Genomic DNA, 102,756 nt, shown 5'->3' with positions numbered 1-102,756 from the left:
TGGCCGGTGATGAAGGTGACGCTCTGGGCGTGGTCGCGATGGGTCAGCGGCACGCCCGCCGAGGCCGCGCAGCCGAGCGCCGCCGTAATGCCGGGCACGATATGCACTTCGATCCCGGCGGCGCGCAGGGCTTCGACCTCCTCGCCGCCACGGCCGAAGACGAACGGATCGCCACCCTTGAGGCGCACGACGCGCTTGCCAAGGCGGGCCTGCTCCAGCAACAGGTCGTGAATCTGCTCCTGCGGCACGGAATGGTTGGAGCGTTGTTTGCCGACATAGAGCCGGTCGGCGTCGCGACGGGCCAGATCCATAATGCCGTCGCCGACCAGCCGGTCATAGACAATCACGTCGGCTTCCGAGAGAAGGCGCAGCGCCTTGAGAGTGAGAAGCTCCGGATCGCCGGGGCCTGCCCCGACCAGATGCACGACGCCTTTACGGGGCGCATGGCTTTCGACAGCCTGCAATGCCTGCACCACGGCTTCGTCAACACGGCCCGCGCGCGCCGTCTCTGCGGCGGGGGAGGCCAGCACCTGCTCCCAGACGCGGCGGCGCTCATCGACATTCGTGAAGCGTTCGCGCAAGGGCGCGCTTAAGGCTTCGGCGAAGTCCGCGACATGGGTTTCGGACGGCGGGATGGCGGCTTCGATGCGGCGGCGCGTCTCACGCGCCAGCACCGGCGCGGTTCCGCCCGAAGCGATGCCGATGCTCAAGGCGCCGCGATCGACGATGGCCGGGAAGTGGACGTCGCTGAGGTCGGGATAATCGACCACGTTCAGCACCGCGCGCGTCTGACGCGCAATGGCGGCGGCGCGCATCGCCAGGTCGCGATCCTCGAACGCCACCACAATCAGGGCGGCGTCGGCGAGGTCGGCGGCTTCGGGCCAGCGCTGCTCAACGGTTTCGCCACTCAGTCCGAACGGCGCATAGATGCTGAGTTCCGCAGGCGTGCGGCGCAAAAGGTTCAGCTTGCGCGTCAGCCACGCGCCTTCGCCGATCAGCGCGACGCGCTTACCCGTCAAGGGCAGGGAAAGGGGCAGGGCCAGCATGATGACAGCGACTCCGGGAGACCGAGGCTGCCTTTGTAAGCTTTCACCCGTGCATGGAAAAGCGATGCTTATTTGCAGGAAGGTTTAGATCAACTGACTCTAATGGCTGGCCCCGTCCCAGTGTTTGATCGTCAGGGCGTCGAGATCGACATCGGGCACGCAGCGCAGGTTGAGCGCGATGGTCGGCGTTCCGTCCGGGGCCGTGGCCTCGGCGTAAGGGGACACGCCGCAGTTTGCGCAGAAATGATGCTGGATGACGTGCTTATTGAAGGTGTAGGTCGAGACCTTGTCCTTCGGCGTGGTCAGGGTGAAGTCCGTCGCCGGAACAAAGGCCAGCAGAGAACCTTTGCGGCGGCAGATCGAGCAATTGCAGCTTAAGGCATGGTCGAACGCGCCCTCGACCTCAAAGGCGATGCCGCCGCAATGGCAGCTTCCGGTATGCAGCATGATGGGGCTCCTTTTTGCGACAGGACACGACGCCGCATGGTCAGATTGCGTCAGCAGAGCTAAAAGGTCGATTATGAGATCTGAACACGCCCTTGAAGCCCGCCGCAAAATCCGCGAAGACGCCGCCGCTATCGGCGTCGATGAGGAATTTATTTCAAATCTGGTCGATGAATTTTATGCGCGGGTGCGCGTCCATCCGCGGCTTGGGCCGGTGTTCGAGGCGGCGGTCGAGGACTGGCCGGAGCATCTGGCGAAACTCAAACTGTTCTGGCAATCGGTGGCGCTCAATGCGGGCGTCTATACCGGACGTCCGATGCAGGTGCATTTGCGCACGCCGGGCATCGAACCGGCGCATTTCGGCGAATGGCTGTACCTGTTCGAGCAGACCCTGCGCGATCTGGCCCCTGATGAGCGCGCGGTCGAATATTTCATGGTTCGGGCCAGCCGGATCGGCGAGAGCCTGAAACTGGGGCTGTATTACCGGCCTGAACAGGATTTGCGCGGCGCGCAAAAATAGACTAAGCTGACTTGACTAAGTTTAATAAGGTCGGTCATGTCCAGCGTCAATATTCACGAAGCCAAGACCCATTTGTCGCGTCTGCTCGATCAGGCGGCGAGGGGCGACGCCGTGGTCATCGCCAGAGCGGGCAAGCCGGTGGCGAAACTCACCGCTATCGATGCGTCGGTAACGCATAAACGCCTCGGATTCCTGAGCGGCGAACTGCGCGTGCCGGACGATTTCGACCGCATGAGCGAAGGCGAGATTTCCGGGCTGTTCGGTCTGTGAAGCTGCTGCTCGACACGCATCTGTTGTTATGGGCGGCGGGGATGCCGGAACGATTGCCGGTGGAAGCGGCGCGTTTGATCGAAGATGAGGCGAATACGCTTCTGTTCACCGCCGCCAGCCTGTGGGAAGTCGCGATCAAAAGCGGCTTGGGTCGTGACGATTTCCGCGTCGATGCGCGCCTGTTGCGGCGCGGCCTGCTCGACAACGGCTATGAGGAATTGCCGATCCTGTCGGCCCACGCGGTCATGGTGGATGCGCTGCCGGAGATACACAAAGACCCGTTCGACCGTATGCTGGTGGCGCAGGCGCAGCATGAGGGGATCACGCTGCTGACCTCAGATGCGACCGTGGCGCGCTATCCGGGGCCGGTAAGGTTGGTGTGAAATGATGGGGCGTGGGGGCAATTCCCTCACAAACCTGCATTTATTCACTAAAAAAACCTCCCCCTTAAAGGGCGAGGCTTTTTTAATGAACAGGAGAAGTCTTGGGGCCGACTGGCCCCAAACCCCACTATTTCACGCCCATCTTCTTTTGCAGTTCCGACGATGAGGTTGTGTACTGGAAGCGCAACTTCTTGTCCGGATAGACGTATTTAAACGCCTTCTGCGCCATCAGGGCGGCTTCGTGGAAGCCGGACAGGATCAGTTTCAGCTTACCCGGATAGTGGTTGATGTCGCCAATGGCGAAGATGCCCGGCGTCGAGGTTTCGAACTTCTCGGTATCGACCGGGATCAGGTTCTCATGCAGGTTCAGGCCGAATTCGGCCACCGGCCCCAGCTTCATGGTCAGGCCGAAGAAGGGCAGGAAGGCGTCGGCCTTCAGTTCCGATTCCACCCCATTGGCGTCCTCGATCAGCACGGCGTCAAGATAGTGCGAAGTCTCGCCCTTCAGCGCCGTGGCCTGGGCGATGACCAGGTCCATCTTGCCTTCCGCCACCAATTCGCGCATCTTGGCGACCGAATGCGGCGCGGCGCGGAAGTCGTCGCGGCGGTGGATCAGGGTGACTTTTTTCGCGATCGGTTGCAGGTTCAGCACCCAGTCGAGCGCGGAATCGCCGCCGCCGGAAATGACGATCTCCTTGTCGCGGAAAGCCTCCATCTTGCGCACGGCGTAATGCACGCCCTTGCCCGCGCCGAGGTTTTCAAAGCCGTCAATGCCGGGAATCGGCGGCTTTTTCGGCTGGAACGAACCGCCGCCCGCCGCGATGACGATGCACTTGGCGCGAATCACCGTCTGCTGGTCGGTGGTCAGCTCCCACAGGTCTTCGTCTTCGAGCTTGCGGATCGCCACGGCCATTTCGCCGAGATGGTATTTCGCGCCGAAAGGATGAATCTGCTCCAGCAGGCGATTGGTCAGGTCGTCGCCAGAAATGATCGGCCAGGCCGGAATGTCATAGATCGGCTTTTCGGGATAAAGCTCGGCGCACTGGCCGCCGACCTTGTCGAGAATATCGACCAGATGGCATTTGATGTCGAGCAGGCCCAGTTCGAACACGCTGAACAGGCCCACCGGCCCGGCGCCGATCACCACCACGTCGGTGGTCCAGGTCTGGCCTGCTTCCAGCGCCTCGACGTGGTGAAGGGGGTTGCCGTCGCTCATAATTGTCTCCAAATCCGTATCGGATAGTTTTCTTAAACTGAAAAGGGCTATAAAGAACGGCCCGGTTAAAAGGAAGGCCCTCAAGCAGCGAAGCGGTAGGGCAAACTAAGAGGCACTACAGATTATGTCACGCGACCGTCTGCCGCCCTTGTCCGCATTGCGCGTTTTCGAAGCCGCCGCCCGGCACGAAAGCTTCAAGCAGGCCGCCGAGGAGCTGTTCGTCACGCCCGGCGCGGTGTCGCAGCAGATTCGGCTGCTGGAAGAGCATGTCGGCGTTGAATTGTTCGTGCGCGACGGCCGCCGTGTGGTGCTGTCGGACGCGGGCAAGGCGTCGGCGCAAATCTTGCGCGAAGCCTTTGAGAAGATGTTCGAGGCTACGCGGCTGATGAAGGCGGGCGTGACCAAGGGCCGCGTCACCGTCTCCGCCGCGCCGAGCTTTGCCGCCAAGTGGCTGATGCCGCGCCTGCACGAGTTTAGCGACGCTAATCCGGACATCGACGTCTGGGTCAGCGCCGACATGGCCCCGGTCGATTTCGCGGTCACCGATATCGACCTGGCCGTGCGCTACGGCAACGGGCATTACCCCAACCTGCATGTCGAGCATCTGCTGGCCGAGGCGGTCGTGCCGGTGTGTTCGCCGCTTCTGTTCGAAGCCGCGCCGATCCGCAAACCCGCCGATCTGGAGCACCATGTCCTGCTGCATGATGTTGGCTTCGAGACCGATCCGTCCTGCCCGGACTGGGCGATGTGGCTGAAGGCGCACGGCGTTGACGGCGTGGACGCGACGCGTGGGCCGCGCTTCAACCAGTCGTCCATGGTGATCGAGGCGGCGGTGGCGGGCCGCGGCGTCGCCCTGGCCAAGCGCACCATCGCCGAGGCCGATCTGGCGGCCGGACGGCTCAAGGTTCTGTTCGACGAAAAGGACGCGCCGTTGCAATACGGCTATTATCTGGTCTGGCCGCAGACGCGCGAGCCGGGGCCGGGGCAGGTGCGCTTCATGGACTGGCTGCGCGCCGAGGCCGCCCAGACGGATGCGCCCGCCCGCACGGATGGCGAGCGCCCGGTCTTTGCAGCCATGGATATTTAAAATTTTTTTCGCGCTTGGGCCGCGCAGGCCTTCCTCGCATAAGCTCGGGCGCGTCGCTTCTATCAAAAGAAGATGAGGCGCGCTTGCCAAAACCAAAAGGTTTTGGAAATTCAGAAAATATGACGCCCTTTCGCGCATTAAGCGGCCATCCACGGCGGAGTCGGCAGGCCCTTGTCCTTCAGGAAGGCCGGGTTGAAGATCTTGGACGCATAGCGGTTGCCGTAGTCGCACAGGACGGTGACGATGGTTTTGCCCGGCCCCATATCTTTCGCCATCTTCATCGCGCCGACAATGTTCAGCGCCGCCGAGGTGCCAAGGCATAGGCCTTCGGTCTGGATCATCTCATAGAGAACCGGCAGCCATTCTTCATCGGCGACCTGATAGGCGCGGTCGATTGACAGGCCTTCGAGATTGGCGGTGATGCGGCCCTGACCGATGCCCTCGCTGATCGAGCCGCCTTCGGATTTCAGCTCGCCGGTGGTGTAATAGCTGTAGAGCGCCGCGCCGTAAGGGTCGGCCAGACCGATCTGCACGTCCGGGTTCTGCGACCTCAGATAGGCGGCGATCCCGGCCAGCGTGCCGCCGGAGCCGACCGCGCAGATAAAACCATCGACCTTGCCGCCGGTCTGCGCCCAGATTTCCGGGCCGGTGCCGTCGATATGCGCCTGACGATTGGCGACATTGTCGAACTGATTGGCCCATACAGCTCCCATCTCCTCCGCTAGTCGCCCGGAATAGCGCACATAGTTGTTGGGGTTGGAATAGGGGGCCGCATCGACCTCGATCAGTTCGGCGCCGAAGGCGCGGATCGCGTCTTTCTTTTCCTGCGCCTGGGTGCGCGGAATGACGATCACGCATTTATAGCCCAGCGCATTGGCGACCATAGCCAGTCCGATGCCGGTATTGCCCGCCGTGCCTTCGACAATGGTTCCGCCCGGCTTGAGCGCACCGGAGGCTTCGTGCGCGCGGATGATCCACAAGGCGGCGCGGTCCTTGATCGACTGGCCCGGATTGAGGAATTCGGCCTTGCCGTAAATCTCGCAGCCGGTCGCCTCCGAAGCGGTTTTCAGGCGGATCAGCGGCGTGTTGCCGATCAGGTCGGTGACGGATTGGGCGACAGGCATGAGGACATCCTTTGCAGGGGAGGGCTTTGCAGGGAAGGGCGGCAGCTTGCTAACAAATATGACGTCTGCAACCAAGCGATGGATTCTAATCGCGCGCTTTAGCGCTTCTTTGGCGCAGCATGAGGACGACTCGCTTGTCTTGGCGCCTGCGTTCCGCCTATAGCTGCGGCCAAGAGGAAAACGGGAGCCTTGGATGGCCGTCTTTACACAGGTGTCGCTGGAGGATGCGCGCGATTATTTGCGCGCCTACGACATCGGCGAGCTTGTGCATCTTGAAGGGATTGAGGAAGGCGTTTCCAACACCAATTTCAAGGTCGAGACGACGACGGGCCTTTACGCCCTGACCCTGTTCGAAGCGGCGACGCCGGTGGACGACTTGCCGTGGTTTATGGACTATACGCTGTATCTCGACCGGAAGGGCTATCCGGCGCCGGGGCCTGCGCTGAAGCGCGACGGGTCGAGCCTTGGCGAAATCAACGGCAAGCCTTGCGCGCTGATCAAGTGGCTGCCCGGACGCTGGCCGCGCAATCCCGATGAGCGCCATGCGGCCTCGGCGGGCGAATATCTGGCGAAGCTGCACCTGATCGGCGGCGATTTTGCGCAATATCGCGAAAATTCGATGGGGCCGCAGGTCTGGCCGCACCTGATCGCACGCTGCGAACCGAGGGCCGAGTCTTCGCCGCGTGCGCAGGCCATACTGGCGGAGTTTCGCGAGGAGCTGGATTTTCTGCAGGCGCGCTGGCCTGCTGATCTACCTTCCGGCGCCATCCATGCCGACTATTTCACTGACAATGTGCTGATGAATGATGACGGTCAGGTCACCGGCGTGATCGACTATTATTACGCCTGCACCGATTTTTTCGCCTATGATCTGGCCGTGGCGCTCAATGCCTGGGGGTTCACGCCGGGCGGGCAGGCGCAACCGTCGATGATCGCCGCTTTCGTCAACGCCTATCACGCAACGCGACCCTTATCGGACGCCGAGATCGCCGCCTTGCCCCTGTTCGCGCGCGGCTCGGCGGTGCGCTTCACCTTGACTCGGCTCTATGACCTCTTGAATCATGACCCAAGCTGGGTGGTGAAGCCGAAAGACCCCGAAGCCTTTTATCGGCGGCTCGACTATCATCGCGGCATTACGGATGGGCGCGCCTATTTCGGTTAGACAAAGCAAAAACTTAGAGCGCCGATCTGATTTCATCAGATCGAAAGGCGCTCTAAATATCCGGGGTCAGTTGGCCGCCGCCGGGCAGGGGCCAGGTCTTGTGGTCGAGCCACGGATTGCGGTGGGGATCGTAATAGAGGGTGTGGCCGCCGGAGCGGATATTCTTGATGGCGTCCGGCGCATCGAGGCCGGTGACGACCAGCTTGCCGACATGCGCATCGTCGTTGAGCGTCCAGTCGCTGCCCGCATCGAGCGTGACATCGGTATTGGCGGTGGTCTTGCCGGTCAGATGCGATTGATCCAGCAGCGAGACGCGGATGCTGGAGATGGCGTCGGTGCTGAAATCGCCGCTGACGGTTTCGCCATGCAGCTCCAGATCGGCGTCGCCGCCATTGCGGCCCAGACTGCCGGTCTGCCCGGCGGCGGATTTGAGGATCACGCCGGAGCCGCTTTGCAGCGCTACGCCGGTCAGGACGATGTGGGCGTGGGCGTTGCTGACCGCCAGGGCGGCGCGCTCGCCGCGCAAGGATCCGCCGGTGACGGCAATGTCCGCGCCACGCTGCTGGGCGGGCGTCGCGAGCAGGCTGGTGACCGGCCTGACCTTGCCGGAGTCGGGATCGTCGCCGCTGTCATAATCGCCGCCGGGCATTGGGCCCGCCATAGAGCCCGCCATGGAGCCCGTCATGGCTCCCGCCATGCGTGGCCCGGCCATCGGCTCCTGCGGGCCGCCGGGACGCGCGCCCTGTGCGCCGCCGGTGACGGAGATGGCGTAGCCGTCGGCCTGCAGGGCGGGATTTTGCAGGCTCACGCGGTGGGGGCCGATCACGGCCAGTCCGTCGTCGCGCTCGGCCTCGCCTTTGACGTTGCTCACATTCATATCGCCTTCGGCCAGCAGCAGCGGCGATTCCGACGCCGCCGTGTGCAGGGTCAGGTCGGACAGGGTCATGGGCTGGGCGCGACGGCTGGCGATGGCGGGGGCGTTGTCGCCCATTGTGCTGACCGTCAGGCCCGAGCCGTCAAACGCTGCGCCGTCGACTGCATCGACGCCGTGGGCGTTGCTGGCGGTGGTGGCGATGGCGACGTTGTGCAGACTGAGTTTCGCGCCCGGCCCGGCGGCATAGGCGGCGTTGGCGCCGAGGCCGGACGTGGCGATCTTGCCGCCGGTCATGTCGGCCTGACCGCCCTGATTGATCAGCAGGGCGGAATCGAGGCCGCTGCCGCGGCTGTCGTCGATCAGCGACACCGGACCGCTGGTGCTGAGACTGACGTTTTTCAACGTCAGGGCGCCGCCGCGGCTGATGAAGATGGCGGAGACGTCGGGCTTGTCGCTGGTTATGGTTCCGCCTTCGGCGTTCTTGCTCTGACCGAAGATATTGACCACGCCGGTCAGACGCATGGCGACGGGCAGTTGCTGCGGGACGGGTCGGTTGGGTCCGGCGGGCGCTTCGCCCTTGCCGCCAGGTTGTTCGCCGCCGCGCCCGCCGCCGCGATGACCGCCGCCCTTGCCTCCTCCCATCTGGCCTCCTCCCATCTGGCCTCCTCCCCTCTGGCCGCCCATGCCTCCGCCCATGCCGTCATCCATGCCGCCGCCCATCTGGGCGAAGGCGGGCGCGGCGATCAGCGCCAGAGCGGCGCAGGCGAGGAACAGAGATTGGCGCATGGACAAAGCCTCCCGAAATCCGTCTTCGGACTAACAGCCGATCCGGGCGAGACTATGCGGAAAATATTGCAGGTATGAAACCGCGCACCGCCGTCAGGCTGTCGGAAAGCGCAGCACGGCCTTGAGCGCCTCGCCCTCGCGCGTCGCCACGCCGAACTCGCCGCCCATGGCCTGCGCGGTCAGACGCACGATTGGCCAGCCGAGACCGGCGCCGTCATGACTGCGGTTCAGCACCTGTCCGCCCTGCTCGAAGGGCTGCATCAGTCGCTCGACTTTCTCGGGCGCGGGCGCCGGACCGCGATTATAGACGCTGATCAGCACATGACGGTTTTCGCGTCTGGCGGCGATTTCGACCGCATCGCCCGCAGAGGTGAAGTCGATGGCGTTGCCGATCAGATGGTCGAGACAGGTCAAAAGTCCCTTGGGATCGAAGACGGCGGACAGGGGGTCTTTGTCGGGCGCTTCAGGCGGACGCAATCGAAGCTCCACCTGTCGCGCGGCGGCGGCTTCGCGGCGGCGGGCGATGGCCTCTTCCAGCCACGGCTGCACGGTTTCGGGCGCGGGCGAAAAGCCGCCGCCGCCTTCCAGCCGGATCAATTCCAGCACGTTGTTGAACAGATGCAGAAGCCGCGAGCCGCTGTCGCGGATAATGCCTGCATATTCGACATATTCGGGTGAGCCGAGCGGGCCGTAGAGCTGGCCGTGCAGGATGTCGGCGAAGCCGATAATGCTGTTGAGCGGCGTGCGCAATTCGTGGCTGACCATGCGCAGAAAGGCGCGTCGCGCGGCGTCGCCGTCATGCGTCGTCGGGTGAGGAATCCAGTTTTTTGCGCCGACGTCATCGCTGACATCGGCGTCCCGCCGCTGGAGAAAGGTCATACACAACTACCCTGAAAGGGCGTATAGGAGCCGGTCGCGCTCGCCCTTTGCGCGCCCATCTTACAAGGCCGGTCTTAAACTTGCCTTACCCGGCATGTTTTTCGACTCGCTTACGGCGCGAGACTCTTCGTATTCTGGCCGCAAACCGATAAAATCGCTTCGGTTGGCGCGCTTGTGCGCCTGAAAGGACTAATGTGCTGAACGAGACGCGCTGGCTGCACAGTGTAAAGGCGGGCGAGCCTGGCGGCGGCCTGCGCTTTGGCGCTCTGGCCTGGCATTTCGGCTGGGCGGCCTGCAACCTGCTGGGCATGGTGGGGCTGATGCTGGCGCGCGCGGCCCCGCCCGCCGTCACGGCGCTGCTGGTCATGGCGATTCCGGGCGCGGCCTGCGTGCTGCTGTTGTGGCGCGATACGCGGGTGACGCGCCGAGTGTTGATCACGATCTGGGCGATATGCGCCGCGCTCGCCGCCGCCCTGACAGGCGGCATCAGCGGCCCTCTGGCGGTCTGCGTGGCGGCGCCTCTGCTGGCGGCGGTGGTGCTGAATCAGCGCACCCTGATTTCGGTCGGCGCCTCTCTGGCCTTCGTCGTCGCCCTGTTGAGCGGATTTATCAGCCTGTGGAGCGGCGAGGTCGCCTTTACGCACAATGAGCGGCTGAGCCTGTCGGCGATTGCGGTTTTCCTGACCGTCATCGGCCTCGGCGTCGCGCTTTTGCCCGCCTTGCGTCTGCGCGCCGGACGGGCGGCGGAGGCTGAGGGCGCGCGCGAACGTCTGTTTCACATGCTGACCGAGCAACCGGCGCTGATCGTTTGTCTCGATGCGGGCGGTCGGCTTCTGGCCGGTTATGGCGAAGCGCCGTCGGGCGTCGATCTGCGTCTGATGATGCAGATGGGCGTCGCCGCCGCCGCGCATGTCCCTGACCGGCTGGGCGTGCGCGAGGCGCTGGAGACGGCGGCGCGCGACGGTCGCGCCGACATCGGCTTCACGCCGCACGCCGCGCTCGATCACTATGTCGCGCTCAGCCTGCGCAAGGGCGCGGACGGACGGCTTTACGGCGTGCTGCGCGACGCATCCTTGCAACACGCGCACGAGGCGGCGCTGGAGACGGCGCGCGCCGAGGCCGAGGCGATGAATGCGGGCAAGACGCAATTCGTCGCCAGCATGAGCCACGAATTGCGCACGCCGCTCAATGCGGTGATCGGCTTTTCCGACATCATGCGCCAGAGGCTGTTCGGCGATCTGCCGCCAAAATACGCCGAATATGCGCAACTGATCTGGGAGTCGGGCCAGCATGTGCTGGACCTGATCAACGACATTCTCGACATGTCCAAGATCGAGGCGCAGAAATACGAGATGACGCTGGAAAGCTTCGACGCGCGCGATCCGGTGTCGCAAAGCCTGCGCGTGGTGCGCGGTCAGGCGCACGACAAGGGCGTCGAACTGACCGCTCACTTGCCGACGACGGCGCTCAATGTCCATTCCGACCGCCGCGCGATCAAGCAGATATGTCTGAACCTTCTGTCCAACGCCATCAAGTTCACGCCGCGCGGCGGCAAGGTGACGCTGGACATGACCAGCGAGGCGGACGCTTTTGTCCTGATCATCCGCGACACCGGCATCGGCATCGGGCCAGAGGATTTGAGCCGTCTCGGCCAGCCCTATGAGCAGGTCGGATCGTCCGAGCAGCGCGCCCAGGGCACCGGGCTTGGCCTGTCCATCGTCAAGGCGATGACGCACATGCTGGGCGGAACGATGCGCATCGACTCGACGCCGGGCGAAGGGGCGTGCGTGACGGTCAGCCTGCCGCTGGGCGTCGCGGACGCGGACCCCGACCAGCCGTCCCTGCCGCTGAGCGGGATAGAGCCGTCCTCGGCGGCGATGGAATCGCTGGAGGCGTTTGCGCGCGCCGCCATGCACCCGGCCTATCGCCCGCTGGAGGACATCCACCACACGCCGGGCAATGTCAGCAGTTTCGGCGACTTCGTGATCCGGCCGCCGAAAAGCTGATCAGCCGGCTGTGTTGCGCTGATTGTGCGTATAGGGCTGTGGCAGGGTGACGTACATCAGGCCGCTGATGAAGTCGCCGACCTCGAAACGCACATAGCGCGGGCCGGAATCGAAATCGAATTCGATCACCATATCCTCGCGCGGATCGAGGCGCGCAATGGCGGGCCAGGCCTGACTGGGGAAGTCGAAGCGTGTGGCGGCCTGCGTCTGAGCGGTCCCGATATAGTCGCCGGTCAGGCTGAAACCGGCGCCGTTGGTCTGGACCGAGGGGCGCAGCACCGCGCTGACCGCTTGCGCATCGCGCGCCATGAAGCCGAGCGAGGCGGCGCCGAAGCCAGGCGGCGGCAGGGCGGTGACCGCGTTCGGATTGCTGAGGATCACGCCTTCGCCGACCAGATCGGCGTTGCGCAGCAAGAGCCGCGCAGCATAGGGTTTGGCGCCGTCGTGGAAATTCGCCATGACGGCGAAACGCGGCGCGTTCAGGCCGCCATAAATGCCGAAGGCGAGATCGGCGGCGGGCAGGTTCTGATATTGCACGAGCCGCCATCTGGCGTCGTCGCCGTAAGCGCGGTCGGCGCGCCACGATGCGTGTAAACCTGGCAGGTCGAGACTCGTCTGGACGATGAAGCGGCGATAGGCGGCGGCGGCGTCATCGAAAGCGCCGGTCAGTTTCGGCGCGTCGCAGGCGACGCTTGCGGCGGCGTCGCGGGCGCGTTGCAGCCACGGGGCGAGGTCGCTCATGCTGTGACCTGAACGCAAGGCGGCGTTGCGCGCCTGCAAATACCCGGCTTTGAGCGCCATGGCGGCGTCGTCGGGCAGGGCGCGGCAGCGGTCATTGGCTAAAGCGAGGAAGTAGCGGTTCAGGGTCGTCGCGGTCACGGCGTCGGTCGCGTCGGCGGCGGTCCCCAGCGGCGCCAGCAACGCCCAGCCGCAGGTCACGGCGGCGGCGAAGACGCACAGCGCCTTTTTCATTGCGCCTTTTTTGCTGTAGGAAGACCCGTTCATGACGCGCAGCCTAACCGAACAGGCTTAGGTTCCCGTTGCCAAACAAGGTTAAGCGAATGTTGCTGCACGCCGATCTGTGGGTTTCGGCCCTGTTGCGCCGGGCGGATATGGCCGGGGGCTTCGGCTATATTGTCAGGCGCGGCGATGCGTCGCACGGTTCGGCCCTGATCAAGGTGGTGAATCTGCGCTCGCGCGAGGCCTATCTGTTGCGCGAGGCGACGCAGGGCGATGAAACGGTGTGGATCCGCCCGACGCAAAGCCGCGACGAGGCCGAGTTGAACGCCTATATCGACAAACAGCTGCGCTTCGACCCCGATCTGTGGGTGGTCGAGATTGAGGACGCGCACGGGCGTCACTTCCTGACCGAAAAGGTCGAGGGCGCGCCGGACGACGGCGCCGAATTAAGGTGAACGCGGCGTTCACCCTGTTCCTCAACGGAAACACAAAACCTTTCGGTTAGGGTGAGCTTCACCGCGTAAACGACCGACAGGTAGCCAGTTTGTATTTTCTTCTCAATGACATCGTCCTAAGCCTTGAACCCGGCAGCATGGCGCATCCGCTGGAGGAGGACCGTTTTTCGGCTCTCAGCGCGGACTATATCGCCCAGCTCGGCAAAGAGATGTTTGCGGAAAATCCCAATGCGCACCGGCTGAACGCCGAACGCGCGCGCCGTCTGGCCTATCTGATTCAGCTCAAAATGCCGCGCATCAACGCCGCCAGCTTCATGGCGACCGGAGACGGCGTTCCTGAGCATGTCGACGCCGAATTCAAATCGCTGAACGAACTGGCCATGGGCGCCATGTACGAGCAGCAGATGCGCGGTCAGCTCGACGCGCGCAAGGTGGATTATGAGGTCTGGCGCCGTATGGCGGCTTAGAGCGTTTCCCCAAAAAGTGGTTCCACTTTTTGGACAAGGAAGAGCGACACAACCAAAGACTGAGAGCGCCTTTTGATCTGATGCAATCAGGTCGAAAAGCGCTCTAAGCGGCGATGGGCAGCCGACGATGACTTAAAGCGAACACCATCAGCGCCAGCAGCGGCGGCAGGCCGCCCGCCAGGGCGATGAAGCCCCAGCCGCCTGCGCCGTACAGGCTGGAGGCGAAGGCCGAACCGACGGCGCCGCCGAGAAAGATGCCGGTCATATAGACGCCGTTCAGGCGGGCGCGGCTGTGCGGGTCGAGGCCGTAAATCTCGCGCTGGCCTTGCACCATATTGGTCTGGACGCAGAAGTCGAGCACCACCCCAAGCAGGGCCAGACTGACGACGCCGCGCGCCGCCGGAAGCAGGGTGATCAGCATGGCCGCCGCCGCGCAGGCCAGGGCCGCAAACGTCGTCTTGACCGTATGGCCCGCATCGGCCAGCCGTCCGCTGAGCGGCGCCGCCGCCGCGCCTGTGGCCCCGACCAGGGCGAACAGGGCGATCTGTGACTGCGTCAGATGGTAATGGCGCGCCAGCTCCAGCGGCGCGGCGGTCCAGAACAGCGAAAAGGCGCAGAACATGCAGGCCTGATAGAGAGAGCGGCGGCGCAGGGCCGGAAAGCGCAGCCACAGCTCGCCCAGCGACCGGATCAAGGCCGGATAGGCGGCGGCGTGATCGGGCTTACGGTGCGGCAGGACGAGCGCCATCAGCCCCATCATCGCCGCCATAAAGGCCGCCGCCGTGAAAAACACCGCGCGCCAGCCGAAATGATCGGCGATCAGGCTGGACAGCGGGCGCGACAGCAAGATGCCCAGAACCAGACCGCCCATAATATTACCGACGATGCGGCCGCGATTATGGTCGTCCGCCATGTGCGCCGCCAGCGGGATCAGCACCTGCACGGAGACTGTGGCCACGCCGATCAGCAGCGAGACGATCAGAAAGACGCCGCCGGTATGGCTCAGGGCCGCCGCCAGCAGGCTTAGCAGCGACGCCGCCAGAAGAATCAGGATCAGCCGCCGATTCTCCACGAGATCGGCCAGCGGCACGAGCAGGAACAGGCCCAGCGCATAGCCGATCTGGGTCAGCGACACGATCAGCGAGGCGGCGTGATCGGACAGATGCACATCCGGCGCGATCAGGTCGATGATCGGCTGGGCGTAATAGAGATTGGCGACGACGACCCCGCAGGCGATGGCGAACAGGCTGACGAGAGCGGGGGTGAGCTTATGGGACATGGCGCGCTTCCAATGGAACGCCACAGATAGGGCGATGTTCGCACCTGCACAAGTCTTTGTGAGGCCGGTGTTACTTTACGTGAACGTAAATTTTAGGCACGTAAATTGAATTGGCTTTTATCGCGGATGCGCTACGCTAAGGGTTATGAACCTGAAAATCACCTTGCCGCACTATCCGACGCGCTGGGCGCGCCATGCCGACCTGATCGTGCATATTGTCGGGCTGGCCTTTGCGCTGTTCGGCGGCGGCGTGGCGCTGGGGCTGGCGGTCAGTCACGGCCTGATCGGCAAGGTGGCGGCGGTGATCGTCTATGCGGTCGGCATGACCGCCATGCTGGCCTTTTCAGCGGCCTATAATTTCGCCCGGCCCGACTGGCGGCCTTTCCTGCGGCGGCTCGATCATGCCGGGATTTTCCTGATGATCGCGGCCAGCTATACGCCGTTCACGACCCAGGCCCTGAGCGGCGGCTGGGCGTGGGGCATGAGCATTGCGGTCTGGGTCGCGGCGGGGCTGGGCATACTGATCAAGCTGCTGCTGCCGGGCCGGTATTCGCAATCGGGCTGGGGACGGGCCCTGTCGATCGGGCTTTATCTGGCGCTCGGCTGGGTCGTGGTGGTGGCGCTGAAGCCGCTGATCGACGCTTTGCCGCCTGCGGCGATGATCCTGCTGGCTTTGGGCGGCGTGGTCTATTCGGTCGGCACCATCTTTTACGCCATGAAGCGCCTGACCTTCCGCCGCGCCATCTGGCACGGCCATGTCATTACCGGCGCGGTGCTGCAATATGTGGCGGTGCTGGTCGGCGTGGTGTTGACCGCAGCGAAGTAAATTATGCGGCGTGGCCGTCGGCCCTTCTCAGGCGCCAGAAGCGGATCGTGCGTTGCGCGGTGTCGAGCGGCAGATCCTGATACAGCTTGCCGTATTCGGCGGCCCGGCCCATCGCGTTTTCCGAATCCGACAGCATGATCATGGCGCAGGTCAGGAACAGCGCCTTGTCGAGCCCGGCGGCCTTGCAGGCGATGGCCAGGGCGTCGACCTCCTTGCGATCGACGACGTGCTTGGCGGTCAGATAGTCGATATCGGCCATCTGGGCCAAAGCGACCAGGAACCAGGTCGGGTTCGGATCGCGCATATATTTGGCCAGCAGAGACGGGCTCAGCTTTTCGTTATGGCGCAAGGTCTCGACCTCGGCCCAGATGCGCTCATAGTCCTCCGGGAAGCTGCCGTAGGCGACGGCGACCTGATTGCGGCCTTTCGACAGGGCGCTGTCGATCACCGACGGATCGAGTTTGGCGTTTTCGGCCAGGATGCGTTCGCGCAGACGGGCCTCAACGACGAAATACATGTCGTTCATCAGGTCGGGCGGCAGGTCGGCGCGGTTGACCACCACCTCATGCAGGTCAGGATTGGCCTGGGCGCGTTGCACCACGGCCTCGGACGAGGCGCGCGACAGGCGGGCGCCGTCATTGGACAGAAGCGTATGCAGGGTCGTGTCGTCGCCGCGCTTGACGATGACGCCGGACACGCTTTCCGGCACCTCCTCGCGGCGCGATACGGCGCGCAGATGGTCCTGGCCTTGCGTCGAGACGATATGCACCAGATCGCTTTCGCTCAAAGCCTTGGAGCGCGTCAGGATCGGTTCGGCGACCTCGATCTCGTCCGAGGCCAGCTTGCGCAGCAGGCCCAGCGGCGCCGCCTTGGCCGAGGCGATCGTGTTGGCGATTTCGGCGCGCACCGCCGTCTCCATATCAGTGGAGAGTTGGCTCATGACGGTGTCGTAGAGCGCCATTTCCTGTTCGTTGACCGTGTCCGGGTGCGTCATGAACACGTCGGTCACCTTGCGCAGCAGTTCGCGGCGCTTGGCGCTCGACGGCTCCTTGGCCAGGTCGATCAGGTCGGTCAGGGTCGAGGTCTGCACGCGGGACATGCTTTCTGCCTTAGTCGGTGGCCTTCTGGCCGTTGGCTGCGGTGGAATTGTCGTCTGGAGTATCGGTATTGGCGTCTTTGCCGCCGTCCGGGGTCACGGTCAGCAGGGCGCCGGTGGCGTTGTCGTCGACGGTAATCGGGTCGGGCTTATAGCCATATTCGCGGTGAAGGCTGTAAAAGCGCGGCGCTTCGGAGGCGTCGGTATAGTGTTCACCGGGGATGAAGACGTGGTCGGTTTCCTGCGAGGCCAACGAGGCTGACGGCGCGGGGACGGTGGTGGTATGGCTGGTCGCAGCGGTCGCTGAAGCCTTTGCGGGCGCGGTTTTGGCGTTCAGGTCGGGCTTCTGCGGCGTGGCGTCGGCGGGCGGCGCGCTGACCGGCTGCATGGCGACGACCTGCGCCTGCTGCTGCGCGGCGGCGGCTCTGGCGGCGGCGATGCGCGCGGCGTAAGGGCTGTTGGACGGAACCTGAAAGCCGCTGTCGTACATGTCGGTGGCGGCGTTGGCGTCGTATTGCGGCTGTTCCGGTTTTGGCGCTGGCGTTGGCATTGGCGGCGCTTTCACAGGCGCAGGCGGAGTCGGTTTGGCGGCGGCGGTCTGGACCGGCGGTTGCGGTTTTGGCGCGGCGACGACCGGACGCGGCGCAGGCGCTGCGGCGGGCGGCGTCAGGTCGGGGTCGTCGGCCATGCCGGGGTCGGGATAGGCTTGCAGAGAAGGGGTTTGCTGCGGCGGGGCCGTCGGAACCGAGGCGATTTTCGCGGCGGACGGCTTGGTTGCAGCTGGCGGCGCGGCGGGTTGCGCAGGCGCGGTCTGCGGTTGGTTTTTACCGGGCCATTGCAGGGTGCGCACGAAGGGGTCGCCGACCTGACCATAGGGAGACGGCGGCACGGGATAGCTGGCGTCAGCGTTCGGCGCCGGGTAGGATTTTGCCGTGTCGGCCCTGGCGGCGGCGCAGGCGATCAGCGTCGCTGCGACGACAGCGGAGGCGTGAAAAAGCTTGGCTTTGGCGACGGGCGACATGGCTTCCGGCGGTCTTTCCAGTTGCAATGCGGCAAGTCTAAATCATGGGGTTTAAATTTTGCCTAATAAAGGCTTGCCGCAGTTTGCGACACTTTACAGGCTAAGGCTCTCGCGCTTTTCCTCCAGCTCTAGCCACTCCATTTCGCCGTTTTCGAGGTCGGCGCGCGTCTGTTCCAGCGCCTTCATGGTCGCGTCAAAGCGTTTCGGATCGCGGCTGTAAAGCGTGGCGTCGTCGAGGACGGCTTCGAGGCGTTTGATCTCGGCGGACCATTTCGGCATCAGCAGATTGAGGTCGTCGAGGCGCTTCTGATCCTTGTAACTGAGCTTTTTGGCAGGGGTTTTGGGAGCGGGCGCAGAAACGGGTTTTTCTGCGATTTTTTTGGCTTCTTTTTGCGAAATATCGGCGAAAAAGTCCGGATTTTGCCGAATGAAGTCCACCCACCCACCCGGCGTTTCGGCGGCATGGCCCCTGCCGTCCAATGCGAGGGTCGAGGTCGCCAGCCGGTCGATGAAATCGCGGTCGTGCGACACAAGTATCAGCGTGCCTTCGTAATCGGCCAGCATGTCTTCGAGCAGGTCGAGCGTATCCATGTCGAGATCGTTGGTCGGTTCGTCCAGCACCAGCAGATTGGTCGCCTTGGCCAGAGCCCGCGCCAGTTGCAGGCGGTTGCGCTCGCCGCCCGACAGCGATTTGACCGGCTGGCGCAACTGCTTTTCGCGGAACAGGAAGTCCTTGGCGTAAGCGGCGACGTGGCGCGGCTGACCGCGCACCAGAATGGAGTCCGAACCGGAATTGGCCAGCACGTCCCAAAGCGTCTCATCGCCCTTGAGCGCGTCGCGACCCTGATCGAGATAGGCGACGTCGAGATTGGTCCCCAGCCGGATGTCGCCGGAATCGGCCTGTGCCTGACCGATCAGCAGCTTCACCAGCGTCGATTTCCCCGCGCCGTTCGGGCCGACAATGGCCAGCCGGTCGCCGCGGATGATGCGCGTCGAGAAGTTTTTCAGGATGATCTTGTCGCCGAACGCCTTGGAGACGCCTTTCAGCTCGGCGACCAGCTTGCCGGAGGTTTGTCCGGCGTCGATGGTCATGTCCATCGGCCTGTCCATCGCCTTCATGCGTTCGGCGTGGTCGGCGCGCATGGCCCGCAGGCGCGCGGCGCGGCCTTCGTTGCGCGTGCGCTGCGCGGTGATCGAGCGGTAGAAGGTGTAGGTTTCGCGCTCGATGGCCTTTTCGAGACGGCGCAAGGATTCGGCGGTTTCGGCCTCGATCTTGGCCTGCCAGTCCTCGAACCCGACATAGCCTTCGTCGCGACGTAAAACACGACGGTCATAGAGCCAGAAGCAGGTTTTTGTCGTGCGCTCCAGGAAGGTGCGGTCGTGGCTGACGATCAGCGAGGCGCCCTTGAACGACCGCAACCGGTCTTCCAGCGTTTCGATGGCGAAGATGTCGAGGTGGTTGGTCGGTTCGTCGAGAAACAAAAGGTCGGGGTCTTCGGCGAACGCCTTGGCGAGCGCGGCGCGGCGCTTTTCGCCGCCGGACATGGAGGCGCAATGCGTTTCCGGGTCGATGCCGAAGGCGGCAAGTTCCGCGTCGGCGGTATAGGCTTCGACCCCGCCGGAGCAGACCCAGTCGCGCACCCTGGCGCCCGTCGGCTCCGGCTCCTGCAACACGAAGGCGAAGCGCAGGCCCTGCTGGACGTAGCGCTCGCCGGAATCGGGCTCGATCAGGCCGGACAACATGCGCATCAGGGTCGATTTGCCCGCGCCGTTGCGCCCGACCAGACAGGCGCGCATGCGCGGTTCCAGCGCAATATCGACGCCGTCGAACAGGGGTGTGGCGCCGTCCATCAGACGAACCGCCTTCAGGGCGAGCAGGGGAGCAGGAGCTTTGGCCATGCCGCGGATGTAGTGGCGCGAAGGCGGAATGGCAAAGGGTTTCTGCGGAAGGCTTTAGTAATGAGGTTAAGGGCGCGGTAGGTTTTAGCCCTAAGCGATCATTGACCACGCAATTTCGGTAGCCACGCATCCTCGAGTAGGTCAGCTTGATTTAACTGACGCCACTAGCTCTTTCATTATTTGCTATTACGTCCGCTACTGCATAGATCCGGCACTAGATTGAAAAAATTTGCAAAACACGCTATGGCGGTAGTCCGAAGGAGAGGCAGATGGAACTTAAATCATTTCGCGTACGGAATTTTCGTTCGATCAACGATAGTGGTGAAATCACAATATCGCGCATTACAGCGCTGCTTGGGCGAAATGAAAGTGGCAAGTCGAACATTCTGCGCGCATTGCATAGCCTCAACCCGGCCAGTGGCTTCACCAAGCTAAAGCCGATTAAGGACTTCCCCCGCCACCGTAAGCTATCCGAATGCACCGATCACACGCCTGTCGTAGATTCGACATGGGAGTTGACCCCATACGAGCAAGGTTGCCTTGCTGAAATTTGGCCTAGCGCGCAAGGGGTAACCGAAGTGACGGTTGGCCGTTCCTACGGCGATGAGCGATATGTGGGTATTGAAGTGCCGGAAGGCGCTTTCGATTTAGCTTCCATCAAAGCCGACGCCCGAAAGATTGATGCTGCCGTGAAGGCTGCGGCGGCGAATCTTACCGATGACAGCAAGGCGGCGCTTGAAAGTGCCGCGAATACCTTCGTTGCCTCTATCAGCGTCGCGGCGACCGCCGCGAAATGGGCTGAAACCGGAACCCCCGCTCTTGCCTCGCTTAGGAAGGCTCTTGCAGCGGCAGACATTGAACTGACCGACTCCCAGGATCAGCGTGTGATCGCATTGGAGGAAATGGCTGAAGCGATCCCGCAAAATGAGGCGGCGCATGCTGAGGCGCAAAAATGGGTCATCGAGCGCTTGCCCGTCTTCATGTATCTCGAAGACTATCCCGAAATTGAAGGGCATCAGGATATTGCGCAGTTCCTAACACGCAAAAGCCAAGGCCAGCAAACCAAGGCTGATTTGAATTTCGAGAAGCTTTGCAAGGTAGCCGGCCTAAGTCCACAACAGTTGCAGAAGCTATCGCAAAGCAACGACCAAGAAACACGTGGTCAACTGGCGAACCGCGCCGGTTCCGTGGTGACTACGGCCATACGCAAACGTTGGAAGGATCGCGAACTGAAGGTGCGATTTAACTTAGACGCGCATCATTTCGACACTTTGGTTTCCGACCCCAACAGCATTTACGACGTCGAAGTCAATTTGGATGAACGTAGTCGTGGCTTCCAATGGTTCTTCGCGTTCTATGTTGTGTTTGCGGCTGACACTGAAGACGGCGATGCAGATGGCGCGATCCTGCTTTTAGACGAACCGGGCCTGTATCTTCATGCGCGTTCACAAGGCGATTTACTTCGCCACCTAGAGGAGGATTTTAGCAATCAAATTGTCTATACCACGCATTCGCCGTTTATGGTCCCGACGCATCAATTGGATTGGGTTCGAACAGTCAACATAGCGGAGGGAGTCGGCACGACGGTTTCAAACGACCCGTCCGGCGACGCTCGGACGCTATTCCCGCTGCAAGCGGCGCTTGGATACGATCTTGCACAAAGCCTGTTTGTAGGACCAAACAATCTGGTCGTCGAAGGTGTGACCGATTTCTGGATGCTGTCGGCTGTATCATCGCGACTGAGCGAACAAGGCAAAGTCGGGTTGGATGAACGCTTGACCGTGACACCAGCGGGTGGCGCGCAGAAAGTTCACTATATGGTCGCGTTGCTTACGTCAGAGCAACTGAAGGTGCTTGTCCTGTTCGATGATGAAAAGGACGCCAAAGCGACACGCGACGATCTGGTCAAAGGCAAGTTGATCCGGTCGGATAGCGTCGTGTTTGTGAGCGAAGCGTTCGAAACCGCTCCCGTCGAAGCCGACATTGAAGATTTGCTTGATCCTGTGGTTTACGAAAAGCTGGTTCTGGAAGCGTATGCGAAGGAACTGAAGGGCAAAACGCTGGAATTGAATGCCCATATTCCTCGCATCGCGCGCCGTTTTGAAGCTGCCTTCGACGGGCTCTCCATTCCATTCCACAAGACGCGACCAGCACGTCTATTCTTGCAGAAAATGGCGACGGACCCTTCGTTGGTCTTGCCAGCAGATAGCGAAGCGCGCTTTGAAAGGTTGTGTAAAGCTATTAACGCTGCGCTAGAAAAACATTTGTTGCGGCCTTAGTCGTAGACGAAACCACCCAGGCACTGTGCGAATATACCAAAGATATGTTGGTTGACTTATCTGCATTACGGGTATGCTTTGCAAGTGCCGATATTGCCTTTGTTCGGTGTTGGCCTTGCTTAACAATGACCGTTTGGTTGTATCGGGCGCATCGTGACATTGGCTAAAATATTGCGAGGGCTGTCTGAGCCTAAGGCCAATTCCTCAATCAATACGCCATAGGCCCTCTCGTCCAGCGATTGCAGAAACGTGCGCGCCTTGTCGTCCTTTGGCAGGGGCGAGGCGGCGCCGAGGTCGGTGATCAGGGCGGTTTGGCCGTTGTAGAGGATGTTGTGGGCGTAGAGGTCGCCGTGGGTCAGGCCTTGGTTGTGCAGGTGGGACAGGGCTGAGGCGATGTCGGCGGCGATCTTGTGCGTCTGGTCGGCGGTGAGGCGCGTGCCTTTGGCATAGACGTCGCGGGTGCAGGTATCGAAATCGGGCGGTCCGGCCAGCGGGCGGAAGGCGGGCGGCAGGCGCTGCATGATCAGAGCGTCGCGGCCCTCAGGGCTTTGCGCGCGGCCCAGCAGGGGGATCAGACCGTCGTGGTTGCCCGCTGTCAGGGCGGCGCTCAGTTCGCTTTGCGGCGAGCCGTCGCTGGTGACGTGGCCCTTGAAAATCTTGACGGCGACCGGCTGGTCCCGGCTGATCCAATGCGCGGCGTGGATGTGGCCGGAGGCGCCTTCGCCAAGGCGTTCGCTTAAAGAAAGATCGCTCCAGGCGATGTGCGGCAGGTCGGCCTTTTCGTACGCGGCGGCTTCGGCGGCATGGGTGAACGGATTGCCCGCATAGGCCAGCCAGGTCAGGCGCGGCAGGGCGTAGAGGGTCGGTGGCAGGGCCTCGAAGCGGTTGGCCGACAAGCGCAAAAGCTCAAGATTATGGCAGGCCGACAGGTCGGGCAGGGCGGACAAGCGATTGCCCGCCAGCATCAGTTTTTGTAAGGCGCTGCGCTGGCTGAGTGCGTCGGGCAGGGACTCAAGCGCGTTGTCGGTCAGGATCAGCCAGCGCAGGCGCGGCGGCAGGGCCTGCGGCGGGACGTGCGCGATCCGGTTGGCCTTGAAGCCGATCATGGTCAGGTTTTCGCAGGCGCCGAGGCCGGACGGCAGTTCGGTGAAGCGGTTGTTCGAGCAGAACAGGATGCGCAGGCGATGTAGGCGGTTGAGGTCGTGCGGCAGGGAGGACAGGCGGTTGCCGCTCAGGTCGAGGACTTCCAGCGTGTCGGCCAGGTCGAAGATCGCGTCGGGAAAGGCGTCGAGATCGGCGCTCAGTTTCAGGTGGGTCGCGCCGGTGAGGCGGCCGTTCAGGAGATCGTCGAGGCTGTGCATGGTCCTCCTGTGGCGCGGGGCGGCGCTTGCGTCAACAAACAGATGCAAACCGCGCCCTGAACGCCTATATGTCGCCGCATGACGGATGAGACGCGGCCCTTCTGGGAAACGAAGACCTTAGAGCAGATGAATGCGCAGGAGTGGGAGTCGCTGTGCGACGGCTGCGGGCTGTGCTGTCTGGTGCGCTTCGAGGATGAGGACACGGCGGAGATCATCCCGACGCGCGTGCATTGCAAGCTGTTCAATCCGGCGAGTTGCGCCTGTTCGGACTACGCCAACCGCAAAAAGTTCGTGCCGGACTGCATCAAGCTGACGCCGGGCAATATCGAGGATTTGCTGTGGATGCCGCTGTCCTGCGCGTATCGGCGGCTGCATGAGGGCAAGCCGTTGCCGCAATGGCATTATCTGATCACCGGGGATCGCGAGACCGTGCATCGGTCGGGGGTGTCGATCCGGGGTCAGACCCTGTCGGAACTGGCCCTGGGCGATCCTGAGGAGGCGCTGGATTTTGTGGCGTGGGATCTCTTGGAGGACCGGTCGGACTGGGCGGCGGACGAGGGGGAATAGGGGCGTAAGCAAGAACCCCCACCACCACGCGGGCCTTGCCCGCGCGGTCCCCCTCCCCATCAAAGATGGGGAGGTATGAGAGGTGAGCTATCTTTATTCATAATTGTTAACGCGGGGTCGGGTTCGGATTTTGAACTTATGGCGGGCGCGGCACGGTGATTTCCGGAAATGTCGGCCAGAAATTTTAGAAAGAGGCGCGCCATGAAAAAGATGCTGCTGATCGCGGGTAGTCTGCTCGTTCTAACGGGCGCCAGCGCTTGCGCCGACTATGGCTATGGCTACGGGCATGGTCCGGGGCGCTACGCCGATTACGATCTCTATTATGACGACTATTACGGGCCGGTCAGCGAGGGCTACTGGGGCGATGACGGCTGGTTCTATTACCGCGACGCGCATCGTCAGTGGCGGCGCGACGATGGGCGGCATTTCCGGCGCGAGTCCTATAACGGCTATCGCCAGTACCGCATCCACCATGGTCATCGCTGAGGGAGTTTCGCCATGAAAGCCTTCAGCCTTGTCCTGCTTGCTACCGCAACCCTTTTGAGCCTGACCGCGTGCGCCTATGACCATGACCTTTACCGCAACCGCCATCACCACTCTGACCGTCATCATCACGATGATCATGGCCATCGCGGCGGCGCTTATCGTTAAGCAGGACTGAGGTTAACGCGGCACTTGTCTCCTGACGCCGAAGCGGCCTAAAAGGGGGTATGAACGGCGTTTTGGAAGTCAGGCATGCGCGGCGGTAAACCGACCATTGACGATGTGGCCGCCCTGTCCGGGGTGGCGCGGGCGACCGTCTCGCGCGTACTGAACGGCGGGCCGAATGTGCGCGACGAGGTGCGCAAGCGCGTGCTGGAAGCGGTCGAAAAGCTTCAGTACAAGGTCAATATGCAGGCGCGCTTCCTGGCCGGGGGGCGCAGTCAGGTGCTGGCGCTCATCTATGCCTCCGACCTCGACAGCCAGCCGAACTCCTTCTACCACGCCGGTCTGGAGCTGGGGGCGCTGCGCGGCTGCGCCGAGCGCGGCTTTCAGTTGCTGATGCACACGGTCAATCAGCATTCGCTGAGCAAGCAGAAGTCGATTCTGGAGCTGCTGGACAGCCGCCGCTGCGACGGGCTGTTGCTGACCCCGCCCTTTTCCGACGATCTGGACCTGCTGCGCGAATTGCAGGCGCGCAAGACGCCGGTGGTGTGCATCGCCGCCGGACGCGAGGCGCGCGCCCTGGCCTCCGGCATCGGCGTCGATGACGAGGTGGCGGGCTATGAGATCACGCGGCATGTGCTGAATCTGGGCCATCGCCGTCTCGGCTTCATCAAGGGGCTGGAAGGCCATTTATCCGCCGAGGAGCGCTATGCTGGTTTCCGCCGCGCCCTGCATGAGCAGGGGCTGGACGAGAAGGATATGCGCACCGCGCGCGGCAATTTCAGCTTCCGCTCGGGGGTGGAGACGACGGCGCGGCTGCTGGCCGGGCCGGAGCGGCCGACAGCCTTGATCTGCGCCAATGACGATATGGCGGTCGGCGCTTTGTTCACCGCGCACAAGCTGGGGCTGGAGATACCGCGCGACCTGTCGGTGACCGGGTTTGACGACACGCCGGTGTCGGAGATCATCTGGCCGCCGCTGACCACCGTGCATCAGCCGCTCAAACTGATCGGCGCGCGCGCGGTCGAGATGATCGTCGATCAGATCAACGCCGCCAAGACCTCGGCCAAGCCGCCCGCGCACCATTACGAACTGGCGCCGCACCGGGTGGTGATGCGCGAAAGCGCCGACGAACTCAGCAAGGGCTGAGTTATCCGCGCCTTTTGAATTTCCTTTTTGAACAAAATCAACGCCCTGCCGGAAAGTTTCGGCGGGGCGTCCTCCTATGCCGGTCCTGACCTATAGTGTGTGCATGGACGGAAAAGCGGCTTCGGCCCCACCCAAACCGAAGCGCGCCCGGTCGAGGGGCAAATCGCGCCCGCTGGCGGTGCGGCTGGCCGAGAAGCAGCAGAAGCATGACGCCGTGCTGCGCAAGGATTTCGACGCGCTGATGGCGGCGCGCAAAAAGAAGCCGGAAGATCAGGACATTGAGAAGCGGCTTAAAGTGCTGGCGCTGCTGCGCAAGGCGCTGGCCGAGGCGTATCCGCAAACGAAGACGCAGGATGAGGCGGGGATGGATGACGAAGCCGATGACGGAGTGGGAAGAGGCGCAGGCCAAGCCGCTGTGGACGCCCTGCGACTGGACTTTGAACATAAGATGGCTCGTTACCTGGCCTCCCGGCGTCCTTCAGCTCTGGCTGCTGCGGCACGATGCGGCGACGCTGAAACGCATGTTGACGGCGTGGAACATCTGGGCGCGCGAGGACCAGACGCCGCCTGAAGGCGACTGGCATAGCTGGCTGTTTCTGGGCGGGCGAGGGGCGGGCAAGACGCGCGCCGGGGCCGAATGGGTGAAGGGCCTGATCGGTCAGGGCTTGATGTCTAAGGGATTGCGGGTCGCCCTGATCGGGCCGACCCTGCACGATGTGCGCGAGGTGATGATCGACGGGCCATCGGGTCTGCGCAGCGTCTCCGAGCCGGGTAACCGGCCCTTTTACGAGGTGTCGCGGCGGCGGTTGCGCTGGCCGGACGGCGGCGTGGCCTACGCCTTTTCGGCGGAGGAGCCGGAGCGGCTGCGCGGGCCACAATTTCATTACGCCTGGGCGGACGAGTTCTGCGCCTGGCGGGCGCCCGCCGAGACGCTGGCGCAACTGCGCATGGGCTTGCGGCTGGGCGAGACGCCGCGCCTGTGCGTGACCACGACGCCGAAGCCGATCGCGGCGCTCAAGGCGCTGATGAAGGAAGAGGGGGCGGCGGTGACGCGCGCGGCGACAAAGGACAATCTGGCCGGGCTGTCCGAGGTGTTTTTGGACGGGCTGACCGCGCTTTACGGCGGCACAAGGCTGGCGGCGCAGGAGCTGGACGGGCTGGTGGTCGAGGATGCGGGCGCGGCCCTGTGGCGGGCCGACGATCTGGCGCGTTGTTATGGCGCGCGGCCGCCCGCTTTCGATGAGGTGATCGTGGCGGTCGATCCGCCTGCAAGCAGTCACGGCGACGCCTGCGGCATCGTGGCGGCGGGGCGCGTGGGCGAACGCGGCTATGTCTTGTGCGATGCGACGGTCAGCGGTTTGTCGCCGCTTGGCTGGGCGCGGCAGGCGGCGGCGGTCGCGCGTGAGCATGGGGCGCGGCAGGTCGTGGCCGAGGGCAATCAGGGCGGCGAGATGGTGCGGACGCTGCTGGCTCAGGCCGGTTGCGAGGCGCCGATCCGGCTGGTGCATGCGCGCGACGGTAAGCGGCGGCGGGCCGAGCCTGTGGCGGCGCTGTATGAGCAGGGGCGGGTGACGCACTGTCCGGGCGATGGCGGGCGGTTCAATGCGCTCGATGAGGAGTTGATGGCGCTGGGGGCGGGGGAGATGGCGCACAACCCGGCCAAAAGCCCAGCCAAAAGCCCGGACCGCGCCGATGCGTTGGTGTGGGCTTTGACGATGTTGTTGCTGGATGGGCGGGCGGAGCCGAGGCTGCGGCGGCTTTGAGGTTTGGAAAGTAAGAAACCCCACTGCTACGCGGGGCTGTTGCCCCTCCCACCACTTCGTGGTCCCCCCTCCCCGCTTCGCAGGGAGGGATATAGAAAAGGTATTTTTATGTTTGGGAATTGGTTCACCCGCGAGCGTAAGCAGAGCGCGGCGGGGGCGGTGACGGCGGTGAATCTGGTCGGGAGGCCGGTGTGGACGCCGCGCAACTATGGCTGTCTGGCGGCGGAGGGGTTCGGACGCAATGCGGTCGCTTATCGCTGCATCCGCATGATCGCGGAAGCCTGCGCGAGCGTGCCTTTGCGCGTCGAATTCGGCGGGCGGCGCACGCCCGATCATCCGTTGCAGGCGCTGATCGACCGGCCCAACGCCGAGCAGGGCGGGGCGGACCTGCGCGAGGCGCTCTACGCCAGCCTGCAAACGGCGGGCAACGCCTATGTCGAGGCGGCGTTTTTGCCTGACGAGGCCGCGCCGTTCGAGCTGTGGAGCCTGCGTTCGGATCGCATGAAGGTGATCCCGAACCGGCGCGGCTGGCCGGACGCCTATGAGTATGCGGCCAATGGCGCGCGCGTAACCATCGGGCGTGATGGTGAGGGCTGGCTGAAGGTGCTGCACCTGAAGCTGTGGCATCCGCTCGATGACTGGTACGGCTTTTCGCCTTTGGAGGCGGCGGCGTTTTCGATTGACGTGCATAATGCGTCGGGGGCGTGGAACAAGGCTTTGCTCGACAATGCGGCGCGGCCTTCGGGGGCGCTGGTCTATGGGGCCAAGGCGTCCGAGCGCCTGTCGGACGATCAGTTCGCGCGGCTGAAGGCGCAGTTGACGGATGATTATTCGGGTACAGACAATGCCGGGCGGCCGCTGCTGCTGGAGGGCGGGCTGGACTGGCGGCCCATGTCTTTGTCGCCGGCGGATATGGATTTTATCGCGGGCAAATATGCGGCGGCGCGCGACATTGCGCTGGCCTTTGGCGTGCCGGCGCAATTGCTGGGGATTCCGGGCGACAATTCCTACGCCAATTACAAGGAGGCCAATGCCGCCTTCTGGCGCAATACGGTGCTGCCGCTGGTCGAGAAGACGACGCGCAGTTTGAGCGCCTGGCTGGCGCCGAAATTTGCCGGGGCGAAGATCGTCAACGACATCGAGGCCCTGCCTGCCTTGGCGGCGGAGCGGGACGCGCTCTGGACGCGGCTGAATACGGCCAACTTCCTGACCGAGGCCGAGCGGCGGCGTCTGGCGGGGCTGTCGCCCATTCCGCATGACCCCATTTCGCATGACAATCTGCCGCATGGGGCGGCGTCATGACCGGCCTCATCTGGCAGATCGTGCCGGTGTCGGCGGTGGTCACGGTGATCGTGCAGACCGCCTTCGTGCTGTTGTGGGTCGGGCGCGCGGGGGCGCGGCTCGACATCATGGAGGCGCGGCTGGAGCAGCAGCAGGGCGTGGCCGAACGGCTGGCGCGGCTGGAGGAACAGGCGCTGGCGCAGCGCGCCTCGCTGGAGCGCATCGAGCATAAGCTGGAGGGGCGGGGATGAGCGTGCATATCGAGGGTTACGCCTCGCGGTTCGGCCTGCGCGATCTCAATGACGATGTGGTCGTGCCGGGGGCTTTTCGCGACAGTCTGATGCAGAGCGGGCCGGGGGGCGTGCGGATGCTGTATCAGCATCAGGTGAAATCGCCGGTCGGGGTCTGGGACGAGATGGTTGAGGACGCCGTCGGGCTGTTCGTGCGCGGGCGGATTCTGGATGTGTCGCCGGAGGCGCGCATGGTGGGGGCGCTGGTCAGGACCGGCGTGGTCGATGGGTTGAGCATCGGCTTTCGCGCGGTGAAGAGCCGGGCGTCGGATGGCGGGCGGCTGCGTGTGCTGACGGCGGTGGAGTTGTGGGAGGTGTCGATTGTGACCTTCCCCATGTTGCCGAGCGCGCGGATCACGCGGGTCTGGGCGGAGGCCGTGGCGGCGTAATCAGGCGGCGTAAGGGTAAGATTTTTCAACCACGAAAGACACGAAAAGGCACGAAAGCTGGACGGCTCGGTCAAAAAAGAAGCGCAGCTTCGATCTGATCGAAGGGCGTAAAATCGCGAGTCAGGCGAAATATTTTCGTGCCTTTCGTGTTTTTCGTGGTCGATCCTGAGCGATGTCCATCGCCTCAAACTTGCAGGATATGGCCGTTTTACATGCGGCGTATGAGAGCCGCATGCGCGGCGTAAATTCCGTAACGGAGACTTAAACACATGAAGGAAGTGAAATCGGCGGCGGCCTCAGCGGAGGTGCGCGCGGCGCTGCATGACGTTTTGAGCCATTTCGAGGCGTTCAAGGCGGCCAATGATGCGCGGCTGGAGGCGATTGAGACCAAGCGCGGCGATGGGCTTTTGGAGGACAAGCTGGAGCGCATCGAGACGGCGCTCTCCGCGGCCGAGACGCGGCTGAACCGGCTGATGAGCCAGAAGTCGCGTCCTGTTCTGGATGAGGCGCGCCAGCCGGAGCCGTCCGAGGCCAAGGCGGCGTGGGAAGGTTACCTGCGCTCCGGGCGCATGGGGATGGAGCTGAAGTCGGGCATTTCCTCGGCCAGCGGGTCGGGGGTTTTGGCGCCCACGGAAACCGAAACCTATATCGAGCGCCGTCTGGCCCAGGCCTCGGTTTTCCGTTCGCTGGCCACGGTGCGCAGCGTCGGGGCGGCGACCTTCAAAAAGCCGATCTCGACCGCGGCGGCGGCGGCCGGCTGGGTGGCCGAGACGGATGCCCGCCCGCAAACCGATCCGGCGACGCTCGATCTTCTGACCTTCGCGACCGGCGAGCTTTACGCTTCGCCCTCGGCGACACAGGATATTCTGGACGACGCCTATATCAATCTCGACGACTGGCTGGCCTCGGAGATCGAAGACAGTTTCGCGGCGCAGGAACAGGCGGCGTTTGTCAATGGCGACGGATCGAACAAGCCGAAGGGCTTTTTGAGCTACACCCTCGCCGCTAATGCGACCGCGAGCTGGGGTCAGATCGGTTATGTCGCCTCGGGCGCGGCCAGCGATTTTGCCGCCTCCGCGCCGGTCGATGCGCTGATCGACCTGATCTATGCGCCCAAGGCCCAGTATCGCCCGAACGCGCACTTTCTGATGAACCGCCGCACCGCCGCGAAGATCCGCAAGTTCAAGGATGCGGACGGCAACTATATCTGGCAGCCCGCCTCGGCGGCCGGGGCGCTGCCGCTGCTGCTCGGCTATCCGGTGCAGGAGATCGAGGACATGCCCGATGTCGCGGCGGGCGCGGCGGCGGTAGCGTTTGGCGACTTCGCCAAGGGCTATCTGATCGTCGATCGCGCCGGGATTTCGGTGCTGCGCGATCCGTATTCGGCCAAGCCCTATGTGCTGTTCTACACGACCCGCCGCGTCGGCGGCGGGGTGCAGAATTTTGATGCCCTGAAGGTGCTGAAAATCGCCGCTTCGTAGCCGGACTCGCTGGGGTGGGCTGCAAACGCGTCATCTTCCTGCGCGCCCTTGCTCGTGTACGTCAGTACACGTCGCGGCGGGTGCTCGGAAGCTAACGGTTTTCGCCTCACCCCAGCGGCCCGGCCCGCGAAGCGGTCGGCCAGCCAGGCGGCGGGCAGTTGAAGTAAGAAACCCCACCACCACGCCCTTCGGGCGCGGTCCCCCTCCCCGGCATAGCCGGGGAGGTATGAGAGGAAGATCTTTATCATGACGGATGCGGTGTCGCTGGATGAGGCGAAGCTGTTTTTGCGCGTGTCGCATACGGCGGAGGATGGGCTGATCGCGATGCTGATCGCGGCGGCGCAAGAGAAGCTGGCCGGCGAGACAGGGGTGGTCATGGATGAGACGGCGCCGACGGCCCTGCGATTGTGCGCCCTCTATCTGATCGCCCAGGCATATGACGGGCGCGGCGAGGCGGGTGGCGATCTTTCGGCGCTGGAGCCGTGGATCGCGCCCTATCGCGAGGTCAGGTTATGAGCCTGAGTGCGCGCGATGTGAGGACGCCCGCCGGGGTCTATGGGCTGGACGACAGCGAGACGGCGTTCGGCGGGCGGGTGCGCGATATGACGGTCAGCGCGACGGTGTGGGGCGATTTCCGGCCCGGCGCGCCGTCGGTGCAGACGCCGTCCGACGGCCAGCCCTTCGTGTCTCAGACGGCGGATTTTCTCTGCCGGTCTTCTGAGGGTTTGAGCCTCGGCGGCTGGCTCAGCGTGCGCGGGCATGACTGGCGCATCCTGAGCCTTGATGAGATCGCCGACGGCCAGGTGCGGCTGCGGCTGGAACGAATCTAACGCAAAGAGAAATACAATGACGCTCGATCCGATGCGCGACCTGCAGGGCGCGCTTATGGCCTTTCTGCGCGCGCAGGACAGCCTGTCCGTCTGGCTGGGGACGCCGCCACGCGTCTGGGATCAGCCGCCTGCCGAGGTCATCTATCCGTATGTCACCTTCGGGCGCGGGCAGATGCAGGACATTGGCGGCAATGAGGCCGATGTGCATGAGCAGAGCCTGAACCTGATGTGCGTGTCGCGCTTTGGCGGCGCGGAGGAGGCGCGGGCGGTGGCGGGCGAACTGCGCGTGCTGCTCGACGGTGCGGAGTTGAGCCTGAGCGATCAGGTCTTGTGCAGCCTGCGCGTGGTGTTCGTCGATGTGTTTCGCGCGGCGGATTTGCGCACGAGTTACGCGCTGGTGCGGCTGCGCGCCGTAACTGAACCCAGGTAAAGGAGAGCCAGATGGCGGTGCAGGCGGGCAGGGACATGCTGCTCAAGATTTCGGACGGGGCGGAGACGCCCGTGTTTCAGACGGTGGCGGGCCTAAGGGCGCGGACCGTGTCGCTCAATGCGAAGACGGTCGATGCGACCGATTCCGACTCGGGCGGCTGGCGCGAACTGCTGGCGGGCGGCGGCGTGAAGTCGCTGGCCGTGTCGGGCTCAGGCGTGTTCCGCGATGCGGCCTCGGATGCGCTGATGCGGACGGCTTTTTTCGCGCAAGAGGCGCGCGACTGGCAGATCATCGTGCCGGATTTCGGCGTGTTGTCCGGGGCGTTTCTGATCGCGGCGCTCGAATATGCCGGTCAGCACGACGGCGAAGCGACCTTCGCCATCACCCTGGCCTCGACGGGCGAGGTGAGTTTTGCAGCAAGCTAATCCGGCGCGCGGCGAGGTTGCGGCCATGATCGGCGGGCGGGAGGCGCGGCTGTGCGTGACTCTGGGGGCGTTGGCCGCGCTGGAAGGGCATTTCGGCGTGTCGGGCTTTGCGGCCCTGGCGGAGCGGCTCAAGGCGCTGGGGCCGGGCGATCTGGCCTTTGTGCTGGGTGTTCTGCTGGTGGACGACATGCCGGTGGACAAGGCCAGCCTTAACGAGGCGATGGCGGCGGTGACGGCGGCGTTTGCGGCGATGACGGCATGAACTGGGCTTCTTTGCTGCGCAGAGCGCTGCTGATGGGGTTACCGCCGGAGGTTTTCTGGCGGCTGAGCTGGCGCGAATGGGTCATGCTGAATGGCGAGGCGCACGCGCCGCTGGCGCGCGCGGCCCTTGAGGCGATGATGCGGCTTTATCCGGATGGTGAAAAACATGAGTAACGCACTGGGCGGACTGGACGCCAGGACGGCGGAGAGCGCGGCGGCGTTGAAGGCGCTGGAGGCGCCCGCGACCGAGGCGGCGAACACGATTGATCAGGCGTTCGCGAAGGCGGGCGAGAGTCTGGCGGCGTCGCTGGCGCGGGCGGCCTCGGACGGCAAGATCAGTCTGGGCGAACTGGCCTCGGCGTTGATCTCGGCGGTCGATAAGGCGGCGGGCGGCAGCGGAAGCACGGGGCTGGGGTCTGCGCTGGCGCAGGTGGTGTCCAGCGTCTTTTCCGGCGCGCGGGCGGACGGCGGGCCGGTCAGCGCGGGCGGGGCCTATCTGGTCGGCGAACGCGGGCCGGAGGTGTTTCGACCGGCGAGCGGGGGGGCGGTGGAGGCGGGGTCCGCTGCGCCGAATGTGCAGGTGACGGTGAATGTCGCGGGCGGGGCGGCGGGGCTGGTCCGGTCGGAGGCGCAGGTGGCGGCGGCTTTGCAGCGGGCGGCGCGCCTAGGACTGAGATAAATGCGGATGAGGTGAGGGGGATGAGGTGAGGGAAGTCCCCCCCCCCTCCACCACTTCGTGGTCCCCCTCCCCCGTAAACGGGGGAGGATGAAGGAAGGCCCATACATACCTGCGAGCGCGGGGTTGAGAGGAATAAATATGTCCGGTTTTCATGAAGTGTTGTTTCCGGCGCGGCTGGCCTTCGGGTCGGGGGCGGGGGTGACGCGTAAGGCCGAGATCACGGCGCTGGGGTCGGGCTATGAGCGGCGGGTCAGTCCGTGGGCGCTGGGGCGCAGGCGCTATCTGATCGCGGCGGGGGTGCGGCCTCTGGCGGATATTGCCGAGCTGCTGGCCTTTTTCGAGGCGCGCGAGGGGCAGCTCTACGGGTTCCGCTTTCGCGATTTCGCCGATTGCAAAAGCTGTGCGGTGACGGCGACGCCGGGACCGCAGGATCAGGTGCTGGGTACGGGCGACGGGACGCAGACGCAGTTCCAGCTGCGCAAGGCCTATGGCGAGGTCTGGCGTCCGGTCAATAAGCCGGTCGAGGATTCGGTGCGGGTGGCGGTCGGCGGCGTTGAGACGGGCGCGTTTACGCTCGATGTCACAACGGGCCTTGTCACCCTGGCCGAAGCCCCGGCGGCGGGCGCTGAGGTGACGGCGGGGTTTCAGTTCGACACGCCGGTGCGGTTTGATTCCGACTCTATCGAAATGACGCTGGAAAGCTTTGAGGCGGGCCGCATGAACGCCGTGGCGATGATCGAAATCCGGGTGTAGGCATGCGGCAGGTTCCTGAGACGATGGCCTCGGCGCTGAACGCCGGGGCGGCGAAGCTGTGCCATGTCTGGCGGCTGAGGCGCACGGACGGCGTCGTGCTGGGCTTTACCGATCATGATCGCGATCTGAGTTTCATGGACGTGATCTGCCGGGCGCAGAGCGGACTGACGCAAGGCGCGGCCAGTGGCGATCTCGGCATGGACAGCCCGGACACTCTGGCCGTGTCGGGGCTGATTTCGGATGCGTGCCTGGCGGCGGCGGAGATCGAGGCCGGGCTTTATGATGAGGCCGAACTGCGCGTCTTTGTCGTCGATTGGACCGACCCCAGCCAGTATGTCGAGCTGGACGGCGGCTATCTGGCCCGGCTGGAGGTCGCGGGCGGGCTGGACGATGCGAAGGGGGCCTTCGTCGCCCATGTCGAAGGCGTGGCGGCGCGGCTGGAGCGCAGCATCGGGCGCTGTTTCGGCTTTCTGTGCGATGCGGCGCTGGGCGATGCGCGCTGCGGGCTGGACCTCAGCGCATTGGGCGGCGCGACCTGCGACAAGCGCTATGCGACCTGCCGCGATACATTTCATAATCTTGTGAATTTTCGCGGTTTCCCCGATCTGCCGGGCGAGGACTTCCTCACCGTCTATCCGCGCGACGGACAGGTGCTGGATGGCGGTTCGACCGGGACCGGAGCGGGCAGGTGATTGTTGCGGCGGCGCGCGGCTGGATCGGCACGCCCTATCGCTATCAGATGAGCGTGAAGGGCGAGGGCTGCGACTGCGTCGGGCTGGTGCGCGGGGTGTGGCGCGAGGTTGTCGGGCCGGAACCGCAGGCCTTGCCGCCGTACAGCCCGGACTGGGCCGAGGTCGGCGGGCGTGAGATTTTGCTCGAAGGGCTGGGGCGGTGGTTTTTGCCGCTGGCGGTCTGTGAGGCGCGGGCCGGGGATGTGCTGGTGTTTCGCATGCGCGATGGAATGGTGGCCAAACATGCGGCGATCCTGAGCATGGGTGAGGGCGTCGAGGATCGGCGGGCGCAGGTGGTGCATGCCTATTGGGGCCATGCGGTGGTGGAGAGTTGGCTGGGGCCGTACTGGCGGCGGCGGCTGGCGGCGGCGTTTCGGTTTCCGGGCTCGGTAGGAAAGTAAGAAACCCCACCACCACGCGGGCCTTGCCCGCGCGGTCCCCCTCCCCATCGAAGATGGGGAGGTATGAGAGGGGGAGATGCCCCCTCCACCACTTCGTGGTCCCCCTCCCCCGCTTCGCAGGGGAGGATTAGAAGGAAGGATTTTGGATTGGCGCAGGTGATTTTGAGTGCGGTGGGGGCCAGTCTGGCGGGGCCGGTGGGTGGGGCCATTGGGCGGGCGATTGGGTCGGCGATTGACCGGACGGCGGTGAATGCGCTTCAGCCGGCGCGGCAGGTCGGGACGCGGCTCAACGGGTTGCAGTTGAGCGGCAGCGCGCAGGGCGATCCGGTGCGGCAGGTGTTCGGCAAGATGCGCGTGGCCGGGACGGTGATCTGGGCGGCGCGGCTGAAAGAAAACCGCACGACGACGCGCGCCAGCAAGACCAGCGTGAAGACCGAAAGCTATGCCTATACGTTATCGTTTGCGGTGGCGCTGTGCGAGGGGCCGATTGACGGGATCGGGCGCATCTGGGCGGACGGGGCGCTCTTGGATACGGCGCAGATCGCGTACCGGCTGTACCTCGGCGATGAGGATCAGGCGCCGGACGCCCTGATCGCGGCCATTGAGGGCGATGCGCCCGCTTATCGCGGCGTCGCCTATCTGGTGTTCGAGGATCTCGATATCACCGCCTTTGGCAACCGCCCGCCCAATCTCAATGTCGAGGTCTTTCGCCGCCCGCGCGGCGCGTTCGTCGATCTGGAAAGCCGCATCGAGGCCGTGTGCCTGATCCCCGGCGCGGGCGAATTCATCTATGCGACGCAGCCGAATGCGCTGCGCACCGGCCTGACCGGGGCGGCGTTCGAGACGCAGCATACGGGCGGGACGGCGACGGATTTCGTCGTTTCGTTCGATCAGTTGCAGGCGCAGTTGCCGAACGTAAAGCGTGTCAATCTGGTGGTGAGCTGGTTCGGTGACAGTCTGGAGGCGGGGAGCTGTCGGGTGCGGCCCGGCGTCGAAAGCGTGGATCGCATCACCGCGCCGTTAAGCTGGTCGGTGGCGGGGTTGAGCCGCAGTGAGGCGCATGTGGTGACGCAGATTGACGGGCGCCCGGCCTATGGCGGCACGCCGTCGGATCAGGTGGTGATCGACGCGATTGCGGCGTTGAAGGCGCGCGGGTTCGAGGTCACCCTGATCCCGTTCATCCTGATGGATTGCGACGGCTTTCCGTGGCGCGGGCGGATTACGTCGAGCCACGATCAGACGGCGGCGGCGGCGGACGATGTGGCGCAGTTTCTGGGCGGGCCGGACGACTGGGGCTTTCGCCGTTTTGTGCTGCATGTCGCGTCTCTGGGCGTGGCGGCGGGCGGGGTCGAGGCGATGGTGCTGGGCTCGGAGCTGCGCGGCCTGACCTGGCTGCGCGATGCGACGGGCGCGTATCCGATGGCAGCGGGGCTGTGCGATCTGGCCGCCGAGGTGCGCGGCGTGGTCGGATCGGGGACGAAGATCGGCTATGGCGCGGACTGGAGCGAATATTTCGGTCATCAGCCGGGAGATGGCCATGCGGTGTTTCATCTCGATCCGTTGTGGGCGGACGCCAATATCGACTTTGTCGGCATCGACTGGTACGCGCCGCTGACCGACTGGCGCGACGGGACGGATCATCTCGACGCGGCGCTGGCGGCGTCCATCTATGACGAAACCTATCTGATGAGCCGGATACGCGGCGGCGAGGGGTTTGACTGGTATTACGCCTCGGAAGCGGATCGCGATGCGCAGGTGCGGACGCCGATCTCCGATGGTGGCTATGGCGAGGATTGGATGTTCCGGCCCAAGGATGTGGCCGGGTGGTGGACGAACGCGCATTACGACCGTCCGGGCGGGGTGCGATCCGCAACGCCGACGGCGTGGACGCCGCAGTCCAAGCCAGTGCGGCTGATCGAGATCGGTTGCGCGGCGATCGACAAGGGGCCGAATTCGCCCAACCTGTTCCTCGATCCGAAAAGTTCCGAGAGCGCGGTTCCGCCCTATTCGAGCGGGATGCGCGACGACCGGGCGCAGCGGACGTGTCTGGACGCCTATCACGCCTTTTATGCGGCCAACAATCCGGTCAGTTCGGTCTATGGTGGGCCGATGCTGGACGGCATGGCGGTATGGTGCTGGGACGCGCGGCCCTATCCGGCCTTTCCGCAACGCTCTGACGTGTGGGGCGATACGGACAACTGGCGCACCGGGCATTGGCTGAATGGGCGGGTCGGGGCGGGCGATGCGCGCAACCTGATCACGGAGATTATGGGGCAGGCGGGGATTGCGCCGGAGCAGCTCGACCTGTCCGAGGTCGAGGGCGATGTGGCGGGTTACGCCTTCGCGCCGCCGCTGAGCGCGAAGGCGGCCCTGACGCCGGTGCTGGCCTGGCTGGGGCTGGAGGTCGCGCCGCGTGGCTTGAGTGTGCGGCTGGTCGGGGCGGCGCATGGCGTTGATCTGACGGTTACACGCGACCAACTGGCCTATCGCGACGCCTCGCCGCTCAAGGCGCGGCGCGATCTGGTCGCGGTTGCGGACAGTTTGACGCTGCGCTGCTACGATCCTGACCGCGATTATCAGACTCAGGCGGTGACGGTGCGGGCGGACGACCGGACGGGGGCGGACCGGAGCGAGGTCGATCTGCCGCTGGCCTTGAGCGAGGCCCAGGCGCGGGCCTATGCGGCCTATCTGTTGCAGAGCGCGCAAGCTGTGCGGCACAGCCTGACGCTCGACGCCGATCCGCTGCTGATGATGCGGCTGCAAACCGGCGACGGGCTGACACTGGAGGGCGACGCCACAGCTTATCGCGTGAGCGGGCTGGACGCCGGGGAGACGCCGAGCGTGACGCTGACGCCTTCTCCTTTGCCGCGCGCGGTGGTGGCGATGGAACCGTCCGGCGGCGGCGCGGCGGGGAATGGCGGTTTGAGCCTGATCACCGGCTTTACGCTGCTGGAGCTGCCGTGTTTCGGGCTGGACGAGACGAATGTGCTGCCGGTTCTGGTGCCGTCGGCCAGCCCGTGGCTGGGCTGCGACGTCTATGCCGGGGCGGGGACGTCGAGTTTGCGCCTGCGCGGGACGGTGGAGGCGATGGCGGGGATCGGGACGCTTTTGACGGCCCTGCCGCCGCAAAGGCGCAACTATCTGCTGCGGGAGGCGGTTTGCGATGTCTATCTTGAAGGCGCGCCGCCGTCGTCCTGCGATCTCGACACCCTCTATGCGGGCGGCAACTTCGTCTGCGTCAAGGCGCAGAATGGGGAATGGGAGATGGTGCAGTATCTCAACGCCACGGCGCTGGGCGAGAGCCGCTATCGCCTGAGCGGGCTGGTGCGCGGACAGTGGGGGACCGAGCAGGCTTTGGCGGCGGGGTTGGCGGAAGGGGCGGCGGTGATCGTGCTGCCGTCGAATTTCGTGCGCGCGGATATGAGCAGTGACGAGCGCGGGCTGAACCGTTTGTTCCGTATCGGGCGTAAGGGGTTCGGCGCGGCGGCGGATGGGGCGCTGGATGTCAATGCGGTGTGGACGGGGCTGGCCCTGCGTCCGCGCGCGCCGGTCTATGGACGGATCGACGCGGAGACGGTGAGCTGGCTGCGTTCGCCGCGTTATGGCGGCAATAGCTGGGAGGGCGAGCCGCCTTTGTGCGAGGAGAGCGAGCTTTATCGCGTGCAGGTTCTGGACGATGACGGCGTGAAGCGGAGCCTTGAGGTCGCCTTGTCGTCCTTCGTCTATACGGCGGCGATGCGGGCGGCGGATTTTCCGGGCGGGCCGACGGCGGAGGCGCGGATCGAGGTCGCGCAAAAATCGGCGGTCTATGGTTATGGTCCGGCCTTGACCATCGCGCTTTAAAATGTTGCTTTTTTGCAACGCTTGCGTCTTGAAAATCGAGCCTGTAGGACACACCTCTTCGCTTTGGAGGTAAGTGTAGTGGCAGGCGATCCATATCAGGAACTGGGTGTGAAGCGCGGCGCCAGCGACGCCGAAATCCAGAAGGCTTTCCGCAAGCTGGCCAAGGAATTGCACCCCGATCAGAACCCCGGCAATACGGCGACCGAGGAGCGCTTCAAGCGCGTGACGGCGGCCTATGACTTTCTGAAAGATTCCGACAAGCGCAAGCGTTACGACAAGGGCGAGATCGACGCCGACGGGCGCGAGACGTTTCAAGGCTTTGGTCGAGGAGGCTTCAACGGCGGCGGACGCAGCGGCGGTTCGCCGTTTGGCGCGGGCGCCGGGGCGGGCGCGCAGTTCGAGGGCATCGACCTTGACGACATCATGGACATGTTCGGCGGCGGCGGAAGGCGCGCTGGCGCGGGCGGCGGTTTTGGCGGCTTCGGCGCCGCGCCGCAGAAGGGCTCTGACCTGCGCCTGAAGCTGGATATCGACCTTCTTGACACCATTGTCGGCAATACGCGCCGCGTCCTTTTGTCGGACGGGCGCACGGTCGATGTCAATATTCCCAAGGGCGCCCATGACGGTCAGACCTTGCGTCTGAAGGGGCAGGGCGCGCCGTCGCCCAATGGCCGCGGACTGCATGGCGACGCGCTGGTCGAACTGCGTCTGAAGCCGCATCCGGTCTTCCGCATGGAGGGCCACGACCTGCATATGGACCTGTTCGTGTCCCTGCCCGACGCCGTGCTGGGCGGCAAGGTGCAGGCGCCGACGCCGGACGGGCCGGTGGCGCTGACCATCGCCAAGGGGACCAATTCCGGCGCCATCATGCGGCTGAAAGGGCGCGGCGCCTATGACGCCAAGGGCGTGGCGCGCGGCGATCTGTTCGCGCATGTCGTCATCGCCCTGCCCGACAAGGCGGACGGCGTTCCCGCCGATCTTCAGGCCGATCTGACGGCGCTGGCCGAAAAGTGGCGCGGCAAGGGCGGCTATGCGCCCTCGGGGCCCGCGCGGCGTAAATAAGCTCCGGGATTTGACATAAAAGGCGACTTCGTTCAGCTAGGGTTCAGGTGTTCGCGCTTATACCTTGGCCTATGAAACAGTCCGCGCTTCTTCTCAGTCTGATGCTCGCCGCAGCCCCGCTGGCTGCGGGCTGGACGTCGTGCGCGCAGGCGGCGCCGTATTTTGACGCGGCGGACCAGCATCAGCGTCGCGGTCGCGATGACGACGCGCAGCGCCAGGTCCAGCGTCCGCAGGACGATGACGCGCAGCGTCGTCCCCCGCCCAATTACAGGCCGCAGGGCGGCGAGAACCGCCGCGACGACCGGATCAACCGCGCCATCGCCGCCGGTGAGGCGCGTGGGCATGTGCTGGATGCGGGCCAGCAGGATGGCTCGACCTTCTGGGTGCGGGTTGACACCGGGCATGGCCGCGTCGATCTGCTGGTCGATGGCCAGACCGGTCGTGTGATAGGAGAGAGATAGTGCGGATACTATTGGCTGAGGACGATCCCGATCTGTCGCGTCAATTGAAAGCCTCGCTGTCCGATGCAGGCTATGTCGTCGATCACGCGCCCGACGGCGAGGAGGCGCATTTTCTGGGCGACACCGAGCCTTATGACTGTGTGATTCTCGATCTGGGCCTGCCCAAGATCGACGGCGTGTCGGTGCTGGAGCGCTGGCGGCGCGACGGCAAGACGACGCCGGTGCTGATCCTGACCGCGCGCGGCGCCTGGAGCGACAAGGTGTCGGGTTTCGACGCCGGCGCCGATGACTATCTGACCAAGCCGTTCCACACCGAAGAATTGCTGGCGCGGCTGCGCGCCCTGGTGCGCCGCGCCGCCGGTCACGCCCAGCCGCTTCTGACCTGCGGCGGGCTGCGGCTCGATCCGCGCGCGGCGCGCGCCTCGGTCAATGGCGAGCCGCTGCGCCTGACCTCGCTCGAATACCGGCTCTTGCATTATCTGATGCTGCATCAGGACCGGGTGATTTCGCGCACCGAACTGGTCGAGCATCTCTACGATCAGGATTTCGACCGCGATTCCAACACCATCGAAGTGTTTATGGGCCGCCTGCGCAAAAAGATCGGCGGCGACCGCATCGAGACGGTGCGCGGCCTCGGTTACCGCCTCAAGCCGCTGCATGACGAGGTCGGCAGTCTGTGAGCGATCCTGCGGCCTCCGGCGCGGCGGTCAGGCGTGAAGGTTTCAGCCTTCGCCGGTTAGGGCCGCGGCTGCTGCGGACGTTGGGCGCGCGCGACTCGCTGGTCGGGCGGCTGATCCGGCTGGCCTCGATCTGGTTCACCGTCGCACTGGTGGTCACCGGCATCGCCCTGACCGCCTATTTCCACGAAGTCACCGTACACCGCTTTCAGGAGCGCGTCGGCCAGATCGCCGACAGCCTGTTTTCGGTCACCAATATCGACGCCGAAGGCATTGACGCCAGCCGCTTCGTCGATGCGCGTTCGGCCATCGTCCATTCCGGTCTTTACTGGCAGGTCGGCGGCGTGGACGCTTCCGGCGCCGTGGTGGGGGCGGTGACCTCGCGCTCCTTGTGGGACAAGCAACTGCCCTTGCCGCCGAACGTGCTGCGCGAGGCGCGCGCCCATAGCGGCGCCAGCGTTTTTTATGACGGGACCGGGCCGGTGGGCGAGCCATTGCGCGTGGCGGTGATCTATTCGCAGATCAATGGCAAGCCCTATGTCTTCATGGCGGGCGAAGATTCCAGCCCGGTCGCGCATGATGTGCGCACCTTCGCCCTGTTGACGGCGGCGGCGCTGCTGGTGCTGGCTCTGGGCGCTTTGGCGGCCATCTTCATTCAGGTGCGCGTCGGCCTGCGCCCCCTGTTCGACCTGACCGACGAGATTGCCCATGTGCAGAGCGGCGAACAGCAGAGGCTGATCAAAACCTATCCGGCGGAAATACAGCCTGTGGCGACGCAGCTCAACGACTTTCTCGACTATGCGCAGGAGGTGGTCGAGCGTCAGCGCATGCATGTCGGCAATCTGGCCCACGCGCTCAAGACGCCCCTGTCGGTGCTGATGACCTCCGCAGGCGACGCCGAAGGCGGGCTGCACGAGACGGTGCGCAAACAGGCTGAAACCATGCGCGCCCAGGTCGATCACCATTTACGCCGCGCCCGCGCCGCCGCCCGCTCCAAGGCGATGGGCGAGCGCACCCCGGTCGAGCCGGTGCTGGACGAGCTGGCCGTCATGCTGGAGCAGGTGTTTCAGGACAAGGGCGTGGTCATCGACTGGCGCGCCGCCGACGATCTGGCCTTTCGCGGCGAACGTCAGGACTTGCAGGAGATCGCCGGCAATCTGCTGGAGAACGCCTGCATCTGGTGCCGTCGCAAGGTGATGATCCATGCCGAGCTGGCGATGGAGCAGAGTCTGGTCCTGTCCATTGAGGACGACGGGCCGGGGCTGGATGAGGCGCGGTTTGACGAGGTGCTGAAACGCGGCGCGCGGCTGGATGAAAGCGTGCCGGGATCGGGGCTGGGCCTGTCCATCGTCGATGAACTGGTGCGCGCCTATGGCGGCGATCTGAGCTTTGGGCGCTCGGTCTGGGGCGGCCTGAAGGTGACGGCGCGCCTGCCCGGCGCGCGGCTTGTGTGAGGTCGGTCAGTTTTTATTAACCGTTTCGCAACCACACTGACCTTTCCCGCACACCCTGGAGCGCTTTTCGATCGGATGGGATCAGATCGGCGCTCCTGATCTTTGTCTTGTCGCTCTTCTTATCCAAAAAGTGGAGGCCACTTTTTGGGAAACGCTTTAATCTGCAAGGATGTCGCTGCATGGCCGCGCCCGGCCGAGACATTGACCCGCATCGTATGGCGCTTCTCAAGGGGCTGATCCAGACCCTGCCGACCGGCGTGTTGCGGTCGCTGGAGACGGCGCGTGGGTTGAGCAAGGACGCCGGTCTGGCCAGCGTGCGCAGTCTGGTCGCCGTCGAACTGGACAGCCGTCAGGTCTGCGAGACGGTGTTTCTGCCGTTTGTGCGCCTGTTTCGATCGCGTGAGGACGGGCTGGAGAGCGTGCAGTTTCCGCGCCGCTGGTTGACGACCATCTGGAAGCAGCTTGAGACGCGCGAAGCCGCGCTCTATCGCGACGCCTTTACGGCCTGTCGCGTCCACCGCGCCGAAGATCCGACGCCGGTGGTGTTTTTCCGTCTCGTCAAGGCGGGCGCGGAGCTTTGCCGCGACGACCCGCAGGCTGTGGCGGCAACGGACGAGCCCGAAGCGCTGGCGCAGGTCGTGGAGCTGGGGCGCTATCTCGACCTGCATCGCATCATGCGTCAGACCCTGAGCCGCCTGCCGGACTTTCTCGGCCGTATGGACGCGGAGAAGGCCGCCGCCCTGCGCGTCCTGTTCAAGGACGCCGCTGAGTTCGAAGACGAGAGCGGCTGTCGTTTTCTGGAGCTTGTGTTCGCCAATCTCGACGATGGCGGTCAGATCGTCAAGCTGATGGCGACCGTGGCCGACCGGCCCAAGGACCGCTTTCTGGCGGAATCCGAACTGGCGTGCTTTGGCGAACGGATTCTGGCGCAGATCGAAACGCGGGTTGCGAAGCTGGGCCGCGATATGGGCGGGCGGGCTCAGGAGGGCGCGGATATGGCGCTGGCCGGACAACAGATCGCGCAGGCGCTCGCGCAATTGCAGATGTTCGAGCACTATATCGAACTGGCGCGCAACGGTCCGTGGGGGCAGCGGGTGGCGGCGGCGCACAAGGAGATCGCCGGTCTGGTCGAGCAGGTGCTGAATGGCGCCGAGCGGCGACTGGCGCAGGCCCTGCCGACGCGCACGGAGCGCATTCATGGCCGCATGAAGCGCGAGGCGCCCGATCTGAGCGCCGTTACGCCGGAGCGGCTGGAGCAGACGCGGCAAATCCTGGCCTTTATCGGTCAGGCGCGCGCCATCGCCGCTTCCGGCGGTTTCGCCAGTCTGCACGCCAAGACCGTGGAGGCGCTGGAGACGCAGATGGACGCCTGGTTCGGCAGCCTGCTGGCCGACGCCAATAGCGGCGACCTCAGCGATGTCGAACTGGCGAGCGAAGCCTTTGAGCGCGTGACCGGGTTGATGCAGGCCCTGTGCGGCGGCGAGAAGGCGAAGACCGCGCGCCGCCGGGTGGCGGCCAGCGAACTGTACCGCCCGCGCGCCAATGCGACCGACGCCGCCTGATACGCCCCTTTGCAAGCCGGACGAATTGCTATTATGTCGGCGGCCATGTTGCTGCTCCTGTTCGTCTGCGTCCTGATCGCCGCGCTTATGGTCGCGCTCGCCGTGCTGTGGCGGCGCCTGAAGCCGTCCGTGGCGCCGCTGGCGCAGGAAAAGGCGCTGTATGCGGGCTTTGTCGCCGATGTCGAGCGGCGGCTGGCGGCGGGCGATCTCGACGCGGCGGCGGCGGACGAGGAAAAGACCGCGGCGGCGCGCGCCCTGCTGAAGGCGGGCGAGGCGGCGACCGGCGGCGAGGTCAGGCCGGTTTATGGCTATGCGATGCTGGGCGGCGTTGCGGTGTTGAGCCTTGCGCTTTATGGCCTGTTCGGGCATCCGCAACTGCGCGATCAGCCGTTCAAGACGCGGCTGGCGGGATGGACCCATACGGCGAAGACAAATCCTGACGCCCTGTCGCCGCAGGCCCTGGCCCTGGTGCTGCGGCAGGGGCGCGAGGGACATGGCGACGATCCGGCCTTCTGGGCGTTTCTGGGTCGGATCGACATGCTGGCCGGGAATAATTATCAGGGCGCGCAGGATTATGAGAAGGCGCGGGCGCTCGATCCGGGGCATTTCACGCACTGGTCGGAACTGGGCGAGGCGCTGACCTTTGTGGCCAATGGCAATGTCGGGCCGGACGCACAGGCGGCGTTCGAGACGGCTCTGGCGCACGACCCAAAGGATTCGCGCGCGCATTTCTATCTCGGCATGGCGGCGGCGGCGCGCGGCGATTACGCGGCGGCGCGCGATCATTACCAGACGGCTCTGGCCGATATGGATGCGCACGATGTCAGCCGCCCGATGGTTCAGCAGGCGCTTGACGGGCTGGCCCCTGCGGAAAAGGCGGCGGATGCTATGAAGGCGCGCATTCACGCCATGGTCGCCTCGCTGTCGGTTCAGCTTAAAGATAATCCTGACAATCCCGACGGCTGGGCGCGGTTGATCCGGTCGTATGACGTGCTGGGCGATGCGGCGGCGAAAGCGCAGGCGGTGGCGGACATGCAGGCGCATTACCGCCGCCAGCCCGCTGTGGCGGCGGACATTCTGGCGCGGTCGCAGGCGGCGGTCGGCGCGGAAGATACGGGATCATCATCATGAGTTTCTGGATCATGAGCTTTTGGCCGAAATCGCATAAGGCGCGCCGCAGACTGACGGTGTTCCTGATCGCGGCGCCAGTGCTGGCGGCGGCGGTGGGGTTGAGCCTCTATGCCTTGCGCGGCACGGTGGTCTATTTCTACACGCCCGCCCAGCTTGACGCCGCGCATGTGGCGGACGGGCGCACCATCCGTCTGGGCGGTCTGGTCAAGCCAGGGACGATCGTGAAATCGCCGGATGGAACCGTGCGCTTTGTGGTGCAGGACAAGCTGGCGACCACGACGGTCAGCTATCGAGGCGAATTACCCGATCTGTTCCGTGAAGGGCAGGGGGTGGTGTGCGAGGGCGTCTGGAAGGGCGGCGCGCTGGCGGCGACGCAGGTGCTGGCCAAGCACGATGAGAAGTATATTCCGAAGAACGTGGCGGACGAATTGAAGAAGCAGGGCGAGTGGCGGCCTGAGTCGGGCATGACAAAATCGCAGGCGCCGCAGAGGCCGTTTTCATGAAGCGCGCAGATGTCAGGCAGCCCCTCACCCGATCGCCTTCGCTGCGCTCTGCTCTCGTCCTCTCCCCTCGTGGAGGGGAGAGGGGAAGGTTGGCGGCGTTATGATCAATGAGATTGGCGATTATGGCCTGATCCTGGCCTTCTGTTTTTCGCTGGGGCAGGCGGCGTCGGTCGCTCTGGGAGGGACGCGGACCTTACGCGGGCTGGGGCGCTGGGCCGAGGGCATGTCGCTGGCGGCGGCGGTCAGCGTGCTGATCAGTTTCGTCGTGCTGATTCACGCCTTCGCGGTCTCGGACTTTTCCGTCGCCAATGTCTATCAGCATTCGCATACCGACAAGCCGCTGCTGTACAAGATTTCCGGCGCCTGGGGCAGCCATGAAGGCTCGATGCTGCTGTGGTGTTCGATCCTGCTGTCTTACGGCGCGCTGATCACGCTTTTGGGGCGCGGCCTGCCGGAGGGGCTGCGGCTCAAGGCGCTGGGCGTGCAGGGGCTGCTGGGCGCGGCCTTTGTCGGTTTTACGCTGTTCTCCTCCAATCCGCTCGACCGCCTGGACCCGGCGCCGGTGCAGGGTTTGTCGCTTAATCCGGCCTTGCAGGATCCGGCCTTGGCCTTCCATCCGCCGATGCTCTATCTTGGCTATGTCGGCTTTTCGGTGGTGTTTTCGTTTGCGGTCGCGGCGCTGATCGAAGGGCGGCTGGACCGCGCCTGGGCGCGCTGGGTCAGGCCGTGGGTGCTGGCGGCGTGGAGCTGTCTGACGCTGGGCATCACATTGGGCGCCTTCTGGGCCTATTATGAACTGGGCTGGGGCGGCTGGTGGGCGTGGGATCCGGTCGAGAACGCCTCCTTCATGCCGTGGCTGGCGGCGACGGCCTTGCTGCACAGCGCCATCGTCATGGAGAAGCGCGACGCGCTCAAGGCGTGGACGGTGTTTCTCGGCCTTCTGGCCTTCACCTTTTCGATGATGGGCGCGTTTCTGGTGCGGTCGGGCCTTCTGACCTCGGTGCATGCCTTTGCGCTCGATCCGGCGCGCGGCATTCTGCTGGCCATCATCCTGTTCATCACGGCGGGGGCGGGGTTCGCCCTGTTCGCCGTGCGCGCGCCGGTTCTGGCGCCGGGTGGATTGTTCGCGCCGGTCAGCCGCGAAGCCTCGCTGGTGCTGAACAATCTCTTGCTGTCGGCGGCCCTGTGTTCGGTGTTCCTCGGCACTTTATATCCGATCCTGATGCAGGCCCTGTTCGACAAGACCATGTCGGTCGGCGCGCCCTATTATATGGCGGTGTTCGCGCCGATCATGACGGCGGCGCTGCTGATCCTGCCGGTCTCGGCCCTGCTGGCGTGGAAGCGCGCCGATCTCAAGGGCGCGCTGCAAAGGCTGGCCGTCGCGTTTGGCGTCGCAGCTTTGGCGGCGGTTGTGGGGACGGTCTTCTATCATGGGCCGCTTCTGAGTGAGATGGTTTTCGGACTGGGCCTGCTGGTCGGTTTCTGGCTGATTGCGGGGACGGTGAGGGCCTTGCTGTTGCGGATTGATTTCAAGCCATCGCGCCTGCGCGCTGTCCCGCTGGCTTTTTACGGCATGGTTCTGGCGCATGCGGGGCTGGGCGTCTTCGTGCTGGGCGCGGTGGTCGAGGGGCATGAGCGCGTCAGCGTGCAGCAGCCGATGGCCGCAGGCGATACGGTGCATCTGGGCCGCTATGACATGCGTTTCCAAGGCGTGTCGTCAAAGCCGGGCAAGAATTACGACGCGCAGGTGGGCCATTTCGATATCACGGACTCAAGCGGGCGTCTGGTCTGCGCCGCGCAGCCGCAGCGCCGCTTCTATCCGGCGTCAAACGACATGCAGTCCAAGGTCGCCCTGTGCTTCCAGCCGCTGACGGACCTCTATGTCGTCATGGCGCAGCCGAGCGTGACGGCGCAGGGCAAGGCCGGGTATCAGGTGCGCTTCTTCGTCAATCCGTGGGTGCGGCTGATCTTTTTCGGACCGCTGCTGATGGCGCTGGGCGGGGTTTTGTCGCTGAGCGATCAGCGCCTTAGGCTGGGCGTCGCGGCGCGGAAGGCGCGCGCATGAGGCGTCTGATCCTGCTCCTTCTGTTGCTGCCGTCCATCGCCTGCGCCGATCCGGGCATCGACGAGGCGCGGGCGCAAAAACTGTTCAGCGAAGTGCGCTGCGTGCAGTGCCAGAGCGAGAGCATTGCCGATTCCGACGCCGCCATCGCCGCCGACATGCGCCGCGAGGTGCGCGCCGATATCGCCAGGGGCATGAGCGACGCGCAGATACGCCGTTCGCTCTACGATCATTATGGCGATTATGTGCTGTTTCGCCCTCGCCTGACCAAAAGCAACCTGATTTTGTGGGCTTTACCGCCTCTGATTGCGCTGATCGGCGTGGCCCTGCTGTTGATGCGAAGAAAAAATCCAGAAAATTCAGAGAATTCGCCTCTAAGCGCCGAGGAACGAAAAAAACTTCAGGAACTCTTGAAGAAGCACGATTGACGTCACGATTTTGCCGTATCGCTTTAGTTTAGTCCCAAAGCGTGGAATTGAGCGTTTTTCGGTTGTCTTTGCGCAGCAGACACGGTCAGATGCCGCCGGAAACGCCCGTGCTAGATTTAAGGATATAGGTAGCGATTATGGGGAACTGGAACTTCAAGGCCTTGCTCAAAAACAAGTCGATGATCGCGGGCAGCGTGGTCGGGCTGGTGCTGGGCGCCGGGGTCGCGGGCGCGGCGGTTTCCGGCCTGGGTCAGGCTGAGTCCGCCGGTTTTGACGGCGCCAAGCTGGTCAAGGCGGGCGATCTGACGCCGGTGTCGCCGCCTGCGGGCGCGCCCCTGTCGTTCGCCGACCTGATCGAGCATGTCTCGCCCGCCGTCGTCTCGATCGAGACGACCGGCAAGATCAAGGTCGATCCCAGCGACTTCCCCGGCCTGCCCGGCTTTTCCGTCCCCGGTCAGGACGGCGGCGCCGGCGCTCCGCCCAAGGAGCAGGAGGTGCGCGGCGCCGGATCCGGCTTCTTCATCACGGCGGACGGCTATATCGTCACCAACAACCACGTCATTGACGGCGCCGACGACATTACGGTCAAGCTGACCAATGACAAGGAGCTGAAGGCCAAGGTGGTGGGCCGAGATCCGGCCACCGATCTGGCTGTGCTGAAGGTCGAGGGCAATGATTTCCCATTCGTGCGCTTTGAGCTGGACCACAAGCCGCGCGTCGGCGACTGGGTCGTCGCCATGGGCAATCCGTTCAACTTCTCCAATACGGCCACGGCGGGCATCGTTTCGGCCTATGGCCGCGACCTGCACGATTCCGGCGCCGCCGACTATGTTGATTATCTGCAGATCGACGCCGCCATCAACCGGGGCAATTCCGGCGGCCCGACCTTCGACATGTACGGCAAGGTGATCGGCATCAACACCGCCATCGTCACCCCGTCGGGCGCCAATGCGGGCGTCGGCTTCGCCATTCCGGCGGACGTGGCGGCCAAGATCACGACCAAGCTGATGAAGGGCGAGGTCATCCAGCGCGGCTATGTCGGCATTTCCATCCTGCCGCTGACCAAGGACGTCGCCGATTCGCTCGGCGTCACCGATCTGGACGGCGCCTATGTCACCGACGTCAATAAGGGCGGCCCCGCCGACAAGGCCGGCATGCAGCCGGGCGACATTGTGCGGACGGTCAACGGCGCCGAGGTCAAGTCGCCGACCGACCTGACCCGCCGCATCGCTGACGTGCAGGTCGGCGACAAGGTCAATGTCGGCGTGCTGCGCGGCGGTAAGATGGTCAATCTGACCATCACCGCGGCCCTGCGTCCGTCCGAAGACCAGTTGTCGAGCCTGCTCAACGGCGGCAAGCCGGACGATAACAGCGCCGGTCCGAACGCGCCTGCGGGCGCCGCGCCGGTCATCGGCCTCAGCGTCAAGGCGATCACGCCGGATGCGCGCCGCGCCTACGGGCTGGGCGAGGACATCAAGGGCTTGGTGATCTCGGATGTCGATGACAATTCCGACGCGGGCCAGAAGGGCGTCAAGCCCGGCGATGTGATCGTGCAGGCCAATGGCCAGCCGGTCGCGACCCCGGCTGACTTCGCCCGCATCGTCGCCGACATGCAGAAGGCGGGGCGTCCGTCCATCCTGCTGCTGATCAACCGCGACGGCCGCAACGTGCCGCTGCCGCTTAACCTGAAAGCGAACGACGCCAAGACGGACGGCGCCAAGAAGTAAGTCCTTTACGGACCTTGCTAAATTTTAAGAAGAAAAGGGTCGTAACTGATGTTATGACCCTTTTTGCTGTTCTGACTGCAAAGGGTCCGCCATGAATGTCCTGATTGTCGAAGACGACGCCGACGCCGCCGCGCACATGCAGCGCGGCCTGAAAGAGGCGGGCATCACGGCGCGGCTGGCGGGCGACGGCGCGCAGGGGCTGGAGGCGGTGCGCGCGGAACGCCCCGACGTCATCATCCTCGACCGCATGATGCCGGTCATGGACGGGGTGACCATGTTGCAGCATATGCGCGACGAAGGTCTGGACGTGCCGGTGCTGTTCCTGTCGGCCCTGGGCGAGCTGGAGGACCGCGTGTCGGGCCTGCGCGCCGGGGCGGACGACTATCTGGTCAAGCCCTACGCCCTGACCGAACTGATCGCGCGCGTCGAGGCGCTGGGCCGCCGCAAGGACAAGGCCGAGATCGAAACGATCCTGCGCGTCGGCGATCTGGAAATGAACCTGATCTCGCGCGTGGTGAAGCGCCAGACCACGATCATCGACCTGCAACCGCGCGAATTTCAACTGCTGGAATTCCTGATGCGCCACGCCGGGCAGAGCGTGACGCGCACCATGTTGCTGGAAAAGGTCTGGTCCTATCATTTCGACCCGCAGACCAATGTGATCGACGTGCATATTTCCCGCCTGCGCGCCAAGCTGGACAAGGGTTTCGACCGCCCCATGCTGCATACGGTGCGCGGCGAGGGCTATCAGTTGAAGGCGTAAGGGCTTGGCCGATCCCGACACCGGCGGCGCGGCGCTTTCCAGTCCCGGCCCATCCTCAACCGGCCTATGGTCGCGGCTGGACGGGCTGGGCCTGTTCCGGCCCAACTTCTTCCGGCAGACGCCGTTCCGCCTGACCCTGGTGTTTCTGGCCGTGTACGTGTTCGCGGCGGGCATGGTGTTCGGCTATATTTATCTGGCCACCTCGACCGAGTCGCGCGCCTATGGCGACGCGGCGATCAGCGCGCGGCTCAATATGTATAAGGCGCTCGACGCGCAGTCGGGCCACGCCGCCGTGGTCGGGCGCATCCTGACCGATGACGCGCCCGAATGGGTGTTCGCCAAGGGCGCCTTCGACAGCTCCGGTCAGATTCTGGCGCAGAATATGCGCGCGCGTATGGAGGGGCGCGGCCTGCCCGATGCGGTGATCCAGCAGGCGCTGAAAACCGTCTCGGCCAGCAATCCGACCACGACGATCAACTATTTTTCGCCCTCGGCCAACGATCCGCAGCATTGCTGCCGCTTTCAGGGCCGGGTGCTGCGGCTCGACGACAGCTTCTATATCTATGTGGCGATGGATATGTCGTGGGCCGATCACGGCTTTCAGCAGGAGGTCAACGCCGTTGTCGGCGGCGGGCTGCTGGTGATCGTGCTGGGCCTGTTCGCGGGCACGCTGATCAATCAGGAGGTGTCGCGCTCGGTGCAGCGCGTGACCAATGTGCTGAGCCAGGTCAGCGAAGGCAATCTCAAGGCGCGCATCGCGGTGCGCGAATCCGGCGACGAATTCGACGCCCTGTCTTTACGCATCAATCAGACGCTCGATCGCATGGAAAAGACGATGGGCAATCTGAAATATGCGGGCGACGCCATTGCGCACGATCTGAGATCGCCGCTGTCGCGCCTGCGCACACGGATTGAGGTCTCGCTGCTGGAGGTCGAAAAGAAGGGCGGCGATCCGGTGGCGCGCGAGGCTCTGGCCGGGGCGCTCGACGAGACCGATCAGCTTTTGCGCACCTTCCAGACTGTGTTCGCGATTTCGCGTTTGCAGGCCGCCGGGCAGGCGCCGGATCAGAAGCTGTTTTCCGCCAGCGAACTGGCCGCCGATTTCGGCGAGCTGTTCGAAGCGGTCGCCGCCGATAAGGGGCTGGATTTCGAGGCGGAGATCGAGCCTGAGGTGCGCGCCTACGGCAATCGCGATTTCCTGGCGCAGGCCCTGGCCAATCTGCTCGACAACGCCATCAAATATACGCCGTCGGGCGGGGTGACCTTCCGTCTGCGCCGCACCTCGCAGGCCGAGATCGAATTTTCGGTCACCGACACCGGCCCCGGCGTGCCGGAACAGGACCGCGCCCGCATCACCGAACGCTTTGTGCGTCTGGAGAACAGCCGCACCCTGCCGGGCGTGGGCCTTGGCCTCAGCATGGTCGAGGCGGTGGCGATCGCGCATGGCGGGCGTTTCGAGGTCGCCGAAGGGCCGGGCGTCTATGACGGCAAGGGGCCGGGTTTGCGCACCGCGCTGGTCCTGCCGCCGGTGGGGTAGGCTAACCCTAAGTCGGGCTTGGATTTTCCGTCGAGTCGGGTTTAAGTAAGAAACCTGACACCCAAAAGAAACTTCGGCGGAAACGATCACACGCGGCATGGCGGACGCACTGTTTTCCTCACTTCTCGACCGGCTGCATCCGTGCGGTCCCGTTCTGGCGGGATCGAACAGCGATTTCGTGTTCGAGATGCTGTACGAGGTGGCGAAGGCCGAGGGCTGGCGCGAGGTGTTGGCGGAAGCCGAACCGGCCTTGCGTCCGGTGGTGGCGGCGTCGCCCTATCTGTCGGGCCTGATGCGCCGCGACCCGCAGCGGCTGCGCGAAACCCTGATCACGGCGCCGGAAGCGCGGCTGAAGGCGATCCTGCTGGCGGTCGAGGCGATGGGTCAGCAGGCGCTGATCGTTGAGGCGCCCGATATGGCGGCGGCCAGAAAAGTTCTGCGTCACCTCAAGGCCGACTGCCATCTGCTGACGGCGTTGGCCGATCTGGGCGGGGTGTGGTCGCTGGATCAGGTGACGGCGGCCCTGTCGCGCTTCGCCGACGCGGTGACCGCGACGGCCCTGGCCCTGGTTGTGCGCGAGGAGCGCGACCGCGGGCGGCTGCGGCCCGACGCGGATTTGCATGGCGAGCGCGGCGTGCTGCCGGGTCTGTTCGTGCTGGCCATGGGCAAGCACGGCGCGGGCGAGCTCAACTATTCCTCCGATATCGACATCACCTTCTTCGCCGAGATGGACCAGTTGCCGGTGACGGACAGCGTCGATCCGCAAAGCTTCGCCGACCGGGTGGCGCGCGGGGTCTCGACCCTGTTGTCCGAGCGCACGGCGGACGGCTATGTCTTTCGCGTCGATCTGCGTCTGCGGCCCGATCCGTCCTCGACGCCTACCGTGGTCAGCGTGCCGTTCGCGCTGCATTACTACGAATCCGTCGGGCAGAACTGGGAGCGCGCCGCCTTCATCAAGGCGCGGCCCGTGGCGGGCGACGCGGTGGCGGCGCAGAGCTTCATGCAGGATCTGACGCCGTTTGTCTGGCGGCGATCGCTCGACTATCCGGCCATTGCCGACGTGCATTCGATCAAGCGCCAGATCCACGTCTATAAGGTCGATGAGCGGCTGGAGGCGGCGGGCGCCAATCTCAAACTGGGGGCGGGCGGCATTCGCGAGATCGAATTCTTCGCCCAGACCCAGCAGCTTATCCTGGGCGGTCGCGATCCGTCGCTGCGGTCGCGGCGCACGCTCGACGCGCTGGACGGGCTGCGCCGCGCCGGGCATCTGGCCCCCGCCGTCGCCAAGGAGCTGAAACAGGCCTATATCCGGCTGCGCAACTGGGAGCATCGCGTGCAGATGCTCAATGACGAGCAGACGCATGAACTGCCGGAGAACGAGGAGGACCGGCTGCGCGTGGCGGCCTTGTCGGGCTTCGCCAACCTGTCGCGTTTCGATCTGGCGGTGTCGCGCACCCTGCGGCTGGTCAACGGCCATTATGGCGAGCTGTTTTCCGAGGACGAGCCCTTGTCCTCCGCCTTCGGCAGCCTGGTCTTCACCGGGGTCGAGGACGATCCTGAAACGCTGAAGACGCTCAAGCGCATGGGCTTCGACCACCCGGAGCAGGTGTCGGCCACCATCCGCTCATGGCACCACGGACGCATTCCGGCGACGCGCTCCGAGCGCGGGCGCGAGCTGTTCACGCGGCTGGCGCCGCGCCTACTGGAGGCGCTGCACGAGACCGGCAATCCGTCGATCGCCTTTACGCGCTTTGCGGTCTTTTTCGCCACGCTTAACGCCGGGGTGCAGATTCAGTCGCTGCTGCTGGCCAATCCCAAACTGTTCCGCACCGTGGTCGAGATCATGGGCTTTTCGCCGCGTCTGGCGCAGATGCTGGCGCGCGATCCGACCGCGTTCGACGCCATGCTGGACGCCGGTTTCTTCGATCCGCTCGGCGAGGAGGTCGAGGGCATTGTCGCCGCCGAGGCCGGTCGCGTCGCACAGGAACTGGAGCCGGTGATGAACGCCCTGCGCCGCGTCGGGCGCGAGCAGCAGTTCCGCATCGGCATGCAGGTTCTGTCGGGCCGTCTCGACACCGAGGCGGCGGGCGCGGCCTATGCGCGGCTGGCCGACGCCTGCCTCAACCATCTGGCGCCGCTGGCCATGGAGGATGTGCGCCGTCAGGCGGGCGATCTGGGCGGGCAGGTGGCGATTATCGCCCTGGGCAAGCTCGGCTCGATGGAGATGACGGCGACCTCCGATCTCGACCTGATGGCCATCTATCTGCCCGACGATCCGTCCTCGGCCTCGTCGCTCAAGGGCTGGGCGCCGGAGACCTTTTTCGGGCGCTTCACCCAGCGTTTGATTGCGGCGGTGTCGGCGCCGACGCACGAGGGGCGGCTTTATGAGATCGACCTGAAGCTGCGGCCTTCCGGCGCCAAGGGGCCGGTGGCGGTGTCGCTGGCGGCGTTCGAGAACTATTATACGCGCGAGGCCGACACCTGGGAGTTTCTGGCCCTGACGCGCGCGCGGGTGGTGTGGGCGTCAAGCGTGGACTTCGCCGATCTGGCGCGGCTGAAGATCGAGACCATGCTGCGCCGCCAGCGCAATTCTGGCGAGACGGCGCTCGACGTGCTGGCCATGCGCGCCCTGATGGAGAAGGAGCGTCCGGCCAAGGGGTTCTGGGACTTCAAGCTGGCGGTCGGCGGGCAGGTCGATTGCGAGTTCGCCGCGCAGTATCTGCAACTGATCCATGCGGCGGCGGGCGGGCCGTTGCGCGTCGGGACGCTTCAGGCCCTGTCGGCCATGCAGCGCGCCGGGCTGGCCCCGGCGGCGGACATCGAGGCGCTCAGCGTCGCGTGGAAGGTGCAGCAGTCGCTGGCCCAGGTCATGCGCGTGTCGCTGACCGAGTTCGACGACCCGCACAACGAGCCGGAGGCGTTTCAGCGCAAGCTGGCGCGCGCCGTGCATACCCGCCGACTCGACACGCTGGAGAAGAAGCTCAAGGATATTCGCAAGCGCGCGAGAACGGCGTTCGAGAAAATCGTCAGCCCCGGCGACGGATAGCGGGCCTCCGAGTCGTGAAATGCGTCAGAGGCCGCCGATGTGGCGGCTGATTTACAGGAATGACGCCCGTGACACAGATGTCCCTATCGCGCATCGCCTTTGTCTCCGTCGCCGCCGTCGCGGCGCTTCTCGTCGCCGGTTCGGCCTCCGCGCAAGGCTGGGGCGGCAGACATGGCGGCGGACAGGGCGGCGGCATGATGAGCCGCTACGATACGGACGGCGACGGCAAGATCAGCCTGGCCGAATACGAAGCCGCCCGTCAGAAAATGTTTACGCGCATGGACGCCGATAATAACGGCGCCATCAGCTTCGCCGAGATCGACGCCCAGGAAGCGGCCATGCAGCAGCGTATGCAGAGCATGGGCAATGGACGCGGCGGCGATCGCATGAAGGCCCGCATGGATCAGCTCAAGGCCGCCGATACGAACGGCGACCAGTCGATCTCCAGCGACGAGTTCAAGGCGGCGGCGGACGCCGAGTTCAAGGCGCTGGATACGAATGGCGACGGCTTTATCGACGCGAACGAAGCCGCTGCGATGATGAAGCGTTAGGCGGCGTGTGAGGCTTGTGCTAAGAGGACGCGAACCATGACGAGGCTGACGCTGATTGCGCAGACTTCCGATCCGGCGCCCGGCGCAAAACCGGGCGGCGAGGGTTCGCGGACTCCGCGACTGACGCTTATTCCGGGGAGCAGGGTGGACAGCGATCCTGACGACATCTTGCTGGAGCGCATGGCGCGCGGCGACGCCGCCGCGCTGTCAGCCTTCGTGACGCGCAAGACGCCGCGCCTGATGGCGCTGGGGCGGCGCCTGCTCGGCGATTCCGCCGAGGCCGAGGACGTGGCGCAGGAGACCTTGCTGCGCACCTGGAAACAGGCGGCGGACTGGCAGCCGGGCAAGGCGCGCATCGACACCTGGATGCACCGGGTGGCGCTCAACCTGTGTTACGACCGCCTTCGCCGCCGTCGCGACACGGTGCGGACCGAGGATGTCGAGATCGTCGATTCCGCGCCCGGCCCGTCGGCGCGGCTGGAGCAGGCGCAAGCCGCAAAACGCCTGCAGGGCGCGCTGAACCGACTGCCGGAACGGCAGAAGGTTGCGGTGACTCTGTGTTATTACCAGGAGTTGTCAAATATTGACGCCGCGAAACTTATGGGCGTCAGTATCGAGGCGCTGGAGAGTCTGCTGGCGCGGGCGCGGCGCGGACTGAAGGACTTGATGCAGGGCGATAACAGTGTTACCGCCCCTGTGACTCAAAAAAAACGGACCCGTCCCCAAGGGGCAGACGCCAAAGGGCGGGAGGTGTAAGATGAACGAGCGTATGGATGAAACCCGGTTTGCGGAGATCGTGTCCGCCTATGGCGCGCAGGCGCGGCGCTGGCCGGAGGCCGAGCGCGCCCAGGCGCTGATCTTCGCGCGCGATCACGCCGACGCGGCGGAGCGCCTGCTGGTCGGCGCGCGCGAGGTCGATGATCTGCTCGATATGCTGGCGGAAGAGCCAGCGACCGGGCAGGCGGATCAGGCGGCGGAAATGCGCATCCTGTCGGGCCTGCTGCCCATGCTGGAATCGAACGGAGGCGGCGATAATATCGTGGCTTTCCGTCCCCGCCGCCGTCACGGTTCGGCGCAGCCCTGGCTGTGGACCGGCGTGGGGCTGGCCGCCTGTGTGGCGGGCGCCGTGGTCGGCGCGCATTTAAGCCTGATGAGCATTGGCGATCTGCGCGCCCAGACCGTTCTGGCGCAGGTGCAGATCATCGACGGAGACAGCAATTGATCAGCGGGCGGTGGAAATGGATTCTGGGCGTCTCTGTGGCGCTCAACCTGTTCCTGCTGGCGGCGGTCGGCGGCGGCGGCTACGTGATCCATCAGAACATGAAGCACTACCAGAGGGCGATGCGCGGCGTGAACGCCTGGCGCGCGGCGGTCAAGGAACTGACGCCGCAGGAGCGCGACCAGGTGTTCGGTCTGCTCAAATCAGCCAGTCTGGCGGGTGAGGACGATATGGGCAAGGCGCGCAGCCTGCGCGTTCAGGCCACGGCGGCGATGAGCCGGACGCCTTACGATGCGGCCCAGGTCGCCGTCCTGTCCGAACAGGCGCGCAACGCCGAGGACAGCGCGCGCTGCAAGATCGAGAACGCGCTGATCCTGGGCATGAAGACGATGTCGCCCAAGGAGCGCGCCTTTATCTCGACCAAGATCATGCGCCCGTCCTTGCGTTTCAGCCGCCTCGGTCACCCGACGCCGCCGCCGAAGGGTCAGGCCGCGCCGCAAACAGCGGAAACCGCCGCGCAAGTCTCGAAATAACAGGCTCAGGCGGCGCTGGCGACGCGCCCGCCGCCGGATGTCTCGCCCGGTTGACCCGCGCCTTGGTCGGGTTGGCGGATCGGCAGAATGACCTGCGCCGTCGTGCCTTCGCCCGGCGCGCTGTCGATCTCGAAGCGACCATGGTGCATCTCGATCAGCGACTTGGTCAGGGCCAGGCCCAGCCCCGTGCCTTCGCGGGTCTTGGAGAACTGGTTTTCGATCTGCTCGAACGGCTTGGCCAGACGTTTCAAGTCCTTTTCGGCGATGCCGATGCCGGTGTCGGCGACGCTGATATGGACATTGTTCTCGGTGGCGACGGCGGAGATGGTGATCGACCCGCCGTGCGGCGTGAACTTGACCGCATTGGTCAGGAGATTGAGCAGGATCTGTTTCAACGCCCGGAAATCGGCGGCGATGTCGGGCAGGTGCGGCAGGTGGACGCGGATTTTCAGACCGGCCTTTTCGGCGCGCTGACGGATCAGGCGCAGCGTGTCCTCGACCACCTCGTCGATAGCGACCGGCTCAAGACGCAGGGTCAGCTTGCCCGCCTCGATCTTGGACATGTCGAGAATGTCGTTGATCAGCGACAGAAGGTGCTGGCCGGAGCTTAGGATGTCGCCCGCATATTCGCGGTAGCGGTCGTGGCCCAGCGGCCCGAACATTTCCGACGCCATGATCTCGGAGAAGCCGTTGATGGCGTTAAGGGGCGTGCGCAGTTCGTGGCTCATATTGGCCAGGAATTCGCTCTTGGCGTGGTTGGCGGCCTCGGCGCGCAGCTTTTCGATCTCGTACTTGCGCGCCAGCACCATCTGCTGCTGGCGGCTGTGCTCCAGCTTCTCGACCAGGGCCTGCAACTGTTCCTCGTTGCGGCGGCTGGTCTCCTCCTGCAGCTTGACGGCGGTGATGTCCACGGCGGTCAGCACGGCGCCGCCCTCGGCGGTGCGGCCTTCGGCGATCTGCACCCAGCGCCCGTTGTTCAGCTCGGCCTCGGTGACGCCGTCGCGGTCCTGCGCCGGGAACTGGCGGCGGATGGCGATCTGCATCACCTGATCGATCAGCTCGCGCTGCGCCCCGGCCTGCAAAAAGCGCGGATCGACGGCGAAGGTCTCGCCGAAGGTCGTGTTCCACATCAGAAGCCGCCCGCGCCGGTCCCACAGCACGAAGGCGTCCGACACCGAATTGATGGCGTCGCGCAGGCGGACCTCGGCGCGCTGGGCGCGCAACTGGGCGATGCGCTCCTCCGAGACGTCGAGCGCCACCCCGCTCAGACGGGTGAAGCCGCGCTCGGCGTCGCCGCTGACCGACTGGCCGCGCGCATCGACCCAGAGCGGACGCGCGTCCTGGCCGGCGGCGGGACGGGGATTGACGCGGAAGGAGACGTCGAACACGCCCTTGCGCCGCGCCGCGTCCAGCGCCTTGATCACCTCGTTGCGCTGTTCGGGAGCGATGCGCTCCAGCACCTCGGCGGTGGTGGCGACGCCGCCGCCGCCCCAGCCGAACATGGCGCCGGTCACGTCGGACATATAGACCAGGCCCTGCTCCAGATCCCAGTCCCAGATGCCGCAACGCGCCGATTCGACCGCCAGCCGGTAGCGCTGTTCATTGGCCTGAAACTGTAGCGCGTCGTCGCGGTTCTTGCGCGCCTGAATGAAGAGCAAAAGGCCGAACAGGAGGCCGATCACCAGCGGGCAGCCGACAAAGAAGATGGCGCGCGTCAGATCGGCGGACGGCGAATAAAAGCGTTTGCTGGGCGTGGCGCGCACCAGCAACAGGCCGTCGTCGTCGAGCGCGTCGCCCGTTTCGCGTACGGCGGCGATCTTGAGGAAGCCGCCTTCGGACAGGGCGCCCTGAATCAGATTGTGCGAATCGGCGCGGGCGCGAAGCTGGCTGTAGCTGACGGCGAGGGCGTCCTTGAGCGATTGCCCCAGAAGGCTCTCGTCCGAAGCTTCGACGATCACGCCGTCGCGGTTGACGAGTGCGCTAATCGTGGCGTCGCCGGGCGCGGCCAGACTGTTGTTCAGGCGGGCGACGATCGTGGTCTGATGGTCGCCGTGCAGCGCCAGATAAGGGCGCGGCGTCGGGATCAGGCGCGAGGCGACGGTAACGAGGTCGAGAGGCCGGTCTGCGGCCTGGGCCGCCGACGCCACCAGTTCGGCGTCGTCGGCGCCGCTTTGCGCCACGACGCCTTTCGGGCCGAGTATCGTCACCGCGCTGAACTGGCCGCGCGCCAGCTTCATGGCGGTTTCGGCGGCGCTTAAAGGTTGGTCGCGCTGCGCCGTGAGCTGCGCCTGCGCCGCCTCCAGCGCCAGTCGCGAAGCGGTCAGGCGCGTATCGAGCTGGGCGGCGCGCAACTGGGCGTCGCTGAGCAGGGCGCGGCCCTCATGGTCCTTATCGGCGGAGATGCTGTTGCCCAGTTGCAGGGTGGAAAGACCGGCGAAGAGGGCCAGGCCCAGCGACAGGCTGAGCGCGCCGACGCGAATCCATGGCGGCATGGCCATGGCGACCTGATAGCTGGCGGCGATGGAGAAGGCGGAGGATTTGCGTCCGAAAGGGGGGCGTCCCTTCAGGGGCTGGCCGGTCTGCGCGGCGTCGGCGTCGCCGCCGGGCTTATTGTGTCGCGCTTTGGCCACAGGCTGTCCCAAACTGATTCGTGCTTAACGGATAGGGTAAACGCCGGGTTAATCTATTGTCGAGAGTCTTAAGCCTTTATAAACCGCTTTAATCGCGGCCATTGCTTACGCCTCGTTGTCATCGTCCATATCGCCGCCGCCGGAGGCGCGGCGCTGCGGGCGGTTGGGCGGCTGGTGATCCTCGCTCCAGCCCTCGCGCCGCTCAGGTCCGTTATAGTTGCGGTCCTGTTTGCGGCGTCGATCCGGGCCGAAATAGTTGCCGGTCTTGATGAAGGGACGCGGATTGTCGATCACCGCCGCCACCTTGCGGCGCAGCTCCAGCGCGGTCACCGGCTTGCAGCAGAATTCATTGGCGCCCGCGTCGCGCGCCTGCTCGACGTGCGAGCGCTCGGAGTGCGCAGTCAGCATGATCACCGGCACATAGCGGTTGGGGCTGTCGGACGAATTGCGCAAGAGTTTGATGAAGTCGATGCCGTCCAGCACCTCCATCTGATAGTCGGTGATGACGATGTCGATGGCGTCGTGCTTGAGGCTGTGCAGCCCTTCGGTGGCGTCGCGCGATTCGAAGATGTGCTTGGCGCCGAAGCCGCGCAGGATCGTCTTGACGATGTTGATCATGTGGGCGTTGTCGTCCACGATCAAAAAACGAACGCGCTCAAGGGTGGCCACACTTGTCTCCTGAGAGCGGGCGACGCGGCGGAAAACGCCGGCGCCGCCCGAACCTTTCGCAAATCTAAACGCCCTATGGCTTATGAAGGGTTAAGATCGCGCCCTGCGGTTGCGGACCTTTTGTCGCAGGGCGCCGTTATCTCAGTCCTCCAGCGCCTTCGCGCTCAGCTCCAGCACGTTCTTTGACAGGCCGGGCGCGTTGCGGATGCGAGTCAGGGCGGCCTGCATCGCCTCGCGCCACGGCGATTCGTAGATGCGGAAGCGGCTCAGGGGTTCAACCAGTCGCGCCGCCGTCATCGGATTGAAGGCGTCCACCATCAGCACCTGTTCGACCAGCAGGTCGTAGCCGGAGCCGTCTTCGGCGTGGAAGGCGGCGGGGTTGCCCGCAAAGGCCTGCACCACGGCGCGCCAGCGGTTCGGCGTCTTCGGATCGAAATCGGGATGCTGCGTCAGGCGCCGCGCCCGCGTGCGCGTCTGCTGCGGGTCGGCATTGGGCGTTCCGGCTTGCAGGGCGAACCATTTGTCGATCACCAGCGGTTCAGTCTTGAAGCGCTCATAGAAGGCGGCCAGAGCCGTGTCGAACGCTTCGGGTTCGGCATAGGCCAGGGCCGAAAGGCCGCCGATCATGTCGGTCATAGTGTCGGCAGCGCCGACATGCGCCTGCGCCATGGCCAGCCGTTCGGGACGGTCGGGGGCGGCGCTATAACCGGCCATGATCAGGTCGAGCAGGGCGTTGCGCAAGCTCCGCTGACCGGCGGCGCGCGCGTCGGGACTGAAGCTGTTGGGCAGGGGGATGGCGGCGTAGGTCGCGCGCAAGATCGGATCGAGCTGTTGCGACAGCGCCGCCTTGAGCGCCTGCCGGTTGTGATGCAGGGCCTGCGGATTCACCGGCGTTTTCGCCTGCGCCAGATCGGATTCGCTGGGCAGGGCCAGCATCAGCGCCTGGAAGGCGGGCTCCAGCGCGTCATCGTTCAGGCAGGCTTGCAGCGCGTCGCCGAAGCGGGGGGCGTGGGTCAGGTCGCCTGACAGGATCAGGTCGCGCGCCAGACCTTGCGCCGCCTCCCAGCGATTGAACGGGTCGGGATCGCCTTTCATGCGCGCAAAGGCGGCGTCGGGGTCTTCCTTGAGGCTGAGAATGACCGGCGCCGAAAAATGGCGCAGGGCCGATAGCACCGGCGGCTCGGCGACGTCATGCAGGGTCAGGACGGCCTCTGCGTCGCGCAGCACATAGAGGGCTTCGGTCAGGCTCTCGCCGTCCAGCGTAAAGCCTTGCGCTTCGCCGTCGGCATTGAGCAGGCCGAAACGCACCGGGATCGGAACCGTCGTCTTGTCCGGTTGCCCCGGCGTCGGCGCGGTCGCCTGTGTCAGGGTCAAGCTCAGGGTTTTAGCGCTCGCATCATAGGCGGGGGCGATGTGCAGGCGCGGCGTGCCCGCCTGGGTGTACCAGGTCAGCCAGGGCTTGAAGCTCTCGCCGGTGACGGCTTCGAAACTGGCGAGGAAGTCTTCCAGAGTCGCCGCCGTGCCGTCATTGGCGGCGAAATAGTGATCGAGCGCCTTGCGATAGGTTTCGGGGCCGACATAGGTTTTCAGCATACCGACAATTTCCGCGCCCTTTTCATAGATGGTCGCGGTGTAGAAGTTGTCGATCTTCAGATACGAAGACGGGCGCACCGGATGGGCGAGGGGGCCGGAATCCTCGGCGAACTGGCGCGCGCGCAAAGCCTTGACGTCCTTGATGCGGGCAACGGCGTGGCCGCGCTGATCGCCGGAAAAGCCCTGATCGCGGAAGACGGTCAGGCCTTCTTTCAGGCAGAGCTGGAACCAGTCGCGGCAGGTGACGCGGTTGCCCGACCAGTTATGGAAATATTCGTGCGCAATCACGCTTTCGATGCGCTCATAATCAGCGTCGGTCGCGGTCTGCGGATCGGCCAGCAGCAAGGAGGCGTTGAAGATGTTGAGGCCCTTGTTTTCCATGGCGCCGAAATTGAAGTCGCGCACGGCCACGATCATGAACAGGTCGAGATCGTATTCGCGGCCATAGGCTTCCTCGTCCCAGCGCATCGAGCGTTTCAGCGCGTCCATGGCGTAGGCGGCGCGATCGCGCATGCCGGTATCGACGTAGATTTTCAGATCGACCGTGCGACCCGTCATGGTGACGAAGCTGTCCTCGAACACGTCGAGATCGCCTGCGACGAGGGCGAACAGGTAGCAGGGCTTGAAAAACGGGTCTTCCCACTGGGCGAAATGGCGACCGTTATCGAGATCGCCGCGTTCGATCAGATTGCCGTTGGACAGGAGGTGCGGGAAACCGGCCTTGGGCGCCTCGATGCGCACGCGGTAGGTGCTCAAGGCGTCCGGGCGGTCGAAACTGTAGGTGATCTTGCGGAACCCTTCCGCCTCGCACTGGGTGCAGAAACGCCCGGAGGACATGTAGAGCCCTTCCAGCGTTGTGTTGTTCGACGGGTCGATTTCGACCTTGGTTTCCAGCGTAAAGGCGTCGGGAACCTCGGCTATGCTCAGGGTCTCGTCGGTCACAGCGTAGGCGTCGGGAGACAGGAGGCGCCCGTCGAGCGCGACCGAGATCAGTTTCAGCCGCTCGCCCATCAGCACCAGCGGCGCATCCTTCGCGCCCTGACGTTCGACGCTCAGCTTCGCCTTCACCCGCGTCTGCGTCGGGTGCAGGTCGAAGCTCAGCTCGGTGGACGGGATACGAAAATCGGGGGCGCGGTAATCAATAAGGCGGATAGGTTGAGGCGTGTCGGTGCGCATGATCGGTCCTTAAATCGGCTTCCTGTCCGATTTAGGCGTCATGGACGGCCTGCGCCACCCCCAAATGGCAAGATTCAGGACTTGATTTACTATTTAATGTAGCTACAATAAATTATGGAAATCGTTTATGACGAAGCGAAACGCAGGCTCAATATCACCAAGCATGGTTATGATTTCGCCGATCTGGACGCTGAATTTTTTCTGTCCTCCCTTGTGATTCCAGCGCATTCGGATCGTTACATGGCCATCGGCGAATTCAAAGGCAAGGTCATTATTGCGGTCGTGTTCGCGCCGCTGGGGTCGGAGGCGATTTCCGTTATCTCCATGCGCTCCGCCAGCCGCAAGGAAAGGATGATCTTATGATGAAGAAGATACATGTGATCAGCGACGCTGAAGAAGCGCGCATTCAGGCCGCTATCGCGGCGGACCCTGATGCGCCGGAAGCCAGCAATGAAGATTTGGCGCGCGCGCGCCCCTTTGCGGACGCCTTCCCGCAACTGGCGGAAAGCGCCCGTCGCAGGGGGCGACCGGCGGTTGCGGAGGCCAAGCAATTGATCAGTTTGCGTCTTGACGCCGAAGTTATCCGCCGTCTGCGCGCCACGGGACGGGGCTGGCAGAGCCGCGTCAATGATACGCTGAAAAAGGCTGTCGGTCTGGACCCGTCCTGATCCTTAAACCCCGACCTTCGCCTTGGGGCTGGCGGCGGCGAGGCCGTCATTGTCCACGGCGCGGCAAAGCTGGTCGGCGCGTTTGAGCAGGGCGATCAGTTCGTCGTCGAGATCGGCGTTGTTGCGGCCATAGCCGACCATGTCGCGCGCCAGCTTGAGCAGTTTCGGCGCGGTGGCGATCAGGCGAGCCTGCATTTCGATCAGGTGCGGGTCGCGCTCATATTCGGCGCCCGGCACGCGCCAGCCGCCCCAGTCGTTCTCATCGGTGACGATGACCGGATAGGTGCCGGGGAACGGATGGTGGGCGCTTTCTTCGGGCGTCTGCCACTTGTTGCGCGCCCGCATCAGCCGCCAGTGCGCGGCCTGAGTCTCAAAAGCGTCGGTGTCTCGCGTCTCGCCTTCGCTCTCGGCGATCAGCTCCTCGGCGGCGAAATCGCGGCCCAGTCCGCAGTCATAGGTCACGCGCACAGGTTCGGAAAAGCCCTTGACCCAGACCGGATTGACCCGGTCGATGACGGCCCAGGTGCCGACAGGTTCGACATAGACGCGCTGGTGGCGATGAAAGGCGGCTTTGGCCATGGTTTCTACCCTGAAAATTCTGACAGGTCGTGAGCAGAACCTTATACGGGAAAAGGTTTAATAATTCGCCTTGCGCGATATTGCGGCGCGTTTCGTGAAGTTTTTTGCATTGAAGCGTAGTCATAAGTTTTTGAAATTTATTGTTATAGCGCTACCATGTTTCGCTCGAAACCATCCTTTTTCTTGCGGCGCACAAAGAAATGCCGCTAAGTCATCGCCATAAAAAACAACAACCGGCCACACCTGAAGACCTGTTCGTCGCCGGACACGACTCTGTTTGTTCTGGCGACGGTTTGACGGCAGCGAACTCCGGTGTGGCGATCGCCTTGGGTAAACCGGAGTTACGCGAATGACCGATGCTGTCCTCGATCACGTCAGACGAGACGTCGCCTTGCTGGAGGCCAATCTGTACGAGGCTGTGCAGGAATTCGGCCGGGCTGAAATCCTGACCAAGATCGAGGCGCTGAAGCATGACGATTTCGATTTCGGCTCCTTAAGCGAGTCCGAGGCGGCGCACGCGGCGCGCATCATGACCTGCGCCTCGGCGCTCAATGTCATCGCCGAGGACGTCGGCCAGCTTGGCCAGGTCGATACGTTTGAGGCCAGCGACGGCGACATGCAGCCGATCGGCCTGGTCAACGCCGTGCGCTCGGCGCAGGGCGAGGGGGTAAGCCCTGCCGAGATCGAGCAGATTCTTGACGGCATTCTGGCCTCGCCGGTCTTCACCGCCCACCCGACCGAGATGCGCCGCGCCAGCGTTGTCAATCGCGAATACGAGATCACCCAGCTTTTGCAGGCCCACGAAAAGGCGACCTCTCCCGTGGAGAAGGCGTCGCTGGAGGAGGAGCTGTATCGCGCGGTCGCGCTTTTGTACAATACGCGCCTGCACCGTCCCGAACGCATTACGGTGATGGACGAGATCAACAATACGCTGAGCGCGGTCAATCGCTCGGTGCTGCCGGCCTTGCTGACGCTGTACGGCGAATGGGGCCGCGATATTCCTTTGTCCGGTTCGCTGCCGAACGTGCTCAAGCTCGGCTCATGGATCGGCGGCGACCGCGACGGCCACCCGCATGTCGATGACACTACGCTCAACTACGCCTTCAAGGAGCAGGCGCGGCTGATCTTCGCCTTCTATGCGCAGCAGCTCGACAGGCTGGACAGCGAACTGACCCTGTCGGAGGAGCTGTCGCCGGTCAGCGATGGCGTGATCGAGCTGGCGCGCAAGGCGCACAGCGCCGATATCCACCGCGCCGACGAGCCGTATCGCCGCGCCATCGCCTGGATCAAGGCGCGTCTGGCCGCGACGCAGAACGTGCTGCTGGGCGTCGAGGAGCGCCGCAATGTCGCCGCGCCTGCGCATTATGAGCGCGTGCGCACCTTTATCCGCGACCTCAACACCTTACGCGATTCGCTGGTCGCGCATGGCGGCAAGCGGCTGATCGGGCGCACCTTACGCACCCTGATCCAGTTGGCGCGTTCGTGCGGCTTTCACCTTCTGTCGCTCGACCTGCGCCAGAATTCCGACGTGCATGAGCGCGTGATCGCCGAGCTGTTCACCCATTCGCCGGACCTTGTGGACTATCTGTCCCTGTCGGAATCCGAGCGCATTTCGGTGCTGCTGGCCGAGCTGAAGAACGACCGCATCCTGCGCTGGGAGTTCGCCAACTATACCGAGGAGACGCACCGCGAACTGCGCATCGTCGATGCGGCGGCGCAGATCGTGCGCCTGTACGGCTCCGAAGCCTTCGGCGCCTATGTCATCTCCAAGGCGTCGTCGGTGTCGGACATCTTAGAACCGCTGGTGCTGATGAAGCAGGCGGGGCTGGTCAAGGGCGGGCCGCAGCCGCACACCATGATCCGCATCTCGCCGCTGTTCGAAACCATTGGCGATCTGGAGGCGGCGCCGGACATCATGAAGCGCTGGCTGGGCCTGCCCGCCATCCGCTCGCTGATGGGGCGTCCGGCGGTACAGGAGGTCATGCTTGGCTATTCGGACTCCAACAAGGACGGCGGCTACACCTCGTCCAGATGGTCGTTGCACAAGGCGTCCAAGGCGGTCAAGGCGGTGTGCAATGAGGCGGGCGTATCCTTGCGCCTGTTCCACGGGCGCGGCGGCAGCGTCGGGCGCGGCGGCGGCCCCTCCTTCGCCGCCATACTGGCCCAGCCCGAAGGCACGGTCGGCGGCCAGATCCGCGTCACCGAACAGGGCGAGATGATCGCGCGCAAGTTCGGCAACGCCACCCTGGCGCACAAGACGCTCGACACCTTTGCCGCGGCGACCTTCCTGGCCTCCGTGCCGCCGCGCCCCGGCGCGCCGGAGACGGCGGAGGCGCAGATGGAGGCGCGGTTCGCGCCGGTCATGGACCAGATCCACGAAGCGTCGTTCAAAGCCTATCGCGGCCTTGTCTATGACGATCCGCACTTCCTCGACTTCTTTCACGACGTCACCCCGGTCAATGAGATTTCCGATCTCAAGATCGGCTCGCGTCCGGCGTCGCGCACGTCGTCGGGCAAGATCGAAGACCTGCGCGCCATTCCGTGGGTGTTTTCGTGGATTCAGACGCGCCTGTTCCTGCCGGGCTGGTACGGCTTTGCGGCGGCGGCGCGCGAGCTGAAGATCGACGATAAGACCTTGCAGGCCATGCTGGACTGGGACTTCTTCGACGTCTTTCTGGCCAATATGGAGATGGCGCTGGCCTCGTGCGACATGGAGCTGGCGAAAGCCTATGCCGGTCTGGCGCGCGATCAGGCGCAGGCGATGCGCATCTTCGAGACCATCCGTTTCGAGTTCGAGGACACGGTGGCGCTGATCAAACGCATCCGCAAGGCCGACAGCCTGATGTCCACGCAAAGCGGTTTGCGCGTCTCCATCGAACGCGCGCGGCCCTTGCTGCGCAGCCTGAACCGCTTGCAGGTCTATCTGATGGCGCAGCGCCGTCAGGGCAATCAGCACAAGCTGGTCAAGCTGGCCCTGCAACTGACGGTCAACGGCATTGCGTCGGGCCTGCGCAATACGGGATGAGGCTGCTTGTCTGCGGCGCTCTTGTCTTTCGCGCTTCGCATGGCCTATAGGACCGTACGGGGCGCGAAAAATCGCCTCGCGCCGTCCTCGCCGCCAACTTCATGATTGACCTTGCATGGAACAGGGGTTATGACAGCGCTGTCATACTATAAGCCCTGTTCAAGGGGCAAAACAGTCCGGGAATGAAACAGTCTATGTCGTCCAAAAACGCCTCCTCTGGCGCGCGCCAGCAAGTTTTCGTCCTCGTCGGCGGCACCGGCGATCTGGCCATGCGCATGTTGTGGCCGTCCCTGGCCATGCTGGATCAGGACGGCTTCCTGAGCGACGATTTGCGCATCATTTCGGTCGCGCGCGAGGATTGCGGCACCGAGGTCTGCGTCGATCGGATCGGCGAGGCGGTGAAGAAGCGCATCGGCAAGGATCTCGAAGACTCGACCCTGCCGCGTTTCCGCAAACGCATCGTGCACGTCGCGCTCGACGCCGCGCACGACGACTGGGGCGCCAAGCTCAAGGCCGAGCTGGGCGACGTCGCGGGTCTCGACATCGTCTTCTTCCTGTCGGTGTCGCCGTCGCTGTTCAAGCCGATCTGCGAACATATCGTCAAGGCGGGCCTGAACCATGCGCCCAACCGCGTGGTGATCGAAAAGCCGATCGGGCGCGATCTGGAAACCTCGAAAGTCATTAACGATTCGGTCGGTCATGCGTTCGAGGAATCGCGCATCTTCCGCATCGACCACTATCTCGGCAAGGAGACGGTGCAGAACCTGATCGCGCTGCGCTTCGGCAATACCGTGTTCGAGCCCTTGTGGAACGCGCAGTCGATCGACCACGTTCAGATCAGCATTTCCGAAACCGTCGGCACCGGCGAGCGCCTCGGCTATTACGACGAGTACGGCGCTGTGCGCGACATGCTGCAAAACCACCTGTTGCAGCTCCTGTGCCTGATCGCCATGGAGCCGCCCGCCAACCTGTCGTCGGACGCCCTGCGCGACGAAAAGGTCAAGGTGCTGCGCAGCCTGAAGCCGATGGACGATGTGCTGCACAAGACGGCGCGCGGCCAGTACGGCCCCGGCTTCGCCGATGGCGAGCGCGTCAAGGGCTATGAGGCCGAGAAGGGCTCGCCCTCCGACACCGAAACCTATGTTGCGGTCAAGGCCGAGATCGCCAACTGGCGCTGGGCCGAAACGCCGTTCTATCTGCGCACCGGCAAGTGCCTGCCGTCGCGCACCACCGAAATCGTCATCCAGTTCAAGCCGGTGCCGCACTCGATCTTCGGCGCCGAGACGCGCCCGAACCGCATGGTCATCCGTCTGCAACCGGATGAAGACATCAAGCTGACCCTGATGAATAAGGCGCCGGGCCTGACCGCCGAGGGAACGCATTTGCAGGCCCTCGACCTCAGCCTGTCGCTGGCCTCGGCCTTCAATGGCAACGGCGACAAGCCGCCGCGCCGCCGCATCGCCTATGAGCGCCTGATCCTCGACGCGCTCAACGGCAATAATGCGCAGTTCGTGCGCCGCGACGAGGTCGAAGCCGCGTGGATCTATGTCGATGGCATCGTGCAGCGCTGGAAAGAGGTCGGCATGAAGCCGCAGATCTATCAGGCGGGCACGGTCGGGCCGGTGTCGGCCTATACGCTGATGGACCGCGACGGGCGCATGTGGAATGACTGAGGCGGCGCAAAAGATCGCGGATCTGACGCCCAGCGTGCGCGTGCTGAGCTTCGCCGACAAGGCCGAGGCGGGCGCCTATGTCGCCGACCAGATCGCTGAAGCATTGCAACAGGCGCTCGACGAACGCGGGCAGGCGGTGTGGATCGGCTGCGGCGGCACGACGCCAAAGCCTGTCTATGAGCGGCTGAACGAGGCCGTGCTGGACTGGTCGCAGATCACTCTGGCCCAGGTCGATGAGCGCTGGGTGCCGACCGACAGCCCCGATTCCAACACCCGCATGATGCGCGAGGCGCTGACGCCCGCCATCGACGCCGGGTTGACGCTGGAGAGCCTGACTCAGGACATTCACGATCAGCAGCATTGCGCCGACAAGGCTGAGGCGATCCTCTACGATCTCGGCGGCGGCAAGGCGCCGGTGTTCGATTTCGCCCTGCTCGGCATGGGGCCGGATGGCCACTACGCCTCGATCTTCCCGCAGCATCCGATCAATGCCGAGGTCTATGACAGCCCGCGCCTCGTCCTGCCGGTGGCGGCAAGCGACGGGTCGATCGAGCCGAAACTGCCGCGCATCACGCTGACGGTCTCGTGTATCAATGCCAGTCGCAGGATTGTGTTCTTCATCACCAGCCAGACCAAGCTGGATGTGCTAAACTCTATGGCGCGCGATACGAACCCTTATACGTCGCCGATCGGCGCCTTTCTGGCGCAATGCCCTGTTCCCGTTGATTTCGTCTGGACCGCCTAAATGACTGACTTGCATCCTGTTCTCGCCAAGGTCACGCAACGCATTATCGAGCGTTCCAAACCGACGCGCGCGCAGTTCATGGCCCGCGCCGACCGCTACAAGGCCGATGAGCCGCGCCGCAAGAAGCTGTCCTGCGCCAACTACGCCCACGTCGTCGCGGCCTCGTCGGAAAACGACAAGTTGCAGGCCGCGCTCGACGCCGTGCCCAATCTCGGCATTGTCACCGCCTATAATGACATGCTGTCGGCGCACCAGCCGTATCACGACTATCCTGAGAAGATTCGCGGCTATGCGCGTAAGGTAGGCGCCACTTCGCAGGTCGCGGGCGGCGTGCCGGCCATGTGCGACGGCGTGACGCAAGGCCGTCCCGGCATGGAGCTGTCGCTGTTTTCGCGCGACGTGATCGCGATGGGGACCGCCATCGCCCTCAGCCACGACGCCTTCGATGCGGCCTTGATGCTCGGCATCTGCGACAAGATCGTGCCGGGCCTCGTCATCGGCGCCCTGTCGTTCGCGCACCTGCCGGTGATCTTCGTGCCGTCCGGGCCGATGAGTTCAGGCCTGCCGAACCCGGAAAAGGCCAAGATTCGCACGATGTACGCGCTGGGCGAGGTTGGCCGCGACGCGCTGCTGGCCGCCGAAATGGCGTCCTATCACGCGGCGGGCACCTGCACCTTCTACGGCACGGCCAATTCCAACCAGATGCTGATGGAGATGATGGGGCTGCACGTTCCGGGCGCGGCTTTCGTGCATCCGTCAACGCCGCTGCGCGACGCCCTGACCCAGGCCGCCGTCGAGCGCGCGGCGAAGACGGCGGAAAACTCCAAAGACCCGCATCGCCTGGCCGATGTCCTGAGCGAAAAGGCCTTCGTCAACGGCGTGATCGGTCTGATGGCCACCGGCGGTTCGACCAATCACGCCCTGCACCTGCCCGCCATGGCGCGCGCGGCGGGGGTCATCCTGACCTGGGAAGATATGAACGACCTGTCGGCGATCACGCCGCTGCTGGCGCGCGTCTATCCGAACGGTTCGGCGGACGTCAACCACTTCCACGCGGCGGGCGGCATCGGCTTCGTGATCCGCGAACTGCTGGCGGCGGGCCTCCTGCATGAGGATGTCGAGACGGTCTGGGGGCATGGTCTGTCCCTCTACGCCAGGGAGCCGGTGCTGGAGAACGGCGCGCTGATCTGGCGCGACCTGCCCGCCAACAGCCTCGATGAGGCGGTGCTGCGGCCTGCGTCCAACCCGTTCCAGCCCGAAGGCGGTTTGCGCGAATGCACGGGCAATCTCGGCCACGCCATCGTCAAGGTGTCGGCGGTCAAGCCGGAGCATCAGGTGGTTGAGGCGCCGTGCGTGGTGTTCGACGATCAGGACGACTTCCTGGCCGCCTTCAAGGCGAAAGACCTGCCGGAAGGCGATTTTATTTGCGTTGTGCGCTTCCAGGGGCCAAAGGCCAATGGCATGCCGGAACTGCATTCGCTGACGCCGTCCCTGTCCTCCTTCCTCGATGCGGGCCGTAAGGTGGCGCTGGTGACGGACGGGCGCATGTCGGGCGCGTCGGGCAAGGTGCCGGCGATGATCCACCTGACGCCGGAAGCTCTGGACGGCGGACCGATCGCGCGGCTGAAGACCGGCGACGTCCTGCGCGTCGATTGCGAAAAAGGGACTTTAGACTACCTCGGAGATGCCACCGAGTTCGCCAACAGAACAGACGCGGAGCGGCCAGCAGAAGCCGACGGCGTGGGACGGGAACTTTTTGCGCACATGCGTCGGCAGGTAGGCCCTGCCGATCAGGGCGGCGCAGTATTTTGGTAGGGATATGACAGCGCATCTTAAAAGCGGCTCCGTCACCGGCGCCGCGATCCGGGGGCTGGTCGGAGACATTGGCGGCACCAATGCCCGCTTCGCCATCGCCGAACGCAAAGACGGCAAGACAAAACTGGCGCATTTCAAGTCGCTGGAGACGGCCGATCACGCCGACTTCTATGCGGCCCTGACGGCCTATTTCGAGCAGATCGGCGAAAAGCCGGGCTTCGACTACGCCTGCGTCGCGGTCGCCGGTCCTGTCAAGGACGGGGCGATCAAGTTCACCAATCTCGACTGGGAGGTGCGCGAGGATCGTCTGGCGCAGGTCGCAGGCGCCAAGACGGCGAAGCTGATCAACGACTATGCAGCGCTGGCCTATTGTCTGCCGCATCTGGCGGAGTCGGACACCAAGACCATCGGCCCGGTGAAGACCGGCTTTGGCGACGTTCACGCCGTCATGGGCGCAGGCACGGGCTTTGGCGCCTCGGTGCTGGTCGGCGGGCCTTACGGGCCGTACTGCCTGTCCACCGAGTCGGGCCATATCTCGTTTGCGCCGGTCAATGATTACGAAACCGAGATGCTGCGCTTCCTGCGCCGCAAACATGGCCGCGTCACGGTCGAGATGATGCTGTCCGGCCCCGGCCTCGTGAACCTCTATCAGGCGATTTCGTCTATTCGCGGCGAGGTCGCCGAAGACCTGACCCCGGCCCAGATCACCCATCTGGAGGGCGAGGACGCGCAGGGCTGCCGCTATACGGTCGAGGCCTTTCTCGACATCCTGGCCAGCGTGTGCGGCGATCTGGCGCTGGCGCACGGCGCGACCTCCGGCATGTTCATCGCGGGCGGCATCGCGCCGCGCCTGATCAAGCACATTGACGAGCTGCGCTTCCGCGCCCGCATGGAGGCCAAGGCGCCTCTGGCCGGGCTGGTGGCGTCGATCCCATCCAGCATCATCATCCACCCCTACGCCGCTTTGCTCGGCTCGGCCAATGCCTTAACCGAGCATCAGATTTTAGCCTGAGGCCTCTTATCCTCCCCTGCGAAGCGGGGGAGGTGGCGAGCCTGTCGAGCCGGAGGGGGCTTTCTCCTCGCCGGTATTGCCCCCTCCGTCACGGACGAGCCGTGACACCTCCCCCGCTTCGCAGGGGAGGATAAGCAGATTGAGGACAACGCCATGAGCACCCATCCCGATATCGAAAAGTTCATGACCATGGGGCCGGTGTTGCCGGTCATGGTGATCCCGTCGCTCGATCAGGCCCTGCCGCTGGCGGACGCGCTGCTGGCGGGCGGCATCCGGGTGCTGGAAATCACCCTGCGCACCGACTGCGCGCTCGACGCGATCAAGCTGATCGCCAAGGAGCGCCCCGACGCCGTGGTCGGCGCCGGTACGGTGCTGACGCCGAAGGACGCCGAAAAGGCGGCCAAGGCCGGGGCGAAATTCCTCGTCTCGCCGGGCCTGACCAAGACTCTGGCGCATCAGGACGCCCTGCCGCTGCTGCCGGGCGTGGCGACCTCGTCCGAGGTGATGAAGGCGCTGGAATGGGGCTTTACCCACCTGAAATTCTTCCCGGCGGTCCCGGCGGGCGGCGTCCCTTACCTGAAGGGCATTGGCGGTCCGCTGCCGCAGGCGAAGTTCTGCCCGACCGGCGGCGTGTCGGAAAAGAACGCCGCCGACTTCCTGGCGCTGAAGAACGTCCTGTGCGTCGGCGGCTCGTGGGTCGCGCCGGAAAAGGCGATGGCCGAGGGCAATTGGGCCGAGATCACCCGCCTGTCCGCTGAGGCGGTGGCAAGCTTCGGCAAGAAGGGCTGATCGAGGCGGCTGTGGTCCTGCGGACAACAGCAGGACACGACTTTGCCTAAGTGACTGAAAACACGCCCTGATTGCGGTTGACAAAGCTGTCATGGAAGCGGCAGTTAGTCGGACCAATTTCGGGTGCGCGCGCGAGTCGCATCGCGCGCGCCTTTAAGTCAGGGCGGTGTCCGAGTGACGCAGAATACGGGTTCAGGCCAGCGCGGGACGCTCACGCCGACAAACGGCGCCGTCTCGACCATCAATGACGTGGCGCGGCTGGCGGGCGTGTCGATCAAGACCGTGTCGCGCGTCATGAACAATGAGCCGAACGTGCGCGAGGAGACGCGCAGCAAGGTCAAGGAGGCGGCGGCGCTGCTGCACTATCGCCCCAACCTTTTGGCGCGCTCGCTGGCCGGATCGCGCTCCTTTCTGATTGGACTTTTGTACGACAACCCGTCCTCCAGCTATGTGATCGACACTCAGGAAGGCGTGATCCGCCGCTGCCGTCTGGGCGGCTATCACGTCCTGTCCGAGCCGCAGGACAGCCTGGCGCCGGACCTTGGCCGCGCCATAGCCAGCCTGCTGGCCACCATCCGGCTGGATGGCGTGATCCTGACCCCGCCGTTGTGCGATATGGGGCAGGTGCTGGACGCCGTCGAGGCGGCGGGCGTGCCGTATGTGCGGGTGACGCCGACCACTTTTGCGGGGCGCTCGGCCTATGTCGATATGGACGACGTGCAGGCGGCTTATGACATGACGCGCTACCTGCTCGACCGCGGCCATCGCGACATCGGCTTCGTGCGCGGCCATCCCGAACACGGCTCGTCGCATCGTCGCTATGAAGGCTATCAGCGCGCCATGAAGGAGGCGGGGCTGACGCCGCGCCCGAACCATATTGCGCAAGGCTATAACAGTTTCGCGTCCGGGCAGGCGGCGGCGAAGTCCCTGTTCGCCGACGCAGGCGACTTGCCCAGCGCCGTCTTCGCCAGCAATGACGACATGGCCTTCGGCGTCATGGCCTACGCCCAGCAGCACGGCGTGCGGGTGCCCGATCAGGTGTCGGTGGTCGGCTTTGACGACAATCCCGGCGCCATGATCATCTGGCCGCACCTGACCACCATCCGCCAGCCGGTCGCCGATCTGGCCTACGCCGCCGCCGACATCCTTCTGTCGCGCGCCGATGCGGGCGAGGGCGTCGCCCTGCGCGATGCGGCGCGACTTCTGCCGTTCGAATTGGTGCGACGCGAGTCAGACCGCGAATTGCGCTGACGGCGTAAAAAAAGCCCGATGAACCGCAAGGTCCATCGGGTTTAAAGGCCAGTGCCTTCCAAACAATGCCACATTTAAGAAGGCGCTTTAAAATCGCCAGACGTTCCGGGTCATGAAAAAGGGAAAGAAACCCGATCCGTCCGAACAGCGATTTTAAACACAAACCCAACGCGACGGATCGCGTCAGGAAACAGGGTAGACTGTCTTTAAGCCAATCTGACAACGCTGTCAAATAAATAATAAAGTAAAAACGTCATTGGCGGCAAATCCAACTGTGGCAGCGCTCCCAAAGCCTTATGCGGCTTGACGCTGCGTGATAGCGCTGTCAATGAGAAGGGATGCGCCGCCCGTATGGTGGCGGTCTGTGGCGCCTCGTGTTACAGACATAAAAAAAATAAATGTTGTGGAAGAACGCAAGGATAGCCCATGTCCGTCACGCACTCCGGCGCGCGCCGTCGCCATTCGTCCTGTCTGAAAGTCCTACTTGGCGCAGGCGTCGCCCTGGCCGTCCTGAGCGCAGGCGCAGCCGACGCCAGGGTCGCGCACAAGCCGCACAAGGTTGCGCACAAGACGGCGCACAAGAGCGCAAAAAAGTCCGACATCATCCCGGTCGATCCAGCCTGGCCGAAGCTGGCGCCCGCCGGTCTCGTCGATCCGGCGACGGAAAAGCGCATCACCGACATCATGGCCAAGATGACGCTGGAGGAGAAGGTCGGACAGACCATTCAGGCCGACATCAATTTCATCAAGCCCGAAGACCTGGCGAAATACCCGATCGGCTCGATTCTGGCGGGCGGCAATTCCTCGCCCGGCGGCAATGAGCGCGCGACGCCCGACCAATGGCTGCAACTGGCCGACGATTACTGGCGCGGCGCGGCGGCGCGGCCCACCAAGGCGCCGATCCCGCTGCTGTTCGGCATCGACGCCGTGCATGGCCATTCCAACCTCGTCGGCGCGGTCATCTTCCCGCACAATGTCGGCCTCGGCGCCGCGCACGATCCCGACCTGATTCAGAAGATCGGCGAGGTCACCGCCGACGAAATGTCGCTGGCGGGCGTGGACTGGACCTTCGCCCCGACCGTGGCGGTGGCGCGCGACAAGCGCTGGGGCCGCGCCTATGAAAGCTATTCGGAAAACCCCGCCGACGTCGCCGCCTATGCGGGCCGCATGGTCGAGGGGCTGCAAGGCGTGGACGGCGGCAAGGACGGCATAAAGCCCGGCCATATCATATCCTCGGCCAAGCACTTCCTCGGCGACGGCGGCACCGAGGGCGGTAAGGATCAGGGTGACGCCGAGATGAGCGAGGCCGATCTGGCCCGCATTCACGGCGCCGGTTATCCGCCCGCGATTCAGGCGGGCGTCCTGTCGGTCATGGTGTCCTTCTCGTCATGGAACGGCAAGAAGATGACCGGCAACAAGGAACTGATCACCGGCGCGCTCAAGCAGCGCATGCACTTCGACGGCTTCGCCATCACCGACTGGAACGCGCAGGGCCAGGTGCCGGGCTGCAACAACGGCGATTGCCCGGCGGCGATGAACGCCGGGATCGACATGTTCATGGCGCCCGACGAATGGAAGGCTATGTATGAGAATACGCTCAAAGAGGTGAAGTCGGGCGTGATCCCCAAGGCGCGCCTCGATGACGCCGTGCGCCGCATCCTGCGCGCCAAGATCAAGGGCGGCCTGTTCGACCGCGCCGCGCCCAAGGACCGCGCCATTGCGGGCCATTGGGAGAATCTCGGCTCGCCCGAACACCGCGCCGTGGCGCGGCAGGCGGTGCGCGAATCGCTGGTGCTGATCAAGAACGAGAACCACGCCCTGCCGCTGAAGCCGACGGGCCATATCCTCGTCACCGGCGACGGCGCCGACAATATCGGCAAGCAGTGCGGCGGCTGGACGATCACCTGGCAGGGGACGGGCAACAAGAATTCCGACTTCCCGCACGGCGAGTCCATCTATCAGGGGGTCAAGGAAACGGTCGAGGCCGCGGGCGGCTCCGCCGAGGTCAGCACGGACGGCAGCTACAAGCAGCGCCCCGACGCCGCCATTGTCGTGATCGGCGAAGACCCTTACGCGGAATTCCAGGGCGACCGCGCCAACCTTGTCTATAAGCCGGGCGACACATCCGAGCTGGACATGATCCAGAAGCTCAAGGCGCAGGGCATTCCGGTGGTGATCGTGTTCGAATCGGGCCGCCCCTTGTGGACCAATCCCTATATCAACGCCGCCGACGCCTTTGTCGAAGCCTGGCTGCCCGGCACCGAGGGCGGCGGGATCGCCGACGTGCTGATCGGCGACGCCAATGGCCAGCCGCGCCATGACTTCAAGGGCAAGCTGACCTTTTCCTGGCCGAAAAAGGGCAATCAGGGGCCGCTCAATGTCGGCACGGAGGGCTACGATCCCTTATTCGCCTACGGCTACGGCCTGACCTATGAGGATGTCGGCGATGTGCCGCATCTGTCGGAAGATTCCGGCGTCAGCCTCGACGACGTGGTCAATGTCGATGACTATTTCGATGCGGGCCGGGTGAAAGCCCCATGGCGGCTGTATCTGGCCGACGACAAGGGCCAGACACAGGGCGACCGCGACGCCTTTTCCAGCCCCGGCGGGGTGGTGTCGCAAACCGCGGTTGACGCCGGCAAGCAGGAGGCGGGTCGCTCGCTGGTCTTCAACGGACAGGGACATGGCGAGGCGGTGTTCAGCGCGCTCAAGCCGGTCGATCTGTCGCGTCAGCAGGGCGGCAAGATGACGATTTCGGTCACCTATCGCCTGGATAAGCCGCTGCAAGGCCCGGTCATGCTGGGTATGGGGACGGACGCAGGCCATGAACACGCGCTCGATGTCTCGTCTGTGCTGTCCGCGCCGATAGGGCAATGGAAGACGCTGAAGGTCACGCTCGACTGCATGGCGAATGCCGGCGTGGACATGAAAAATGTCGGCGCCGCCTTCAGCCTGTCGTCGGACAAGCCTCTGTCGATCAGCTATTCGGCGGTCAAGCTGGCCTCCGACGAAGGCGACGCGGTCTGCCCGGCGAAATAACCCCTCCCCCTTATGCCTCCCCATCTTTGATGGGGAGGGGGACCGCACGAGGCCGCGCAGCGGCTGAGATGTGGTGGTGGGGTATCTTCAGCTTCCCCCTACGAACAAAAAAAAGAGCCGCCCGAAGGCGGCTCAGTTAACAGGGAGGAAACGCCCAGGAATGGGCACGTCAGCGGAAAAAACATCGCCGACAGGAACAATCTATATTGCAGTGCAGCGAACCGCAAGTTTTTCTTCCAAATCCGGTGTTCAAACCATGTTACGAGGTTTGTTATCGCTTGTGATGCAAAATCATGAAAGCCGTTGCCAAATGCGCCATCTCATGCCATTTGTACGATAATTAACCGCAATTCAGCGGAACGCATAAGTGGGGAAACATGCCAAATCTGGCTGCGCTGCTGCCCAAGGGCAATTTTTTATCCAATCTCGATGTCTGGATCGTGCTGTTCTACGCGGTGTCGATCTTCGTGCTGGCGCAGGTGGTGTCGCGCCGCAAGTCCACCGAGGCCGTGACCTCAAAGGGCTATTTTCTGGCCGGTAACGACCTGCCGTGGTGGGCCATCGGCGCCTCGCTGATCGCCGCCAACATCTCCGCCGAGCAGATCATCGGCATGTCCGGCTCAGGCTACCGCATCGGTCTGGCCATCGCCTCGTATGAGTGGATGGCGGCGATCACCCTGATCATCGTCGGCAAGTGGTTCCTGCCGGTCTTCCTGCGCAATGGCGTCATGACCATGCCGGGCTTTCTGCATCAGCGCTTCGGCCCCAGCGTCAAATACCTGATGGCGATCTTCTGGCTGATCCTCTACGTCTTCGTCAACCTGACCTCGATCCTGTGGCTGGGCGGCACGGCGGTGACGACCGTGACCGGCCTTGACACCCTGACGGTGCTGATCGGCCTCGGCGTCTTCGCCCTGCTGTACCAGATCTCCGGCGGCCTCAAGGCCGTGGCCCTGACCGACATCGTGCAGGTGACCCTGCTGGTGCTGGGCGGTCTGGTCATTGCGGGCCTGACCTTAAGCAAGATCGGCGAGGCGGGCGGCATTGCAGGCGGATTCAACCATCTCCTGACGCGCTATCCCGAACACTTCCAGATGATCCTCGGCAAGGACAGCCCCTTCTATAAAGACCTGCCCGGCATCGCCGTTCTGGTCGGCGGCCTGTGGATCATGAACATCTCCTACTGGGGCTTCAACCAGTACATCATCCAGCGCGCCCTGGCCGCCAAGAGCGTGTCCGAGGCGCAGAAGGGCATCGCTTTCGCCGCCTATCTGAAGCTGCTGATGCCGGTGCTGGTGGTCATTCCGGGCCTCGCGGCGCTCGTGCTGGCGCCCGACCTGCCCAAGCCCGATCAGGCCTATCCGCACATGATGACCCTGCTGCCGTCGGGTCTGCTGGGCCTCGTCTTCGTCGCCCTGACCTTTGCCGTCATCTCGTCCTCGGCGTCGAAGATCAACTCGATCGCCACCATCTTCACCATCGACATCGTGCAGCCGCTCAAGCCCGGCCTGAGCGAGGCCTCGCTGGTGCTGGTCGGCCGCATCGCCTCGGTGGTCGCGGTGGTCATCGCCATTATCGCCGCCAAGCCGCTGGTCGGCTCGTGCGATCAGGCGTTTCAGTATCTTCAGGACTTCACCGGCTTCTTCACGCCGGGCATTGTGGTGATCTTCGCGCTCGGCATGTTCTGGAAGCGTTGCTCGACCGCCGGGGCCTTCGCAGCGGTAGCGGGCGGCTTTTTGATGTCGTGCTTCTTCTATGTCGCCTCGTACCTGCACAGCCACGACAGCTTCCTCGGCTTCAAGAGCGCCTTCATGGCGCACAGCGTGCCGGACATGCCGTTCATGAACCGCGTCGGCTGGGTGTTCTGGATCGCGCTGGGCCTGTGCGTGCTGGTCTCGCTGGTCGTCCCGAACAAAAAGCCGGTCTCGACCCTGACGCTGGAAGGGGTGTCGTTCAAGACCTCGCCGGTGTTTAACGCCCTGGCCGTCGGCGTCGTCCTGATCCTGATCTTCTTGTACTGGCGCTTCTGGTAAGCAAAGGGGTTGCAACGGCGGGCGTTTTCCATATGGTCGGACAAAACCGAAAATGGGAAACGCCCGCATGTTGAAAGCCGTCACACTCGCCGCCAGCCTCCTGGCGCTCTCCACCCATGCCCTTGCGCAGGATCAGGCGCGCCATATCGCCGTCGATATGAGCGCCGCCAGCGGTCCGCTGGACCGTTTCTACGACCTTAGCGTCGGCTCGGACTATCCGGGCACGCTGTACCGCCCCGACAGCCTTGCGCAGTTGCGCACGGCGGAGAGCGAGCTGGGTTTTCGTTATATCCGCTTTCACGGCATCTTCCATGACGTGCTGGGAACCTACAAGCTCGTTGACGGCAAGCCGGTTTATGACTGGACCAAGATCGACGGCCTCTACGACCAGCTTCTGAGCATGGGGATCAAGCCGTTCGTCGAACTGGGCTTTACGCCCGAAGCGATGAAAACCTCGGACAATTCGATCTTTTACTGGAAGGGCAACACCTCGCATCCCAAGCCGGAGCTGTGGGCCGGTCTGGTGGACGCCTTCGCGCGCCATCTTGAAGACCGTTACGGCGCGGGCGAGGTGCGCACCTGGTATTTCGAGGTGTGGAACGAACCGAACCTGTCCGGCTTCTGGGAGGGCGCCGATCAGGACGCTTACTTTAAACTCTACGACCTGACGTCTCAGACCCTGAAAAAGGTCGATCCTGAGCTTCGCGTCGGCGGTCCGGCCACGGCGGGCGCGGCCTGGGTGCCGGAATTTCTCAATCATGTGAAGGCGTCGGGCGCGCCCGTCGATTTCGTCACCACCCATACCTACGGCGTCGATGGCGGCTTCCTCGACGAAAACGGCCAGTCGGACACCAAGCTGTCGCCGTCGCCGGACGCGATTGTCGGCGATGTGCGCAAGGTGCGCAGCGAGATTTCCGCCTCGCCCTTCCCGAAGCTGCCGCTCTATTTCACCGAATGGTCGACCTCCTACACGCCGCGTGACCCGGTGCATGATTCCTACATTTCCGCCCCTTACATTCTCAGCAAGCTGAAAAAGTCCGAAGGCCTGGTGCAGGGCATGAGCTACTGGACCTATTCGGACCTGTTCGAGGAGCCCGGCCCGCCGACCGCCTCCTTCCAGGGCGGTTTCGGCCTGATGAACCGCGACGGCGTGCGCAAACCCGCCTGGTTCGCCTACAAATATCTCAACGAACTCGGCCCGGTCGCGCTCAAGGACTCTGACGATCAGTCGTGGGTCACGCGCGACGGCGACGACATTCAGGCGCTGATCTTCGACTTCGAGCAGCCGCAGCAGGACAAGAGCAACCGCCCGACCTACACCAAAGACATGCCGACGCATGACGTCGCGCCGGTCGCGCTCAACCTGTCGCACGTCGCGCCGGGCCGCTACATCGTCACCGTCTTCCGCACCGGCTATCGCGCCAATGACGCCTATTCGACCTATATCGACTGGGGCCTGCCCAAAGACCTGAACGCCGAGCAGATCGCCAAATTGCAGGACGAGACGCGCGACATGCCCGAAAAGGTCGCGACCCTGCTGGTCGGCCCCGATGGAAAGGCCAGTTACAGCGTGCCGATGCGCGCCAACGACATCGTGCTGATCAAGCTCGACAAGCTGCCGTAAATCGTCACCGGTCTGACCGGTTTTGGTTGAGACTGCGCGCCGCCTTGCCTAAAAACAAAGGCGAAGGAGGCGCGTCATGACCACAGCCCTGATCGGACCTTTTGAAGCGGCGGCGATCCTGATCGTGCTGGCGGCGGGGCTTGGCTATATCAATCACCGCTTTCTGCGCCTGCCGGCCTCGGTCGGCCTGACCTTTATGGGCGCGCTGGCCTCGCTGGCGGTGATCGGCATCGACTATCTGCTGCCGGGGGCGCGCCTGTCGGACATGCTGGCCGATTTTTTGAAGGGCGTCGATTTTCAGACGACCCTGATGAACGGCATGTTGTCCTTCCTGCTGTTCGCCGGGGCGCTGCATGTCGATTGGAGCGATATGCGCAATGGGCGCTGGCCGATCCTGGCGCTCTCGACGCTCGGCGTGCTGATCTCGACGGCGATTGTCGGAATCGGCTTCTATTATCTGGCGCCCCTGTTCGGCCTGCATGCGCCCCTGACCTGGTGCCTCGTCTTCGGCGCCCTGATCAGCCCGACCGATCCGGTGGCGGTCATGGCGGTGCTGAAGGCCGCGCATGTGCCGCGCACCCTGTCGGCGACCGTGGCGGGCGAGAGCCTGTTCAATGACGGGGTCGGCGTCGTGGTGTTCGGCATCGCCCTCAGCATCGCTTCAGGCGGCGAAAATTTCACCATCGCGCATGCCGCCTGGGATTTCGTGCGCGAAGCGGGCGGCGGGGTGCTGCTGGGGCTGGCGGCGGGGTGGATCGCCTATGCGCTGATGCGGTCGATCGACGACTACAATGTCGAGGCGATGATTTCGCTGGCGGTGGTGATGGGCGGCTACAGCCTGGCGCAGCATATCGGCGTATCGGGACCGGTCGCCATGGCGGTGGCGGGGCTGATCATCGGCAACGCTGCGGCTGCGCAGGCGATGAGCGATGCGACGCGCGACCACGTCATGAAGTTCTGGTCGCTGATCGACGAGATTCTCAACGCCGTGCTGTTCCTGCTGATCGGACTGGAATTCGTCGCGGTGGCGCACGGCGGCAAGCTGATCCTGCTGGGCGCGGCGGTGATTCCGCTGGTGCTGCTGGCGCGGTTCATCTCGGTCGGGGCGCCGATGCTGACCCTGCGGCCCATCATCAAGCTGGGGCCTCTGGCCATGCCGGTTCTGGTGTGGGGCGGCTTGCGCGGCGGCATATCGGTGGCGCTGGCCCTGTCGATCAGCCAGAACGAGGCGCGTTCGGTGCTGCTGGCCGCGACCTATGTGGTGGTGCTGTTCGCCGTGCTGATTCAGGGCGGCACGATCAGCCGCGTCATCATCCGCGTCAAGGCGCGCCACCCGGAACTGACCTGATTACGAAACGCCCATCGCCTTGAGCGCATCCGCGCTGAGGTTTTGCGGCGCGTCCCACAGATCGGCCCACGGATCGGTTTTGCGCCTTGCCAGCAGGTCGGGAACTGTCGCGAGGTTGAAATCGCGCGGGTTGAGATCGTCCGTCAAATCGTCCCAGTCGAGCGGCATGGCGACCGGCGCGCCGGGGCGCGCGCGCAAGGAATAGGCCGCCACCGCCGTCGCGGTCAGATCATTGCGCAGGTAATCGACGAAGATGCGGCCCTTGCGGTCGGCCTTGCGCGCATGGGCGACATAAAGATCGCGATTTCCGGCCTCCATCGCCTCGGCCACGGCGCGCGCAAACGCCTTGACGGTGGGCCAGTCATGGTGGCGCTGCAAGGGGACCACAACATGCAGCCCCTTGCCGCCGGTGGTCTTGAGCCAGCTTTTCAGGCCCAGATCGGCCAACCTCTGACGCCCTTCGCGCGCCGCCGCCGCGACCTTGGCCCAGGGCAGGTCCGGGTCGGGGTCGAAATCCATCACGATGCGGTCGGGCCGGTCGGGCCGGTCGGCGCGGCAACCCCACGGATGCAGTTCGATCACGCCCCATTGCGCCAGCGTCAGCAGCCCCGCCGCATCTCGGATCATCATATAGTCCTCGTCGCGACCCTTGACCGGCACGCCGGTGTCGTAAAGGTGCGGCATGTCATGCGCGATGTGGCGCTGAAAGAAACACTGGCCGCCAATGCCGTCCGGGCAGCGCACCATGGACAAAGGGCGCCCGACAACATGCGGCAGGATATGCTCGGCGACGGCGGCGTAATAGTGCGCCATCTGCTGCTTGGTGAAGCCGTCATCGGGCCACAGTACACGGTCGGGATGGCTGATCTTCACCCCGCCGATCTCGGTATCCTGGCTGCGGCGGCGCGACGGTTTGGGCGTTTCCTGCTGCACGGCCTGAGCCTCCGGCGTGACCTGTTCGCGGCCTATGCTGCGCGCAGGCTTGTCTTCGCGCAAGCCCTGATAGGAGGGATGGCGCAGCCGCCCGTCCGGCGTCCATTCGGTGAACTCGACCTCGCAGACCAACTCGGGCCGGACCCAGATCGCGCCGCGCTTCGCCTCCGCCGCAAGCTCGGCATAGGCGGGTGTTTTTCGCGTTATCGCATCGAGTTTTTTGCGCAGCATTTGCGAAGTTTCGGCATCAAATCCCGTACCGACCCTGCCCGCATAGACGAAGCGATCTTCGTCATAATAGCCGAGCAGCAGCGCGCCGATGCCGCGTTCCGCATGGGTCGGTTCGCGGAAGCCGCCGATGACGAACTCCTGCCGTTTATGGCATTTGGTTTTCAACCACGCCTTATTGCGCCCGCCGCGATAGGGCGACGATTTGCGCTTGGACACCAGCCCCTCAAAGCCCATGCCGCACACCTTGCCGAGGAAACGCTTATCCGCCTCGAAATGCTCCGAATAGATAATCCGGTCTTCGAAATCATGGCCGCCGAGCAGCGCTTTCAGCTTCGCCTTGCGCTCAATCAGCGGCGTCTTGCGCAGGTCTTCGCCGTTCAGCCGCAACAGGTCGAAGACATAATATTGCAGCTCTTCGCTGCGCTTCTCCCGCAGCCGATCCTGCAACAATTTAAACCGCGTCGCGCCGCCGTGATCGACCGCGACGATCTCGCCGTCGAGAATGGCGTCGGTCACGTCAAGCGCCTGCAGCCGGTCGGCAAGAGCCTGAAACTTCGCCGTCCAGTCCAGCCCGGAGCGCGTCATCATGCGCGCCTCCCCACCGGAGATCAGGGCCAGGGTACGGTAGCCATCAAACTTGATCTCATGCACCCAGTCCTCACCTTGCGGCATGGCGTCGGTCAGGGTGGCCAGCTCCGGTTCGACAAAGTCAGGCGCTGCTTTTTTTTGCGCCGTGCGCGAGGTCTTTTGCGCCGCCTTGGCCGCTTTTTTCGGCTCGCTGTTCCACACCTTGTTTCCGGCGGCGATGGCGTCCATTGCGCGTCCGGTGGCGATGGAGACGGCGTTGTCGGCCAGAAGGGCGTCATGATCGCCTTCGCGCGCATAGCCGTCATGGTGCTTGATCAGCAGCCAGTTATTGCGTCCGCGGTCCTTGTCCTTACCGCGCGGCTTCATCCGCACCAGCACCCATTCGCCCTGCAAACGCTCGCCGTGCAGGCGGAATTTCAGATCGCCTTTGCGCAAACCTTCATGCGGATCACCGACCGGCTCCCATGTGCCGCGGTCCCACAGCATGACCGTGCCGCCGCCATACTGCCCTTTCGGAATCGTGCCCTCGAAACCGCCATAGGCGACCGGATGGTCTTCGACCTCAACCGCCAGCCGCTTGTCGGCGGGATCGAGGCTCGGCCCTTTTGTCACCGCCCAGGATTTCAGCACCCCGTCCAGCTCAAGCCGGAAATCGTAGTGCAGCCGCGTCGCGTCGTGTTTCTGGATCAGGTACTGAAACGTCCCGGCCTTGCCGGTCCTGCCGGACGGCTCCTGCGTGCGGCTGAAATCGCGCTTGCGGTTATAGGCGTCAAGTTGATCCATAGATTAGCTTGCCTTCTTGCGGGTCGTTTTATTATTCGGCGCCGACTTGGTCGGCTTGTCGCTGGCCTTCAGGCTTTCGCGCAGGGCGTCCATCAGATTGACCACCTTGGCCGTCGGACGCTCGGCCTCGACCGGCTTGGGTTCGCGGTGTTCGATGCGCGCGTCGATCAGTTCCTGCAGGGCCTCGCGGTAGTGGTCATGGAACCTGCCCGCGTCGAATGTCGCGGTGCGCCGTTTGATCAGCTCCTTGGCGAGGTCCAGCTCATCGGGGTTCGGGCGCTTGTCGCGGATCGAGTCGAAATAGGGGTCGCAGGCCCTGATCTCGTCTTCGTAACGCAGGGTTTCGATCATCATGCCCGCGCCGCAGGGCCGCAGACAGCACAAACGCTCGCGCCCGCCGATGGCCAGTTGCCCGACGCCGAACTTGCCGGTGTCGCGCATAGCGTCGCGCATAACCGCGAAGGTCGCCTGATCCGAACGCGCCGCCGGGGCGACATAGTAGGGGCTCTCGAAATAGATGGCGTCGATGGCCGCCGCATCGACGAACTCGGCGATATCGAGCGTATCCGAGGACGGAATGCGCAGGTCTTTAATCTCATCCGGGTCGATCAGCACATATTCGCCCTTCTCGACCTCGTAACCCTTGACGATATCGTCGCGCTCCACGTCCTTGTCGCCCGCCACGAGCTGATGACGCACACGCTCGCCGGTCGGCTTGTAGATTTCATGAAAGGCGATGGTCCGCGACCGGTTCAGCGCGGCATAGATATTGACCGGCAAGGAGACGAGGGACAGGCGGATATGGCCGCTCCAGTAGGGTCGCAGCGCCATCTTACACCGTCGCCGTCTGGCGCATGTAAAGACCGGTCTCGCCCAGGCTGCGCACGGCGGCCTGACCCGAGCGCCACGACCCGGCCAGCGAAGCCGGAAAGCGCTCATCGAAGGCTTCGCCGCACAGCACGATGGGGCCTTCAACGCGCGGGCCGGACCTTTGATGACCGGGCAGCAGGGCCGAATAGGCGCCCTGGGTGAACAGATGGCTCGACCAGGTCGAGATCAGCGGCGGCCCCTGCATGTGCGCCTCGAAGCCCGCCAGCGCCGGGATATGGCGCACCAGGGCGCTGACATAGCCGGTCGCCTGCTCGGCGCTCAGGCGTTCGATCTGGCGCGCGCGCTGGCCGCTGGCATAGAGCTGGATCAGCGGCAGGCCGCTGCTGTGGGCGTGACAGAAGTGCGGCGGTCGCGAATCGAGCAGTTCATAGGCGGTGTCGGGCGCAATGCGGCGCTGGCGGAAAAAGGCGGGATCGACGGCGATGACGATCTTGTTCATCTCACCCATGATCATGCCGTCCAGATGCGCGCGCGTCGCGTCGGACAGCGGCGGGTCAAAAGCGATCATACCGGAGGTCAGAACGCCCAGCGAAACGGTGACGATGGCGCGCCGCGCCAGCCAGGTCGAGCCGTCCGAGCCGCGCGCGCATACGCTGTCGCTGATCGAGATCAGGTGGGTGACGACGGTGTGAGAGCGGATGCGCGCATGGCCGACATCGTTAGCCAGAGCTTCGATCAGCGCGCCGACGCCTTTGGTCAACTGTAAGCCGCCGGGCGTATTTTCATCGGTTAGGAATTCACGCGCCGACGGGCGCAGCGGCGGTTCAAGGCCGTTCCACAGATAGCCGAAATCCTCCAGCCAGACGCGGCTGTGCGCGTCGCGGGCCAGGTCGGGCAGGGGGATGTCCGGCGTCTCGCCCAAGCGGATGCGGCGCGCCAGATCGTCGTCGATGGCGCGTTCCAGCCAGTCCTCGTCGCTCTGACGCAAGACACCGTTTTCACTGATATAAAACTCGCCCTCGTCGGCGCGCGCCTCCAGTCCGTAGCGCTCAATCACGCCGCGCAGGGGGCTGTCTTCGCCGTGCAGCCAGTGGCCGCCCATATCCGCAGGCAGGCCGGAACCGATGCGTCTGGTCAGGGCCCGTCCGCCCGGACCCGCGCCAGCCTCCAGAAGGCGAACGTCAAGCCCTGCATCGCGACAGGCGAGGGCGGCGCTCAGACCCGCCAGTCCGGCGCCGATGATCAGAACATCCGTCATCATAGGCAGGCGTCCGCTTAATAGTTCGCAGGCGGATCGCTGGCCGGAAAGCTCTCATCGACCATCTCATCGACCATGTTCTCGTCGAGATCGTCGCGCAGTTTCTTTTCCTCATGCAGGCGCTTCTGATGCGGCTGAGGCGCCTGTTTTTCGTTGAAGCCGTCTATAAAGCTTTTGATTGGTGATTTCATCATGGCGAACCCCTGTCGGTATGCGATGATCCATAAAAACCAAGCTTAACACCCCAGCCGTAAGCCCTTGGTCGCAAAAGCGGGGCGCCACCATAAAGGCGCCGTAAACGCGGCGCGCACAGGCTTACAAAAGCCTTATGGCGCAAGGCGTGGACGGGCTTTCATTCTTATTCCGGGCCGGAGCATGATCGCGGCGGGCGGGGACCATCCGACCGCAGGAGAGCCACATGGACATTTACGCCTATATCGAAAAAGACCACCGCGCCGTCGCTGACCTGATGCAGCAGGTGCTGGACACGCGCGACGCCAAACGCCGCATGGAGCTGTTCAACCGCATCCGCACCGAACTGATCCTGCATCTCGACAGCGAGGAGGTCACCTTCTATCGCGCCGTCGAACGCGCCAGCCGCGCCCGCCCGCTTGAGGAGCAGATGAGCCATGCCGAGGACGAGCATCAGGAGGCGCGCGACTATCTGATGAAGCTCAGCGCGCTCGAAATCCACGACGAGTCGTGGATCGAAACCTTCGGCGAATTCAAGCACGCGGTCAGCCACCATGTGAAGGAGGAGGAGACTGAGGTGTGGAAGAAGGCGAAAAAGCTGCTCAGCGACGCCGACGCCGAAAAACTGGCCGACGAGATGGCGGCGGTCAAACAGGAGATGAAGGACAATCCGCCCCTGCCGGGCAATCTGTTCGACAAGCCGGACGACTCGTTACGCCGCCGCGCGCATATTTAACTTACTGGTCTAACCTATTGGCCTTCAAAACTGGCGAGGTTGGACGGTATGATGATTTCATACGGCACCCAGTCGTAAAGCTGGGCGTATTGCTTGTGCGCCAGCTTCTGCACGTCCGCCATCGCTTCGGCGGCCTGTTCGCGGGCGTTCTGCAGCAAGGACATGCTCAAGTAACCCGACTTGATCGCCGCCAGCCCCGCCGCCGTGCCGTCGACGCCGCCGACCGCCACCTTGCCCGCCGGATAACCGGCCTTTTGCAGGGCGGCGATGGCCCCCAGCGCCATCTCGTCATTATTGGCGGCGATGGCGTCGATATGCACGCCGCTTTGCAGCCATTGCGTCACCTGCTTTTCGGCGTCCTCGCGCTTCCAGTTGCACGAGACGTCGCCGACCACCTGAATATTCGGACGCTGGGCCAGGATTTCCTTGACGCCCGCCGTCCGGTCGCGCGCGGCCGGGTGGCTGTCGGCGCCGCGCAGGATGACGACATTGCCTTTATTGCCGATCCTGTCGGCTAGCAGCCGCATCTGCAGCCGTCCGGCGACCAGATCGTTCGACGCCACGATCGAGGTCGGCGCCGTGAAGCGGTCGATCGGCGGCAGCACGTTGAGATAGACGAGCGGGGTTTTCGACGCCGCCGACACCGCCGCCAGTTGTTTGGCCGCATCATCATCGACCGACAGGACGACCAGCACGTCGGCATGGTCGGCGACCGCCGTCTTGACCTGACTGAGCTGGGTGTCGACATCGTCATTGGCGACCGCGATGGTCATGTCGAGATCGGGATTTTTCGCCGCCTCGGCCTGTAGCGAATCGCGGATCAGCGTCAGGAACGGATCGACCCGCGCCATGGAGACGAACACCTTGGTCTTGGCCTGGGCGCATAGGGGCGTCGCGACCAGCAGCAGGGCGGCGATGGCGAAAGCTTTTTTCATGACAACCTCTCCCGATCAGGCCGCGCGCACGCGTGACAGGAAGCGCTCGACCTCGCCCTTGAGCGCTTCGGATTGCTGCGCCAGATCGCTGGCGGCGCTCAGGACCTGCATGGCGCCCTGACTGGATTCGCGCGCGGCGTTGGTGACGCCGTTGATATTGCTGGTGACCTCGGAGGTGTTCTGCGACACCTCATGGATGTTGCGGGCGATTTCGGAGGTGGTCGCCTCCTGCTGCGTCACCGCCCCGGCGATGGCGGCGGCGATGGCGTCCACTTCCGATATGGTCTGTTCGATGCCGGAAATCTCGCCCGCCGCCTGTTGGGTCGAGGCCTGCATTTTCGCAATCGAGACATTGATGGTGGTGGTCGATTTGGCGGTCTGGTCGGCCAGCCCCTTGACCTCGGAGGCCACGACCGCGAAGCCCTTGCCCGCATCGCCTGCGCGCGCAGCTTCGATGGTGGCGTTGAGCGCCAGAAGATTGGTCTGCGAGGCGATGTCGCTGATCACGCCGACCACCGACTCGACCGATTGCGCGTCCTCGCCCAGTGCGTCCATGCTGGCGCGGGTGCGGCCCGCCTGCTGCACGGCGGCGTTGCTGATCTGGCTGGAGCGCGCCACGTCCGAGCCGACCTGCCGCGCCGAGGCGGCCAGTTCCTCGATGGCGGCGGCGACCGAACGGACATTGTCGGCGGCCTGACGCGCGCCGTTTTCGACGGCGGCGGACTGGGCGGAGGTTTCTTCAGCCGCGGCGGACAGGGATTGCGCCGAGGCCTGCAACTGGCTGGCGGCGGCGGAGACCAGGGTGACGATGCCGCCCACGGTCGTCTCGAAATCGTCGGCGACGCGGGCGATCTCCTGTCGCCGACGCGCCTGCATCTGCGCCTCGGCCTCGGCCTGACCGGCGCGCAAGCTTTCGGCCTCGGTCATTTTTTCACGGAAGATCTGCAAGGAGCGCGCCATGCCGCCGATCTCGTCCTTGCGCTGCGTATCGGGAATGGCGGTGGTCATGTCCTGCGCGGCCAGTCTCAGCATGGCGGCGGTCAGGCGGGCCAGCGGACGCGAAATGCCGACGCTCAAAAGCCAGCCGGTCAGCACGCATACGGCGGTCAACGAGCCCATGGCGGCCAGAATCCAGAAGCGCGCCGAGGCATTGACGCGCGTGGCCTGCGCCTTGGCGGCCTCGGCCTGGCCCTGACGATAGGTCTGCACGTCGCGCACGGCGGCGTAGAAACGCGCGCCCTCCTGTTGCAGGTCGTTCATCAGCACGCCGGTCGCCTCGTCATGCAGCCCCGCCTTGTCGAGATCGGCGACCTCCTCCTGCACGGCCAGAAAATGCTGCCACGCCTTGCGCAGGTTCGCGGCCTTGGCGGTCTCCGTCGCGCCCGAAACCATATCGGAATACTGGCTCCAGCTCTTGGCGAAGGCCGAGCGCGCCTCGGCGCCCGCTTGCGCATAGGTCTGGCGGATGGTCTCGTCCTGTGCGAAGTGTTCGAGCAGCGAGCCGACGCTCAGGGTCTGGCTGGTGCGCGCCAGATCGCCCAGCACCGACACGGCGGCGGTCTCGTCCGACAGGCGTGCGCTGATCTTTGACACTTCGTTCAGCTTGGCGATCGAAAAAGCGCCGGTCGCCAGCGACACCAGCATCAGAAAGCCGAACGCCAGAGCGATCTTGCCCTGAATCGACTGCGCGAATTTAGACAGCATGGCCCTTGCCTCCCAAGCCGTTTCGTCCCGTTTATTGGCCGTGAATCCGACCGTTTTTTGTGATTTGGGCAGCAGGTTAGGGGGGCAAACAGAAATTTTCTGTTAACCGAGATAGCGCTACCAGCGCCGTCCGGCAACCGGCTACAGGTCGTCCTAGGCGCCTTTGGCCAGACGACGCCCGCGCAGGGCGCCCGCCTCATGCTGGCCGTCGCGCGAACCGAACTGACGGCGGAAGACGTCGCGCTGTTCGTGGACGCTGGCCAGCACCAGCCCCATCGGCACGCCGAGGTCGATCAGCGTGTTTTCCGCCAGTTGCAGCGACGCTTCGATGGTCTCCGGCACGGCGTCGGTGGCGCCGAGTTTGTAAAGGGTCTGAGCGTGCTGGGCGTCGCGGGCGCGGGCGATGATATGCACGTCGTCGCGCATCCCGCGCACCGTGCGCACCACGTTTTCGGTGAAGCCCGCGTTCGAGACGGTGACCACCACGGCGCGCGCGCGCTGCAGGCCGAGCCGCGTCAGGAAGTCCGGCACGCTGGCGTTGCCATACCACGCCTCAAGGCCGCGCGCGCGGGCGCGCTTGGTGACCTGCGGGTTGAAATCGACCACGGTGAAGGCAATATCGTGCGCCTTGAGCATATCGGCGACCAGTTCGCCGACGCGGCCAAAGCCGACAATAATGACCGGATCGGCGTCGCCGACCACTTCCGGCGCCTCGGTCGGCGGCGCGTCGCGCTGGCGGTCGAAGCGCGCCGCTGCGCGGGCCGACAGCATGGCCAGCAGCGGCACGCTGAACAGGGACAGGGTGGCCGACAGGATGACGGCGTGGCCGAAGGCTGCGGGCACGACGTGGCGGTTGATGGCTTCGTCGATGATGACATAGGCGAATTCGCCCGCCGGCCCCAGCACCGCCGCCGTCTCGATGGCGCGCGGCGTGGACAGGCCGAATCCTCTGGCTAACGGGAAGATGAGCGCGAATTTCAACGCGATCAGCCCCGCGGCCAGACCCAGCACCAGAACCGGCTGCGCCATCACCGTGTCAAAGTCGAGCCTTGCGCCGACGGTAACGAAGAACAGGCCCAGCAGCAGGCCCTTGAACGGCTCGATCATCACCTCGATCTCGCGTCGGTACTCGGTTTCAGCCAGCAGCACGCCCGCCACGAAGGCGCCCAGCGCCATCGACATGCCGGTCATGGTCGCCACCTGACCGGCGACCAGGATGACCAGCAGGCTGGCCGCCATGAACAGTTCGCGGCTGCCGGACAGGGCGACGGTGTTGAACAAAGGGCGCAACAGCCAGCGCCCGGCCAGGATCAGCACGCCCATGCCGATCAGGGCCGGGATCAGCGCCAGCAGGCCCTGCGCGCCGACGCCCTGACCGCCGGGCGCCGTTGTCAGGATCATCACCGTCACCATGATCGGCGCCACGGCCACGTCCTGCGCCAGCAGCACGGCGAACACGCTGCGGCCCGACGCAGAATTCAGCGCCTTGCGGTCGGCCAGCACCGGAATGATCACCGCCGTCGAGGACAGGGCCAGCGCCATGCCCAGAAGGGTCGAGCCGACCAGTGAGCGGCCCATGACGAAGAACACCGCGGCCAGCGCAACGGAGGACAGCACGATCTGCGACGCGCCCAGCCCCAGCACCAGACGCCGCATCGCCTTCAGACGCTCGAAGGTCAGCTCCAGACCGATGGAGAACAGCAGAAACACCACGCCCAGCTCCGCCAACCGATGCACGGCGTGGGTGCGGATCATCGAAAAGGCGTCTAGACCCGGCAGGTAATGGCTGAGCCGTCCCAGCGCGTCCGGCCCCATCAGCACCCCGACCAGCAGAAAGCCCAGCACGCCCGACACCTTGAAGCGCTGCGCCAGCGGTACAATGAGCGCCGAGGCCAGCAGGAAGACGATGATGAAGACGTAATAGTCCTGCGACGCGTTGCGGATCGCCTCGGTGGCCAGGGTGGTCAGTTTTTCGGCGGGCGCGGCGGCGGACATCAGGCCGGTTTTCCTTGGAACAATTGTCGGGAACACTTTTGGGAACTATGGGGTCTGAGCGCGATGCGCGAAAGCCCTTATCCGCAGCTATTACGGGCAACATGACGAAAAATTAATGTTTTCAAACGGCGTTTTGCCGCTTAGACGTTACATGGTTACATTTTTTATCAGTTCCTTACACGGACTGATCTGTCGTTCAGGATGATGATATGAAGCTTTCCCGCCTGCTGATCGCCGCCACCGCCCTGAGCGGCGGCTTCGCCCTGATGGCCGCCGCGCTGCCCGCCGCCGCCGCCGTGCATTGTATCGATGATGGCTGCAAGATGTTGAGCCTCGACAGTCTGGACGGCATTATTCCGGCCAATGCCGAGACCTTCCTCGACGCCATGCCGGTCGGGGCGGATACGCCTTCGACCGAGACGCCGCACTACGGGACGTGGGGCATCGACCTGACCGGCATGGATACGTCGGTCAAGCCGGGCGACAACTTCTACGACTATGTCAATGGCACGGCGACCAAGAACATGGTCATCCCCGCCGACCGCACCTCCTATGGCGCCTTCGTCAAGCTGTTCGAGCTGTCCGAAGCGCGCTCGCAGGCCATCATCACCGGTCTGGCCGCCCAGAAGAACCTGTCCGGCGACGATGCCAAGATCGCCGCCTCTTACAAGGCCATGATGGACGAGGCGCGCGCCGAAAAGCTTGATTTCCAGCCGATTGAAGGCAAGCTGAACGCCATCGCCGCGATCAAAACCAAGGCGCAGATGGCCGCCTATATGGGCAAGACCTCGGCGGGCTTCGGCTCGGCCTTCTTCAATATGGGCGTGGACGCCGATGCGAAGAACCCGACGATGAACGTGCTGTCGATGGGGCAGGCGGGCCTGGGCTTGCCGAACCGCGACTTCTATCTCGACGCCAAATACGCCGACAAGCTGGCCAAGTATGAGGCCTATATCGCCGACATGCTCGGCAAGACCGGCTATCCTGACGCCAAGAAGGCGGCGCACGACATCGTAGCGATGGAAACGCAAATCGCCAAGACGAGCTGGACCAATATCGAGCGCCGCGACGACACCAAGACCTATAATCCGATGACCCTGGCCAAGGTATCGACCTATGCGCCGGGCTTCGACTGGCCGGTCTTCTTCTCGAACGCAGGCGTGGCCAGGGCGAAGAAGATCGTGCTGAACGAAAACACCGCCATCCAGGGCATCGCCAAGGTCTATGACGCGACGCCGCTGGACACGATCAAGGCGTGGGAGACCTTCCGCACCATCGACCAGGCGGCGCCCTATCTGTCCAAGCGCTTCGCTGATGCGCAATGGCAGTTCCGCTCGCACGACCTCGCGGGCGCCCAGGCGCAGCAACCGCGCTGGAAGCGCGCCATCAGCGTCGCCAATTCCGAAATGGGCTTCGCGCTGGGCCGCGATTACGTCAACGCCTACTTCCCCGCCGAATCCAAGGCCAAGATGCTGGAGCTGGTCGGCGACCTGCGCGTCGCGCTCAAGGCCCGCATCGAAAACCTGACCTGGATGAGCCCGGAGACCAAGGCCAAGGCGCTGGAGAAGCTGTCGAAATACACGGTCAAGATCGGCTATCCCGACAAGTGGCGCGACTATTCCAAACTGACCCTGAAGCCCGACGATCTGGTCGGCAATGTCGAGCGCGCCAGCATCTATAACTGGAACCGCGATTTGGCCAAGCTGGACAAGCCGGTCGACAAGAGCGAATGGGGCATGACGCCGCAAACCGTCAACGCCTACTATAATCCGACCGGTAACGAGATCGTCTTCCCCGCCGCCATCCTGCAACCGCCCTTCTTCGATCCGAAGGCCGATATGGCGGTCAATTTCGGCGGCATCGGCGGCGTGATCGGCCACGAAATCACCCACGGCTTCGACGACGAAGGCCGCCACTATGACGGCGACGGCAAGCTGACCGAGTGGTGGACCGCAGAGGACGCCGAAAAGTTCGACGCTCAGGCCAAGAAATATGGCGAGCAATACGACCAGTTCGAAGTCGCGCCGGGCTTCCACGTTCAGGGCGGCCTGACCATGGGCGAGAACATCGCCGACCTCGGCGGCAACCTGCTGGGTCTGGACGGTTATCACCTGTACCTGAAGGACAAGGGGGAAACCTCACCGACGCTCGATGGCTTCACCGGCGATCAGCGTGTCTTCATGGGCTTCGCGCAGGTGTGGCGCTCCAAATACCGTCTCGACGCGCTCAAGCTGCAGGTCGCGACCGACCCGCACTCGCCCGCCGTCTTCCGCGTCATCGGTCCGGTGCGCAATATCGACGCCTGGTACGCGGCCTTCGACGTCAAGCCGGGCGACAAGTATTATATCGCGCCGGAAGACCGCGTCCGCATCTGGTAAGCCAGTGGCGATCTGAATCTTTCAAGTCCGCCCCGCCTGACTCGCTCAGGCGGGGCCTTTTAATGAGAGCGTCCCTTTTTCGAGGCCGCACATGCGCATCGCCACATTCCTCGCCGTCACCACAGCCCTGACCCTGCTGCCGCTGGCGGTTCATGCCGAAGACAAGGCGCAGGACAAGGCCCTGCCGCTTAACAGCCCGGAGCTGGCGACGCCGCATTTCGGAACCTACGGCCTCGACCTGACCGGCATGGACAAGGCGGTCAAGCCCGGCGACAACTTCTTCGATTACGTCAACGGCAAGGCCGATGCGGCCATGGTCATCCCCGCCGACCGCAGTTCCGCCGGGGTCAATGAAGACCTCGAAGACCTGTCGGAAAAGCGTTCGCGCTCGATCGTCGAAGATCTGGCCGCACAAAAGAACCTGACCGGCGACGACGCGAAAATCGCCGCCCTTTACAACGCCATGATGAACGCCGATGCAGTTGAAAAGCTGGACGCGGCGCCGTTGCAGCCGCTGCTGGCGAAGATCGCAGCCATATCCAGCAAGGACGAAATGGCGGCCTATATGGGCGAAACCTCAGGCGATTTCGGTTCGAGCGTGTTCGGAACCTATATCGCCGCCTACGCCAAGAACCCGAAGCTGAATGTGCTTTACGCCGGTCAGTCCGGTCTTGGCCTGCCCGACCGCGACTACTATCTGGAAGCCGCCTACGCCGACAAGCTGAAAGCCTATCAGGCTTATGTCGCCCAGATGCTGAGCATGGCCGGCTATCCCGACGCCGACAAGAACGCTGGCGAAATTGTCGCCTTCGAGACCGAGCTGGCCAAGGTGAGCTGGACGCGCGCCCAGCGCCGCGACCCGATCGCCACCTATAATCCGATGAGCGAGGCGGATCTGGCCAGCTTCGCGCCCGGTTTCGGCTGGCAGCCCTATTTCAAGGCGGCGGGTCTTGATCACGCCTCGATGGTGGTGGTCGGCGAAAAGAGCGCCTTCCCGCAGATCGCCAAGGTCTATGACGCCACGCCGCTGGAGACGCTCAAAGCCTGGCAGGCGTTCAAGACCATCGAGCAGGCCGCGCCCTATCTGTCCAAGCGCTTTGTCGATGCGCAATGGGAATTCCGCAGCCATACGCTTCGCGGCGCCACCGAGCAGCGTCCGCGCTGGAAACGCGCCATCGGTCTGGTCGAGGGCGAACTCGGCATGGCCTTGGGCCGCGACTATGTGAAGCTCTACTTCCCGCCGGAATCGAAGGCGCAGGTCAAGGAGATCGTCGGCAATTTCGAAATGGCCCTGAAAGGCCGGATCGAAAACGTCAGTTGGATGTCGCCGGAAACCAAGGCCAAGGCGCTGGAAAAGCTCAGTAAGATCAACGCCAAGATCGGCTATCCCGACAAATGGCGCGATTACAGCGCGTTAGAGGTGACGCCCGACGACCTGTTTGGCGATGTGCGCCGCGCCAGCCGCTTCGACTGGAATTACGAGCTGTCCAAGCTCGACAAGCCAGTCGATCCGCTCGAATGGGACATGACTCCGCAAACCGTCAACGCCTATTACGATCCGTCGAAGAACGAGATCGTCCTGCCCGCCGCCGAGCTGCAACCGCCCTTCTTCGATCCCAAGGCCGATATGGCGGTCAATTATGGCGGCATCGGCGCCTCGACCATCGGCCATGAAATCACCCACGGCTTCGACGACGAAGGCCGCCATTTCGACGGCGACGGCAAGCTGGTCGACTGGTGGACCGACGCCGATTCGGCCCGCTTCGACACTGAGGCGAAAAAATACGCCGAGCAGTTTGACCAGTTCGAGCCTCTGCCCGGCCTGCACATCAAGGGCGACCAGACGCTGGGCGAAAACATCGCCGATCTCGGCGGCGTGCTGATCGGGCTCGACGCCTACCATATCGCCTTGAGGGGCAAGCCCGCGCCCGTCATCGACGGCCTGACCGGCGATCAGCGCCTGCTGATCTCCTACGCTCAGTCCTGGCGCGGCAAGATCCGCGACGACACGCTGAAAATGCTGCTCGTCTCGGACGTTCACTCGCCTTACGCCTTCCGCGTCATCGGCCCGATGCGCAATGTCGATGCGTGGTATGCCGCCTTCGACGTCAAGCCGGGCGATAAGTACTATGTCGCGCCCGCCGACCGCGTCCGCATCTGGTAACCAGGGTCATAATGACCCTGGACCCGTAAGTTTGCAAAGCGCTCCCGGTTCAGGCCGGGTGCGCTTTTTTAATTATGCGCCGCACGCCGCACGGGTCAGCCAGTCGATCTCGCTGTCCAGCCGGTCGAGCGGCACGGCGACCAGACGCTCCTCCAGACCCAGCATCACCACGCCATGCACGGCGGCGAACAGGGTGCGGGCGCGCACGGTGAGCGCCTCCGGCGACAGGTCCGGCAGGATGACGCTGAGCGGTTCGGCGATATGGCGGAACAGGCGCAACTGATCCTCATTGGCCCAGGCGGGCACGCTTGACGTCACATGCGTCTCGAACAGCATACGCCACAGCTTCAGGTCCGAACGGGCGAAGCGCAGATAGGTCTGCGCCACCGTCACCAGTCGGTCGAGCGCCTCAGCGCGGGTCGTCATCGGCAACTCATCCGCCGCCTGCGCCGCCGCCAAGCCCAGCCGCGCCAGGGTGCGCGAATTCACTCTGAGCATCAGATCGTCCATATCGGCGACGATATTGTAAAGCCCGCCCAGGGCCACGCCGATATCGGCGGCCAGATCGCGCGCCTTCAGGCTGGCGACGCCGTCCTGGCGCACCCGCGCCTCTGCGGCGGCCAAAAGGGCCTCCATCTGCTTTTCACGGCGCAGTTCGAGTTTGGAGGGCGCGGGCGTATCGGACATGGCAAGACTCACTTTATTTTGAACTATGTTCATTTTTATATTGAACGTCGTTCAAATTTGGCGTACATCACAATTGTGAACGGCGTTCATAGCATCATTCGCCTCGACTATGAAAGCCGTTTCACACCTCAAAGACCCTGCGGCGGAGAGATAGGCCGCCGCAGGGACGCTTAGACGGGGGGCGGGGGACGCAGCGGGCGAAGGCGCGTTGTCGTCTTCGCCCATCCGCCGCTGTCATGATCATGGGAGATGTGTGATGAAATGCTTTGTCTATTCGCTGATCACCACCTTGGCGCTGATCGGCGCCGTGTTCGCCATAGCGGGCCTGACGCAGGCGCATGCGCAGGACGCGCTGAAAACCGCCGCCGCCGCCAATGATTTGCCCACATTTCTGCATTATCATCCGACCGACGGCGCCAGCCGCGGCGGCGAGATGCGCCGCGCCATGGACCTGACGCATTTTCAGTAGGGTGAAAGCCAGAAGGGTGAGAGCCAGAAGGGTTAGAGAATGAAGGGACGCTGGTTTGTCCTGACCGGATTTGTCGTGCTGCTGCTCACCTTAGGCGGCTTGATCGGCATCGCCCTCTATGCGCCGACTCCCGCCGGAGCCAGCGCGCCCCTGTCCCTGCCGGACCTGCTCCGCGGCTGGCGCGGCTGGGTTGTGCTGGGCGTCATCGTCGTCGCGCTCTTGCTCAAGCTGGGCGGCATGGCCCTGGGCGTCGGTCGGCGCGTGAAGCGGCGAGACAGGATCAGATAAAATCCTGCAGATAGGCGACCAGCGGCAGGTCCGCCGGCGGCATCGGATAGTCGCGCATCGCATTGGGCCGCACCCATTTCAGCGCGCCGTGTTCGCGCCGCTCCGGTTCGCCCTCCCAGCGCCGGATCAGATAGAGCGGCATCAGCAGGTGAAAATCGTCATAGCTGTGCGAGGCGAAGACGAACGGCGCCAGACACGCCTTCTTCACCGAAATGCCCAACTCCTCATGCAATTCGCGGATCAGCGCGTCCTCCGGCGTCTCGCCCGGCTCGACCTTGCCGCCCGGAAACTCCCATAATCCCGCCAGTTGCTTGCCCTCCGGGCGCTGGGCGATCAGCACGCGCCCGTCATCGTCGATCAGCGCGGCGGCGACGACAAGAAGCATTTTCATGCTGAAACTCCGGGAGCGAATAAAGGCACGCGATCTGATCCCATATTCGTGACCGCGCCGCCATCGAATTTCCACATTTAACAACCCTTTCTTAACCGTTCCGGCGCGCTCTGGACGTTTCCGCCCTTCATTCCCGCCCAGCGTCGCGCTTGCCGCGCCGCCGTCCTGCGGGTATGTATCTGTTATTTTGTAACCGCGTAGCCTGAAGCCTGATGACCGAACCCATCCCCTTCGATCCGACCGAACGCCCGTCCCGCCGCGCCGTCTTCGGCTTCATCGCCGCCGGACTGGCCGCAGGCGCCGCCACCGTGCCGCTGCTGATGCGCGGGTCGCCGCATTCGGCTGCGCCCCCGGCTGGCGATGAAACGATTGCCGCCGCCGCGCCGAAGGGGCCGCCCGCGCCGCCGCTCAAGGACTGGCCCAGCCTCGACGCCATGGGCGAGAAACTGGTCAAAACACGCTTCACGCCGGGCCTGAGCCTGAGCGTCATGCACGACGGCGTCATGCTCTATTCCAAAGGCTTCGGCGTCGGCGACATGCAGTCGGGCGCCAGGGTGACGCCGCAGACCGGCTTCCGCATCGCCTCGGTGACCAAGCAGTTCACCGCCGCCGCCATCCTGAAATTGCAGGAGCAGGGCAAGCTCGGCGTGCAGGACAGGCTGGCGCGCTTCATCCCGGAATTCCCGCAGGCCGATCAGGTGACTCTGGCCCAGATGATGAGCCATACCTCCGGCATGAACGACTATCTGAACCATCAGGCGCAGAGCGTGCTGGTGGCGGCGCAGACGCGCGACTACACCTCGCCGGAGCTGTTGCAGATCATCGCCGCCGTTCATCCGACCTACAGCATCCGCCCCGGCGTGCGCTGGCTCTATTCCAACAGCGCCTTCAGCCTGCTCGGCATCGTGGTCGAGCGCGCGTCGGGGCAGAACCTCGCCAGCTTCTATCAGACGCATCTGTTCGGCCCGGCGGGCCTGCAGCAGACGGCGATGGACGAGCGCTGCTCGGCCTTTGACGGCTGCGACGGCTATCGTCCGAACTACCGCATCCCGGCGGGCTTCGATCCCATCCTGCCGGTGTCGCCGACCTTTGCGGGCGGCGCAGGCGGCATCCGCTCCAACAGCGAGGATCTGGCGCGCTGGCACAGCGCCCTGTTCAGCGGCAAGGTGCTGCGCGCCGCCAGCCTCAATCAGATGATCACGCCGATGCTGCTCAAGGACGGCTCGCCCGCCTGGGAATATGTCGGGCCGGAAAAGCTCAACTACGGCTTCGGTCAGGGCATAGGCAAGCTGGACGGGCGCCCCTTCATCGCCCACGGCGGGCGGCTGAACGGCTATACCAGCCACCTGCGCAGCCTCGTGCATGAGCGCCTGACCGTGGCCGTTCTCTACAACAGCGACGGCACGGGCGTACCGGGCTTCACCGCCGCCCAGCGCGGGCTCAGGATCGAGGCCATGAAGCTGGGCATGCAGGAAATCGGCATAGCCTAAGTTTCACCTTGCCAAGCTTCGGTCCATTTCCTAGGTCTTGACATCTGGACATCGGAGCTATTGCGGGAGTTATCGCGTGACCAAGAGCCGCCGCCTCTTTCTGACTTCGGGCCTCGCCGCCGTGGCGGTCAGCGCCGCCGCCTGCTCGAAAAAAGCGCCGCCTCCGCCGCCGCCCGCGCCTCCCCCTCCGCCGCCTCCGCCCCCTCCGCCGCCGCCCAAAACCGTGACGGTGCGGCTGGAGACCGAGCTGGGCGATATCGACATCAAGCTCCAGACCAAGAAGGCGCCGATTACCGCCAACAACTTCCTGCACTATGTCGATGCGGGCAAGCTGAACGGCGCCGATTTCTGGCGCGCCGCCGATTCCGGCCCGTCCGGCTTCATTCAGGCCACGGCCAACGGCCCGACCTTCCCGCCGATCGCGCACGAGCCGACCAGTAAGACCGGCCTGTCGCACACCAATGGCGCCATCTCCATGTCGCGCTTCGCCCCCGGCACGGCGACCGCCGACTTCGTGCTGTGCGTCGGCGACAACACTTTTATGGACGCGGGCAAGTCCGGCTCGGATGACAAGCTCGGCTACGCCGCCTTCGGCCACGTCGTCGCGGGCATGGATGTGGTGAAGAAGATCCTGCACGGCAAAATCGACCCGAAAACCCCGCCCCAAGGCGGCTGGGCTGGCCAGATGCTGCTGCACCCGGTCAAGATCCTCAAGGCCGAACGGATTTCAGAAGAACCGGACACAGACGCGGCTTCATCATAATAGACTCAGACTCTCCTCCCCATTCATGGGGAGGGGGACCGCGGAGCGGTGGAGGGGTGACGGCGCAGACGGGCAGCCACCCCGCCGTCCGGTTGTGGGCCAACCCCCCCCCCCCCCCCCGGGGGGGGGGGGGGGGGGGGGGGTATAAAGCCCCCACAGGTTGGGGGGGCGCCGGGTAAATGCCCCCCCCCCGGGGG

92 protein-coding genes are annotated in these 102,756 nt (G+C 64.4%); 67 read left to right on the top strand and 25 right to left on the bottom strand.

Translation table 11 applies throughout. The annotated features are described in order from the left end of the window. Positions 1-1,046: siroheme synthase CysG (gene cysG, locus ACTHLA_RS12360; protein WP_440189546.1), on the bottom strand; the 1,046-nt coding region annotated here is incomplete at its 3' end. 99 nt (positions 1,047-1,145) lie between these two features. Next, positions 1,146-1,493, bottom strand: a complete 348-nt coding sequence (locus tag ACTHLA_RS12355; RefSeq protein ID WP_440189543.1) for a GFA family protein — start codon at positions 1,491-1,493, stop codon at positions 1,146-1,148. A 73-nt stretch (positions 1,494-1,566) separates the two neighbouring features. Between ACTHLA_RS12355 and ACTHLA_RS12350 the strand changes: the two genes are divergently transcribed. Genes ACTHLA_RS12350 through ACTHLA_RS12340 form a run of 3 tightly spaced genes read left to right on the top strand, consistent with a single transcriptional unit; the run spans position 1,567 to position 2,663 of the window. Beyond that, positions 1,567-2,010, top strand: coding sequence for a group III truncated hemoglobin (locus tag ACTHLA_RS12350; protein WP_440189541.1), 444 nt, complete (start codon positions 1,567-1,569; stop codon positions 2,008-2,010). Between the two features lie 36 nt (positions 2,011-2,046). Next, entirely contained in the window at positions 2,047-2,280 is a 234-nt protein-coding gene (locus ACTHLA_RS12345; protein ID WP_440189538.1) for a type II toxin-antitoxin system Phd/YefM family antitoxin, read from the top strand. Further along, on the top strand, positions 2,277-2,663 hold the full coding sequence (locus ACTHLA_RS12340; protein WP_440189535.1) for a type II toxin-antitoxin system VapC family toxin: 387 nt from the start codon (positions 2,277-2,279) through the stop codon (positions 2,661-2,663). Before ACTHLA_RS12345 ends, ACTHLA_RS12340 begins: the two co-directional genes overlap by 4 nt. 127 nt (positions 2,664-2,790) lie before the next feature. Here the strand turns inward: ACTHLA_RS12340 and ACTHLA_RS12335 are convergent, their stop codons facing one another. Beyond that, entirely contained in the window at positions 2,791-3,879 is a 1,089-nt protein-coding gene (locus ACTHLA_RS12335; protein ID WP_440189532.1) for an NAD(P)/FAD-dependent oxidoreductase, read from the bottom strand. A gap of 124 nt (positions 3,880-4,003) precedes the next feature. Between ACTHLA_RS12335 and gcvA the strand changes: the two genes are divergently transcribed. Further along, positions 4,004-4,966, top strand: coding sequence for a transcriptional regulator GcvA (gene gcvA / locus ACTHLA_RS12330; RefSeq protein WP_440189529.1), 963 nt, complete (start codon positions 4,004-4,006; stop codon positions 4,964-4,966). Positions 4,967-5,103: 137 nt separating this feature from the next. Here the strand turns inward: gcvA and ACTHLA_RS12325 are convergent, their stop codons facing one another. Further along, positions 5,104-6,090: a cysteine synthase A gene (locus tag ACTHLA_RS12325; RefSeq protein WP_440189526.1), complete on the bottom strand. Its 987-nt coding sequence runs from the start codon at positions 6,088-6,090 to the stop codon at positions 5,104-5,106. Positions 6,091-6,283: 193 nt separating this feature from the next. Here ACTHLA_RS12325 and thrB point away from each other — a divergent pair, with 193 nt between their 5' ends. Beyond that, on the top strand, positions 6,284-7,252 hold the full coding sequence (gene thrB, locus ACTHLA_RS12320) for a homoserine kinase (protein ID WP_440189523.1): 969 nt from the start codon (positions 6,284-6,286) through the stop codon (positions 7,250-7,252). A 52-nt stretch (positions 7,253-7,304) separates the two neighbouring features. On the opposite strand, the gene ACTHLA_RS12315 is transcribed toward thrB, so the two are convergent. Both ACTHLA_RS12315 and ACTHLA_RS12310 read right to left on the bottom strand, forming a co-directional pair. Next, positions 7,305-8,912: a hypothetical protein gene (locus tag ACTHLA_RS12315; RefSeq protein WP_440189520.1), complete on the bottom strand. Its 1,608-nt coding sequence runs from the start codon at positions 8,910-8,912 to the stop codon at positions 7,305-7,307. A 93-nt stretch (positions 8,913-9,005) separates the two neighbouring features. Then, positions 9,006-9,791 (bottom strand): sensor histidine kinase, encoded by a 786-nt coding sequence (locus ACTHLA_RS12310; RefSeq protein WP_440189518.1) that lies wholly within the window; start codon positions 9,789-9,791, stop codon positions 9,006-9,008. Between the two features lie 194 nt (positions 9,792-9,985). On the opposite strand from ACTHLA_RS12310, the gene ACTHLA_RS12305 reads away from it, so the two are divergent. After that, positions 9,986-11,797, top strand: a complete 1,812-nt coding sequence (locus tag ACTHLA_RS12305) for an ATP-binding protein (protein WP_440189515.1) — start codon at positions 9,986-9,988, stop codon at positions 11,795-11,797. Here ACTHLA_RS12305 and ACTHLA_RS12300 read toward each other — a convergent pair whose 3' ends face one another. Continuing rightward, positions 11,798-12,769, bottom strand: coding sequence for a hypothetical protein (locus ACTHLA_RS12300; protein WP_440189512.1), 972 nt, complete (start codon positions 12,767-12,769; stop codon positions 11,798-11,800). Positions 12,770-12,858: 89 nt separating this feature from the next. On the opposite strand from ACTHLA_RS12300, the gene ACTHLA_RS12295 reads away from it, so the two are divergent. Both ACTHLA_RS12295 and ACTHLA_RS12290 read left to right on the top strand, forming a co-directional pair. Further along, positions 12,859-13,212 (top strand): DUF1491 family protein, encoded by a 354-nt coding sequence (locus tag ACTHLA_RS12295; RefSeq protein ID WP_440189509.1) that lies wholly within the window; start codon positions 12,859-12,861, stop codon positions 13,210-13,212. 89 nt (positions 13,213-13,301) lie between these two features. Next, a complete protein-coding gene (locus tag ACTHLA_RS12290; RefSeq protein ID WP_440189506.1) occupies positions 13,302-13,679 on the top strand; it encodes a hypothetical protein in 378 nt (125 codons plus the stop codon). A gap of 103 nt (positions 13,680-13,782) precedes the next feature. Here ACTHLA_RS12290 and ACTHLA_RS12285 read toward each other — a convergent pair whose 3' ends face one another. Then, positions 13,783-14,958, bottom strand: a complete 1,176-nt coding sequence (locus ACTHLA_RS12285) for an MFS transporter (protein WP_440189503.1) — start codon at positions 14,956-14,958, stop codon at positions 13,783-13,785. A 145-nt stretch (positions 14,959-15,103) separates the two neighbouring features. On the opposite strand from ACTHLA_RS12285, the gene trhA reads away from it, so the two are divergent. Then, positions 15,104-15,784, top strand: coding sequence for a PAQR family membrane homeostasis protein TrhA (trhA, locus tag ACTHLA_RS12280; RefSeq protein ID WP_440189500.1), 681 nt, complete (start codon positions 15,104-15,106; stop codon positions 15,782-15,784). 1 nt (position 15,785) lies between these two features. On the opposite strand, the gene ACTHLA_RS12275 is transcribed toward trhA, so the two are convergent. From ACTHLA_RS12275 to ACTHLA_RS12265, 3 genes are all read right to left on the bottom strand, one after another. Then, positions 15,786-16,883, bottom strand: coding sequence for a DUF2336 domain-containing protein (locus ACTHLA_RS12275; protein ID WP_440189497.1), 1,098 nt, complete (start codon positions 16,881-16,883; stop codon positions 15,786-15,788). Between the two features lie 10 nt (positions 16,884-16,893). Next, positions 16,894-17,901 (bottom strand): hypothetical protein, encoded by a 1,008-nt coding sequence (locus ACTHLA_RS12270; RefSeq protein WP_440189494.1) that lies wholly within the window; start codon positions 17,899-17,901, stop codon positions 16,894-16,896. A gap of 93 nt (positions 17,902-17,994) precedes the next feature. Beyond that, entirely contained in the window at positions 17,995-19,800 is a 1,806-nt protein-coding gene (locus ACTHLA_RS12265; protein ID WP_440189491.1) for an ABC-F family ATP-binding cassette domain-containing protein, read from the bottom strand. Positions 19,801-20,069: 269 nt separating this feature from the next. Between ACTHLA_RS12265 and ACTHLA_RS12260 the strand changes: the two genes are divergently transcribed. After that, on the top strand, positions 20,070-22,079 hold the full coding sequence (locus ACTHLA_RS12260; RefSeq protein WP_440189488.1) for an AAA family ATPase: 2,010 nt from the start codon (positions 20,070-20,072) through the stop codon (positions 22,077-22,079). Between the two features lie 119 nt (positions 22,080-22,198). Here the strand turns inward: ACTHLA_RS12260 and ACTHLA_RS12255 are convergent, their stop codons facing one another. After that, positions 22,199-23,440, bottom strand: a complete 1,242-nt coding sequence (locus ACTHLA_RS12255) for a leucine-rich repeat-containing protein kinase family protein (RefSeq protein ID WP_440189485.1) — start codon at positions 23,438-23,440, stop codon at positions 22,199-22,201. Between the two features lie 78 nt (positions 23,441-23,518). On the opposite strand from ACTHLA_RS12255, the gene ACTHLA_RS12250 reads away from it, so the two are divergent. The 37 genes from ACTHLA_RS12250 (at position 23,519) to ACTHLA_RS12070 (ending at position 58,074) form a co-directional block, all read left to right on the top strand. Next, positions 23,519-24,007 (top strand): YcgN family cysteine cluster protein, encoded by a 489-nt coding sequence (locus ACTHLA_RS12250; protein WP_440189482.1) that lies wholly within the window; start codon positions 23,519-23,521, stop codon positions 24,005-24,007. Between the two features lie 201 nt (positions 24,008-24,208). Further along, on the top strand, positions 24,209-24,493 hold the full coding sequence (locus ACTHLA_RS12245; RefSeq protein ID WP_440189479.1) for a hypothetical protein: 285 nt from the start codon (positions 24,209-24,211) through the stop codon (positions 24,491-24,493). A 249-nt stretch (positions 24,494-24,742) separates the two neighbouring features. Further along, complete coding sequence (locus ACTHLA_RS12240; protein WP_440189476.1) at positions 24,743-25,801, top strand: LacI family DNA-binding transcriptional regulator; 1,059 nt, start codon at positions 24,743-24,745, stop codon at positions 25,799-25,801. A gap of 76 nt (positions 25,802-25,877) precedes the next feature. Further along, positions 25,878-26,372: a hypothetical protein gene (locus tag ACTHLA_RS12235; protein ID WP_440189473.1), complete on the top strand. Its 495-nt coding sequence runs from the start codon at positions 25,878-25,880 to the stop codon at positions 26,370-26,372. Continuing rightward, entirely contained in the window at positions 26,323-27,564 is a 1,242-nt protein-coding gene (locus ACTHLA_RS12230) for a DNA-packaging protein (protein ID WP_440189470.1), read from the top strand. Before ACTHLA_RS12235 ends, ACTHLA_RS12230 begins: the two co-directional genes overlap by 50 nt. A gap of 108 nt (positions 27,565-27,672) precedes the next feature. Then, positions 27,673-28,866: a phage portal protein gene (locus ACTHLA_RS12225; RefSeq protein ID WP_440189467.1), complete on the top strand. Its 1,194-nt coding sequence runs from the start codon at positions 27,673-27,675 to the stop codon at positions 28,864-28,866. After that, positions 28,863-29,096 carry a hypothetical protein gene (locus tag ACTHLA_RS12220; protein WP_440189464.1) on the top strand — a complete coding sequence of 78 codons (234 nt, stop codon included), beginning with the start codon at positions 28,863-28,865 and terminating at the stop codon, positions 29,094-29,096. The genes ACTHLA_RS12225 and ACTHLA_RS12220 overlap by 4 nt, the downstream gene beginning before the upstream one ends. Next, the gene (locus ACTHLA_RS12215) at positions 29,093-29,524 is read left to right on the top strand and encodes an HK97 family phage prohead protease (protein ID WP_440189462.1); all 432 of its coding nucleotides are present in this window, start codon (positions 29,093-29,095) and stop codon (positions 29,522-29,524) included. Before ACTHLA_RS12220 ends, ACTHLA_RS12215 begins: the two co-directional genes overlap by 4 nt. 269 nt (positions 29,525-29,793) lie before the next feature. Next, the gene (locus tag ACTHLA_RS12210) at positions 29,794-31,005 is read left to right on the top strand and encodes a phage major capsid protein (RefSeq protein WP_440189459.1); all 1,212 of its coding nucleotides are present in this window, start codon (positions 29,794-29,796) and stop codon (positions 31,003-31,005) included. A 246-nt stretch (positions 31,006-31,251) separates the two neighbouring features. After that, positions 31,252-31,521: a head-tail connector protein gene (locus ACTHLA_RS12205; RefSeq protein WP_440189457.1), complete on the top strand. Its 270-nt coding sequence runs from the start codon at positions 31,252-31,254 to the stop codon at positions 31,519-31,521. Beyond that, entirely contained in the window at positions 31,518-31,835 is a 318-nt protein-coding gene (locus ACTHLA_RS12200) for a hypothetical protein (RefSeq protein ID WP_440189454.1), read from the top strand. Before ACTHLA_RS12205 ends, ACTHLA_RS12200 begins: the two co-directional genes overlap by 4 nt. 16 nt (positions 31,836-31,851) lie before the next feature. Then, the gene (locus ACTHLA_RS12195) at positions 31,852-32,265 is read left to right on the top strand and encodes a DUF3168 domain-containing protein (protein WP_440189451.1); all 414 of its coding nucleotides are present in this window, start codon (positions 31,852-31,854) and stop codon (positions 32,263-32,265) included. Positions 32,266-32,276: 11 nt separating this feature from the next. Further along, the gene (locus ACTHLA_RS12190) at positions 32,277-32,690 is read left to right on the top strand and encodes a phage major tail protein, TP901-1 family (RefSeq protein WP_440189448.1); all 414 of its coding nucleotides are present in this window, start codon (positions 32,277-32,279) and stop codon (positions 32,688-32,690) included. After that, positions 32,677-32,952 (top strand): GTA-gp10 family protein, encoded by a 276-nt coding sequence (locus ACTHLA_RS12185; protein ID WP_440189445.1) that lies wholly within the window; start codon positions 32,677-32,679, stop codon positions 32,950-32,952. The genes ACTHLA_RS12190 and ACTHLA_RS12185 overlap by 14 nt, the downstream gene beginning before the upstream one ends. Continuing rightward, positions 32,949-33,125, top strand: coding sequence for a phage tail assembly chaperone (locus ACTHLA_RS12180; protein WP_440189442.1), 177 nt, complete (start codon positions 32,949-32,951; stop codon positions 33,123-33,125). The genes ACTHLA_RS12185 and ACTHLA_RS12180 overlap by 4 nt, the downstream gene beginning before the upstream one ends. After that, complete coding sequence (locus ACTHLA_RS12175) at positions 33,118-33,630, top strand: phage tail tape measure protein (protein ID WP_440189439.1); 513 nt, start codon at positions 33,118-33,120, stop codon at positions 33,628-33,630. The genes ACTHLA_RS12180 and ACTHLA_RS12175 overlap by 8 nt, the downstream gene beginning before the upstream one ends. A gap of 138 nt (positions 33,631-33,768) precedes the next feature. Further along, positions 33,769-34,383 (top strand): phage distal tail protein, Rcc01695 family, encoded by a 615-nt coding sequence (locus ACTHLA_RS12170; protein ID WP_440189436.1) that lies wholly within the window; start codon positions 33,769-33,771, stop codon positions 34,381-34,383. Between the two features lie 2 nt (positions 34,384-34,385). Continuing rightward, complete coding sequence (locus ACTHLA_RS12165; protein WP_440189433.1) at positions 34,386-35,075, top strand: baseplate hub domain-containing protein; 690 nt, start codon at positions 34,386-34,388, stop codon at positions 35,073-35,075. Then, positions 35,072-35,515 (top strand): NlpC/P60 family protein, encoded by a 444-nt coding sequence (locus tag ACTHLA_RS12160; RefSeq protein ID WP_440189431.1) that lies wholly within the window; start codon positions 35,072-35,074, stop codon positions 35,513-35,515. Before ACTHLA_RS12165 ends, ACTHLA_RS12160 begins: the two co-directional genes overlap by 4 nt. 156 nt (positions 35,516-35,671) lie before the next feature. Continuing rightward, the gene (locus ACTHLA_RS12155; RefSeq protein WP_440189555.1) at positions 35,672-39,358 is read left to right on the top strand and encodes a baseplate multidomain protein megatron; all 3,687 of its coding nucleotides are present in this window, start codon (positions 35,672-35,674) and stop codon (positions 39,356-39,358) included. A gap of 78 nt (positions 39,359-39,436) precedes the next feature. Next, complete coding sequence (locus ACTHLA_RS12150) at positions 39,437-40,420, top strand: DnaJ C-terminal domain-containing protein (protein ID WP_440189428.1); 984 nt, start codon at positions 39,437-39,439, stop codon at positions 40,418-40,420. 71 nt (positions 40,421-40,491) lie between these two features. Further along, the gene (locus ACTHLA_RS12145; RefSeq protein ID WP_440189425.1) at positions 40,492-40,881 is read left to right on the top strand and encodes a hypothetical protein; all 390 of its coding nucleotides are present in this window, start codon (positions 40,492-40,494) and stop codon (positions 40,879-40,881) included. Next, the gene (locus tag ACTHLA_RS12140) at positions 40,881-41,561 is read left to right on the top strand and encodes a response regulator transcription factor (RefSeq protein ID WP_440189422.1); all 681 of its coding nucleotides are present in this window, start codon (positions 40,881-40,883) and stop codon (positions 41,559-41,561) included. The genes ACTHLA_RS12145 and ACTHLA_RS12140 overlap by 1 nt, the downstream gene beginning before the upstream one ends. Then, positions 41,558-43,012, top strand: coding sequence for a sensor histidine kinase (locus ACTHLA_RS12135; protein WP_440189419.1), 1,455 nt, complete (start codon positions 41,558-41,560; stop codon positions 43,010-43,012). Before ACTHLA_RS12140 ends, ACTHLA_RS12135 begins: the two co-directional genes overlap by 4 nt. Positions 43,013-43,191: 179 nt before the next feature. Further along, positions 43,192-44,574 carry a hypothetical protein gene (locus tag ACTHLA_RS12130; protein ID WP_440189416.1) on the top strand — a complete coding sequence of 461 codons (1,383 nt, stop codon included), beginning with the start codon at positions 43,192-43,194 and terminating at the stop codon, positions 44,572-44,574. 33 nt (positions 44,575-44,607) lie between these two features. Beyond that, positions 44,608-45,705, top strand: a complete 1,098-nt coding sequence (ccmI, locus tag ACTHLA_RS12125; protein ID WP_440189413.1) for a c-type cytochrome biogenesis protein CcmI — start codon at positions 44,608-44,610, stop codon at positions 45,703-45,705. Between the two features lie 11 nt (positions 45,706-45,716). After that, positions 45,717-46,208 (top strand): cytochrome c maturation protein CcmE, encoded by a 492-nt coding sequence (ccmE, locus tag ACTHLA_RS12120; RefSeq protein ID WP_440189552.1) that lies wholly within the window; start codon positions 45,717-45,719, stop codon positions 46,206-46,208. Between the two features lie 100 nt (positions 46,209-46,308). After that, the gene (locus tag ACTHLA_RS12115) at positions 46,309-48,273 is read left to right on the top strand and encodes a heme lyase CcmF/NrfE family subunit (protein ID WP_440189410.1); all 1,965 of its coding nucleotides are present in this window, start codon (positions 46,309-46,311) and stop codon (positions 48,271-48,273) included. Continuing rightward, positions 48,270-48,698, top strand: a complete 429-nt coding sequence (locus ACTHLA_RS12110; protein ID WP_440189407.1) for a cytochrome c-type biogenesis protein — start codon at positions 48,270-48,272, stop codon at positions 48,696-48,698. Before ACTHLA_RS12115 ends, ACTHLA_RS12110 begins: the two co-directional genes overlap by 4 nt. A 137-nt stretch (positions 48,699-48,835) precedes the next feature. Continuing rightward, the gene (locus tag ACTHLA_RS12105) at positions 48,836-50,425 is read left to right on the top strand and encodes a Do family serine endopeptidase (protein WP_440189404.1); all 1,590 of its coding nucleotides are present in this window, start codon (positions 48,836-48,838) and stop codon (positions 50,423-50,425) included. A gap of 91 nt (positions 50,426-50,516) precedes the next feature. Next, the gene (locus ACTHLA_RS12100; RefSeq protein ID WP_440189401.1) at positions 50,517-51,188 is read left to right on the top strand and encodes a response regulator transcription factor; all 672 of its coding nucleotides are present in this window, start codon (positions 50,517-50,519) and stop codon (positions 51,186-51,188) included. Positions 51,189-51,192: 4 nt separating this feature from the next. Beyond that, positions 51,193-52,725 carry an ATP-binding protein gene (locus ACTHLA_RS12095; RefSeq protein ID WP_440189398.1) on the top strand — a complete coding sequence of 511 codons (1,533 nt, stop codon included), beginning with the start codon at positions 51,193-51,195 and terminating at the stop codon, positions 52,723-52,725. Between the two features lie 97 nt (positions 52,726-52,822). After that, the gene (locus tag ACTHLA_RS12090; RefSeq protein WP_440189395.1) at positions 52,823-55,771 is read left to right on the top strand and encodes a bifunctional [glutamine synthetase] adenylyltransferase/[glutamine synthetase]-adenylyl-L-tyrosine phosphorylase; all 2,949 of its coding nucleotides are present in this window, start codon (positions 52,823-52,825) and stop codon (positions 55,769-55,771) included. Positions 55,772-55,848: 77 nt separating this feature from the next. Next, a complete protein-coding gene (locus ACTHLA_RS12085; protein ID WP_440189549.1) occupies positions 55,849-56,322 on the top strand; it encodes an EF-hand domain-containing protein in 474 nt (157 codons plus the stop codon). A 36-nt stretch (positions 56,323-56,358) separates the two neighbouring features. After that, positions 56,359-57,078, top strand: a complete 720-nt coding sequence (locus ACTHLA_RS12080; RefSeq protein WP_440189392.1) for an RNA polymerase sigma factor — start codon at positions 56,359-56,361, stop codon at positions 57,076-57,078. 1 nt (position 57,079) lies between these two features. After that, on the top strand, positions 57,080-57,544 hold the full coding sequence (locus ACTHLA_RS12075; protein ID WP_440189389.1) for a hypothetical protein: 465 nt from the start codon (positions 57,080-57,082) through the stop codon (positions 57,542-57,544). Next, positions 57,541-58,074, top strand: coding sequence for a periplasmic heavy metal sensor (locus tag ACTHLA_RS12070; protein ID WP_440189386.1), 534 nt, complete (start codon positions 57,541-57,543; stop codon positions 58,072-58,074). The genes ACTHLA_RS12075 and ACTHLA_RS12070 overlap by 4 nt, the downstream gene beginning before the upstream one ends. Positions 58,075-58,079: 5 nt before the next feature. Here ACTHLA_RS12070 and ACTHLA_RS12065 read toward each other — a convergent pair whose 3' ends face one another. The 3 genes from ACTHLA_RS12065 to pepN all read right to left on the bottom strand — a co-directional run bounded on the left by ACTHLA_RS12065 (position 58,080) and on the right by pepN (position 64,142). After that, positions 58,080-60,704, bottom strand: a complete 2,625-nt coding sequence (locus ACTHLA_RS12065) for a PAS domain-containing sensor histidine kinase (protein ID WP_440189384.1) — start codon at positions 60,702-60,704, stop codon at positions 58,080-58,082. Positions 60,705-60,809: 105 nt separating this feature from the next. After that, on the bottom strand, positions 60,810-61,373 hold the full coding sequence (locus ACTHLA_RS12060; protein ID WP_440189381.1) for a response regulator: 564 nt from the start codon (positions 61,371-61,373) through the stop codon (positions 60,810-60,812). A 141-nt stretch (positions 61,374-61,514) separates the two neighbouring features. Beyond that, a complete protein-coding gene (pepN, locus tag ACTHLA_RS12055) occupies positions 61,515-64,142 on the bottom strand; it encodes an aminopeptidase N (RefSeq protein WP_440189378.1) in 2,628 nt (875 codons plus the stop codon). Positions 64,143-64,256: 114 nt separating this feature from the next. Between pepN and ACTHLA_RS12050 the strand changes: the two genes are divergently transcribed. Both ACTHLA_RS12050 and ACTHLA_RS12045 read left to right on the top strand, forming a co-directional pair. Continuing rightward, the gene (locus tag ACTHLA_RS12050; protein WP_440189375.1) at positions 64,257-64,505 is read left to right on the top strand and encodes a BrnT family toxin; all 249 of its coding nucleotides are present in this window, start codon (positions 64,257-64,259) and stop codon (positions 64,503-64,505) included. Next, the gene (locus ACTHLA_RS12045) at positions 64,502-64,810 is read left to right on the top strand and encodes a BrnA antitoxin family protein (protein ID WP_440189372.1); all 309 of its coding nucleotides are present in this window, start codon (positions 64,502-64,504) and stop codon (positions 64,808-64,810) included. The genes ACTHLA_RS12050 and ACTHLA_RS12045 overlap by 4 nt, the downstream gene beginning before the upstream one ends. A gap of 3 nt (positions 64,811-64,813) precedes the next feature. On the opposite strand, the gene ACTHLA_RS12040 is transcribed toward ACTHLA_RS12045, so the two are convergent. Continuing rightward, complete coding sequence (locus ACTHLA_RS12040; protein WP_440189369.1) at positions 64,814-65,389, bottom strand: hypothetical protein; 576 nt, start codon at positions 65,387-65,389, stop codon at positions 64,814-64,816. A 349-nt stretch (positions 65,390-65,738) separates the two neighbouring features. On the opposite strand from ACTHLA_RS12040, the gene ppc reads away from it, so the two are divergent. From ppc to ACTHLA_RS11985, 11 genes are all read left to right on the top strand, one after another. After that, positions 65,739-68,414 (top strand): phosphoenolpyruvate carboxylase, encoded by a 2,676-nt coding sequence (ppc, locus tag ACTHLA_RS12035; RefSeq protein WP_440189366.1) that lies wholly within the window; start codon positions 65,739-65,741, stop codon positions 68,412-68,414. Positions 68,415-68,608: 194 nt separating this feature from the next. Then, entirely contained in the window at positions 68,609-70,087 is a 1,479-nt protein-coding gene (gene zwf / locus ACTHLA_RS12030; RefSeq protein ID WP_440189363.1) for a glucose-6-phosphate dehydrogenase, read from the top strand. After that, entirely contained in the window at positions 70,080-70,832 is a 753-nt protein-coding gene (gene pgl, locus ACTHLA_RS12025) for a 6-phosphogluconolactonase (protein ID WP_440189360.1), read from the top strand. The genes zwf and pgl overlap by 8 nt, the downstream gene beginning before the upstream one ends. Continuing rightward, positions 70,833-72,647: a phosphogluconate dehydratase gene (gene edd, locus ACTHLA_RS12020; RefSeq protein ID WP_440189357.1), complete on the top strand. Its 1,815-nt coding sequence runs from the start codon at positions 70,833-70,835 to the stop codon at positions 72,645-72,647. A gap of 4 nt (positions 72,648-72,651) precedes the next feature. Continuing rightward, positions 72,652-73,659, top strand: a complete 1,008-nt coding sequence (glk, locus tag ACTHLA_RS12015) for a glucokinase (protein WP_440189354.1) — start codon at positions 72,652-72,654, stop codon at positions 73,657-73,659. A 153-nt stretch (positions 73,660-73,812) separates the two neighbouring features. Next, the gene (gene eda, locus ACTHLA_RS12010) at positions 73,813-74,448 is read left to right on the top strand and encodes a bifunctional 4-hydroxy-2-oxoglutarate aldolase/2-dehydro-3-deoxy-phosphogluconate aldolase (protein ID WP_440189352.1); all 636 of its coding nucleotides are present in this window, start codon (positions 73,813-73,815) and stop codon (positions 74,446-74,448) included. A gap of 174 nt (positions 74,449-74,622) precedes the next feature. Next, the gene (locus tag ACTHLA_RS12005; RefSeq protein WP_440189349.1) at positions 74,623-75,699 is read left to right on the top strand and encodes a LacI family DNA-binding transcriptional regulator; all 1,077 of its coding nucleotides are present in this window, start codon (positions 74,623-74,625) and stop codon (positions 75,697-75,699) included. Positions 75,700-76,125: 426 nt separating this feature from the next. Continuing rightward, positions 76,126-78,738 carry a glycoside hydrolase family 3 protein gene (locus ACTHLA_RS12000; RefSeq protein ID WP_440189346.1) on the top strand — a complete coding sequence of 871 codons (2,613 nt, stop codon included), beginning with the start codon at positions 76,126-76,128 and terminating at the stop codon, positions 78,736-78,738. Positions 78,739-79,115: 377 nt separating this feature from the next. Next, on the top strand, positions 79,116-80,771 hold the full coding sequence (locus ACTHLA_RS11995; protein WP_440189343.1) for a sodium:solute symporter family transporter: 1,656 nt from the start codon (positions 79,116-79,118) through the stop codon (positions 80,769-80,771). 67 nt (positions 80,772-80,838) lie between these two features. After that, a complete protein-coding gene (locus ACTHLA_RS11990; protein WP_440189340.1) occupies positions 80,839-82,395 on the top strand; it encodes a GH39 family glycosyl hydrolase in 1,557 nt (518 codons plus the stop codon). A gap of 76 nt (positions 82,396-82,471) precedes the next feature. After that, a complete protein-coding gene (locus ACTHLA_RS11985) occupies positions 82,472-83,743 on the top strand; it encodes a cation:proton antiporter (protein WP_440189337.1) in 1,272 nt (423 codons plus the stop codon). Here the strand turns inward: ACTHLA_RS11985 and ligD are convergent, their stop codons facing one another. From ligD to ACTHLA_RS11965, 4 genes are read right to left on the bottom strand one after another with little or no spacing between them, the layout of a single operon-like run. Continuing rightward, entirely contained in the window at positions 83,744-86,278 is a 2,535-nt protein-coding gene (ligD, locus tag ACTHLA_RS11980; protein WP_440189334.1) for a DNA ligase D, read from the bottom strand. Between the two features lie 3 nt (positions 86,279-86,281). Next, positions 86,282-87,109, bottom strand: a complete 828-nt coding sequence (gene ku, locus ACTHLA_RS11975; RefSeq protein ID WP_440189331.1) for a non-homologous end joining protein Ku — start codon at positions 87,107-87,109, stop codon at positions 86,282-86,284. Between the two features lies 1 nt (position 87,110). Continuing rightward, positions 87,111-88,370 (bottom strand): flavin monoamine oxidase family protein, encoded by a 1,260-nt coding sequence (locus tag ACTHLA_RS11970; protein ID WP_440189328.1) that lies wholly within the window; start codon positions 88,368-88,370, stop codon positions 87,111-87,113. A gap of 14 nt (positions 88,371-88,384) precedes the next feature. Next, positions 88,385-88,561 (bottom strand): hypothetical protein, encoded by a 177-nt coding sequence (locus ACTHLA_RS11965; RefSeq protein WP_440189325.1) that lies wholly within the window; start codon positions 88,559-88,561, stop codon positions 88,385-88,387. A 224-nt stretch (positions 88,562-88,785) separates the two neighbouring features. On the opposite strand from ACTHLA_RS11965, the gene ACTHLA_RS11960 reads away from it, so the two are divergent. After that, the gene (locus ACTHLA_RS11960; protein WP_440189322.1) at positions 88,786-89,295 is read left to right on the top strand and encodes a hemerythrin domain-containing protein; all 510 of its coding nucleotides are present in this window, start codon (positions 88,786-88,788) and stop codon (positions 89,293-89,295) included. Positions 89,296-89,309: 14 nt separating this feature from the next. Here the strand turns inward: ACTHLA_RS11960 and ACTHLA_RS11955 are convergent, their stop codons facing one another. The 3 genes from ACTHLA_RS11955 to ACTHLA_RS11945 form a co-directional block, all read right to left on the bottom strand. Then, positions 89,310-90,230 carry a substrate-binding domain-containing protein gene (locus ACTHLA_RS11955; protein ID WP_440189319.1) on the bottom strand — a complete coding sequence of 307 codons (921 nt, stop codon included), beginning with the start codon at positions 90,228-90,230 and terminating at the stop codon, positions 89,310-89,312. 15 nt (positions 90,231-90,245) lie between these two features. Further along, positions 90,246-91,934 (bottom strand): methyl-accepting chemotaxis protein, encoded by a 1,689-nt coding sequence (locus ACTHLA_RS11950; protein ID WP_440189316.1) that lies wholly within the window; start codon positions 91,932-91,934, stop codon positions 90,246-90,248. Between the two features lie 153 nt (positions 91,935-92,087). Beyond that, positions 92,088-93,929: a cation:proton antiporter domain-containing protein gene (locus ACTHLA_RS11945; protein ID WP_440189313.1), complete on the bottom strand. Its 1,842-nt coding sequence runs from the start codon at positions 93,927-93,929 to the stop codon at positions 92,088-92,090. 209 nt (positions 93,930-94,138) lie between these two features. Here ACTHLA_RS11945 and ACTHLA_RS11940 point away from each other — a divergent pair, with 209 nt between their 5' ends. Together ACTHLA_RS11940 and ACTHLA_RS11935 are read left to right on the top strand one after the other, a co-directional pair. After that, positions 94,139-96,307: a M13 family metallopeptidase gene (locus ACTHLA_RS11940; RefSeq protein WP_440189310.1), complete on the top strand. Its 2,169-nt coding sequence runs from the start codon at positions 94,139-94,141 to the stop codon at positions 96,305-96,307. Between the two features lie 91 nt (positions 96,308-96,398). After that, positions 96,399-98,471 (top strand): M13 family metallopeptidase, encoded by a 2,073-nt coding sequence (locus tag ACTHLA_RS11935; protein WP_440189307.1) that lies wholly within the window; start codon positions 96,399-96,401, stop codon positions 98,469-98,471. A 72-nt stretch (positions 98,472-98,543) separates the two neighbouring features. On the opposite strand, the gene ACTHLA_RS11930 is transcribed toward ACTHLA_RS11935, so the two are convergent. Next, on the bottom strand, positions 98,544-99,158 hold the full coding sequence (locus ACTHLA_RS11930) for a TetR/AcrR family transcriptional regulator (protein WP_440189304.1): 615 nt from the start codon (positions 99,156-99,158) through the stop codon (positions 98,544-98,546). A gap of 256 nt (positions 99,159-99,414) precedes the next feature. Here ACTHLA_RS11930 and ACTHLA_RS11925 point away from each other — a divergent pair, with 256 nt between their 5' ends. Beyond that, a complete protein-coding gene (locus ACTHLA_RS11925) occupies positions 99,415-99,627 on the top strand; it encodes a hypothetical protein (RefSeq protein WP_440189301.1) in 213 nt (70 codons plus the stop codon). Between the two features lie 39 nt (positions 99,628-99,666). Beyond that, complete coding sequence (locus ACTHLA_RS11920) at positions 99,667-99,915, top strand: hypothetical protein (RefSeq protein ID WP_440189298.1); 249 nt, start codon at positions 99,667-99,669, stop codon at positions 99,913-99,915. Here the strand turns inward: ACTHLA_RS11920 and mutT are convergent. Next, complete coding sequence (mutT, locus tag ACTHLA_RS11915; RefSeq protein ID WP_440189295.1) at positions 99,908-100,306, bottom strand: 8-oxo-dGTP diphosphatase MutT; 399 nt, start codon at positions 100,304-100,306, stop codon at positions 99,908-99,910. The genes ACTHLA_RS11920 and mutT overlap by 8 nt on opposite strands. 212 nt (positions 100,307-100,518) lie before the next feature. Here mutT and ACTHLA_RS11910 point away from each other — a divergent pair, with 212 nt between their 5' ends. Both ACTHLA_RS11910 and ACTHLA_RS11905 read left to right on the top strand, forming a co-directional pair. Then, the gene (locus ACTHLA_RS11910; RefSeq protein WP_440189292.1) at positions 100,519-101,796 is read left to right on the top strand and encodes a serine hydrolase domain-containing protein; all 1,278 of its coding nucleotides are present in this window, start codon (positions 100,519-100,521) and stop codon (positions 101,794-101,796) included. A gap of 76 nt (positions 101,797-101,872) precedes the next feature. Next, positions 101,873-102,559: a peptidylprolyl isomerase gene (locus tag ACTHLA_RS11905; protein WP_440189289.1), complete on the top strand. Its 687-nt coding sequence runs from the start codon at positions 101,873-101,875 to the stop codon at positions 102,557-102,559. Positions 102,560-102,756 lie beyond the last annotated feature (197 nt).

The organism is Asticcacaulis sp., from assembly GCF_051956075.1.
In the GTDB taxonomy this organism is placed as follows: Bacteria; Pseudomonadota; Alphaproteobacteria; order Caulobacterales; family Caulobacteraceae; genus Asticcacaulis.
The sequence above is the reverse complement of the archived record's forward strand: the minus strand, read 5'-3'. Positions and strand labels throughout refer to the sequence as shown.

Bases quoted from the DNA above. Each gene is read 5' to 3' on its own strand.
- ACTHLA_RS12315 (WP_440189520.1), bottom strand. From the start codon at position 8,912: ATGCGCCAATCTCTGTTCCTCGCCTGCGCCGCTCTGGCGCTGATCGCC.
- ACTHLA_RS12265 (WP_440189491.1), bottom strand. From the start codon at position 19,800: ATGGCCAAAGCTCCTGCTCCCCTGCTCGCCCTGAAGGCGGTTCGTCTG.
- ACTHLA_RS12235 (WP_440189473.1), top strand. From the start codon at position 25,878: ATGCCGGTCCTGACCTATAGTGTGTGCATGGACGGAAAAGCGGCTTCG.
- ACTHLA_RS12285 (WP_440189503.1), bottom strand. From the start codon at position 14,958: ATGTCCCATAAGCTCACCCCCGCTCTCGTCAGCCTGTTCGCCATCGCC.
- ACTHLA_RS12335 (WP_440189532.1), bottom strand. From the start codon at position 3,879: ATGAGCGACGGCAACCCCCTTCACCACGTCGAGGCGCTGGAAGCAGGC.
- edd (WP_440189357.1), top strand. From the start codon at position 70,833: ATGACTGACTTGCATCCTGTTCTCGCCAAGGTCACGCAACGCATTATC.
- ACTHLA_RS12325 (WP_440189526.1), bottom strand. From the start codon at position 6,090: ATGCCTGTCGCCCAATCCGTCACCGACCTGATCGGCAACACGCCGCTG.
- ACTHLA_RS12300 (WP_440189512.1), bottom strand. From the start codon at position 12,769: ATGAAAAAGGCGCTGTGCGTCTTCGCCGCCGCCGTGACCTGCGGCTGG.
- trhA (WP_440189500.1), top strand. From the start codon at position 15,104: ATGAACCTGAAAATCACCTTGCCGCACTATCCGACGCGCTGGGCGCGC.
- ACTHLA_RS12260 (WP_440189488.1), top strand. From the start codon at position 20,070: ATGGAACTTAAATCATTTCGCGTACGGAATTTTCGTTCGATCAACGAT.
- ACTHLA_RS12225 (WP_440189467.1), top strand. From the start codon at position 27,673: ATGTTTGGGAATTGGTTCACCCGCGAGCGTAAGCAGAGCGCGGCGGGG.
- ACTHLA_RS12245 (WP_440189479.1), top strand. From the start codon at position 24,209: ATGAAAAAGATGCTGCTGATCGCGGGTAGTCTGCTCGTTCTAACGGGC.
- ACTHLA_RS12115 (WP_440189410.1), top strand. From the start codon at position 46,309: ATGATCAATGAGATTGGCGATTATGGCCTGATCCTGGCCTTCTGTTTT.
- pgl (WP_440189360.1), top strand. From the start codon at position 70,080: ATGACTGAGGCGGCGCAAAAGATCGCGGATCTGACGCCCAGCGTGCGC.
- ACTHLA_RS12000 (WP_440189346.1), top strand. From the start codon at position 76,126: ATGTCCGTCACGCACTCCGGCGCGCGCCGTCGCCATTCGTCCTGTCTG.
- eda (WP_440189352.1), top strand. From the start codon at position 73,813: ATGAGCACCCATCCCGATATCGAAAAGTTCATGACCATGGGGCCGGTG.
- ACTHLA_RS12040 (WP_440189369.1), bottom strand. From the start codon at position 65,389: ATGGCCAAAGCCGCCTTTCATCGCCACCAGCGCGTCTATGTCGAACCT.
- ACTHLA_RS12175 (WP_440189439.1), top strand. From the start codon at position 33,118: ATGAGTAACGCACTGGGCGGACTGGACGCCAGGACGGCGGAGAGCGCG.
- ACTHLA_RS11970 (WP_440189328.1), bottom strand. From the start codon at position 88,370: ATGATGACGGATGTTCTGATCATCGGCGCCGGACTGGCGGGTCTGAGC.
- ACTHLA_RS12295 (WP_440189509.1), top strand. From the start codon at position 12,859: ATGTTGCTGCACGCCGATCTGTGGGTTTCGGCCCTGTTGCGCCGGGCG.
- ACTHLA_RS12345 (WP_440189538.1), top strand. From the start codon at position 2,047: ATGTCCAGCGTCAATATTCACGAAGCCAAGACCCATTTGTCGCGTCTG.
- ACTHLA_RS11920 (WP_440189298.1), top strand. From the start codon at position 99,667: ATGAAGGGACGCTGGTTTGTCCTGACCGGATTTGTCGTGCTGCTGCTC.
- thrB (WP_440189523.1), top strand. From the start codon at position 6,284: ATGGCCGTCTTTACACAGGTGTCGCTGGAGGATGCGCGCGATTATTTG.
- ACTHLA_RS12100 (WP_440189401.1), top strand. From the start codon at position 50,517: ATGAATGTCCTGATTGTCGAAGACGACGCCGACGCCGCCGCGCACATG.
- ACTHLA_RS12200 (WP_440189454.1), top strand. From the start codon at position 31,518: ATGAGCCTGAGTGCGCGCGATGTGAGGACGCCCGCCGGGGTCTATGGG.
- ACTHLA_RS12110 (WP_440189407.1), top strand. From the start codon at position 48,270: ATGAGGCGTCTGATCCTGCTCCTTCTGTTGCTGCCGTCCATCGCCTGC.
- ACTHLA_RS12205 (WP_440189457.1), top strand. From the start codon at position 31,252: ATGACGGATGCGGTGTCGCTGGATGAGGCGAAGCTGTTTTTGCGCGTG.
- mutT (WP_440189295.1), bottom strand. From the start codon at position 100,306: ATGAAAATGCTTCTTGTCGTCGCCGCCGCGCTGATCGACGATGACGGG.
- ppc (WP_440189366.1), top strand. From the start codon at position 65,739: ATGACCGATGCTGTCCTCGATCACGTCAGACGAGACGTCGCCTTGCTG.
- ACTHLA_RS12270 (WP_440189494.1), bottom strand. From the start codon at position 17,901: ATGTCGCCCGTCGCCAAAGCCAAGCTTTTTCACGCCTCCGCTGTCGTC.
- ccmE (WP_440189552.1), top strand. From the start codon at position 45,717: ATGAGCTTTTGGCCGAAATCGCATAAGGCGCGCCGCAGACTGACGGTG.
- ACTHLA_RS12250 (WP_440189482.1), top strand. From the start codon at position 23,519: ATGACGGATGAGACGCGGCCCTTCTGGGAAACGAAGACCTTAGAGCAG.
- ACTHLA_RS12080 (WP_440189392.1), top strand. From the start codon at position 56,359: ATGACGAGGCTGACGCTGATTGCGCAGACTTCCGATCCGGCGCCCGGC.
- ACTHLA_RS11960 (WP_440189322.1), top strand. From the start codon at position 88,786: ATGGACATTTACGCCTATATCGAAAAAGACCACCGCGCCGTCGCTGAC.
- ACTHLA_RS12050 (WP_440189375.1), top strand. From the start codon at position 64,257: ATGGAAATCGTTTATGACGAAGCGAAACGCAGGCTCAATATCACCAAG.
- gcvA (WP_440189529.1), top strand. From the start codon at position 4,004: ATGTCACGCGACCGTCTGCCGCCCTTGTCCGCATTGCGCGTTTTCGAA.
- ACTHLA_RS11995 (WP_440189343.1), top strand. From the start codon at position 79,116: ATGCCAAATCTGGCTGCGCTGCTGCCCAAGGGCAATTTTTTATCCAAT.
- ACTHLA_RS12355 (WP_440189543.1), bottom strand. From the start codon at position 1,493: ATGCTGCATACCGGAAGCTGCCATTGCGGCGGCATCGCCTTTGAGGTC.
- ACTHLA_RS12220 (WP_440189464.1), top strand. From the start codon at position 28,863: ATGACCGGCCTCATCTGGCAGATCGTGCCGGTGTCGGCGGTGGTCACG.
- ACTHLA_RS11935 (WP_440189307.1), top strand. From the start codon at position 96,399: ATGCGCATCGCCACATTCCTCGCCGTCACCACAGCCCTGACCCTGCTG.
- ACTHLA_RS11910 (WP_440189292.1), top strand. From the start codon at position 100,519: ATGACCGAACCCATCCCCTTCGATCCGACCGAACGCCCGTCCCGCCGC.
- ACTHLA_RS12210 (WP_440189459.1), top strand. From the start codon at position 29,794: ATGAAGGAAGTGAAATCGGCGGCGGCCTCAGCGGAGGTGCGCGCGGCG.
- ACTHLA_RS11930 (WP_440189304.1), bottom strand. From the start codon at position 99,158: ATGTCCGATACGCCCGCGCCCTCCAAACTCGAACTGCGCCGTGAAAAG.
- ACTHLA_RS12195 (WP_440189451.1), top strand. From the start codon at position 31,852: ATGACGCTCGATCCGATGCGCGACCTGCAGGGCGCGCTTATGGCCTTT.
- ACTHLA_RS11990 (WP_440189340.1), top strand. From the start codon at position 80,839: ATGTTGAAAGCCGTCACACTCGCCGCCAGCCTCCTGGCGCTCTCCACC.
- ACTHLA_RS11955 (WP_440189319.1), bottom strand. From the start codon at position 90,230: ATGAAAAAAGCTTTCGCCATCGCCGCCCTGCTGCTGGTCGCGACGCCC.
- pepN (WP_440189378.1), bottom strand. From the start codon at position 64,142: ATGCGCACCGACACGCCTCAACCTATCCGCCTTATTGATTACCGCGCC.
- ACTHLA_RS12075 (WP_440189389.1), top strand. From the start codon at position 57,080: ATGAACGAGCGTATGGATGAAACCCGGTTTGCGGAGATCGTGTCCGCC.
- zwf (WP_440189363.1), top strand. From the start codon at position 68,609: ATGTCGTCCAAAAACGCCTCCTCTGGCGCGCGCCAGCAAGTTTTCGTC.
- ACTHLA_RS12130 (WP_440189416.1), top strand. From the start codon at position 43,192: ATGGCCGCGCCCGGCCGAGACATTGACCCGCATCGTATGGCGCTTCTC.
- ACTHLA_RS11950 (WP_440189316.1), bottom strand. From the start codon at position 91,934: ATGCTGTCTAAATTCGCGCAGTCGATTCAGGGCAAGATCGCTCTGGCG.
- ACTHLA_RS11965 (WP_440189325.1), bottom strand. From the start codon at position 88,561: ATGATGAAATCACCAATCAAAAGCTTTATAGACGGCTTCAACGAAAAA.
- ACTHLA_RS12190 (WP_440189448.1), top strand. From the start codon at position 32,277: ATGGCGGTGCAGGCGGGCAGGGACATGCTGCTCAAGATTTCGGACGGG.
- ACTHLA_RS11940 (WP_440189310.1), top strand. From the start codon at position 94,139: ATGAAGCTTTCCCGCCTGCTGATCGCCGCCACCGCCCTGAGCGGCGGC.
- ACTHLA_RS12275 (WP_440189497.1), bottom strand. From the start codon at position 16,883: ATGTCCCGCGTGCAGACCTCGACCCTGACCGACCTGATCGACCTGGCC.
- ACTHLA_RS12310 (WP_440189518.1), bottom strand. From the start codon at position 9,791: ATGACCTTTCTCCAGCGGCGGGACGCCGATGTCAGCGATGACGTCGGC.
- glk (WP_440189354.1), top strand. From the start codon at position 72,652: ATGACAGCGCATCTTAAAAGCGGCTCCGTCACCGGCGCCGCGATCCGG.
- ACTHLA_RS12090 (WP_440189395.1), top strand. From the start codon at position 52,823: ATGGCGGACGCACTGTTTTCCTCACTTCTCGACCGGCTGCATCCGTGC.
- ligD (WP_440189334.1), bottom strand. From the start codon at position 86,278: ATGGATCAACTTGACGCCTATAACCGCAAGCGCGATTTCAGCCGCACG.
- ACTHLA_RS12085 (WP_440189549.1), top strand. From the start codon at position 55,849: ATGTCCCTATCGCGCATCGCCTTTGTCTCCGTCGCCGCCGTCGCGGCG.
- ACTHLA_RS12240 (WP_440189476.1), top strand. From the start codon at position 24,743: ATGCGCGGCGGTAAACCGACCATTGACGATGTGGCCGCCCTGTCCGGG.
- ACTHLA_RS11985 (WP_440189337.1), top strand. From the start codon at position 82,472: ATGACCACAGCCCTGATCGGACCTTTTGAAGCGGCGGCGATCCTGATC.
- ACTHLA_RS12350 (WP_440189541.1), top strand. From the start codon at position 1,567: ATGAGATCTGAACACGCCCTTGAAGCCCGCCGCAAAATCCGCGAAGAC.
- ACTHLA_RS12105 (WP_440189404.1), top strand. From the start codon at position 48,836: ATGGGGAACTGGAACTTCAAGGCCTTGCTCAAAAACAAGTCGATGATC.
- ACTHLA_RS12045 (WP_440189372.1), top strand. From the start codon at position 64,502: ATGATGAAGAAGATACATGTGATCAGCGACGCTGAAGAAGCGCGCATT.
- ACTHLA_RS11925 (WP_440189301.1), top strand. From the start codon at position 99,415: ATGAAATGCTTTGTCTATTCGCTGATCACCACCTTGGCGCTGATCGGC.
- ACTHLA_RS11945 (WP_440189313.1), bottom strand. From the start codon at position 93,929: ATGTCCGCCGCCGCGCCCGCCGAAAAACTGACCACCCTGGCCACCGAG.
- ACTHLA_RS12230 (WP_440189470.1), top strand. From the start codon at position 26,323: ATGTTGACGGCGTGGAACATCTGGGCGCGCGAGGACCAGACGCCGCCT.
- ACTHLA_RS12170 (WP_440189436.1), top strand. From the start codon at position 33,769: ATGTCCGGTTTTCATGAAGTGTTGTTTCCGGCGCGGCTGGCCTTCGGG.
- ACTHLA_RS12215 (WP_440189462.1), top strand. From the start codon at position 29,093: ATGAGCGTGCATATCGAGGGTTACGCCTCGCGGTTCGGCCTGCGCGAT.
- ACTHLA_RS12145 (WP_440189425.1), top strand. From the start codon at position 40,492: ATGAAACAGTCCGCGCTTCTTCTCAGTCTGATGCTCGCCGCAGCCCCG.
- ccmI (WP_440189413.1), top strand. From the start codon at position 44,608: ATGTCGGCGGCCATGTTGCTGCTCCTGTTCGTCTGCGTCCTGATCGCC.
- ACTHLA_RS12180 (WP_440189442.1), top strand. From the start codon at position 32,949: ATGAACTGGGCTTCTTTGCTGCGCAGAGCGCTGCTGATGGGGTTACCG.
- ACTHLA_RS12255 (WP_440189485.1), bottom strand. From the start codon at position 23,440: ATGCACAGCCTCGACGATCTCCTGAACGGCCGCCTCACCGGCGCGACC.
- ku (WP_440189331.1), bottom strand. From the start codon at position 87,109: ATGGCGCTGCGACCCTACTGGAGCGGCCATATCCGCCTGTCCCTCGTC.
- ACTHLA_RS12165 (WP_440189433.1), top strand. From the start codon at position 34,386: ATGCGGCAGGTTCCTGAGACGATGGCCTCGGCGCTGAACGCCGGGGCG.